This is a genomic window from Bacillus sp. 2205SS5-2, from assembly GCF_037024155.1.
Classification (GTDB): Bacteria; Bacillota; Bacilli; order Bacillales; family Bacillaceae_K; genus Bacillus_CI.
Genome location: NZ_JAYKTS010000013.1, coordinates 1 through 115,343 on the forward strand (window position 1 = coordinate 1; position 115,343 = coordinate 115,343).

General features: G+C 37.7%; 97 protein-coding genes, 7 pseudogenes and 3 riboswitches (1 of these 107 running past the window's edge). Of the genes and pseudogenes, 27 read left to right on the plus strand and 77 right to left on the minus strand.

Features of this window, described 5'->3' with window-relative positions; genetic code table 11:
• Nucleotides 1-593: 593 nt before the first annotated feature.
• Nucleotides 594-2,036: a cell wall-binding repeat-containing protein gene (locus U8D43_RS10350; RefSeq protein ID WP_335871109.1), complete on the minus strand. Its 1,443-nt coding sequence runs from the start codon at nucleotides 2,034-2,036 to the stop codon at nucleotides 594-596.
• Nucleotides 2,037-2,189: 153 nt separating this feature from the next.
• On the opposite strand from U8D43_RS10350, the gene U8D43_RS10355 reads away from it, so the two are divergent.
• A complete protein-coding gene (locus tag U8D43_RS10355) occupies nucleotides 2,190-2,324 on the plus strand; it encodes a hypothetical protein (RefSeq protein ID WP_335871110.1) in 135 nt (44 codons plus the stop codon).
• A gap of 575 nt (nucleotides 2,325-2,899) precedes the next feature.
• On the opposite strand, the gene U8D43_RS10360 is transcribed toward U8D43_RS10355, so the two are convergent.
• Complete coding sequence (locus tag U8D43_RS10360; RefSeq protein ID WP_335871111.1) at nucleotides 2,900-3,112, minus strand: hypothetical protein; 213 nt, start codon at nucleotides 3,110-3,112, stop codon at nucleotides 2,900-2,902.
• A gap of 501 nt (nucleotides 3,113-3,613) precedes the next feature.
• Nucleotides 3,614-3,699, minus strand: a riboswitch (cyclic di-GMP riboswitch).
• Between the two features lie 316 nt (nucleotides 3,700-4,015).
• Nucleotides 4,016-5,524 carry a cell wall-binding repeat-containing protein gene (locus U8D43_RS10365; protein ID WP_335871112.1) on the minus strand — a complete coding sequence of 503 codons (1,509 nt, stop codon included), beginning with the start codon at nucleotides 5,522-5,524 and terminating at the stop codon, nucleotides 4,016-4,018.
• 807 nt (nucleotides 5,525-6,331) lie between these two features.
• Between U8D43_RS10365 and U8D43_RS10370 the strand changes: the two genes are divergently transcribed.
• Nucleotides 6,332-8,143 (plus strand): cell wall-binding repeat-containing protein, encoded by a 1,812-nt coding sequence (locus U8D43_RS10370; protein WP_335871113.1) that lies wholly within the window; start codon nucleotides 6,332-6,334, stop codon nucleotides 8,141-8,143.
• 656 nt (nucleotides 8,144-8,799) lie between these two features.
• On the opposite strand, the gene U8D43_RS10375 is transcribed toward U8D43_RS10370, so the two are convergent.
• The 9 genes from U8D43_RS10375 to U8D43_RS10415 all read right to left on the minus strand — a co-directional run bounded on the left by U8D43_RS10375 (nucleotide 8,800) and on the right by U8D43_RS10415 (nucleotide 19,773).
• Nucleotides 8,800-9,966, minus strand: coding sequence for a nucleotide sugar dehydrogenase (locus U8D43_RS10375; RefSeq protein ID WP_335871114.1), 1,167 nt, complete (start codon nucleotides 9,964-9,966; stop codon nucleotides 8,800-8,802).
• 364 nt (nucleotides 9,967-10,330) lie between these two features.
• Nucleotides 10,331-11,326 carry a UDP-glucose 4-epimerase GalE gene (gene galE / locus U8D43_RS10380; protein WP_335871115.1) on the minus strand — a complete coding sequence of 332 codons (996 nt, stop codon included), beginning with the start codon at nucleotides 11,324-11,326 and terminating at the stop codon, nucleotides 10,331-10,333.
• 321 nt (nucleotides 11,327-11,647) lie between these two features.
• Nucleotides 11,648-12,754 (minus strand): plasmid pRiA4b ORF-3 family protein, encoded by a 1,107-nt coding sequence (locus U8D43_RS10385; protein WP_335871116.1) that lies wholly within the window; start codon nucleotides 12,752-12,754, stop codon nucleotides 11,648-11,650.
• A 175-nt stretch (nucleotides 12,755-12,929) separates the two neighbouring features.
• Nucleotides 12,930-13,877: a hypothetical protein gene (locus tag U8D43_RS10390; RefSeq protein WP_335871117.1), complete on the minus strand. Its 948-nt coding sequence runs from the start codon at nucleotides 13,875-13,877 to the stop codon at nucleotides 12,930-12,932.
• 69 nt (nucleotides 13,878-13,946) lie between these two features.
• Nucleotides 13,947-15,980 (minus strand): DEAD/DEAH box helicase, encoded by a 2,034-nt coding sequence (locus tag U8D43_RS10395; protein WP_335871118.1) that lies wholly within the window; start codon nucleotides 15,978-15,980, stop codon nucleotides 13,947-13,949.
• 199 nt (nucleotides 15,981-16,179) lie between these two features.
• Nucleotides 16,180-17,370 carry an AAA family ATPase gene (locus U8D43_RS10400; protein WP_335871119.1) on the minus strand — a complete coding sequence of 397 codons (1,191 nt, stop codon included), beginning with the start codon at nucleotides 17,368-17,370 and terminating at the stop codon, nucleotides 16,180-16,182.
• The gene (locus tag U8D43_RS10405; protein WP_335871120.1) at nucleotides 17,367-18,245 is read right to left on the minus strand and encodes a tetratricopeptide repeat protein; all 879 of its coding nucleotides are present in this window, start codon (nucleotides 18,243-18,245) and stop codon (nucleotides 17,367-17,369) included. Before U8D43_RS10405 ends, U8D43_RS10400 begins: the two co-directional genes overlap by 4 nt.
• Before the next feature lie 40 nt (nucleotides 18,246-18,285).
• Nucleotides 18,286-18,627, minus strand: coding sequence for a hypothetical protein (locus U8D43_RS10410; RefSeq protein ID WP_335871121.1), 342 nt, complete (start codon nucleotides 18,625-18,627; stop codon nucleotides 18,286-18,288).
• A 387-nt stretch (nucleotides 18,628-19,014) separates the two neighbouring features.
• On the minus strand, nucleotides 19,015-19,773 hold the full coding sequence (locus U8D43_RS10415) for a transposase (protein ID WP_335871122.1): 759 nt from the start codon (nucleotides 19,771-19,773) through the stop codon (nucleotides 19,015-19,017).
• Nucleotides 19,774-20,335: 562 nt separating this feature from the next.
• Between U8D43_RS10415 and U8D43_RS10420 the strand changes: the two genes are divergently transcribed.
• On the plus strand, nucleotides 20,336-20,860 hold the full coding sequence (locus U8D43_RS10420; RefSeq protein ID WP_335871123.1) for a CueP family metal-binding protein: 525 nt from the start codon (nucleotides 20,336-20,338) through the stop codon (nucleotides 20,858-20,860).
• Nucleotides 20,861-21,147: 287 nt separating this feature from the next.
• On the opposite strand, the gene rbsB is transcribed toward U8D43_RS10420, so the two are convergent.
• The 6 genes from rbsB to U8D43_RS10450 are packed head-to-tail and all read right to left on the minus strand — an operon-like array spanning nucleotide 21,148 to nucleotide 26,846.
• Nucleotides 21,148-22,089 (minus strand): ribose ABC transporter substrate-binding protein RbsB, encoded by a 942-nt coding sequence (gene rbsB / locus U8D43_RS10425; RefSeq protein WP_335871124.1) that lies wholly within the window; start codon nucleotides 22,087-22,089, stop codon nucleotides 21,148-21,150.
• Nucleotides 22,090-22,124: 35 nt separating this feature from the next.
• Complete coding sequence (gene rbsC / locus U8D43_RS10430) at nucleotides 22,125-23,069, minus strand: ribose ABC transporter permease (protein ID WP_335871125.1); 945 nt, start codon at nucleotides 23,067-23,069, stop codon at nucleotides 22,125-22,127.
• Nucleotides 23,066-24,568 (minus strand): sugar ABC transporter ATP-binding protein, encoded by a 1,503-nt coding sequence (locus U8D43_RS10435; protein ID WP_335871126.1) that lies wholly within the window; start codon nucleotides 24,566-24,568, stop codon nucleotides 23,066-23,068. Before U8D43_RS10435 ends, rbsC begins: the two co-directional genes overlap by 4 nt.
• A complete protein-coding gene (gene rbsD, locus U8D43_RS10440; protein WP_335871127.1) occupies nucleotides 24,568-24,957 on the minus strand; it encodes a D-ribose pyranase in 390 nt (129 codons plus the stop codon). The genes U8D43_RS10435 and rbsD overlap by 1 nt, the downstream gene beginning before the upstream one ends.
• 29 nt (nucleotides 24,958-24,986) lie before the next feature.
• Nucleotides 24,987-25,859, minus strand: coding sequence for a ribokinase (gene rbsK / locus U8D43_RS10445; protein WP_335871128.1), 873 nt, complete (start codon nucleotides 25,857-25,859; stop codon nucleotides 24,987-24,989).
• Between the two features lie 15 nt (nucleotides 25,860-25,874).
• Nucleotides 25,875-26,846: a LacI family DNA-binding transcriptional regulator gene (locus U8D43_RS10450; protein WP_335871129.1), complete on the minus strand. Its 972-nt coding sequence runs from the start codon at nucleotides 26,844-26,846 to the stop codon at nucleotides 25,875-25,877.
• 1,950 nt (nucleotides 26,847-28,796) lie between these two features.
• Between U8D43_RS10450 and U8D43_RS10455 the strand changes: the two genes are divergently transcribed.
• The 3 genes and pseudogenes from U8D43_RS10455 (at nucleotide 28,797) to U8D43_RS10465 (ending at nucleotide 31,691) form a co-directional block, all read left to right on the plus strand.
• Nucleotides 28,797-29,159 (plus strand): DUF948 domain-containing protein, encoded by a 363-nt coding sequence (locus tag U8D43_RS10455; protein ID WP_335871130.1) that lies wholly within the window; start codon nucleotides 28,797-28,799, stop codon nucleotides 29,157-29,159.
• Nucleotides 29,160-29,505: 346 nt separating this feature from the next.
• Nucleotides 29,506-29,675 (plus strand): annotated as a pseudogene (locus U8D43_RS10460) (IS4 family transposase); the annotation flags it as partial.
• A gap of 621 nt (nucleotides 29,676-30,296) precedes the next feature.
• Nucleotides 30,297-31,691 carry a cell wall-binding repeat-containing protein gene (locus tag U8D43_RS10465; protein WP_335871131.1) on the plus strand — a complete coding sequence of 465 codons (1,395 nt, stop codon included), beginning with the start codon at nucleotides 30,297-30,299 and terminating at the stop codon, nucleotides 31,689-31,691.
• A gap of 300 nt (nucleotides 31,692-31,991) precedes the next feature.
• Here the strand turns inward: U8D43_RS10465 and U8D43_RS10470 are convergent, their stop codons facing one another.
• From U8D43_RS10470 to U8D43_RS10485, 4 genes are all read right to left on the minus strand, one after another.
• Nucleotides 31,992-33,692 (minus strand): cell wall-binding repeat-containing protein, encoded by a 1,701-nt coding sequence (locus tag U8D43_RS10470; RefSeq protein ID WP_335871132.1) that lies wholly within the window; start codon nucleotides 33,690-33,692, stop codon nucleotides 31,992-31,994.
• A 129-nt stretch (nucleotides 33,693-33,821) separates the two neighbouring features.
• A complete protein-coding gene (locus U8D43_RS10475) occupies nucleotides 33,822-36,014 on the minus strand; it encodes an O-antigen ligase family protein (protein WP_335871133.1) in 2,193 nt (730 codons plus the stop codon).
• A 317-nt stretch (nucleotides 36,015-36,331) separates the two neighbouring features.
• Nucleotides 36,332-36,820 carry a GNAT family N-acetyltransferase gene (locus tag U8D43_RS10480; RefSeq protein ID WP_442893593.1) on the minus strand — a complete coding sequence of 163 codons (489 nt, stop codon included), beginning with the start codon at nucleotides 36,818-36,820 and terminating at the stop codon, nucleotides 36,332-36,334.
• Nucleotides 36,821-37,134: 314 nt separating this feature from the next.
• The gene (locus U8D43_RS10485; protein WP_335871134.1) at nucleotides 37,135-37,656 is read right to left on the minus strand and encodes a DinB family protein; all 522 of its coding nucleotides are present in this window, start codon (nucleotides 37,654-37,656) and stop codon (nucleotides 37,135-37,137) included.
• A 603-nt stretch (nucleotides 37,657-38,259) separates the two neighbouring features.
• Here U8D43_RS10485 and U8D43_RS10490 point away from each other — a divergent pair.
• Both U8D43_RS10490 and U8D43_RS10495 read left to right on the plus strand, forming a co-directional pair.
• Nucleotides 38,260-38,697, plus strand: a complete 438-nt coding sequence (locus U8D43_RS10490; RefSeq protein ID WP_335871204.1) for a transposase — start codon at nucleotides 38,260-38,262, stop codon at nucleotides 38,695-38,697.
• A gap of 75 nt (nucleotides 38,698-38,772) precedes the next feature.
• A complete protein-coding gene (locus U8D43_RS10495) occupies nucleotides 38,773-39,150 on the plus strand; it encodes a magnesium chelatase domain-containing protein (protein WP_335871135.1) in 378 nt (125 codons plus the stop codon).
• Between the two features lie 201 nt (nucleotides 39,151-39,351).
• Here U8D43_RS10495 and U8D43_RS10500 read toward each other — a convergent pair.
• From U8D43_RS10500 to U8D43_RS10525, 6 genes and pseudogenes are all read right to left on the minus strand, one after another.
• Nucleotides 39,352-39,588, minus strand: a pseudogene (locus U8D43_RS10500) (DUF4372 domain-containing protein); the annotation flags it as partial.
• A 521-nt stretch (nucleotides 39,589-40,109) separates the two neighbouring features.
• A complete protein-coding gene (locus U8D43_RS10505) occupies nucleotides 40,110-40,262 on the minus strand; it encodes an RHS repeat-associated core domain-containing protein (protein WP_335871136.1) in 153 nt (50 codons plus the stop codon).
• A gap of 59 nt (nucleotides 40,263-40,321) precedes the next feature.
• The gene (locus U8D43_RS10510) at nucleotides 40,322-40,648 is read right to left on the minus strand and encodes a hypothetical protein (RefSeq protein ID WP_335871137.1); all 327 of its coding nucleotides are present in this window, start codon (nucleotides 40,646-40,648) and stop codon (nucleotides 40,322-40,324) included.
• Entirely contained in the window at nucleotides 40,645-40,773 is a 129-nt protein-coding gene (locus tag U8D43_RS10515) for a hypothetical protein (RefSeq protein ID WP_335871138.1), read from the minus strand. The genes U8D43_RS10510 and U8D43_RS10515 overlap by 4 nt, the downstream gene beginning before the upstream one ends.
• Before the next feature lie 311 nt (nucleotides 40,774-41,084).
• Complete coding sequence (locus U8D43_RS10520) at nucleotides 41,085-41,915, minus strand: DUF6574 domain-containing protein (protein WP_335871139.1); 831 nt, start codon at nucleotides 41,913-41,915, stop codon at nucleotides 41,085-41,087.
• A gap of 17 nt (nucleotides 41,916-41,932) precedes the next feature.
• Nucleotides 41,933-43,294, minus strand: a complete 1,362-nt coding sequence (locus U8D43_RS10525; protein ID WP_335871140.1) for a TcaA NTF2-like domain-containing protein — start codon at nucleotides 43,292-43,294, stop codon at nucleotides 41,933-41,935.
• 855 nt (nucleotides 43,295-44,149) lie between these two features.
• Here U8D43_RS10525 and U8D43_RS10530 point away from each other — a divergent pair.
• Nucleotides 44,150-45,400 (plus strand): IS4 family transposase, encoded by a 1,251-nt coding sequence (locus U8D43_RS10530; RefSeq protein WP_335871141.1) that lies wholly within the window; start codon nucleotides 44,150-44,152, stop codon nucleotides 45,398-45,400.
• A 314-nt stretch (nucleotides 45,401-45,714) separates the two neighbouring features.
• Nucleotides 45,715-46,041: pseudogene (locus U8D43_RS10535) on the plus strand (DUF4372 domain-containing protein); the annotation flags it as partial.
• A 693-nt stretch (nucleotides 46,042-46,734) separates the two neighbouring features.
• On the opposite strand, the gene U8D43_RS10540 reads toward U8D43_RS10535, so the two are convergent.
• From U8D43_RS10540 to U8D43_RS10565, 6 genes and pseudogenes are all read right to left on the minus strand, one after another.
• Nucleotides 46,735-47,775, minus strand: a complete 1,041-nt coding sequence (locus U8D43_RS10540) for a VanZ family protein (RefSeq protein ID WP_335871142.1) — start codon at nucleotides 47,773-47,775, stop codon at nucleotides 46,735-46,737.
• An 816-nt stretch (nucleotides 47,776-48,591) separates the two neighbouring features.
• Nucleotides 48,592-49,734 (minus strand): annotated as a pseudogene (locus tag U8D43_RS10545) (IS91 family transposase).
• Nucleotides 49,731-50,069, minus strand: coding sequence for a tyrosine-type recombinase/integrase (locus U8D43_RS20980; RefSeq protein ID WP_442893594.1), 339 nt, complete (start codon nucleotides 50,067-50,069; stop codon nucleotides 49,731-49,733). Before U8D43_RS20980 ends, U8D43_RS10545 begins: the two are co-directional and overlap by 4 nt.
• Entirely contained in the window at nucleotides 49,951-50,604 is a 654-nt protein-coding gene (locus tag U8D43_RS10555; protein ID WP_335871145.1) for a tyrosine-type recombinase/integrase, read from the minus strand. Before U8D43_RS10555 ends, U8D43_RS20980 begins: the two co-directional genes overlap by 119 nt.
• 601 nt (nucleotides 50,605-51,205) lie before the next feature.
• A complete protein-coding gene (locus tag U8D43_RS10560; protein ID WP_335871146.1) occupies nucleotides 51,206-51,646 on the minus strand; it encodes a hypothetical protein in 441 nt (146 codons plus the stop codon).
• A gap of 161 nt (nucleotides 51,647-51,807) precedes the next feature.
• Nucleotides 51,808-52,095, minus strand: a complete 288-nt coding sequence (locus tag U8D43_RS10565) for a hypothetical protein (protein WP_335871147.1) — start codon at nucleotides 52,093-52,095, stop codon at nucleotides 51,808-51,810.
• 368 nt (nucleotides 52,096-52,463) lie between these two features.
• Here U8D43_RS10565 and U8D43_RS10570 point away from each other — a divergent pair, with 368 nt between their 5' ends.
• Entirely contained in the window at nucleotides 52,464-53,831 is a 1,368-nt protein-coding gene (locus U8D43_RS10570) for an IS4 family transposase (protein WP_335871148.1), read from the plus strand.
• 86 nt (nucleotides 53,832-53,917) lie between these two features.
• Here the strand turns inward: U8D43_RS10570 and U8D43_RS10575 are convergent, their stop codons facing one another.
• The 7 genes from U8D43_RS10575 to U8D43_RS10605 all read right to left on the minus strand — a co-directional run bounded on the left by U8D43_RS10575 (nucleotide 53,918) and on the right by U8D43_RS10605 (nucleotide 61,043).
• Complete coding sequence (locus U8D43_RS10575) at nucleotides 53,918-54,574, minus strand: alpha/beta hydrolase (protein ID WP_335871149.1); 657 nt, start codon at nucleotides 54,572-54,574, stop codon at nucleotides 53,918-53,920.
• 288 nt (nucleotides 54,575-54,862) lie between these two features.
• Nucleotides 54,863-55,519: a Type 1 glutamine amidotransferase-like domain-containing protein gene (locus tag U8D43_RS10580; RefSeq protein ID WP_335871150.1), complete on the minus strand. Its 657-nt coding sequence runs from the start codon at nucleotides 55,517-55,519 to the stop codon at nucleotides 54,863-54,865.
• Nucleotides 55,520-55,711: 192 nt separating this feature from the next.
• A complete protein-coding gene (locus U8D43_RS10585) occupies nucleotides 55,712-56,338 on the minus strand; it encodes a type 1 glutamine amidotransferase family protein (protein WP_335871151.1) in 627 nt (208 codons plus the stop codon).
• Nucleotides 56,339-56,412: 74 nt separating this feature from the next.
• A complete protein-coding gene (locus U8D43_RS10590; RefSeq protein WP_335871152.1) occupies nucleotides 56,413-57,375 on the minus strand; it encodes a helix-turn-helix transcriptional regulator in 963 nt (320 codons plus the stop codon).
• A 574-nt stretch (nucleotides 57,376-57,949) separates the two neighbouring features.
• Nucleotides 57,950-58,732 carry a transposase gene (locus U8D43_RS10595; RefSeq protein ID WP_335871153.1) on the minus strand — a complete coding sequence of 261 codons (783 nt, stop codon included), beginning with the start codon at nucleotides 58,730-58,732 and terminating at the stop codon, nucleotides 57,950-57,952.
• A gap of 32 nt (nucleotides 58,733-58,764) precedes the next feature.
• Nucleotides 58,765-60,309: a YifB family Mg chelatase-like AAA ATPase gene (locus tag U8D43_RS10600; RefSeq protein WP_335871154.1), complete on the minus strand. Its 1,545-nt coding sequence runs from the start codon at nucleotides 60,307-60,309 to the stop codon at nucleotides 58,765-58,767.
• Nucleotides 60,310-60,797: 488 nt separating this feature from the next.
• Nucleotides 60,798-61,043: a transposase gene (locus U8D43_RS10605; protein ID WP_335871155.1), complete on the minus strand. Its 246-nt coding sequence runs from the start codon at nucleotides 61,041-61,043 to the stop codon at nucleotides 60,798-60,800.
• A 150-nt stretch (nucleotides 61,044-61,193) separates the two neighbouring features.
• Here U8D43_RS10605 and U8D43_RS10610 point away from each other — a divergent pair.
• Both U8D43_RS10610 and U8D43_RS10615 read left to right on the plus strand, forming a co-directional pair.
• A pseudogene (locus tag U8D43_RS10610) lies at nucleotides 61,194-61,610 on the plus strand (ATP-binding protein); the annotation flags it as partial.
• Between the two features lie 503 nt (nucleotides 61,611-62,113).
• Nucleotides 62,114-62,245, plus strand: a pseudogene (locus tag U8D43_RS10615) (ATP-binding protein); the annotation flags it as partial.
• A 69-nt stretch (nucleotides 62,246-62,314) separates the two neighbouring features.
• Here the strand turns inward: U8D43_RS10615 and U8D43_RS10620 are convergent.
• Nucleotides 62,315-63,673, minus strand: a complete 1,359-nt coding sequence (locus U8D43_RS10620; RefSeq protein ID WP_335871156.1) for a hypothetical protein — start codon at nucleotides 63,671-63,673, stop codon at nucleotides 62,315-62,317.
• A gap of 568 nt (nucleotides 63,674-64,241) precedes the next feature.
• On the opposite strand from U8D43_RS10620, the pseudogene U8D43_RS10625 reads away from it, so the two are divergent.
• Both U8D43_RS10625 and U8D43_RS10630 read left to right on the plus strand, forming a co-directional pair.
• Nucleotides 64,242-64,871: pseudogene (locus U8D43_RS10625) on the plus strand (IS3 family transposase); the annotation flags it as partial.
• A gap of 414 nt (nucleotides 64,872-65,285) precedes the next feature.
• Nucleotides 65,286-65,966 carry a helix-turn-helix domain-containing protein gene (locus U8D43_RS10630; protein ID WP_335871157.1) on the plus strand — a complete coding sequence of 227 codons (681 nt, stop codon included), beginning with the start codon at nucleotides 65,286-65,288 and terminating at the stop codon, nucleotides 65,964-65,966.
• A 64-nt stretch (nucleotides 65,967-66,030) separates the two neighbouring features.
• Here the strand turns inward: U8D43_RS10630 and U8D43_RS10635 are convergent, their stop codons facing one another.
• From U8D43_RS10635 to U8D43_RS10720, 18 genes are all read right to left on the minus strand, one after another.
• Nucleotides 66,031-67,059, minus strand: coding sequence for an SDR family NAD(P)-dependent oxidoreductase (locus tag U8D43_RS10635; protein ID WP_335871158.1), 1,029 nt, complete (start codon nucleotides 67,057-67,059; stop codon nucleotides 66,031-66,033).
• Nucleotides 67,040-68,410 (minus strand): UDP-glucose dehydrogenase family protein, encoded by a 1,371-nt coding sequence (locus U8D43_RS10640; RefSeq protein ID WP_335871159.1) that lies wholly within the window; start codon nucleotides 68,408-68,410, stop codon nucleotides 67,040-67,042. Before U8D43_RS10640 ends, U8D43_RS10635 begins: the two co-directional genes overlap by 20 nt.
• A gap of 126 nt (nucleotides 68,411-68,536) precedes the next feature.
• Nucleotides 68,537-69,796, minus strand: coding sequence for a flippase (locus tag U8D43_RS10645; RefSeq protein WP_335871160.1), 1,260 nt, complete (start codon nucleotides 69,794-69,796; stop codon nucleotides 68,537-68,539).
• A 446-nt stretch (nucleotides 69,797-70,242) separates the two neighbouring features.
• Entirely contained in the window at nucleotides 70,243-71,346 is a 1,104-nt protein-coding gene (locus U8D43_RS10650) for a polysaccharide pyruvyl transferase family protein (protein ID WP_335871161.1), read from the minus strand.
• Nucleotides 71,347-71,451: 105 nt separating this feature from the next.
• Entirely contained in the window at nucleotides 71,452-72,474 is a 1,023-nt protein-coding gene (locus U8D43_RS10655; protein WP_335871162.1) for a glycosyltransferase family 2 protein, read from the minus strand.
• 147 nt (nucleotides 72,475-72,621) lie between these two features.
• The gene (locus U8D43_RS10660) at nucleotides 72,622-73,707 is read right to left on the minus strand and encodes an EpsG family protein (RefSeq protein ID WP_335871163.1); all 1,086 of its coding nucleotides are present in this window, start codon (nucleotides 73,705-73,707) and stop codon (nucleotides 72,622-72,624) included.
• 306 nt (nucleotides 73,708-74,013) lie between these two features.
• Nucleotides 74,014-74,913, minus strand: coding sequence for an ATP-grasp fold amidoligase family protein (locus U8D43_RS10665; protein ID WP_335871164.1), 900 nt, complete (start codon nucleotides 74,911-74,913; stop codon nucleotides 74,014-74,016).
• 1 nt (nucleotide 74,914) lies between these two features.
• A complete protein-coding gene (locus U8D43_RS10670; protein ID WP_226086139.1) occupies nucleotides 74,915-76,018 on the minus strand; it encodes a glycosyltransferase family 4 protein in 1,104 nt (367 codons plus the stop codon).
• A 15-nt stretch (nucleotides 76,019-76,033) separates the two neighbouring features.
• Complete coding sequence (locus tag U8D43_RS10675; protein ID WP_335871165.1) at nucleotides 76,034-76,918, minus strand: NAD-dependent epimerase/dehydratase family protein; 885 nt, start codon at nucleotides 76,916-76,918, stop codon at nucleotides 76,034-76,036.
• A 30-nt stretch (nucleotides 76,919-76,948) separates the two neighbouring features.
• Nucleotides 76,949-77,584, minus strand: a complete 636-nt coding sequence (locus U8D43_RS10680; RefSeq protein ID WP_335871166.1) for a sugar transferase — start codon at nucleotides 77,582-77,584, stop codon at nucleotides 76,949-76,951.
• A 3-nt stretch (nucleotides 77,585-77,587) separates the two neighbouring features.
• Nucleotides 77,588-78,124, minus strand: coding sequence for a PglD-related sugar-binding protein (locus U8D43_RS10685; protein ID WP_335871167.1), 537 nt, complete (start codon nucleotides 78,122-78,124; stop codon nucleotides 77,588-77,590).
• Between the two features lie 608 nt (nucleotides 78,125-78,732).
• Nucleotides 78,733-79,044, minus strand: a complete 312-nt coding sequence (locus tag U8D43_RS10690) for a type II secretion system protein (RefSeq protein WP_335871168.1) — start codon at nucleotides 79,042-79,044, stop codon at nucleotides 78,733-78,735.
• A 197-nt stretch (nucleotides 79,045-79,241) separates the two neighbouring features.
• On the minus strand, nucleotides 79,242-80,123 hold the full coding sequence (galU, locus tag U8D43_RS10695) for a UTP--glucose-1-phosphate uridylyltransferase GalU (protein WP_335871169.1): 882 nt from the start codon (nucleotides 80,121-80,123) through the stop codon (nucleotides 79,242-79,244).
• Nucleotides 80,124-80,136: 13 nt separating this feature from the next.
• A complete protein-coding gene (locus tag U8D43_RS10700) occupies nucleotides 80,137-81,963 on the minus strand; it encodes a polysaccharide biosynthesis protein (RefSeq protein ID WP_335871170.1) in 1,827 nt (608 codons plus the stop codon).
• 84 nt (nucleotides 81,964-82,047) lie between these two features.
• Entirely contained in the window at nucleotides 82,048-82,197 is a 150-nt protein-coding gene (locus U8D43_RS10705; RefSeq protein WP_335871171.1) for a hypothetical protein, read from the minus strand.
• Nucleotides 82,198-82,559: 362 nt separating this feature from the next.
• Complete coding sequence (locus U8D43_RS10710; protein WP_335871172.1) at nucleotides 82,560-83,321, minus strand: tyrosine-protein phosphatase; 762 nt, start codon at nucleotides 83,319-83,321, stop codon at nucleotides 82,560-82,562.
• Nucleotides 83,322-83,403: 82 nt separating this feature from the next.
• Nucleotides 83,404-84,078, minus strand: coding sequence for a CpsD/CapB family tyrosine-protein kinase (locus U8D43_RS10715; RefSeq protein WP_335871205.1), 675 nt, complete (start codon nucleotides 84,076-84,078; stop codon nucleotides 83,404-83,406).
• A gap of 19 nt (nucleotides 84,079-84,097) precedes the next feature.
• Nucleotides 84,098-84,847, minus strand: a complete 750-nt coding sequence (locus U8D43_RS10720) for a YveK family protein (RefSeq protein ID WP_335871173.1) — start codon at nucleotides 84,845-84,847, stop codon at nucleotides 84,098-84,100.
• Nucleotides 84,848-85,067: 220 nt separating this feature from the next.
• On the opposite strand from U8D43_RS10720, the gene U8D43_RS10725 reads away from it, so the two are divergent.
• Entirely contained in the window at nucleotides 85,068-85,856 is a 789-nt protein-coding gene (locus tag U8D43_RS10725) for an SGNH/GDSL hydrolase family protein (protein WP_335871174.1), read from the plus strand.
• 126 nt (nucleotides 85,857-85,982) lie between these two features.
• Nucleotides 85,983-86,921: an LCP family glycopolymer transferase gene (locus U8D43_RS10730; RefSeq protein ID WP_335871175.1), complete on the plus strand. Its 939-nt coding sequence runs from the start codon at nucleotides 85,983-85,985 to the stop codon at nucleotides 86,919-86,921.
• 221 nt (nucleotides 86,922-87,142) lie between these two features.
• Here the strand turns inward: U8D43_RS10730 and U8D43_RS10735 are convergent, their stop codons facing one another.
• On the minus strand, nucleotides 87,143-88,066 hold the full coding sequence (locus tag U8D43_RS10735) for a C40 family peptidase (RefSeq protein ID WP_335871176.1): 924 nt from the start codon (nucleotides 88,064-88,066) through the stop codon (nucleotides 87,143-87,145).
• Between the two features lie 359 nt (nucleotides 88,067-88,425).
• A complete protein-coding gene (locus U8D43_RS10740) occupies nucleotides 88,426-90,171 on the minus strand; it encodes a cell wall-binding repeat-containing protein (RefSeq protein WP_335871177.1) in 1,746 nt (581 codons plus the stop codon).
• A gap of 149 nt (nucleotides 90,172-90,320) precedes the next feature.
• On the opposite strand from U8D43_RS10740, the gene U8D43_RS10745 reads away from it, so the two are divergent.
• Nucleotides 90,321-91,259, plus strand: coding sequence for an LCP family glycopolymer transferase (locus tag U8D43_RS10745; RefSeq protein WP_335871178.1), 939 nt, complete (start codon nucleotides 90,321-90,323; stop codon nucleotides 91,257-91,259).
• A gap of 508 nt (nucleotides 91,260-91,767) precedes the next feature.
• Here the strand turns inward: U8D43_RS10745 and U8D43_RS10750 are convergent.
• The 3 genes from U8D43_RS10750 to U8D43_RS10760 form a co-directional block, all read right to left on the minus strand.
• A complete protein-coding gene (locus U8D43_RS10750; protein WP_335871179.1) occupies nucleotides 91,768-92,520 on the minus strand; it encodes a hypothetical protein in 753 nt (250 codons plus the stop codon).
• A 335-nt stretch (nucleotides 92,521-92,855) separates the two neighbouring features.
• On the minus strand, nucleotides 92,856-93,017 hold the full coding sequence (locus U8D43_RS10755; protein WP_335871180.1) for a hypothetical protein: 162 nt from the start codon (nucleotides 93,015-93,017) through the stop codon (nucleotides 92,856-92,858).
• Between the two features lie 319 nt (nucleotides 93,018-93,336).
• The gene (locus U8D43_RS10760) at nucleotides 93,337-93,834 is read right to left on the minus strand and encodes a hypothetical protein (RefSeq protein WP_335871181.1); all 498 of its coding nucleotides are present in this window, start codon (nucleotides 93,832-93,834) and stop codon (nucleotides 93,337-93,339) included.
• A 203-nt stretch (nucleotides 93,835-94,037) separates the two neighbouring features.
• A riboswitch (cyclic di-GMP riboswitch) is annotated at nucleotides 94,038-94,123 on the plus strand.
• A 282-nt stretch (nucleotides 94,124-94,405) separates the two neighbouring features.
• Here U8D43_RS10760 and U8D43_RS10765 point away from each other — a divergent pair.
• The 4 genes from U8D43_RS10765 (at nucleotide 94,406) to U8D43_RS10780 (ending at nucleotide 101,178) form a co-directional block, all read left to right on the plus strand.
• On the plus strand, nucleotides 94,406-95,068 hold the full coding sequence (locus tag U8D43_RS10765; RefSeq protein WP_335871182.1) for a hypothetical protein: 663 nt from the start codon (nucleotides 94,406-94,408) through the stop codon (nucleotides 95,066-95,068).
• A 12-nt stretch (nucleotides 95,069-95,080) separates the two neighbouring features.
• On the plus strand, nucleotides 95,081-96,409 hold the full coding sequence (locus tag U8D43_RS10770) for an efflux RND transporter periplasmic adaptor subunit (RefSeq protein ID WP_335871183.1): 1,329 nt from the start codon (nucleotides 95,081-95,083) through the stop codon (nucleotides 96,407-96,409).
• Nucleotides 96,410-96,740: 331 nt separating this feature from the next.
• A complete protein-coding gene (locus tag U8D43_RS10775) occupies nucleotides 96,741-98,372 on the plus strand; it encodes an SWIM zinc finger family protein (protein ID WP_335871184.1) in 1,632 nt (543 codons plus the stop codon).
• On the plus strand, nucleotides 98,365-101,178 hold the full coding sequence (locus tag U8D43_RS10780) for a DEAD/DEAH box helicase (protein ID WP_335871185.1): 2,814 nt from the start codon (nucleotides 98,365-98,367) through the stop codon (nucleotides 101,176-101,178). Before U8D43_RS10775 ends, U8D43_RS10780 begins: the two co-directional genes overlap by 8 nt.
• 382 nt (nucleotides 101,179-101,560) lie before the next feature.
• Here the strand turns inward: U8D43_RS10780 and U8D43_RS10785 are convergent, their stop codons facing one another.
• Entirely contained in the window at nucleotides 101,561-101,749 is a 189-nt protein-coding gene (locus U8D43_RS10785) for a hypothetical protein (protein ID WP_335871186.1), read from the minus strand.
• 14 nt (nucleotides 101,750-101,763) lie between these two features.
• A complete protein-coding gene (locus U8D43_RS10790) occupies nucleotides 101,764-102,138 on the minus strand; it encodes a single-stranded DNA-binding protein (protein ID WP_335871187.1) in 375 nt (124 codons plus the stop codon).
• A 393-nt stretch (nucleotides 102,139-102,531) separates the two neighbouring features.
• Between U8D43_RS10790 and U8D43_RS10795 the strand changes: the two genes are divergently transcribed.
• A complete protein-coding gene (locus U8D43_RS10795) occupies nucleotides 102,532-102,969 on the plus strand; it encodes a YwpF family protein (RefSeq protein ID WP_335871188.1) in 438 nt (145 codons plus the stop codon).
• Between the two features lie 101 nt (nucleotides 102,970-103,070).
• The gene (locus U8D43_RS10800) at nucleotides 103,071-103,391 is read left to right on the plus strand and encodes a helix-turn-helix domain-containing protein (RefSeq protein WP_335871189.1); all 321 of its coding nucleotides are present in this window, start codon (nucleotides 103,071-103,073) and stop codon (nucleotides 103,389-103,391) included.
• Between the two features lie 11 nt (nucleotides 103,392-103,402).
• Here U8D43_RS10800 and U8D43_RS10805 read toward each other — a convergent pair whose 3' ends face one another.
• Nucleotides 103,403-103,558, minus strand: coding sequence for an anti-repressor SinI family protein (locus U8D43_RS10805; protein WP_335871190.1), 156 nt, complete (start codon nucleotides 103,556-103,558; stop codon nucleotides 103,403-103,405).
• Nucleotides 103,559-103,587: 29 nt separating this feature from the next.
• Nucleotides 103,588-103,680, minus strand: a riboswitch (cyclic di-GMP riboswitch).
• A gap of 921 nt (nucleotides 103,681-104,601) precedes the next feature.
• On the opposite strand from U8D43_RS10805, the gene U8D43_RS10810 reads away from it, so the two are divergent.
• Together U8D43_RS10810 and srtD are read left to right on the plus strand one after the other, a co-directional pair.
• Nucleotides 104,602-104,931: a helix-turn-helix domain-containing protein gene (locus U8D43_RS10810; RefSeq protein WP_335871191.1), complete on the plus strand. Its 330-nt coding sequence runs from the start codon at nucleotides 104,602-104,604 to the stop codon at nucleotides 104,929-104,931.
• A gap of 1 nt (nucleotide 104,932) precedes the next feature.
• Complete coding sequence (gene srtD, locus U8D43_RS10815) at nucleotides 104,933-105,550, plus strand: class D sortase, LPxTATN-specific (RefSeq protein ID WP_335871192.1); 618 nt, start codon at nucleotides 104,933-104,935, stop codon at nucleotides 105,548-105,550.
• A gap of 6 nt (nucleotides 105,551-105,556) precedes the next feature.
• On the opposite strand, the gene U8D43_RS10820 is transcribed toward srtD, so the two are convergent.
• The 8 genes from U8D43_RS10820 to spoIIQ form a co-directional block, all read right to left on the minus strand.
• Nucleotides 105,557-105,841, minus strand: coding sequence for a hypothetical protein (locus U8D43_RS10820; RefSeq protein WP_335871193.1), 285 nt, complete (start codon nucleotides 105,839-105,841; stop codon nucleotides 105,557-105,559).
• A 240-nt stretch (nucleotides 105,842-106,081) separates the two neighbouring features.
• Nucleotides 106,082-106,516 carry a 3-hydroxyacyl-ACP dehydratase FabZ gene (fabZ, locus tag U8D43_RS10825; RefSeq protein WP_335871194.1) on the minus strand — a complete coding sequence of 145 codons (435 nt, stop codon included), beginning with the start codon at nucleotides 106,514-106,516 and terminating at the stop codon, nucleotides 106,082-106,084.
• A gap of 509 nt (nucleotides 106,517-107,025) precedes the next feature.
• Nucleotides 107,026-107,292 carry a DNA-directed RNA polymerase subunit beta gene (locus U8D43_RS10830; RefSeq protein ID WP_335871195.1) on the minus strand — a complete coding sequence of 89 codons (267 nt, stop codon included), beginning with the start codon at nucleotides 107,290-107,292 and terminating at the stop codon, nucleotides 107,026-107,028.
• Nucleotides 107,293-107,307: 15 nt separating this feature from the next.
• Complete coding sequence (locus U8D43_RS10835) at nucleotides 107,308-108,135, minus strand: flagellar hook-basal body protein (protein ID WP_335871196.1); 828 nt, start codon at nucleotides 108,133-108,135, stop codon at nucleotides 107,308-107,310.
• A gap of 14 nt (nucleotides 108,136-108,149) precedes the next feature.
• Complete coding sequence (locus U8D43_RS10840) at nucleotides 108,150-108,950, minus strand: flagellar hook-basal body protein (RefSeq protein WP_335871197.1); 801 nt, start codon at nucleotides 108,948-108,950, stop codon at nucleotides 108,150-108,152.
• A gap of 445 nt (nucleotides 108,951-109,395) precedes the next feature.
• Nucleotides 109,396-110,397: a rod shape-determining protein gene (locus U8D43_RS10845; RefSeq protein WP_335871198.1), complete on the minus strand. Its 1,002-nt coding sequence runs from the start codon at nucleotides 110,395-110,397 to the stop codon at nucleotides 109,396-109,398.
• A 741-nt stretch (nucleotides 110,398-111,138) separates the two neighbouring features.
• Nucleotides 111,139-111,408 carry a sporulation transcriptional regulator SpoIIID gene (gene spoIIID / locus U8D43_RS10850; protein WP_335871199.1) on the minus strand — a complete coding sequence of 90 codons (270 nt, stop codon included), beginning with the start codon at nucleotides 111,406-111,408 and terminating at the stop codon, nucleotides 111,139-111,141.
• Nucleotides 111,409-112,323: 915 nt separating this feature from the next.
• Nucleotides 112,324-113,166, minus strand: a complete 843-nt coding sequence (gene spoIIQ, locus U8D43_RS10855) for a stage II sporulation protein SpoIIQ (protein WP_335871200.1) — start codon at nucleotides 113,164-113,166, stop codon at nucleotides 112,324-112,326.
• Between the two features lie 735 nt (nucleotides 113,167-113,901).
• On the opposite strand from spoIIQ, the gene U8D43_RS10860 reads away from it, so the two are divergent.
• Nucleotides 113,902-114,294, plus strand: a complete 393-nt coding sequence (locus U8D43_RS10860) for a VanZ family protein (RefSeq protein ID WP_335871201.1) — start codon at nucleotides 113,902-113,904, stop codon at nucleotides 114,292-114,294.
• A gap of 140 nt (nucleotides 114,295-114,434) precedes the next feature.
• On the opposite strand, the gene spoIID is transcribed toward U8D43_RS10860, so the two are convergent.
• Nucleotides 114,435-115,343 carry the 3' portion of a stage II sporulation protein D gene (gene spoIID / locus U8D43_RS10865; RefSeq protein ID WP_335871202.1) on the minus strand. 111 nt of this gene lie beyond the right edge of the window, so 909 of the gene's 1,020 nt are visible here — the last part of the coding sequence; its start codon lies off the right edge, out of view; it ends in the stop codon at nucleotides 114,435-114,437.

Genomic DNA, 115,343 nt, shown 5'->3' on the forward strand with positions numbered 1-115,343 from the left:
TCATTGACCGTAGTCCCGAATGTCTTCGTTTCTTTTTTGGGATTCCGATCTAAACAACCATAAAGGGCACACGCTACAACCGTCTCTTGATGAATATCTAAGCCAGCAACTCGTTCTAAAATAGGATCCATTCAATCTCATCCTATGTATAATGCTAGGTCATACATTCTTGAGCTTGTATTTTTATACTCGTGCTCATGGCAACAATCAGCGATACTCATGAATGTACTAGATCGGTTTCGTATACGGGGTTTTATCCACCAAAAAAGAGGCGACCTCAGACCTGCATAAACATGATGAACAGTTCCATGCAACATTAAACCGCTTACCCTCATTTTCATCAATTGCGGTGTCTGACAGGACATGGGGGTTTCGTATACATTGTTTTTATTCTTCAAATTTTTGTTTCAATTCTTCATTTTGTTGTTTATATTCATCCAAAATAGACAAAAAAAGGCCTTAAGCAAAGTTATCTAACAGTTTGTAGACTGGTTCGAAAATCAGCAATTTTTGCGAAAGCTGCCTTTAGAATTTAATGACTCCACAAAAAAAGCTCGTATTCATGGAATACGAGCTTTTTCCAATTAAATAAACTAGTTTGCAAGCTCTTCAAGTTTCTTGAGTACTTTTTCTGTAATTACATTCTCCCCACCTAGGACAGTTTGTTTCACTGTTTGATTTTGTCTGATATAAGTTTGGACTGATGGCGGAACTTCTTCCTTTTTAACTAGAATAATAGGATCACCATATTTCGCTGCTAGAATAGAACCCGTGAGTGCATCTGCAAAATTTTGTCCAGTAGCGAAAATAACACTTTTACCAGAATAACCAAGTGCATTAGAAATATTCACAGAAGTATCATAACGATCTTTTCCTGAGAACCGAATTGGGTTTGTATAGGCTAGTTTCTCTTCTATTTTTTGAGAAATCGCATTTATGCCACCTACAATAATGGTTTTCTCAACTGATTGAAGCGCAGCTTTTGTCTCAATTGGTATCCTATTTTTCTCACTTAGTAATATTGGTATCCCCTTGAACGCTGCATACGGTGCTATTGATAATGCATCTGGGAAGTTGCCCCCATCCGCAATCACAGCCTGGTCGTAATCTCCTAACTTCTGTGCAATCAAGGCTGCTGTTTCAAAGCGGTTCTTCCCTCCAATTCGCTCTACAGAGAGACCATTCTCAATGAGTTCACTTTCCACACTGACGGATATTGCTGCCTCTCCACCTAAAAGAATAACTTTCTTCGCTCCAAGTATATGTATATTCTCTTTCACCCTTTTATGAAGTCGATCCTTTGGATTTAACAAAATTGGTGCATTTTCCCGATAGGCAAGTGGTGCACCTGCTAATGCATCTGGAAAATTGTTATCTCTTGCTAGAATGATTGTATTTCCTCCAGGTGTATATAGATCGCCAAAGAAGGCAATCTGACTTGCTGTCTCGTAACGGTCTTGCCCTGACATGCGAAATTGATCAAAAGAGTAGTGAATCACTTCATCTGTTATGGCACTCAATCCATAAAAATCCCCTTCACCTACGCGGTTCAAGTCCGATGTTGCAATATAATAAGTGCCCTTTGGCAATAAATAAAAGGCTAGCCACTTCGAACCGCCATCTTGATTTACAAAATCAGGTATTATTTCTTCTTCGCTTACGTTTAACAAGTTAATTTCAAGATCAGTCTCTCTACCCTCTAATCCGAGCAAATAGACATGTTGAGTTTTTGGATTTTCTATTTTGTAATAATCAATATCATCTACTGTATCAAATTTAGCAAACTGTTCACTGTTGATAGGGTTGAACGATTGCTCGAACGTAAGCTCATTGGCCTCATCGATTATATCATTTGGCTCTTCTTCCATTATCTCAAGAGTAGGCGCTCCATTTTGTATTGAAATAAGGACCTCGTTGAAAGGATTCAGATTTTGATTCTTCTTTCCTTCATTAATTCCTGATTCAGCCACAACTGGAAACGTCATTACATTAAGCAATAGTATAGAAAATAACAATAATATGAAATTTTTTTTCATTACATACTTCCCCCTCTTTCTAACACATTCTATTATAATGTGAAAAATTAGCGATTAACAGATAAAAACCCCCAAAAAAATATAAATAATTTACCAAAATAAGCACATAATAATAGATGTAATAGCCAAAAAACAATCATAGGAGGAAGAAAATTGTCTAAAAAAAACAATCAAAACCAACCCGCTGCAGCAAATAATGCCACTGATACTGAATTTGGTGCTGAACTAACCCAAAGCAAAAAAGAAAGAAAACAAGCTGCCCGAGATCAAAAGAAAAATAATAGCTAAATCCCAAAGAGAACCTTGTTTTAAAACAAGGTTCTCTTTGAGCGTTCTCTCACACTAGCATTGTCTTCGCAAAATTAAATAATAAGCATTTTGGGAAAGTCGAATAGATGCCGCCCCTTTCTTAAACGTTGTTTTCCAAAGGCTCTTTTCGTACACATTGGGGCTATTTCATCTGATTTTTGACTAAATCCTCCATTTCATAGTTGATCTCCATCAGAAACAGACAAAATGATGCCCGAAACAAAGCTATTTCACCGTTTAAAGATCGATCCCAAAAGCAACAAACTTTGCAAAAACAGCCCATGAAAAAAGGAGTCCTCTTTAGAGCCTCAAATGGAGTTCTGTGTGAGCTAAAATCGAACGAAAAACATCTGTTTCATCAATGAGTAGAGAACTTCAAATAATAGAATATTATTTGAAAGAACAAGAGAAAGGAGTTAGGGTTAAGAACCCTAACTCCTTTCTCTAAGTCTTGCTAACACAGCTTTTTCTTCATCCAATTCTTTGATTTTATGCTGAACCATTTATTGATGAATACCTAAGATACGTTGACCATAATTCGTTCCAGGGACTGTCTATTTTCCATTGAGGTTTGTCCAGTAGGTAGCACTCCCTCTTTGAACAAGTGTGAATCTGGAATCTACCAGTGGATACCCTTCAGAGAGGTCTTCTGTTGAGGAATATACATATAAATGCTGGAGTTGAGCAAGGACACCTTCTTTTGGAGATTGAAAGGTAGCACCTGGATCATTTCCAACATGTCCTGGGTCGATGATGATTGTCTTCATTATATTACCCTCCAAAATATGACATGTACTATACTTATATTCTAGCGAAGCGAGTGTGCTTGGGTCTTCTCCTTAGAATTGTTCAAGTTATTCAACCTTTAAAGCTGTTTTCACAAATAATTCTGTTTTTGAAGTAGAATATTCTGCTACAAAGATTGGTTACGGGGCATCTTTTCGTGATTTTCGAACGAAATCAAAAGGCAAGATTTTACCAATAATTAGCTTAAAAAGCAGCAATGGATGCAAGAAAACCTATGTTTTGGAATTCCCTCCCGATAGATGAAAACACTATTTTCACAGAAACCCCTCATAACGACTCAATTCACTCCACCAACTACTAAGAGGAAAGTCACCAATCCTCTTCGATATCTACCCATTTTTTCTATTTATTCACTACTTCTGAATGACGACTATCGATATGAAACAAAGCGTCTCAAGTTTTGGACATAAAAAAAAACCTCATTCTAGGTTTAAAAGATCTCTATAAAAATAAGATACGAATTCGGTAACTGGCAAGCGTTGTCTGATAGACAGTAGCCCCTATAGTTTTGCGTCACCACTTTTCAATGGCTTTGCCTTTATCGTACGTTATCTCCATAGATTAGTATATTTTCTCCAACCTTTATCTAAATAATCGCCTGCGGGGGTTCTGGAAGACTTTAATAAAAATTTGTTTATTTTCACACCTAAATATTTTCACGCCAACTAACTTAAGTGGGGTCCAAATTTCTTTCATATAGTAGGATGGCACATCAGATCCTCCTCATAAAAATAGAATTAATAGTTTCATACTCTAATTCTATACTGAAAATTCTAATATTAACAGTTTTTCTCATCGACAACATTTTTTGTCAAAATACTCTATTATCTGCTATCTTCTGCCATCTCTGCTAGAGATACTTATTACCTACTCGTAGGATTAACTGCAGACTCATTTCCAACATAGCTTGCTAATTCCTCTACAACATTTGGTGATACAGCAGCATCACCGCCAAGAATTGTATAAAATAATGAATCCTTTTCCATCAGGTAGTTTCGGACAGGGGCAGGAATTTCATTTTTTTTGACAAGAATAATAGGTTGATAGTATTTTGCTGCCAGAACGGAGCCCGTTAATGCATCGGCAAAATTTTCACCCGTTGCAATCGAAACCATATCGATAGGGATTTTCAATTCACTAGCAATATTGACGGAAGTTTCAAACCGATCCTTTCCAGCGATTCTAGTAGGGTTCTTTTGAAACAATTGCTTTTCCACGTTTTCTGAAATGGCCGCGCTCCCCCCGACTAACACAGTTTGGTGAACACTCTTCAGAGCGGTTGCCGTTTCATTCGGCAAATGATCTTTTTCAGTTAATAAAATCGGGATTCCATTATGAGCGGCATATGGGGCAATCGACAATGCATCAGGGAAATTCCCACCATAAGCAATGATGGCCTCATCGTATGTATCTAATTGGTCCGCTATAAGGGCTGCCGTTTCATACCGAGATTTACCCCCTATTCTCATTACATTTAACCCGCTATTTCTTAATTCTTGTTCAACTTTTAAAGAAATAGCACTCGTACCACCTAAAATAATCACATTTTCAGCTTCTAAATATTGTATTTGTTCCCTCACCGCATTATGCAGTTCGTCTTTCGGATTCAAAAGAATCGGAGCATCCTCTTGATAAGCTAATGGGGCTCCAGCTAGGGCATCTGGAAAGGTGTTATCCCTCGCTAATACGACCGTATGAGCACCATCCGGCCAACCAACATTGGAGATTTCAATAGCTGTTTCGTGGCGATTTTCCCCAGCAATCCTAAATGTATTTTCATAATACTCTGTTTCACCTGCAAAAGCGGTTAGCCCGTATAGGCCATTTCCTCCGTTCTCATTTAAGTCTAGAGCGACCAAGTAATAGGTACCAGGTGGTAATGCGTAATAAGCGAGAAGTTTTTCACTTCCATCTACAAAGCCATCATCAGGATAGATTGGTTCTTCCGTAGGAGAAAATAGTAAGAAACCAAGGTCATTGAACGCCGTTTCGGTCACCCCGTATAGAAAAATATCTTTCATCTCGGTTGTATCTAGTCTAAAGATATCTACATCGTTTGACCAACCAAAACTACCAATAACCACATCATCAAGTTCCATGTAATCAGCTAGGTTAAATGAATCATTTGGTTCTTGTTCATAAACTTCTCCTACAGTCATCGTTTCTACCATCATATTATTTCCATGCAAAGATTCTTTTAACCTACTAAGCTTTTCATCCTCAAGTTTTGTAGAAGTAAAATGTTCTGATGTTTTTTCAATTTCTGCCTTAAACGATTGGCTATCCATCTCACTTGCACTAGCCCTCGTTGACCAATAACCACAATTCACAATTAACAGGAAAGCAACCAAAAATATCGATAACCTCTTCATGAAAAAACTCCCCTTCCTAGTGATGAATCCCATTATATTTCATATCACTCATAGGCTAAAGAGTAGTTTTTCATCAATAATTTACAAATATCCTCTAGTTTTGTCGGATTCCACACTCTCCGTTTCGACGGTATTGACTACTTACCAGTCAAAGCAAGTGAAATTACTGGATATGATGATGGTCTAGAAAGATTTAGCATTACTATCAACTGAAGTAATGTCTCTCTACCACTTTTTCTAGTAGTAAGATCAAATATTGTGTATATATCCTCATAATTACGCTTCTCACAATGATGTTTTAACAAAATTCTCTTTGTATGAAAAGAGGCATATTTAGGTATCGCCAAATTAGTAAGTTTGCCTCAAACATATCGGGTTTATACCACTATTGGGGTTGAAATTACTTTTTTTCATGATAGGTGGTGGCGGCGTGACGTGAGCGCTGCCATCGAGTTTTTCGTATCCATTGTGGCTATTTCTTCGGATTTTGGATTAAATCCCCCACTTCTCATTGATTTCCATCTAAAACAGACAAAATGATGCCCGAAACAAAGTTAAATCACTGTTTATAGACTGGTTCGAAAAGCCACAAACTTTGCGAGAACAGCCTCTCTAAAATAGAGAGTTGTCTGGTGTGAATCTTTTAATCTTGATATTCTCATTTTTTTCAAAACAAACCAGTCCCCCCCAATTTTTTCTATCCTTCAATCAATTAAACCCGATATTTTTTTGTCTATTAAACTAGCTCAAATCCATTTTTCCCTTAATATGGTATAATGTTAGAATCAAATCTTTAGGGGGACCTCGATGAAAATCGCAAAAATTATTTCTAGCATGCTATTACTAAGCAGTACACTGTTCATTTTTGCTAATAACACGAATGCAGATGAATATCCTTGTTCGGTGAATGCAACTAACTTATTAGAAGTTAATCAACTCTTAACAGATAAAGCCAAGGAATATCATATTCCACCTGAGATCGTAAAAGGAATTGTTAGTCAAGAAAACGGCTCATGGGATTATGAAGCAGTAAATGATGATGATGGGGACGGGAAACCCGACGGCTTCGGCTTAATGCAAGTCACAAGTTTGGAAACGGGGGACTTTGACAAGGAATTACTCATTGAGAATGTTTGCTATAACGTCGATGCAGGCTTACACATTTTAAATGACAAATGGAATAACCCTTCATTGCCTGTCATTAATCAAGGTAATCGAAACATCATTGAAAACTGGTATTTTGCCGTTATGGCCTATAATGGGACCTATCCTACCAATAGTCCTCTTGTGAAAGACTCAGGAAAAGTAAATGATGACGCCTATCAAGAAGAAGTATGGCGTAAAATTGAGACTGGTAGCTTCGTAGATGACTATTCACTGCAAAGATTACCCTTTACTACAAAAGACTTTGATTATGACCCTACTAAAAAGGTTCCTATTAAATTTAACGTTGAGAGATACGTAGACAACGACCGTCTATATACACACTCAAGCCTTAATTTTGCAAAAGCGGATATAGCTCAAATTACTAAAGAGGTAAGTTTCTACCGCAACATGGAGGGAAATTTCCTCACTAAACTATCTGCCCAAACTCTCGTGGAGATTTTAGAGGAAATGCATCACGTGAAAACTAGTGGTTTTTCTAGCAATAGACATTGGGTTCGCTATAAAGTGAAAATAATTGACGGCCCTTCCGCAGGGCAGGTTGGTTACGTTTCTTCTGCCTATCTACAACCAATTACATCAAGGCTATCAGGAGAAAGTCGCTATGAGACAGCTATTGAAATCTCAAAGGATGGTTGGTATGAAGGGACCGACAATGTGATTATTGCTAGGGGCGATGATTTTCCAGATGCACTTGCTGGCACGACGCTGTCTAGTAAATATGATGCCCCTATTCTTTTAACAGAGAAAAATAGCTTACCAAAAGCAGTGCAAGAAGAAATTGTTCGTCTTGGTGCATCAAAAGCGATTATTTTGGGCGGAACTTCTGCTGTTTCTACTACTGTTCAAGATGAATTAAGTAAAGAAATGGGACTAAGCGTCAATCGTCTCTCAGGAAAAGATCGATTTGAAACTGCCATTGCTATTGCTAACCACCTTGGTACAAGCAATTCAAAAGCAATTGTAGCAACAGGATTTAACTTCCCTGATGCTCTAGCGATTGCCCCATACGCCGCACAGCATGCAGTGCCAATTTTCCTGACGAATAAAGAGGGATTGGATAAAAAAACGCTCCAGCTTCTTAATCAAAAAGATGAAGTTATCATCGTTGGCAGTGAAGCTGTGGTAAGCAAGAAGATTGCAGATAGCATTCATTCCAAAGTTACAAGACTAGGTGGAGTTGATCGGTTTGAAACTGCCAGAGACATTATTAAAGAACTCAGTATCGGCCATCACGAAGCCTTCGTTGCCACTGGATATAGTTTTCCAGATGCTCTAACAGGAGCTGCTTTAGCTGCCAAAAGACAAAGCCCTATTCTGTTCACAAAAACGAATGCTTTACCTCCTGTAACTGAAGATCTCATCAAAAATCGCCAAATAGTGAATGTGACTATTCTTGGTGGGATAAGCGCTGTTGCTACCGATTCAGAACTTGCTGAAGCTACTCAAAACTAAACGAATCTAACTCAACAGTCCTTTCTACCTTTACGGGAAAGAAAGGACTGTTTTTTTACAGAGCTATTTTGGCAATGAAAGTCACTATCCTCTTCAGGGTACAAATCGGAAAAATAATCGTTTTCGGTTCATCTTTTTTAAAGGCTCATTTCGTATGCAATCTGCCTTTTTCATCTACTTTTTGATTGAATCCTTCATTACTCTGTTGATTTCCATTATAAACAGACGAAATGATGCCTCGAAACAAAGCAAAATCATAAGTTATAGACTGGTACGGAAAGTAACAAACTGTGTGAAAACAGCTTTTTCAAACGAAATCACTGAATCATCAAGGATCCTGACAGACTTCATTAATGTAGGCTGTTTTAGCAAAGATTGTGGATTTTCGTATAAGAAGGAATCCCTTGACTTGTATGACTTCGTGCTCTTTTCATAATGAGAAATTCTTCATTTTTAGATAAAAAAGAAGAAATCAATCGAAAAAACCCTACGGCCTGTTTTTTCTTTGTGTCAAGAGCAACGAAGTATACGAAATGAGCCTTAAAGTAAAAAATTCCCCCTTCTATGCGAATAGAAAAGGGAATTCTTCAGCTCAATAATAGTATTCACTAAATTCGAATGGTTCATTGGATTCAAACGATCTTTAATAATAATTGTTAATCTCTTTGATAAAGATCTCTCGTATAAACTTTTTCTGCAACATCCGCTAACTCAGCATCTAAACGATTAGACACAATAACATCCGACATCTGCTTAAACTCAGCCAAATCCTTAATAACCCTGGAGTTATAGAATGTATCCTCTCCTAACACTGGCTCAAACACGACAACTTCAATGCCTTTCGCTTTGATCCGTTTCATGATGCCTTGGATGGAAGATGCTCTAAAGTTATCCGAATCGGTTTTCATCGTTAGTCGATATATACCGACTATTGCCGGGTTTTGCTCGACGATTTTTGAAGCGATGTGGTCTTTTCGCGTTGAATTCGCATCGACGATTGCTTGGATAATGTTATTCGGAACATCATCGTAGTTCGCTCTCAACTGCTTCGTATCTTTCGGAAGACAATAACCACCATATCCAAACGAAGGATTATTATAATGATCCCCAATTCGAGGATCTAATCCAACTCCTTCGATGATCTGTTTTGTATTTAACCCTTTCACCTCCGCGTAGGTGTCGAGCTCGTTAAAATACGCCACACGAAGTGCTAAATACGTGTTCGAAAATAATTTCACAGCTTCTGCTTCTGTGGAGTCAGTAAATAAAACTGGAACATCTTTTTTTATTGCACCTTCCATTAATAGGGCTGCAAATGTCTCCGCCCGGTGAGATTGCTCTCCAACAATTATTCTCGATGGATGCAGATTATCGTAAAGAGCTTTCCCTTCACGCAAAAATTCTGGTGAAAAGATGATACTATTGGTACCATATTTTTCTCTTATTTCTTTTGTATAGCCAACAGGAACGGTCGATTTAATTACCATCACCGCATTTGGATTGATATCTAAAACCGTCTCAATCACATTTTCAACTGATTTTGTATTGAAATAATTTTTCTCTGCATCATAGTCTGTCGGTGTCGCTATAATGACAAACTCGGCATCTTTATATGCTAGAACTTGATCCGTAGTCGCTGATAGATTAAGCGTTTTCATTGTTAAAAACTGTTCGATTTCATGATCAACAATAGGTGACTCTTGGCGATTAATCATTTCCACTTTTTCTTCTACAATATCCACAGCGATAACTTCGTTGTGCTGCGATAATAATACGGCATTGGATAGTCCTACGTATCCGGTGCCCGCTACAGCTATTCTCATTTACTACACGTCCCTTTTACATTATCTTCAATATATAAAGCTCTTTTCATAAGGCTCTTTTCGAATACATTGTGGCTATTTCATCATATTTTTAATTAAATTGCCCATTTCACTGATGATTTCCATCAATAATAGTCGAAGTGATGCCCTAAACGAAGCTATATCAACGTTTATAGACTGATTCGAAAAGCCACAATCTTTGCGAAAACAGTCATATATGAATACTAGTTAGAATTATAGCGTAAAACTTTCTTCGATGCTATTGAGAGGTGGGATGGAGGTACAGTCCCTCGTCCCACTTTAATACCCATTAAAATTGTTTTCTTCATAAAAGTAGGGACAAGATACGTCCCCTTGTCCCTACTCACTCGCTATAATTCTTCTCAAATCTCCATGAATCTTTGCACATCGCAAAAATATCAAGCTTAGCGGTCCAGCCAAGTTCTCTTTCAGCCTTCGACGCATCGGCGTAACAAGAAGCAATATCGCCTGGTCTACGATCAACCACTTCAAAAGGAACTTCCATCTCATTCGCTTCTTCAAAAGCTCTCACCAATTCCAGTACACTCGTACCATTACCCGTCCCCAAGTTGTAGATATGAACACCTGCTGTAAGATGATCCAAGGCGGCTACATGACCCTCTGCTAAGTCCGTTACATGAATATAATCACGAACTCCGGTCCCATCCACGGTCGGATAGTCGTTTCCAAAAACGCTTAATTTCTTAAGCTTTCCTTTCGCCACTTGTGTAACATAAGGCATTAAATTATTCGGAATCCCGTTTGGTGCTTCTCCAATTAACCCACATTCATGAGCCCCGACTGGATTAAAATAACGTAAGAGTGAAACAGAAAAAGCTGGATTCGCCTTGCTAATATCGGTTAAAATCCTTTCACTCATTGCTTTCGTTTCACCATATGGGTTAGTCGTAGGTAAAAGGTCCATCGTTTCCACAAATGGGACATGGTTATCTCCATAAACCGTTGCTGAAGAACTAAACACAAAGCGATTGACATCATATTTCAAACAAGCTTCTGATAATGCCATCGTACTCACGATATTATTAAAATAATAAGCTAATGGCTTCTCGACTGACTCTCCCACTGCTTTCAGTCCAGCAAAATGGATCACGCCATCAAACTCGTGTGTAGAAAAAAGATCATTCACTTTCTCTTTGTCCGTAACATCTACTTGATAAAAAGTAACCTCTTTTCCAGCAATCTGCTTAATTTTCTCAATTGTTTCTAACTTACTGTTACAAAGATTATCCGCAATCACCACATTATGTCCGGCTTCGAGTAAAGCGACACATGTATGTGAACCGATATAACCCGCTCCACCTGTGACAAGTATATTCATTAAGTATTCCCTCCTATCTATAAATCGTGTGGAATTCATTTTAATCAACCATCCATAAAATTACTACAGTAGTTCTTCCCTTTTGGTTAGGCTCTTTTCCTATGACTCTTTTCATACAGATTGAGGCTATTTCATTTGATTTCTGACTAAATCCTACATTTTACTGTTGATTTCCATCAAAAAACAGACGAAATGATGCCCGGAACAAAGCGATATCACCGCTCATAGGCTGGTCGAAAAGCAATGAACTTTGCAAGAACAACCCAGTCTATTTCCATTTTACCAATTTACAAAATTAAAGCAATTATAGAAGGAAAAGTTTCATCCCCCGTTTCGAAGTCGTCTATTCACGTCCTTCATATCAAACTCCCGATACCCTTGTCCTCTCCCCCAACTCACCATATGTTCATAATCTGGGTGCGTTTCGTCACCAATAATACGTATAAATTCTTCGTATCCTGGTTCTCCGCCGACATCTTCTGGTGGAGCGTTTCCTTCACCAGCTAGGCAGATTGGATAGTTGAGTCGATAATCATCTATTACTTTTTCTACCTCAATTATGTGCTGCCAGCCATCGCCGAAGTCATAATTGTATTCAATCTTTGCCGACAAATAGTCAACGAGCTTGATACCCGTTTCCATTTTCACGGGGACATCATTGGGAAAGTTAAAGGCTTCCCTACTGCCTACTAAATTCAAAAATGGCTTCTCGTTGGTGATGGGTATGACATTGTCACCGCTAGTGCTGGGATAAAGATTAAATTCATGAAGATGACAATTTTCCCAACCAAAAGCCGCTTGTACTACATGATGTAATTTCTCAAAAGTGAAGTTCACTGGCACGGTAATTCTACGCCAAACGGAGAAATTCTCAAGCTCCAATGTGATTTTAAGCTCGACCGCTTCTGACTGAAATATCGCTTGACCTACCCACACTTCCAATTGCTTGTACAGTTCTTCGTTCGGATATATGTAGCTATTTTTTCCGTCTCCTGCTAACAGAGTGTTAATCTTCGTGCTCATTTCAGCCTGAATAATGGACTCATGATCCAGAACGTCCTCAAAACAATAAACATTCTCGCATACTTTGTTCATCCTTGCCACAGAGGTTCTATCTTTTGTTTTCGCAAAAACTAGCCTATTTGCCTGCTGAATGAACTGCTCAATGACTTCATCCTTCATACTTTCCGCTTGAAAGGTTTTTTGAATTGCTTGTCGAATCAACTGATCAATATTCTTCATATCTTTTGCCTTCAATCCATAAAGAACAATGGCATAACGATTCGCATCATTCACCAGTACAACCGTCTTCTTTCGACCTATATTTAATAAATTGGCATGCCAAGCAAACAGAGGGTTCTCCTCAACTTCCGAATCAGGGGTTACTTTCAGTTCATCTAATAGTTTTTTTGTGCATTGAATTAGCACTATTAATCACTCCTTCTACCCAAGTTCTTTTTGAAAAACTTGGGATAACAGTATAGCTAGAGGTGTCAATTTTTCTTCCTCATAGTATCTACATTATGTAGTAATCATAGCATGATACTGACTCGATTTCGATTGGAGACCAGAGGGACCGTCCCTCTGGTCTCCCTCTGGTCTCTCAATCATCAAATTGCTTCGTAATCGGGTTATGATATAAGGTTCTTTCTTTCTTAGTCGATCTGAAATGCGATTCAATTTTATATTTAAGGAGTGGAATAAAATACAGAATTCCATGATCAAGTGAAACCTCGATTTTCTCGTTGTATTTGTCCTTAATTTCTTGAATTTGTTTGTTTTTTTCTAATTCGATTGCTGTTGCTTTTTTTAGTAGATTTTGCTTCTTATCGTGACTAATCCCTTTTCGTGAAGCTTTCCTACCGTTCTCTGAAAGCAATTCCTGATAATAGGACTCAATTCTTTCTAAATCCTTTTTTATCGAGGTCTCCTGGGAACGTTGCTTTCTTTCACTCTCAGTATTTTGCCTGATGTGGTCATAGGCGACCTCATAACCATCAAAAATATTGAACTCTTCCGCAAGAGGATATGTGTAAACCGGCTCATTATGGTAGACAATCCGATGTTGTTCCTGCTTCATGGTCCTACAAACCTTCCCCGTGATTAAATTTACCCAGACCTGCTCCGACCGCAGCTCTTTTTCATCCGAAACAAAAGCGATCTGAAATTGATAAACAGCCCAAATGCCCATTACCTTTGTTTCACTCACTATATGAGGCTTACCAGCATCATCCTGAAGATATTGGTGAATCTTCTTGAGCGGATACGCCAGTGTTAACCGTTCAATTTCGGCAAATCGCATCGTACTGACCGCCTTTTTGTGAGCAATCTCCAATACCTGCTCTAAAACAAAACTACCAAAAGTAACAAATTCCGAGCTAGGATTCTCCTGAGCCACTTCATAGTCAAACGATAGCTCAAACTCAGATTTATTTTGAAAATACCCCTTGTACTCCTCGGGAATAAGAACATGACAGAGAGCATATTCAACCGGCACCACCATCCCCCCAAAACCCTCAATCACATTGGTCACAAATCTTTGTAATTCCATCACCTAATCCTCCTATTGAAAAAAATCAACCCCTTCATTCCTTTGAAAAAAGGAGGCTGATTTTCGAAATTAAAACAAATATTCATCCAGCTTCTTTTGCTTCAATAGCTTCTGTTTATTTTCAAACATTTTATCACCAATCTGATCTAGCTCTCTTTCAATTTCAGCTGGATTATCCGACAAAACCCAAGCATTCATCATCAAATCAGCGAAATCTTCTTTCTCCTCAACATCCCCAAGAATCGCATCAACTTCCCCAACCACAAGCTCAAACATATTAATCTTACGATCTAATAAATTGAGAATATAGTCTTCAATCGTATCTTTGGCCACTAAATTATAGACAAACACATCGCGAGTCTGACCAATTCGATGAATTCGACCAATTCTCTGTTCAATCGCCATAGGATTCCAGGGTAAGTCGAAGTTAATCATCCCGTTACAAAACTGAAGATTACGTCCTTCACCACCGACCTCCGTACTCACCAAAACATCTGCGTCTTCCTTGAAAAAAGTAACCTGATCTTCCTTTTCCTTTCTCCTTAAACCACCATGAAATTCAGCTACTTTAAAGCCATTCTCTTTTAAGACACGGGCAAGAAAGGCTTGTGTTGATTTATACTTGGTGAAAATGAGCATTTTATCATTAAAGTCAGTCAAAATAGAGATAAGTTGTTGGATTTTTGGGTTTTGGACTGACTCGTCATTGACAATTTTCTTTGTTTTGCTGACAAATTCTTTTAAGGTTTGTTGATCCGTTTCAACCAGATTTTTATTAGTAGAGAGAGTTTCGAGTGAATGTAGGACTGAAGTATAGGTGCTTCCCATTTGTTCCTGTAAATTCTTAAGCTGGAATCGATTGAGGGAAGATTTTTCTTCCTTGTACTTAGTACGAATAAACAGACTGATTTCTTGATATAATTCCTTTTCAGCAGGTGGCAATTCAATTGTTTGCGTGAAAGCTTTTCTTTTTGTAAACTGAACATCGACATTACTTCTTTTATTTCGAATCATGACATCAGATAGCAATCCTTTTAGCTTATCAACATTCTTTGCTTCTATGCCGTCATTGCTTTCGACAAAGTTCTTCTTAAAATAACTATAGGTCTTTAATTGACCAGGCTTGAGTAGAGTGATTAAATTATAAAGCTCTTCCAAGTGATTTTGAACCGGTGTGGCTGTCAAAAGGAAGATATACTTTTTATTGATTCCATTCACAAACTTCCATGCTTCCGTGTTACGGTTTTTCAGATGATGAGCTTCGTCAATAATCACCAAATCATAATGCTGATCAAAAATGAGTTCGCGGTGATTCTTTCTTTTGGCCAGAGCTATAGAGGCAATCACTTTGTTATAGTGTGACCAGCCCCCGCCGCTCATTTTTTTGAAGGCTGGATCATCCGCCTTAATGAAATCCTGATTGAATTTTCTTTTCATTTCATTTTCCCATTGTTGAACAAGTGAAGGGGGGGTGAGAATGAGAATTTTTTTGGCAAGCCCGCGCATCAAATACTCTAACATTGCCATACCGGCTTCAACAGTTTTTCCGAGCCCTACCTCATCACCTAATAGAGCCCTTCCTTTGAAGCGATTCATAACAGCTTTCACCGTATTCAATTGATATTGATATACTTCGGCTTCCCGAATATACGGCAAACAAATCAATTGGTCATCCTTGGCATTAAACTGAAAATCCTGAGACATTTGGTACAACTGAAACCATTTTTCCGGAGCTTGTTTAAACTCGGTCATCGCAGATAAAACGGTTTCAATGCGTTCCTTATTAGCAGGTGTGATAGCAAATTCGTCTGTCTTCGGTTTTCGGCTTTCTGCAGCTGAGATGCGAATGATTCCATCAGGTGTCTGTTCTATGAATAAATACTCGGATACATAGGGAGAGAAAAAACCTTTTATTCCTCTTCCTCGTAATGTTTTATCGTCCCAATTCAATGTGAATTTTCTAGTAACCCCGCGATCATTCACCATTTCAAAAGTATCAGGAACTCCTTCAAAGCGCTGAAAAAAATGAAGTAAAGATTCATCCATCTCCATCGCTTGTAAATCTAGTAGCTCTTTATCTAGTTTAAATAAGTGTTTAGTCATCATTGTCACCGCCAAGAGTCTTTTTGTATATTTTACCATATGATATATACAGATATTCCCCAATGTTCTTCACTATAAAAATATGACAACTTTATTAAGGTTCACTATTAACAGGATTCTACCTATTCATTTGAGAAGGAATTTTTAAAGCCTGTATGGGGAGCCAGAGGGACCGTCCCCCTGGCTTATCTCTCTGGCTTCACTTCAAATACTTAGCTACGTCACTATATAGTCCACTTTGATTCGAATATTTTATATAGTTTTTTATTGTGTTCATCCATTCGAGTGTGCTAGGAGTAGTTTCTTCAATTGCTTGTAATAAGTCGTGCATTGAAATATGCCTTTCCTCATTTGTATCCATTATTTCATTTAGAACCGATTCAATGGCCGTCTCTATCACATTATCAATATCTGCTCCAGAATAGTTTTCTGTTTTTGCAGCGAGTAACTCTAATTGAAGTGCTTCTTCAACGGGCTTGCCGTCTAGCTTTAATGCAAAGATTTGTTTTCTAGCTTCTTTGTCTGGTGGTGGAACAAACACTAACTTATCAAAACGACCAGGTCGCTTGAATGCCGCATCCACATCCCATGGCATATTAGTAGCCCCAATAACGAGTAACTTGTCTGTATTTGTATCGACGCTTTCCATCTCTGTTAGCATTGAATCCACTAACGGCCTCATGGTATCGGACGTAGATTTCGAACGACTATAGCCAATCGTATCTACTTCATCAAAAAATAAGACAGACGGTCGATTAGCTCTTGCCGTTTCAAACATTTGATGTAAATTTTGCTCACTCGCTCCAAAATAGGGATCGAGAATATCCGTAATGTGCACAGGGTAGAAATTCGCCCCAATTTCACCAGCAGTAGCTTTGGCGATAAAAGTTTTGCCGCATCCCGGAGGACCAAAAAGTAGAATACCTCCACCAGATTTCTTCTTAAACTTAGAAAAAAGTCCTGGATTCACGAATGGCTTAATGATTTTCATTTCAATCGTCTTCTTTAATGCTTCTAATCCACCTACGTCCTCAAAGGTAACCGGCTTCGGTTTTTTCTCAACAAATGGAAGAACCTTTGCTGGCTTATTTCCTTTTATCACTTCTAGTTTACTAGATTCTCTTTTCAACGAATCTTCTTTTGACGCATCGAGAGCTTTCTCTTCTTCCATTGAGAAAACAGTCTCTTCCGAAGAGGAAAGATAAGAAGCTAACGATTGCTGCACTAACGCTTTCATTTCGTCATTCTCAAGCGATAATGCTAACGAAAAAGCATGAAGCCCTTCCTTCAACCTATTATTCTTTATGTATTCTTTCCCTAACAAGTACCAAGCCTCGTAATTGACCGAATCCTTCTCGACCACCGCCTCTAATATTGTAAGATTGTTCATGCTAATCGCTCCTTCACAAATCGTTGATAAAGTAGTTGTGCAATCCAAGTATAAATACAAAAAAGAATATAACTAACTACAAACACGAGTAGAATCGTGTCTTGATTTAACCAACTCAGAATAAACGACATTACCATAAAACCAATCCAAACAACGGCCGGTCCCCCAACCTTCTGCATCCATCGAATAGGTAAGAATAGTGGGTGAATTTGTTCATCTAAGGTTTCTAACACGCCTAATAAGTGGTCGCTAGTAGGATCAAGTAAAAACGCTTGTCTTGCAAATTCCCTTGCTTGTTTCGGTTGCTGGCGTAAATCGTGATAGATAGCCAAATTGACCAGCTTTTGCACTTCACTACTGGATGTTTCCATTATTTGTTTAATCCTTGCCAACTGATTTTCTTCATCCGACTTTGCGAAGTAGAAGAGTAAAACATATTGATTGACTTGATCACTAGATGGATCAATCCTCATCGCTTCTTCTAGTAATCGTATCGCCTTTTCTTCATAGCCTGTAATAAACATCAAATAGCCATAAGATGCATGAACCTCTGCTGAATGAGGGCTTATTTCTAATGCCTTTAAATAGGCATTTTCCGCTTCTCTATAGTTCTTTTCTTCTCTATAAGTAGTAGCAATTACATAAAAGCACCGCTCTTCATCATATCCGTTTAGCATAGCCCTCTCGCATAACACTCTTACTTCGTGAAAGTTTTCTCTTGAGAGCTCTACTACGGCCATAAAATACAATGCGGCAGCATCATTCGGGTTTTCTCCTAAAAGCAACTGAATATATGGTACAGCCTCTTCATAGCTTTTCATAGCAAAGTACTGTTCAATCACTGGCACTTGATTATTCCTAATCATCTCGTCCATTGTCTTCCCCCCTCCTACCCCTATCAAGAAGTCGTTGTTGTTAGATCAATACCTTGAACCCTGTTATAAAAACCATTTCAATTACTCTCCCAATGACGGACCAGATAATCGCTGTTATCAAAAGAGGCTCGTCCTCCCCTTCTGTCATGACATGTTGCTGATAAGGTTTCGTCAGCACTATTTTCCACCATAAAAAAAGTAGAACACAACCAATTCTATACCCCAGATTTACCGCTCTTTCATCAAAAGGCAAAGTCCCATCTAATGAAGGTCCAGCAAATAGGAACTTTCCAATAAGCACAAGAACACCAACCAGAATAATTGGATACACTCGTTTCATTGATACATTCAACCATTTACTATTACGTGTTCCCAACACCAATACTGGAATCATCCCACCAAAAATAACTTATTCACATCATAAGACTGTGTCTCTTCCCATCCTTTATCTAAAGATTTTTGATAAAGCTCCTGATTCACCGTCATGCTGCCTCCCCCTTCTTGTAACTATCTCCATATATTATCCCCCACCCCAATATCCATTTCCTTCATTTTTTTTAAAACTTAGGGATGACCAAGAGGTGCCAAGGGGACAGTTCTGCCGGTATGATTTTGTGATTAGAATTCAATTTTTTGGGAATGGCACTGCTAATTCTACGTTACCAGTGTTTTGATTTGAGAGAAATAATATAGATTGGTTATCGGGGTATATAATAGAAGGAATCGAGGTTGGAAGTATATACATGACTTAATAAAGAATCAATAATTGTTATGCTTTCGTGATTACTCCTCTGCTGATTCCAGTGAGCCTGGCAAGTTGCCTTACGGATAATTCTTTGTTTTTCAATGCTCTCAAATATCGGTCTCGCAATTCTCTATTAGTTAATTTCTGAAGGTCCGTACTGTGTTTCACATGACAAACATTATTTATTATCTCTTGTGCATTTTGATCCGACAATCTTTTATTTTCAATGATACTCAAGAAATCCCCTTCATCTTGCTTCTGATGAAACGCTGAAAATAACGAGATTGCTTTTTCGCGATTTTGATGAAAAAGCCCTAATATTAAATCTCTATCAACCACTTTGCAGAAATTCACATACTCAGAATAACTGCTCCATTGATATTTTGAAATATCACTCACTAGTCCAGCCTTGACAGGGTTTTGATGTATATACCTTAGTACATTTAGTAAATAACTCCGATCTTCAACCGGCTTACTTTTATATCGACCCTGAAATAAGTGCCCACATCTCTCGTACTTTAAATTGTACCAGTAGACAAAACTTGCACCAATTCTCCTCATTGCAATGCCCAAATCTTCTTTTTCTTTAATCAGAATATGGATATGATTCCCCATCAGACAATACCCATAAATTTTATAACCGCTTTTTTCTTTAAACTGGTTCAGAATCTGTAAAAACATAACGGCGTCTTCCTGCTCTTCAAATATCGTTTGTCGATTGATTCCCCTTATAATCATATGGTAAGTGTTAGTGGAGCTTTTCTTTCGTGCCGTCCTTGGCAAAGTTATCATCCTTTCGTCTGCATTCATATTTTTATTCATTGGCATAAAAACTGATTCACAATTTGAATAGATATCCTTGGTTTGAGTTTTACTGGAGGGTCGTTTAGCAGGGGGAGAGGGCGAACATTTAGGTGGATATTTCGTGTGGTATACGTGGTATATATCCGTTAACCTAATATTAACATTTTTCACTTAATAAAGATGTTTCCGAAAGGCTCTTTTCGTATACATTGTTGCTCTTGACACAAAGAAAAAACAGGCAGTAGGGTTTTTTTGATTGATTTCTTCCTTTTTATCTAGAAATGAAAAATTTTTCATTAGGAAAAGAGCACGAAATCATACAAGTTAAGGGATTCCTTCATATTCGAAAAGCCACAATCTTTGCGAAAACAGCCTTCCGAAAAGACTTTTGCTTTTCTTAGCAGTATAAATAGTGTGTAAAAGGTAGATTTGAGGGCATCATTTCGTCTATTTCTTGAACCAAAAAGAGACCAAAGGGACTGTCCCCTTGGTCACTCATAATGTATAATTCCTATTAGAAGCGAATAAGGAGGAAACCTTTATGAAAAAAACAATACTACTAACGCTCGCAGCAGCCGTTCTTTTAGCAGCTTGTGGGGATGATACTACGCAATCAAATTCTGAGACAGATTTAAAAGCAACAAAAGAACTAGTACAAAGTTATAGCGAAGGCAGCATCCAAGCGGAGAACGCCTCTATCACATCGGAGCATTTAATTGTGCAAGAAACAGACGGCGAAGAAAAAGTGTATGAATTACCAGAAGAAGAATTCTTTGTCTCTATTGCACTATATGTAAAAAACACCCACCCATGTACGATTCATAACTTGACTAGCTGCCAAGGTGAACTGGCCAATGAGGAATTTGACGTTACCATCATTGATAGTGAAGGAAAGATTGTCACAAAGGAAACAATGAAATCTCCGAAAAATGGTTTCCTTGATTTATGGCTACCAAGAGAGAAAGAGTATCAAGTTCGAATTGAGCACAACGGAAAAGTGGCGGAAAGTAAATTGACCACGTTTAAAGAAGATGGGACGTGTGTGACGTCGATGCAGTTGTTATAGTATTGAGCACCCCTTTCGTTCATTATTTACATGGTGATAACCAGATAAATAACCAAAAACCCACCGTTTCTACTGAACGGTGGGTTTACTCTTCGATTCAAAAATCATAGGCATATGGATTTTTGAATGCCTTAAAAAACATTTTTTTGAACCTCTGTTTTCCGGAAGAAGCCTCTGTTCAGATAGACCCTATTAATCTACTATACTAGTCAACCTCTCTATGAAGATTAACTTGCACCTCAATTAATATCTAGCAAAAAGCGTGCGACAAGGGACCTTTCCCCTTATTATTCAGTCACTAATTCCAGTTCCACTGCGATAGATTTTTCTATTTCATCTCCATTTAGAACTTTGGAAGCTGCTTCAACTGCCTGTTGGCCCATTAGCTCTGGTTTTTGAGCTACTGTAGCAGCCAATATTCCTGCTTTGACAGAGGAAACAGCATCTTCAGTTGCGTCAAAACCTACAACGATTACATCGTTCATGCCTGCTGCTTCTAGTGCTTGAAGAGCTCCTAGTGCCATTTCGTCATTATGAGCGAATACTGCTCCGAAGTCATTGCTTCTTTGAATAATATTTTCCATGACCGTTAGCCCTTCCGCTCGGTCGAAGTTTGCTGCTTGCTTGGCAACGACTTCAAGTCCCTCGCCTGAGTCTATTGCATCGTTAAACCCTTTTCCTCTTTCGCGAGCTGCAGAAGAGCCTGGAATCCCTTCTAGTTCTACTACTTTACCTGAATCGCCAAGTTGTTCGATAATGAATTCTCCCGCCATCATTCCACCAGCAGCATTATCAGACGCTATATGAGAAACTACGTCTCCCCCCGCAGCACTACGATCAACAGTAATCACTGGAATACCTGCATCATTTGCCGATTGAATAGCTGATGCAATTGCTTCTGAGTCTGCTGCGTTAACTAAAAGTACATCTACATTTTGTTGAATCATATCCTCTATGTCATTTAATTGTTTGGAAGGATCGTTTTGAGCATCTACAGTTGTAATTTCTATACCAAGCTCTTTTGCTTTTGCTTCAGCTCCATCACGTAATGTTACAAAAAAAGGATTGTTTAAAGTGGAGATGGATAAACCAATTTTTTTCGTACCTTCATCCTTTCCATCTTTGCTATTACTAGAAGACTTCTCACTTCCCCCACTTTGTTCTAATGAACATCCACTGACAATCATCATTACAAGTGCTACGATAAAGAATTTCCATACCTGTTTCATAATCAAACACCCCTTGTTTTTTATTAAATTTATAGTTAGGCAGCTTTCTTTCTATCTATTAACACTGCTAGAAGAATGACGCCACCTTTGACTACCTGCTGATAGAAGGATGATACATTTAATAGATTCAAACCATTATTCAAGAATCCGATGATTAGCGCACCAATTAAGGTCCCAAAAATCCAACCTCTTCCTCCAGATAAACTGGTGCCTCCTAATACAACCGCTGCGATGGCATCTAACTCATAACTGACACCCGCTGTAGGCTGTGCAGAGTTTAAACGAGACGTTAAAATAATCCCAGCTAATGCCGATAGGAATCCGGTTATCGCATACACACCGATTTTCAATCGATCGGCTTTTAATCCAGATAGCAAGGATGCCTCTTCATTTCCACCAATCGCATATACTCCACGGCCAAAGGTTGTTTTTCTTAAAATAAAGAAGAGAATAAAGTAAGCAACTAGCATAGTCACAACCGGGAATGGAATACCGAGAAAGTAGCCTTTCCCCAACATCTGAAAACTAACACTATCAGATAAACCTGTGATTGGACGACCGTCAGTATACACAAGTGTTAACCCTCTAAAAATAGTCATAGTGGCTAAAGTAGCAATAAATGGCGCTACCTTCCCCTTTGTAATAATTAATCCATTTACTAGTCCCATCACCGCTCCTGCAAGTAAGCCGATTAGAACAGCAAGTACCGGGTCCATTCCACTAGCAAGTAAACCTGCAGTAGTAGCTGAAGCAAGTGCTAATATCGACCCAACGGATAAATCAATTCCACCAGTTAGAATGATGAACGTCATTCCAAATGCGATTAAGGCGTTTACTGACACTTGGCGTAACACATTGAATAAATTGTCTACTGTAAAGAAGTTGGGACTCATAATGGATAATATAATGGTTATGACGATGAGGCCTAAAACGGGTCCTAATTTTTGAAGACTACCTAAACTTTTGGTTACTCTGTTCATACTAGCGTCCCCCCTGTTGCAGCTTCCATAATTTTTTCTTGATTCGCATCTGCTTTGTTCATGATTGCTGTTACTTTTCCTTCGTGGATGACCATGATTCGGTCTGACATTCCGAGAATTTCCGGTAATTCCGATGAAACCATAATAATTGAAAAACCTTTTCCCGTTAGCTCATTCATGATGGAATAGATTTCTTTCTTAGCTCCCACGTCTACTCCTCTTGTAGGTTCGTCAAGGATTAAGAGCTTCGGTTCTCTTCCAAGCCATTTCCCAAAGACAACCTTTTGCTGATTACCTCCGCTAAGAGATTTCACTTCTTGTTCTGAACCAGATGTTTTTATACGAAGTTTTTGGATCATCTCTTCGGTCCATTGTTTTTCTTTCTTTTTTTGAACCACACTAAACTTTGATAACGCTTTCAAATTGGTGAGAGCAAGATTTTCTCGAACCGATAGATTCAGTACCAATCCTTCATCCTTGCGATCCTCAGTGATAAATCCGATTCCTGCTGAGATGGCTTGATCAGGTTTGCGGATATGGAGTTCATGCCCATCTAGTAAAATCCGGCCAGCAGACTTCTTTCTCACCCCAAAAATCGTCTCCATAATTTCCGTCCTGCCAGCACCCATTAAACCCGCGACTCCAAGTATTTCCCCTTCTTTAACAGTGAAGGATACATTATTAAATACATGTTCATGACTTAGATTTTCTACTTGAAATCGATCCTTTGAGATGCTAGGTTTTCGTTCAGGGAACCGCTCTCCTAACTCCCGACCTACCATCATTTTGACGATTTCTTCAAAATTTGTTTGATTCGTCACTCTTGTTCCAATCGATTGACCATCCCTCAGAACGGTAATTCGGTCACATATCTTGAAGATCTCCTCCATTCGATGAGAGATGTAGACAATAGCGACTCCTTCCTTTCGAAGTCCTTGAATAACGGTGAAAAGTGAATCTATTTCTCTATCTGTTAAGGCGGCAGTTGGTTCATCCATAATCAGGACCTCCGTATCAGCAGCAATGGCTCTGGCAATTTCTATCATTTGCTGCTGTCCAACCGACAACTTACCCGCAAGCATTGTCGGTTCAATATTGATCCCTAATCGATTTAGATATTCCTTCGTTTTTTCGTTCATTTCCTTTGTTTTTAAGATGCCAAATGGGCTTCGTTTTAGTTCCTTACCAAGAAACATATTTTCTGCTACTGTCAAATAAGGAATGATATTAAGCTCTTGATGAATAACAGCGATTCCCTCTTTTTCTGCTTCTTTAGGAGATTGATATTCTACTAGCTTTCCTTTATAGTGAATCTCTCCTTGATTGCGCTTATGTATACCCGTAAGAATCTTCACCATAGTCGATTTCCCTGCTCCATTTTCCCCCATCAAGGCGTGTATTTCACCGGAAAATAATTCAAAGTTTACCCCTTTTAGTACTTCTACATGGAAAAAAGATTTATGAATGTTTTCCATCTCTACTATTGGAGCCCTAGTCATTAGAAAATCACTCCCGAATGCAGAATGATATTCGCATACGGAGTTGCCTCTCCAGTACGAATAATCGCTTTTGCTTTTTGTGTCTCAGTCTTAAACTCATCATGAGAAACAAACTTAATAGAAGAGAACTTGCTCTGTAATTCCTTTTCTAACGCTCCATTATATTCAATGATTTCTGAAGCCAAAGTAACCGATTCAATTTCCATATCTAGCTCAATTTCAGATAATACATCTAAAAAAGAAGGATTTCCTAGTTTGATAGCCAAATCCACCTTCTTGACTCCATCAGGAATTGGTAATCCACAATCAGCAATAACTATAAAGTCAGTATGTCCCATATCACTAAGCACCTTAGAAATCTCGCTATTTAATATACCGTTCTTTTTCATTTTTTCTCACCTCGGATTCGAATGTTTCTTTAATTTGTCTCTAGGTCCGCTCGATTAGGCATTCCTGATTGAGCTCCAAATTTCGTAACGGAAAGGGCTGCAGCTCTTGCAGCAAAATAACAAGCTTCTTTTAGCGTCATACCTTCCGAAAGTCCGACAGCTAGTGCCCCGTTAAAGGTATCACCTGCTCCTGTTGAATCAACCGCCTCTACCTTTAAGGTTGGAATGAGCACCTCTTGATCTCCTTCATAAATCATGACACCTTGAGATCCTTTTGTGATTACAATCTTTTCTTTTAATAGAGCAAAACATTCTGCATCATGTTCATAAAGGTTGAAGAGCTGGGCTGCTTCATATTCATTTGGTGTTAAGTAGGTTGCCAGCTTAATCCATTTTTTAGGTAGCGAAGCAAACGGGGCAGGATTTAAAATCACCTTCACTCCTCCTTTATATGCAATCTCCAACGCCATTTCAACACTTTCTGGCGGAATTTCTAGTTGAAGAAGGAGCCAATCACTATTAAGAATGACCTCTTCATGTTCAGCTACCACTTCTGGAGTAAGGTACTTGTTTGCCCCTGGTACGACAATAATTTTATTATCACCTTCGTAAACCGTAATGGAAGCTATACCTGTTGTTCCACCTGTAACCGGTTCCACATATTCCGTCGATATCCCTTGCTTCTTAAAATGCTCCATATACTCTTCTCCAAAAAGATCTGATCCTACTCGACCAATCATTTGCACATGAGAACCCAATTTTGCGGCCGCTACTGCTTGGTTGGCTCCCTTTCCTCCGGGAATCGTGGAGAAACGGTCACCCATAATAGTTTCTCCAAGATTAGGATCTCTGCTGGTCACGGTCACTAGGTCCATATTAATACTGCCTAAAACGGTAATCATGTTCTAACTCCCCTCCTATTCGGTTGTTTCACGTTTCATAAGTTCTGTATTGAAAACCATATGGACATCTTCTAATTTCTTTCCATCAATCAATTCTAGAAGCATGGTCGCTGCCTTTTTGCCCATTTCATAAATTGGCTGTGCCATCGTTGTAATCTCTGGGGACACGGTTTCAGTCAATTCAATTCCATCAAAACCAACAATCGATAAATCCTCAGGAACGTGTAATTTTAACCTACTCGCGGCTTTCAAAGCACCTACTGCCATCACATCATTTCCTGCGAAAACGCCATCAATGGTGGGATAGGACTTAAGCAACTCTAGAAGAGCCTTCTCCGAACCTTTTAAATCATAATCTCCGTTGCATATGATAATAGGAAGCTTTTGTTCGTTCATTTCATCTTCATATGCTTTTTTTCTAAGAATAGAGTTTTCAATATCCTCCGGGCCTTGTATATGAGCAACTCGTTTACAGCCATTTTCTAACAAATAGCGAACAGCCTTCCGAGCCTCATGGTAATTATCAATCGTAACAGAAGGAATGCTTTGATGGAAAAAGCGATCAAGTGCAACCATTGGCATTTGCAATCCTTCAATATGCTTGAGCTCCAACGTATTCGACACAATGATGACACCATCAATGTAATTTTCCTGCATTTTTTCTAAATACATCAGTTCTTTTTTTAAATCTTCATCACTATTGCAGAGAAATGTTGTGTATTCTGCTTTATTTGTCACATCTTCTACCGCTCGTACTAATTGGGGAAAATATGGATTCATAATATCAGGAACAATAAATCCAATCATTTTGGATTTTTTTTTAAATAAGCTTCTCGCCACATTATTTGGTCGGTACTTTAAACGCTGAATCACATTTTCAACCTTAAGCTTTGTATCTTCATGAACATACCCTTGATTATTCAGCACTCTCGAAACAGTTGCTACCGAGACCTGAGCTTCTTTTGCTACATCTTTAATTGTGACCATCTTGGAGGTCTCTCCCATCTTTTCTCAAGTAACCTTTAATGTAACCGGTTATAAAAACGTCTAGCAAAACATATGTAACCGGTTACACGGAGTTTAATATAAAAAATTAATTCTGTCAATTATATTTTCAAAGTGGTAGGATCCCTCTTCGTTTTCAACCTGAAAAACAGGGTAAGACACAGACTTAGCCGAAGAACAAAAGACCAAAGGAAGCTTCTTCTGGATAATACAGAGAAAAGGCAGGGGTTAGGGGACATGTACCTCGTCGCATTCGTATACATTGTTGCTATTTCATCTAATTTTAGATCAAATCCTCCATTTCACTGTTGATTTCCATCAAAAACAGGCGAAAAGATGCACCGAAACAAAGCTATATTAACCTTTGTAGACTGGTTCAAAAAGCAACAATCTTTGCAAAAACAGCCATATAAAAAGAGTGAGTCACTAGTGTTTGTAGTGACTCACTCTTTCAACTATAAATTCCTTACTATTTTTCTTTTTCAGGAAAACCTTATACATTCTAGGTTTCATGATATATTCTCATCCCAGTTATGGCACAGGAGGCAGATTTCCCTTCCAAGCAACCATCCACATAAAGCATTGGTTTAATAGATTCAGATAGATCAGCGATGAACAAACAAATGAGATACTCAAATTTCATCAGTTTCGATTTTGAACCTTTTTTGAAATATGCGAAGAGGTACCTGTCCCCATACTCTCTCGATTATCTACAATTCACTGATCCATCGCACACCCGTCTCAGATCTACAAGTCAACTAATCAAACGTTTGATTAATTCCCTTTTGAGACAGACCACCTTCTCCTATACCCTTGATACAACTCACTTTTCCACAGTTTCCATCTCATAGCCCAAGTAGCTAATCAAACGTTTGATTGAATTCTATTGAGACACACCTCTTCCCCTTCGATTTTCTACAATTCACTGCTCCATCGCACACCCATCTCAGATCTACAAGTAGACTAATCAAACATTTGATTAATTCCCTTTTGAGACAGACTTCCTCCCCCTATACCCTTGATACAACTCGCTTTTTCACAGATTCTATCTCGTAGCCCAAGTAGCTAATCAAACGTTTGATTGAATTCTATTGAGACACACCTCTTCCCCTTCGATTTTCTACAATTCACTGCTCCATCGCACACCCGTCTCAGATCTACAAGTCAACTAATCAAACGTTTGATTAATTCCCTTTTGAGACAGACCACCTTCTCCTATACCCTTGATACAACTCACTTTTCCACAGTTTCCATCTCATAGCCAAAGTAGCTAATCAAACGTTTGATTGAATTCTATTGAGACACACCTCTTCCCCTTCGATTTTCTACAATTCACTGCTCCATCGCACACCCGTCTCAGATCTACAAGTCAACTAATCAAACGTTTGATTAATTCCCTTTTGAGACAGACTACCTTCTCCTATACCCTTGATACAACTCGCTTTTCCACAAATTCCATCTCATAACCCAAGTAGCTAATCAAACGTTTGATTGAATTCTATTGAGACACACCTCTTCCCCTTCGATTTTCTACAATTCACTGCTCCATCGCACACCCGTCTCAGATCTACAAGTCAACTAATCAAACGTTTGATTAATTCCCTTTTGAGACAGACTACCTTCTCCTATACCCTTGATACAACTCGCTTTTTCACAGATTATTTCTCATAGCCCAAGTAGCTAATCAAACGTTTGATTAGATTTTGTTGAGATAGTTTTTTTAAAAATCATGAATAATCTAGACGTATCGCTTAATACAATTTAACCTGGGTGTAATCTCGCGAATATACTGTCCCTTATTCACTAAATCCAAGATCTTCAAAATCTCAAAACCAATGAAGCAGCCGAACCCGTCCCCTTAATTCCCCTGAAAAAGGAATGTCTGAGCCTCCATTTTCATAGACTTAGATTAAACGAAGGGAGCTGATCTTAATGATTGAGTGGAGTGCTGCTATTGCAGCCGGTGCGTTCACCATTCTAATCATCTTTTTGATTTTGACCTTAAGACAAGTAATGACAACACTTGCTGAAACGAAAAAGACGTTGTCTGACGCCCGGACAGCCGTGAACGGTATTACAGATGAAGCAGAAGGACTGATTCATACAGCCAACCAAATTTCTGTTGATGTAAAAGAGAAAATGGAGGCTGTTGACCCTTTAATCGAGTCTGCACATGATGTGGGGGATATGATACACAATGTTACAAGTTCAGTAAAGAGGACTGCATTACAAAAAAGTAAACCAAAAACCATCCCTACCCAAGAAAGCAAGTCAGTCCAAATTAAATTGAAGTAAGCAAAAAGAGGCCGGGTCAACTGGCCTCTTTTTGTGAAAGGAACAGAGGGACAGTCCCCTCTGTTCCTAACATAAAGTAACTATTCAACCGAAGACCAAGGGAAGACCAAGGGGACGGTTCCTCCGGTATGCAAACGTTTGATTGAATTCTTTGAGACATACTTCATTCTTTCAATTCAACAAACTCTCTTCCGTTCCCTCTCTACCTTATCCCCAAGTAAAGTATCCATCTTTTGAATAAGAACCCACCAACAATGTCTATTGGAGTTTAAAATACAAGTGGTCCATTTTACAACAAATACATCTAGAAGTAGGAATAATTCGGGGCGTCACTGTGACCTTACTAAAGTGGATCAAACCACATTTGAACATCAAAAAATTCTACGGTCAAAGTGAATGGGCGATTCATAATCAAGTATTCACCGCACTAATTGTGTATTTTTTGCATGTGCTTGCGCAATTTGAAAGCCAGCACGCATCTGGATTCGAAAAATAGAAGGAAAAGCTGTACCCTAACAAAAGAACTGTCGTTGTCACTAAAGTCTAATTGTAAATAAAATCCAAGTGGATGGAACCACCTTTATTGGAGTGTTTCCTTTTTTGGCTCAAATCTTAAAGAATGAATAGATTGAATTTTCTTTAATTATTTATGCAACACTAGTGCATTTGAGAGAATCTCCGAAAAATAAACAAAGTCACAACTTCCGATTGGCCCCTGTAAGAACCTTCCGCAGGGTTCCTTCGTCCGTCCCCTATCATGTATACAATTCACACTTTACCATCTATAGACTGTGTATCCACTTCCCGATCACCTTAACAACTCATTCTGGGCGTCCCTGCGAACAAAGATTCAGACGTTCAAATCGAGTTTGTTTTCACTGATCTATGAAATATATAGGTGCTAAATACAATAGAACCACCACTCGTTAAGTTTGAGTGGTTGCTTTTAAAATGAATTGGCAGGGACAAGCTACCTGTCCCTCTGTCTCCCCATTATGAAAAGGAGCCAGAGGGACTGTCCCCTTGGCTCATGAACTAAATACTAAATAGCGAAGAAGCAAAAACAAACCCATTTTTTTGTAAGGTTGAAGTATAATAGACATAGAATGACATTTTAAGTGAATAGGGGACTAGAAAATGAAGAAATTGACAGGTTTTGCATTAAGTACGGTTTTAGCCTTATCCTTTTTACCAGGGGTAGCAAATGGAGAGGAAAGTGTAGGTTTACAAGGGTATACAACGAAGAATAATCCATTTTCAGGGCCTTTGTTTTTGGAAGAGGAAAAAAATGATACTAGAGCATCGGCAAATCAAATTCAATTAGGAGATTTTGTTAACGGTGAAAAAACATTAGATGACCAGGATGTATATTCTTTTACTGTTGAAAAAGAAGGGTATGTTTCATTACAAGGAATGTCTGTAAATCCTTCAGTTGGACTGGGAGATACTGTTAAATTCAGTTTGCATGATGACAGTGAACAAGAAGAAGGCTCCTTCTTGCTAGAAGCTGAGTTTTATCAAGATGATGAAGGCAATTACTTGAGCTATTTTGAAGAGTACCTTGAACCTGGCAAGTATTATATTTCTGTTGGGAAGGGAGATGAAATGTATGATGAGTATGTATTTACAATCAGTTTATCTGTCCCATATTTACGTTTAAGTGGTATGGATCGTTACGAAACGGCAGTCAATATTTCTGAGCTGGGTTGGGAATCATCCACGCATGCAATTTTAGCTACAGGTGAGAATTTCCCAGATGCCTTAAGCGCTACGCCACTTGCCCAAAAGCATGATGCACCTTTATTGTTAACGAATAAAAATTCGCTTCCTTCCTCTGTAAAGGGTGAGTTGGATCGACTAGGTGTAAAAGATATCATTATTGTTGGTGGAAAAAGTGTGATTACAGAAGCTGTGGAAAATGATTTGGAGAAGTTAGGGATAAATGTCAAGCGTATTTCTGGACAAGATCGTTATGAAACGGCAGTAAAAATTGCTGAGGAAGTTGGTCACGATGGTGAAGTGGTTGTAGCAACAGGTAAAGGCTTTGCTGATGCCTTGTCGATAGCCCCGATTGCTGCCTCGAAAGGAATGCCGATTCTATTAACAGATAAGGAAAAAACCCCTGCTGTTGTATCAGATTATTTGAAAAAATCTCCTGTACAGAAGACGTATGTGATTGGTGGAAAGGCTGTTATTGGGGAGACGGTTAAAAATACCTTTACTGGAAATGTACGAATTAGTGGTATTAATCGCTATGATACAAATAAACAAATCATCAAATATTTTCAATCTGATATCAATATGGAAGACCTATTTATCACGACAGGACAGAATTTCCCTGACGCATTAGCGGGCTCTGCTTTGGCGGTTCAATATAATAATCCTCTTATCTTAACTAGCACTACACCAGCAAAAGAAACAACGGATATTATTAGTGACCATAAGGACGAAATCAAAATATTTATCGCGTTAGGTGGAGAAAAAGCATTACCAATCGAAACTATTATCGAACTGAATGAGTATTGGAAGTGAAATTTTGGCCAGGTGGCCAGGGGCACGGTTCCTCCGGTATGATTTTGAGATAAAAGTTCTGATTGTGGATTGTTTCTGATGCTATTAAGTTATTGTTTTTTGTATTTGAGAGAAGCGATTATTTATCAAATAACGTAGGGGGACAGTGATCTGTACCCCTATTTGAATTTAAACTTGCTAAGGAACCAAGGTACCTACCCCCTTGGCTCTTACAATGAGTTGGCAAGGACAAGCTATCTGTCGACCTATCTCCCCATTATGAAAAGGAGCCAGAGGAACTGTCCCCCCGGCCCCTTTGAATTAATTTTCAATCGTGTCGAATACAGTTGAATTAACCGCGTTTGTACCACCAAAAATAACTAAGTCCGTCATTTTTTGATCATGCATTAGACGTAGAATCTCAGTCGGAACTTTATTTTGTTCCACTAATAATAATGGAGCATTTTGTTTTGCTGCTAATACAGATCCAGTTAAGGCATCTGCAAATCCTCTTCCATTCGCCACAAATGCTTTCGTGGAGTTCATATTTAACGTTTGGATGATTTGTGCAGTTGTGTCGAAGCGGTTTGCACCACCAATTCGTGTAACATTGGGTAATCCTTTAATCGCTTCATCACTGATTGCACTCGTACCGCCAATGACAATGATATTAGAGTAATTCTTTAGTAATTCTTTTGTTTCAGCTCGAATATTATTTTTGTTCGTTAACAAAATCGGCACGCTGTTTTGTGCCGCATACGGTGCCACCGCAAGGGCATCCGGGAAGTTATACCCATATGTTAAGATAGCCGTATCTGCATTACCTTCTAATTTTTTCGCGATGTTAACGGCAGTCTCATATCGACTAGCACCTGCAATTCGCTCTGTTTCTAATCCCATGGCTCTTAAGTCTTCTTGGACTTGAGGGGAAATTGCACTTGTTCCGCCTAATATAATCGCTTTCTTCGCGTTTAAACGAGTGATTTCGTTCTTAGCAGAATCATTTAGTTTGTTACTTTGTGTTAATAAGATTGGTGCATCTAGTTGGTATGCTAATGAGGCTCCAGCAAGGGAATCTGGGAAATCCGATCCTTTTGTAATTACAACATTGTCAGAAGAATCCCATCCAGACTGAGCGATTTGAGCTGCGGTGTCATAACGAGTTCCCCCGTACGTACGAGATACATGACGAGAGTCAATCGGATCGTATTCCACGTAAACACCTCTATTGGTTAACGTATTAATAATCCCTTCCGCTTCTCGGTTTAGTGGGTTGCCCTTTAAGAAAATAGATCCATCTTTAATATCTTTTAACGCTGTAATGTCACTAATATAGTTATTTGCCAACCTCAATTGTGTAAAATCTTGTTGCGCTAATTGACTTAACGGTGATATGTCAGTGATCAAATTATCTTCTAATGTTACCACTTGTAGCAATGGTTTATTTTGCAAACCAGAGATATCGCTAATTCGATTATTACCTGCATTGATTCGTGAAATTTTCGTTATATTTTTTAATGGCGTAATATCTTCTAATTGATTATTATAAAAATCCAGGTATACCTGACCTGTTACTGTTATGGACGATAGCGGAGAAATATCTGAAATCTCGTTACCTCTTAAGCTAAGACTACCAATTAAGGGTGGGCTCCAGTTAGCTAGCGCAGAGATATCTGTAATGTTGTTATCTGGAAATCCAATTCCATACAAGTATTCTAGATCACGAATAGGACTTAAATCGGAAATCTTATTTCCTGGGAGGTAAATATTTGATAAGTTGGTTGCGTGTTCCAATCCCGAAAGACTTTTAATCTTGTTATCTGATTCCGTTTTTCTAAGTGTATATAGATCAGTTAACATCTCCTTCGTAATTACTTCGTCTTCTTCAAGATTCCCTAAGTAATCTCGAACAGTTTTTTCTAAGTTGTCATCCTCAAATAGTCCAGCTGCAAGTGTTGGTACACTCACGGATATGATTAAAATAAGTGCAAGCATAAAACCAATAATTTTTTTGTTTCTCATCCAATTCTCCTTTGTGATTAGGTAGATACCCATAAGTATTTACACCTATTTTTTTGATAAAATTTGCGATTTTCCGAGTATTATTATACCATATTCATTTTCTATTAATAGGTAATTTCAAGAAATCCATTAATTTCTAATTAGTTTCAGTTCTTCCACTAACGAGACGAATTGCGCATTGATTTCATACGCATCCCAAATAGATTTTGCTGCTTCATGATTTCCTAGTGATTGATTAGTTACATACGCCAAAGCAGCTTCTGAATTGTTCTGTACATCTTGCTGGTTCTTTCGTATCTCACCCAATAGATCCAATACTTTCTCATCTTTTTTTATCAAGTATGCAGAAAGAGCCGCAGAGAATTGGGCCGACCTCGTGATGTCAAACTGACGGCTATTAAAATGTGTATTTGGCAACTTTTCCTTAACGTTTTTTACTTCTTGTTCATATAGAATATATGAGGATAAAGCTTCATTAGCCTTAAGTTTAGCTTCTTCCCCTTTCCCCGCCTGATGCAAATACACTGCCAGATCGGTTTTCAATTGCAACTCCTTGTTCCTTAACACCGTACTATATCTATCTGAAGAAATCCCCTGCTTAGCAATAATACTGGCTTCTTCTAGCCTCCCTATCGCTTCTAGTAGTTGAATCGAATAGAAATGAACCTGTGCCGAATACGGTTCTAGGTTATTCATTTCTTCTATTACATTTACTATCGAGGGGTTTATCTCAGTGGATTGTTTTACTCGTAATTTTCCGAGTGTGTTCCACTTCTCAATATCATAGGGATTGTTTTCAATGGCAGTCTGAACATACTCTTCTTGCATAGCTATATTTTTTACGGTGGACACTTGTTGGTATACTTCGTTCGATTTCATAAACCGGTAAGAATACATTAGACCTATAAGCACGACCACAGCTTGAAAAAGCAACGCTATTCGTAAAAAGCTTCGTTTATTAATCACATTAGTCTCTAGAGGAAGTCCCATCGCAAAAAGAAGTAAAACGTAAAACCATATGACACCAAACGAAAAGTTAAAATCAATCACGCTATGCAGAAATACTAACAATAGCGCCACAATGACACCTAATCGCATCTCTTCACTATCTTTTTTTCTCGACTGAAAGAGTTTATAAAAATAAAAACCGAACACACCAATAAAAAGAAGAAAGCCAACTATTCCTGTATTAATCAACCATTCCATATAGCCGTTGTGTATTGAGTTTGTTTGATAGGGCAGGGACTGATATTTAGTATAAATAACACTCCATCCACTTCCCCCATACCCTAGCCAAAAGGCATCTTTACTTGCAACTAAAGCATCTCTTGCGATAATTAATCTTTCCGTAAATGTATCCAAGGAGATAGTAATCGGGAGCATAGAATAGACCAATCCCTGGAATGCGATATCCAGAAGAAAAAGGATAAATAAAAGAGGTAAAAAAAGATAAAGCAAGCATGCGACGCTCTTTTTTGGAGAAATTCGCTCAAACGCTTTTCTTCCTTTAGATAGTTGTTCCTTTTTCAGCACAATCCACACATAAATACCACTAAAGGAAAGGAGTCCAATAAAGAATATGATTGGGCTCGTAACGAAATACAAGCCACTACTAAATATAAGAGAGAGAACAGAATAAAATAAATATAAAGGTCTCTGTTCCACCTTTAATAACAGCAGTCCTACGTACCAAGCAACCGGCAAAAGTAACAACACGCCTTTGGATTCTGTGAAAAGAAGCGAAGTGAATAGCGCTATGATTGGATACCCATGATACAAAGCGTTTGCTTTCGTCTGAACATTTCCCACTAATAGGGAGAGTTGAAATAGAAGGAGCATACCAAGGAGCACTGCACATGTGTTTGGATATTGAAGCGGACCAGCGAGTCTTCCCGCTACCACTCCATCTTGAAGCGGGAAAATGTCAAAATACCCCGCGAGAGATGCAATCGCAAGGATAAAACCCGTTCCTGTCAGAATATAGGCAAGCGATTGTTTTCCCATATTTTCCGAATAAAGAGAAACTAACATAAAGAAGCAACTATAAGCAGTCCATCTTAACAGTTCATGAATGGCTCCTAGTGGCGTAACTGCTTGAAAAGAAGATAACGCCAACACAATTGGTAAAAGGAGGATAAGAAAGTGATACCTGTACAGAGTTAGCTTTTTTTGGAGAGCGAAGTAGATATAAGTAATGATGAATACAATAAATATAATAAGCTGAACAGAATAAAAGTCATGATCAAAAAATAGGCCTTTATTAAAAACAGCTGTTAGCAAAAAAAGAAAAAGAATGAAAAAGAAAAAAATACGAGCAATCATAGACTATCTCCTGACTTATAGGTAAGATGTGAATTCAAGATGCTTAATTTTAACATTCTTTCCAAAAAGAAAAAACACCATCATAAGATAAGGAAACCAAGGAACCCCTTGGCTCGAGTACAAAAAATAATAAAGCCACTACTCATTAAGTTTGAGTGATGGCTCTTTCAATGAGTTGGCAGGGACAAGCCTATCTCTCCATTATGAAAAGGAGCCCGAATAACTGTCCCGCCGGCACCCCTTTGACCATACTATTATTCCGTTAAAACGACTGGAGGAGGACCCATCAAGAATGAAACAATCCATCTACAAGGCGATTACATTTCACATCTTCTTTCTAGTTGTAATACGTCTCTCCATGTTCCGTTTTGCATTTTTCCTATTTTTTTCCGAATACCTAATTCTTCAAAACCATGCTTCTTATGTAGGCGGATACTTGACACGTTTTCAGGGAAGATACCTGCGGTTAAGGTCCAAAACCCATTGTTTTCGGACCTTTTAATAAGTTCTTTCAATAAGATATCCCCTATTCCCTTCCCCGACTCACTTGGATGAACATAAACGCTTACTTCCCCTACACCTCTATAAACATATCGATTCGATGTTTGCGTTAATTTGCACCAGCCAATTACTTCCTTTTCACGGCAAGCAACAAGGATACAGCTGGGAACTCCACTGGAAATCCATTTTTCGTAGGTTGGTACGCTATGTTCAAACGTCGCATTTCCGGTGGCGATCCCTAATGCGTATATATGTTTGACTATATCCCAATCTTCTTTCATAAAATCTCTTATGGAGGTCCGCACATTCCCACCTCATTTCGCTAGGGTGTTTTCTTAGTGAATTGTTTCTTTTCGGATCAGCATATTTATCCTTTTATTAGGCTCTTTTCGCATACTTTGTTGCTGTAGCATACAAAAAAGGATGGAAACACTAATTTCATTCCTCATTCCGTGTTAAAAATGATGCGAAAAGATGCCCGAAGTCAATTTTCATCACGAATTGAGAGCTAATTCGAAAAGCCACAATCTTTGCGAAAACAGCCTTTTATTAATAGACTATGGAACCTTTTTCTATCATGTTTAGACGCTTTTTGTTACAAAATTAAACAAGAACAGCCTTACTTTAAAATACGAAGATACTCTTTCCACGGACCCACATCATCACTGTACCTCATTGCCATAACGCGTACAATTTGTGACGTATGTGTTAAATCATGGACCACCCACGTAGAAAGCAATTCTCTTAATGTCACCACACCCAAAGCCGGATGGATGGCCCTGTGTTCAAAATTTATCTCTTGATCGATTAATTCTTTCAGAACCTGTAGATTCCGCTTTCGAAGAGCTTTAAATTTCATGAATTTCTGCTCCAAGGTACTTTCAAGATGATCCTTCAGGTGACTAAATCGATCAAATGGAGGGAAAACACTGTCAGAATCCTCATTAAGAATCATTTCAATCCTTGGAATCCAGTTCGTTTTTTCAGCTTCTATTAAGTGATCGATGACTTCTATGACTGTCCATGTGCCTTCACCCTCATTTGTTTCCAGCCATTCTTCCGATAATCCGCTTAACAAATACTTTAATGATTGAGGTGTACGTTCCAAAATTTCCATAGCTTCACTAATATTAAAATTCATTTCGTTCCCTCCTTATTTTTTAGACGAGTACACTAAGAACGGTATTCCCTTTTCATCCAAAAAACAAGGAATGAAAACTACTATTGATATTAACTAGATATAAAATTTTTTCGCTAATTTAGTAGTGGGCAGATCGCAAATTTCTCCTCTATTATATCATTTAATTGAACCCTTGCAGCATCCTACCCAAAGCCTCGATTCCTATTGTATAATTCCTGTTAGAACCGAATAGGGAAGCACCGGGACGGTTCTCACGCTTCTTTTCCAGTAAATGACAGGCTTTTCACCTCTTTTCCACCTATATAATTAGTGATCACATCTTAGGGTGAGCTCACTAATTATATAGGTGGTATTTTTGGGTATTGATAGCGGGTATCACTCAAGTACTTTAAAGTATTAAAGTGAAGTTCTTATTTTGGTGCTTTGGCGTGTTGGTTTGATTGAGTATATATTAATTTAAGGGACGTATCTTCCTGGTAGAAGAAATAATAGGAGGAGTTTATGTCAAGGAAGAAAAGAGTTTGGTATCCTGGTGCTATAAATCATATTACAGCCCGGGGAAACCGGCAAATTGCCCTTTTTCACAGGGAGGAAGATTACCTCATGTATTTAGCGATCCTCGAAGATGTCCGCGAAATGTGCCCTTTTGTATTGCATTCCTACTGTTTGATGACTAACCATATACACCTTCAAATTGAAACCACCCAGCATCACATCAAAGACATTATGAAAGAACTCCACTCACGATATGCCATTTACCTTAATCGATGTTTGCATACGGGCGGCCACCTTTTTCAAGGAATATATGGATCGGAGTTGATTGAATCGAGCCACTCTTTTCTCAAAGTCAGCAGATATATCCACCCTAATCCTCTGGAGGAGAAGATGGTGAAGAATCTGGTCCATTATCCCTGGAGTAGCTACCCTTCCTATATAGCCACATTGATAATCCCCTTATCCACCCATCTAAAACGCAACCCTACTTTCAAGAGCCTTTTGCAGAAAGTTATAGAAGTTTCATTGAATATAAAAAGAACATAAAACGATAGAGTGAAATTCTTGTCTGCCAAAATTTCCAGTATTAGTCTTAAATACCTTGAAGGATATCGCGTCAAGGTGGAAGTGCAAGCTATGGAAGGGAAGGAGTACATAGTGATTGTAGGTTTGCCCGATGCTTCCGTCAAAGAATCGAAGGAGAGAGCAGCGGCGGCGCTTCATTCCATGAAGCACTCCCTTACCGACCAAAAGATCATCATTAATCTATCTCCAGCTGAGCAAAAGAAAAACGGACCGTTGTTTGATCTGCCGATGGCTCTCGGGGTGCTCCTAAGTATGAAGGAAATCCATGTGAAGATCTCTGAAGACGATGCTTTTATCGGTGCTCTATCGCTGGATAGAGGCATTCAGCCTGTTGAAGGAATGCTGCCTGCTATATCGGCGTCCAAGAAACTTGGTCTCCGATATAGAACAAGGAAACTGTTTAATTCTACTTGACGGATACACACGGAGCTTCCCCTCATCATGTAATTCCAAAACCTTTCGATAATGAACCATTCAAAAATGTCACCTACATAATTAGTGAGCTCACCCTAAGATGTGATCACTAATTATGTAGGTGGAAAAGAGGTGAATATCCTGTCATTTACTGGTAAGGAAGCATGAGAACCGTCCCGGTGCTTCCCCTGGTGCTTCCCTGATGGACTCTATGTTGACGCCTTGCTGAAAGTCGTCATCAATTAGAGCATCCCTCAAATCGTAAAGGCTATCAGATTGTTTTACTTGTGCAAAAAGCATAAGTTTTAGAAATGAATCCATAGTTAGTTTTTTAGTATAACGGTTATATTGCATGGTTTTCACATCTTTTTCAAATGATTGAAAATTTATCGGAGAAAACCATTGCCCAAATGAAGTTTTTCGTGTAATCTTGTCCATGATTTTGGTCCTTTTTAGTGGATTGGGACGGGTTACCACCTGACTTTATCCATTATAAAGGACTTTTTCTTTGCATAAAATAATCAAATTGAAGATTGTGAGTATTTTAAATATTTACATTAAATTAATGCAACACTAGTGACCTAAAGTACAAAAATTAATGGTTGGATATTATTTGATTCTGCTTGACGTGTCCATACCGCAACCAAGAATTGCTTCCAGTCACATTCGTCTCATATCTCCTTGTAAAATAATCAAATACTTGATTGATTCTTCTTGAGACATACTTCATTCAACCAAGGGCTCTGATCATTTCCCTCGCTGTCTTCTCTTACAGTAAAAAAGTATCCTTCAAATAAAATTGGAACTGGCTAAAGGAAAAGTGAATCAGTCCCGTCTGTCACTCACTAAATATGTTGGAGTTGCTTATTTAATTTTTGGGCGAACAATGGTAATATTTTGTGGACGTAATCATAGCTAATCTGACCATTATGACTCAATAATTCACCGGTTGAACCACCTTAGGAATCCGCATTCAACATACGTCCCCACTCAGGGAGATAATATCTCGCATTCAAATAGTACAGCTGCATTTTATGAACATAACGATACCCACGATAACGATAAGGATTCTTCTCTCCCAGATTGACCCCAGAAGTATCAATTGGATTCACTATCTGGTTTCCCCCGGCATCCTATTGATAAGAAACCACCTGATTTCCATCTCGGTCAATCAAACCAATAATATCCTTATGAATGTTCCGAATATAGAAGTATTCTTCACCGTTCTAATTCTACTGATGGGTGAGCCAGATGAGCTGTACGTGTAATGGATTTCATCGGTGCCATTCGTTTCAAAAATCACTTTATCCTCATCAAGCTGAAAAGTTGATTTGGCTCCACCCACCACTTTTCCTGTTCGGTAGCCATCTTCATTATACTTAAAGCTTAATGAATGGTCTGGTGTTGTCATTTTAGAATGTTGGTCTCCGTTTTCCCACTTGAACGTATGACCGGTAATGGAGATCGGAGTACCGATAGAGTCGTAAGTTATACTCAACCATTATACGCCTCTAGCTTTTCTTTCCAATTTGAATCGTAAGAATACGTGATGGTTTTCGTTGGTGTTCCGAGTGTACCAGTGGAGTAGGCATATTCTTTCTTCGCGAGAATATTGCCTCTCATGTCTCATCCAACAAAAAGAGTGAGTCACTAATGAAAGCTGTGACTCACTCTTTTTGGTTTTAAAAACAACACCTGTTTAGCTGTCAGAGGGGAAGGTACCACCTTTGTCCCGCGGAACTAAATCAGGAGTGTTCCGCTTGATACAAAGATTCTGTTTGTTTTGACTTTCTAGTTGTTGCAAAAAATGGGTACGACAAGGAACCTGTCCCTAAAAGAAGGAGACGATAGTGAAAGCAGTGGCCCACTCTTTTTGTTTTAAACACATCAATTGTCTTGTTGCTAGTAGAGATAATCCTCTATTTGTTCCAAACCTAGAACATTTCCAACATATTTCTAATCTCCTCGATGAACCCCAACACGCTTGTTTGGAAAATAAAGTACGTAATCAAGAGGGAGAGAGTAGACGCTCCAACACTCAAATAGATTGAATTCACCTGCTTACCGCTCTTCATTGCCCGATCATAAACAACCAGGGCTGGCATTACTATGACTGTGAAAATTAATGAAATCCCTATTAAAAGAAGTGTGATTTGAATGGAACCTGTTAACCCCATAATGATGGCTAAAACATTTAATGAAGTAAATGGAATGATGACACTTCCGAAATTCCCAATCATTTCTTTAAAAGTCATTGAATCAGACATTAATTTAATGGCAGCGAACGCACTTAACATCGCCCCGGCTATAAATAATAGCGAAAATATGAATAACTGTGAAACAATGTCAAAGGCAGGCAGTGATTGGGGCGCCATTGCTTCCCCAAAGAAGTTTCCAAATCCACCCATCACGCTTTTAAATATCTTATTCATTAAAAAATATAGGCTTAATGAAAATGCCAAGATGAATACAGCAATTGTAATCAATCCGTTCACAAAATTCCTGTCATGTCCTGTCAAAGCTGCTGAAGGTCGTTTCAGAACGTCCACTACAAAACTCCCATACCTAGAAACACCTTCTTTGGCTTTTTTTAAGTTATTACTCATCTGCTTTGATTGTTGATTATTGTAAGTCGTTGCGGCAACCTCTTCTTGAGCAGACTGTGGCGTTTCGTTTTCATTTTTCAAAGTAAGTGCCGTGCCACACTTTCCGCAAAATTTCCCAGATTCCTGCTGGTGGAAGCATTTAGTACATGTAAGTAACATCTAATTATTCCCCTCCATTAAAGTTGATTTCTTTCTGTATCCTTGATGTCGATTTTCTCAATTTTGTACCCGTAATCCGAATCCATGAGCGTATATATTTTTTCTTTCTGATATACTGTTTTCTCACCCAAGTGATTGGTAAAAACGAAAATTTCCAATGTGGAAATTTCGAAGGTATCTTCTTTCACATTTTTTGACTCTGTAATACTATTTTCAGTGAATTCATATGAGTACTCTTTATCTTGAAGATCTCCTATATAGTCTATAAGTTCTTCTTCTGCTTCGCTTCCCGGTAATAAATAATCAGCAACCAATTCGAAATTCTTGGCGTTTAGTGCCTTTTCATAGGCACTGCGGAAATCTAGAACATGCTGATTCTCTTCAGAATATCTCTCTTCGGTATTTCCACTGTCATTTTGATCAACAACAGCCTGCGAATCTTTTTCTTCGAAGCTAAAAGAGAGACTTCCCCACTTCTGGTCATTTTGTGTAATTTGATCAGATATTAACGTTTCACCATCATCGCCTGTCCACTCTGCATGCAAGGTGACTTCTTTATCCTTAGGGAACGGTCCTAATACAACAAGCTCCTCCAGTGTCTTATCTGTACTTTCCCCATTTACAAAAAGAGTGGCGCCAGGATATTTAGTCGCAATATGATACTCTTCTGTAGGAAAATTCAACTCAATATCAGATATATGATTACTATTATTATTCACTTGAATCTCTTCAGAAATATGTAAAGTACCAAATAAACTAGTTGTCTCACCACTTACTGAATAAGTACCAGGATAGGCTTCTGTAAGTTCGACTGGGTTTTCAACACTCTTGACGTCTACAGAGACATCATTAATTCTGAAAGTAGATTCCAGATTGGTAGATAGCCTGATCTTATTGGGTATTGCATGAATTTCATATGTATTATAAAGACCAAGAATAGAATTCTTTTTCACCTTAAACAAATCATTATTATATGAATCTACTACAATTGAATCTAACTCAGTATCACTTTGCATAATGGCGACCAATTGTGGCCTTACATTTTCCCAATTAGCGTTCTTAATATAGGAAAGATATTGATCATGGTCGATAAGTGCATTCTCATCTAATTCTACATTTTCCATAAATAATGCACTATTATTATCAGCCACAGCTCTGTCCATTGCTTGAACCGTTTTTAATGGATTCAATATCGAGGATACAATCAAGTGTGAAGTAACCAAACCTATCACTAACACTCCGAAAATTGCTAAGGAAACCTTCTTCTTTTTAGACATAGGCCTCCTTGGTTGTATTTTTTCAGCTCCCTTCGTTCCACAAGCTTGACAAAAAGCCTGTTCATTTTCCAGAGGTGCACCACATTCTGCACAGTATTTCAAATAAACAGCCCCCTTTCCTTCAGTAAAAATAACAAACTTAGGAATAATTTGCTATTTAATGATTCTATTATACCAAACCTTTTGTCTGATTTGGTCGGTTTTTGCCATTTAATGTTGAGCTCTTGAAGGATATATACAACCATGATTAAAAAATTTTTTAATCGGGACAGAGGGCTCACATACCAGGCGCACCCAAAAAGCCTCTTCACCAAAGCATAGAGGGCTTCAAATCTAACCGTGAAAAATTGCTGTAAACAAGCTTTTTAGGATAGTGACTAGGCACCAAATATGTCATATCTCTTTTGTTATTGCAGTAGCTATTAAGCGTTTATAGGTTTCGTAATATAGTCCACGATTCGTTGTTAAAAAATACTTTTTATCATAAAGCTCCTTAAAACATATAAAATCTTCACTATCGCGTTCGGCTGCACCTTGCATGAGCATACCCTTTTAGACAATCTATATTTCTATCTGCTAAAACATTCAACCAATCTATTGTATGGAAGTTTCTGACATGTCACTTAGATGATTTCATGTTTTCACCTACTTAAATAATGATAGTAAAATTAACATTTCGCAGGTTTGCTTTGGTGCCTACCCGATTATACAAGGTGCGACTTAACATCCATTCTTTCTTTGGCAACGATAACCAATTTCAATCCACACACCTATATAAGGTGCGACCCATTAGTGTTGAATTAATTGATTTGATATTTGTCAAGACTTTGGGTTTAAAAAGATAAATGTATTTTATTGTTATTTATGGGATTTTAAAGTCTTTATGGACATAAAAAAAACCCCTTATAATTAGGGTTGGTAGTTCTCATCCAAATCCCTAATTATAAGGAGAAATCCATGGATAAGAATACCACAAAATCCACAATAAATGAACTAGTAAATGTTTTAAGCGAAAAGAAATTTTTACAGATTATTAACGTGCCGGATGTTGATCGCTATGTCAAAAAGTTAACTGCCTATAGATTTTTTCAACTCTTTGTTATTGCCCAATTGAATGAATTGAGAAGTTTAAATCGTTTGGCGAAAAAGGCAAAAAACAAGAAAGAACTTCAACTTTTTATTGAGATTGACACCATAGGTGCTTCTCAACTTTCTCGAAAGCAGGGTTCTCTTTCTCCTGATTCGTTTGAAAAGGTTTTTCATCATCTTGTCTTTAAGATCCAAGGAAAGGTTAATAAAAACCATCCTATTTTTCGTGATATTGGTCGCCTTCATGTGATTGATTCCTCTACGATGACCATGAGTTTTAGTGAATACCCTTGGGCAACTTACCAGAAGACAAAGGCAGGGGTTCGACTCCATTTACGCGTGGTCGTAACGAAAGAACTCACCGTTCCGGATAAGGCTGTTTTATTACCTGCGACACACTCCGATCGATCACAAATGGAGGAACTAATCGAAATCGATTCCGACGCCATTCAATTATTTGATCGAGGGTACAATGATTATAAACAGTATGATCGTCTTTGTGATCATGGTATTCGATTCATTACCCGATTAAAGAAAAATGCCAAGGTTGAAGTGCTGAATGAACGTGTGCCTGATCCAGAAAATCATATTTTTCAAGATCAAGAAGTTTATTTAGGTGATGTTCAAAATGACACGAAAATGCAAAATTCCTTGCGTCTTATTCGCACCAAAGATAGCGAAGAAAACGAAATCATCCTCTTAACCAACTGTTTCGAATTATCGGCTAAAGAAGTAGGTAATTTGTATCGTTATCGTTGGAAAATAGAGACCTTTTTTAAGTGGATGAAACAACATCTGAAAATCAAAACGTTCTATGGAAAGAGTCAAAATGCCGTTTATACTCAAATTTGGATCGCTTTAATTACGTATTGCTTACAAGTTTTATTGCAATTGAAATTACACCATGAGGGTCCACTACTTGATATCAAAACAACCCTTCAGGACCTCCTTTTCGATCCTATAGAAGTATTCATTCGTTCTCTCTTTCGAAAACCTACAAGAGATTCAAAAGGTCGAAAAAAGTATGACTGGGAGAAGGAATTTCAGTTCATTGTAAGGCAATTCGAGGAAGGGAAGGTGATTCATTTAGATTCCCTAACCTACGATTCGATGTTCTAAACGTACGAAACAATAACAATTTACAAAATGTGGATGAGGGCTACCGAACATAGCCACTCAGCTTTTTTTTAAAAAATGAAAGAACGTTGATTCTGAAGATTTAGAAAAAAGAAATATATGGGAATTTTGGTCGTTTGACAAACTTCAAAAATTTTTATGCAATGCTAATGGGTGCGACCGCCAAAACATGAAAATAATCCGGATTGGCTTTACATCAAACCGAAATAAATTACAAGAAATTTACAAACAAGTATCAAGATTCAATAAACTTGAAATAAAGGGACGATTTTTAGTGCGGGTCCCCTAGAGAAATTATGTTCACTTCTCATTCGCACTTAAATACCCTACGGATTTCTCCGATAAATCTTTCATTATTTGAAGAAAACGTGAAAACCTTAAAATTAGATTTCTATACGAAAAAATTGACAACCGAGTCATTCCTTAAATTACTGCTTTTTTCGCAGCTGCATGAAGTCGAAAGTCTCCATTCATTAAGTGATTGTCTGTTAGATGATCAGCTTCAAAAAGGTATCGACCTCGATTCGATTAGTATTTCTCAGCTATCACGGCGACTAAACGGGTTAAATCCAGATCTATTTCAAAGACTTTTCCTTGATTTAGTCTCCCAAATTCCCCCTAAGATGTGATCACTAATTATGTATATGGAAAAGAGGTAAATAGCCTGTCATTTACTGGTAAGGAAGCACGAGAACCGTCCCGGTGCTTCCCTGTCTTTGAGTTGGTGCCGTTACTTACTCATTTCGACATTTTGGGGAGGTACTCCTTTTTTTAGTGTTTGGAAGCCTTGGGACAGTAAGGCTCATATTTATGAAATTGATTCAAGTGCAGTACCAGAAAACTTAAATGCAATAAAACTATATGAGAGACTTGGTTTTATGAAAACTGGTGAAATAATGTGGGGGGAAGTCGTATTGAAAATCCAACTATAACATGAGAATTATAGAAAATCTGTAATCAATATACATATAATACATGTTCCGTTAAATCCAGTGCTTGCTGAATAAATGGTAAGCGCTCTATGTAGATTTAGGGCAGTTAGTTATCTGGAATAAGGGATTCCTAATGTACAGAGACTACAGAAACTCCATAACTTACTCTTATTAAGAAAGTAATATCAATGCGGAAACCTAATTAAATGTAGTAAATTATTTTTACTGTCTTGATTTCTAAAGAAATGCATGACATGTATTTACCCAATTTAACGCGTAATTAATAGTTGTGCATTTTTTTATTTGATTTCATTGCACTTGAATGAAGGTTCATTGTTTGACATATTATCAAGGTCTGAAGATATCACCTCTAACATGACGATGCTAGTACAATGATCTTAATCTATTTTTAATACTATTTATAATCTTTTGTCCTGTATTTAGTTCTTCAAGAGTTATGTCCCACATAATTGTATCTATTGGCTGAGTTTGCTCATCGTTAGTAATTTTTATTGTAAGCACATTCGCACCGTCTAATGGAGTTTGAAATGAAACACGCATGGTCTCTCCTCTGTTTGCTGATAATCCAATGTTATATATTACTGTCCCATCTGCAATAAAAAGGATGTCACTCCTTCCTTTGCCTACAGTATTGATAATATCGTCTGGTATAGCGACATAACCTGACAAATTAATATATTGCCCATTTAAGAGATACGAAAACTCATTCCTTCTTGCATTTTTTCTACTATATAGGTTTATTTGTGGCGTAACCTTATTTTGTCCTAAGGAAAAACTAGATAGGCTTTCATCCCAGAGTACATCTCCATTTATTAATGTTAGTTCATTTAGAGCTTCGAATTCACCACTTCCTTTTTCTAAATAATGATTGATGTTTCCTACAATGGTCACAGTCCCAACTGAAATCAGAAAAGCTATTAGGGAAATTCTAAATATTCCATTAACTTTATTTCGATCATGCTGTACTAATTGCTGTGCCCAAAATCCTACAGCAGCGCCTAATGTATTAACAAGAATATCATCTATATCAAAAGAACCTAATCGAAGAAACATTTGTAAAGTTTCTAAAACTGTAATAGAAAAAAGAAATAAAATGATAAACCGAATAAAGTTACACCGAAATAGGAGTGGTATAACTACTCCAAATGGTAAAAAAGCGATAAAGTTGCCTAACTCAAAAAACCATATTTGAAAGTCCCTTCCCATTGGCAGGTGCAAAGGGATTCCTTTAGGTATTAGATTATATGCCAAGTTAGGGCTTCCAAAATAAGAAGATCTATTAAAGCCTATAAATAAGAGATAAAAGATTAATATTGTATATAATATTAACAGTGCTAACGTTATTTTTCTTAACTTTCCAGTATACAAAGTAACAACCCTTTCTCCAAAAAAATGTGTATACATTAGCTTTACGTTTCCCCATTTTAAAAAAATAATAAATACTCACTAACGTGCGGATATCATATTTAATAAAGGCTGTTTTCGCAAAGATTGTTGCTTTTCACATTAGCTTAATATACTTGAAGTAGCTACATTTCGGTGCCCATTTCGTATAAAAAAAGGTTTGTTTGAAAAAAGTGACGATTTTCAAGCAGAAACGACTCTTATAGCAACAATCAATACGAAAAGAGCCTTAATAAATGTTCAATTCATTATTTTTTATCACATGTGTTGATTAACTAAATTTATCCAGTGTTTATTTTATTTATTCGCCTATGGAATGCTAGTAAATCTTTCAAACTAATTCTCCACTCAATCGGCACCTCATCACAAATAAACAGTATCATTATTCGTAAAAAATTCAAAAAATAAAATCACCATGAGGATGGGAATATGGTAAATTAAAGTAGGATAACGAAAGCGGTTTCGTTCTTGGCTTACATATACTTAATATGGAAGCACGGGGACGGTTCTTGGAAGCACGGGGACGGTTCTCAGAGGGGTCAATCGGAAGTTTTGCGTGAAAAAGGCACATCTAGCGGATAAATGCTAGTTGTGTTGATCGGGTATTCCTTACGGCAAAATTTTTGATTGCCAAAGAAGAAGGAAGTCGCGGGCTAGGGTCTATGGGGATTCAATCGGCTGACCTCTTTGGTTTTTCTTGGTTTTGTCTTTTTTTTCGTCTATTTCTGATGATGTAAAGCTTGATTTTGGTTTTTTGGATATAACTTCCCCCTCCCCACTGAAGAGGCTTTTTAAAGAGATGAAGTTCAGGCGACATCAGGGAGGACCCTCCGCCGCCGAATTCATCAATTGTGTTTTTTTACAGGCCGGACATAAAAGAACATCTTTTTTCAAGAGAAGGCTCACGATTTCAATCGTACTCAATCCTTCAAAAATCGGTTGGTAGACAAGGCTTTTGGTTAGTTTTCGGCAAAGAGTGAGTTTGGTTTTTTTATTTCGGTTGGCGAGTAACCCATAATGTCGAATCTTCACAAATCCTTTCGGGAGAACATGCATAAGAAATCGCCGAATAAACTCCTTCGTTTTCATTGTCACCTTCTTTTTTTGGTTGTTTTTTTTATAATCTTTTACGGCGATTGTAATGGTTTCTTTTTCAGTTGATACCATTCGTTGATTGGAAATCGCAATACGATGGGTGCAACGACCTAAGTACTCAACCACGGCTAAAGGACCCGAAAACGTTCGTTTGGTATAGCTATACCAATTGAGTGCGTAACACTCATCGATGAGTTCTTGAAAATGGTTCGGGTTCTGATATCGTTGGGATTCATTATAAAATTTCAGCTCATTTTGTTGATGATATTGCTTCAAATAATAGAGAAATTTTCCGCGAAACTTTTTTGAAAGTACTTTGACTGGGATAAAGAATTTTTTACTGGTTGTTCGCCATTTGTTTTGTTTAGAAAGCCCTCCAGCTAAGACGACGGTATGAATATGGGGATGAAAGTGTAAATTTTGTCCCCATGTATGCAAAACGGAGAAAAATCCAATTTGCGCCCCCAAGTATTTCTCATCTTGAGCTAGTTCCGTTAAGGTTTCAGCTACGGATTTATACATCAAATCATAGAGTCATTTTTGATTGTGATAGATGATCATATGCAGTTGTTCGGGCATGGTAAAAACCACATGGAAGTAAGGAGCGTTTAGAATATCTTTCTTTCGCTTATCGACCCAAACCGCCTTATTCACTCCTTGGCAGGAAGGGCAGTGACGATTGCGGCAGGAATTATATCGGACTTCTGTATGACCACATTCCCCACAACCATAGGCATTTCCACCAAGTGCGGCTGTTCTGCATCTCATCAGGGCTTTCGCAGCTTTCGCTTGTTCCATCGAGGGAGAATATTTTTCTTTATAGGATGGATAAGAGGATTGAAAGATATCTTGTACGGTCGTCATTCTTCCAAATCTCCGTCCGGATCAAGTGGACTCTTCACGCCCATTAAGCTTTTGGACGTCATATGAAGATACGTTAAGGTGGTTTGGAGTCGTTTATGCCCCAACATTTGTTGAATGAAAACTGGATCAACCCCATTTTCCAAGGAATGGGTAGAAAAACAGTGCCTTAGGGTATGAGCTGAAATTCGGGAATCTAAAGCTAACCGGTTTCGAGTTTTAATTAAGGTATTTTTGATTGTTTTCACACTTATGTGGTCTTGTTGATTTTGACCAGGGAATAGCCAGTCGTTTGGTGTATAGGGGAATAGAAGCGAAGGAGCTCTTAAAATATTCACGTAGAACGTGCAGAGCTGCCTGCGATAAAATGGTGTATCGACTGGTATCGTGTTTGGCTTTTTCGACACGAATGCGCATCGTTTGACTACATATATCACGTATCTTTAATTGAGCCACCTCGCTTACTCGTAAACCACTGCCATAAAGAAGCATAATCATCGCTTTATGCTTCACATTTTCGACATTTTCGATGAGGAAAAGGATCTCTTCTTTTGGTGGAATGACGGGAAAACTCGTCTCTCTTTTCATTCGAGGAATCTTTTGCGTATTCCATTCTTGTTCAAGCACAAACGTGTAGAAGAGTTTAATAGCCGAAATATAGTTGTTAATCGTACCTGGAGAGAGTTGCTTGTCTCTTTTTAAGTGAAGAATATAGTGTTGAATGTCTTCAATGGTCATTTCTTCTACAGAACGATCGATCCCGTTTAAATAAGTGATAAAACTCTGTATTCTTCTCGAGTAAGATTCTCGAGAAGAAGCAGGTGTTCCTTTCAAATCAAAGTACAACTCTATTTTTTGTTTATAGGTTTTCATTTCATTTCCCTCCATCTATTTATTCGTTTTCATGTGGCCACTGAATAAATAGAGGAAGGGTGGGGCTCGGCTTAATGGGTTAAAATGAGGATGTTTTTTACTAGAGTTACATGATATACTATTCATACGAAAAAGGATGCCTTTCTTTTTTGGATTGTTTGGTTTGGCGATTAAACAATACCATAAAAAGTGCATCCCTTTTTCGTTTTTTTATGTTCTTTTTGTGTTTTTTCTGTTTTTTGAATGTTTTTAAGCCATCGCGATTAGCGATTTCGTTCTTCTCATGCTTCCTTACCAGTTAATGACAGGCTGTTTGCCGCTTTGCCACCTCCATAGTTAGTGAGCGCATCTTAGGGTATGCTCACTAACTATTTGACGCTTACCCTATAACTAAGCCCCCAGAATAATGAAAGATAAATTGAAAAAAAGGAAGCACGAGATCCGTCCCGATGCTTCCCAACTAATTTTAAAAATTATCCCTTTGAGTTAATTTGGTCACTTAGTTTTATAACAGAAAAGAAAAAGGGCAGCCGTAGGAAGCTCTTAATAAAAAACAAGCACCGTTACTTGAATAAGAAAGAGTATGTTTTTACTTTTAATCTCAATGTTCAAATGATTGAATAAGGCTTTCCAACTCAAAAATCTCGCCTTTTATAAAACTTCCTAATTTCCTTGTGAAATCATCTATTTGACTAATGACCGTAACAAGAAAAAAAGTCGCACGCACACTATAAGGGCTTGTATTCTTATTATCAGCAGTTACTTCAACTCCTACATATCCTCGATTACCATATAAAAAGAATCGCATAGATAGAAAATGACTTACATTATCTGCTTCTTCCCCAGTAACCCATATAAATTCCTCTTGTTTAAAGCTCGCAAAGTCGATTACTCCCTTTCTTAATTCCTCTAGTTCTTCATTATCTGTATATATATCAATGTTCACGCTGCAATGACCTGTACAGAAATCTAAATTCAGTTCAAAGAAACTATCATCATCATCAATCCAAATTTTTTGTATTTTCACACTTGGTTCAGGCATCTATTATTCCCCTTGGTGGTTGTTATTTGTATATATTCTATAACACGGGACTATAATTTTAACTTTAATTCCCCCAAAAAAAGGAGCGATTCCCCTTGTTTAGCAATCGCACCCGTTACTTTAAGTACAAGACTTCACAATCTTTTGCTTTGAGAATTAATTTAGAAATATAATTTCTTTTTGATGCTTAATCGTGGCTTCGTAATTAATTTGGCTTTCGCAATTCCTCTCTTAAATCTTACATTGTTTAACCAATCAATAATTGCATTTGCATCGTAATTTGGACAATATTTTTCGCCATTTTCGTAAGTCCAATATTTTGTATTCTTCTCCTCATCAAAAATCCACGTTTCAAAGTCGTTTCTAATTCGATTAATCTTCCTACCAACTTTTGTTGAACAAGAAATGTATTGAATAAAATTGTTACCAAAGTCAATTTCAATAATCACTCAGAGTTCCAACTCCTTTAAAAACGTCTCGATTATTACAGAAACGCACCCTTTAGTTTAAAGAAATCATTCGATGAACTTTAGATTTTACACAACTATTTGATTAAGTATTAACCCTAAAATTACAAACCCAACAATAAAAGCACCTATGTGAATTAAAATCTTATATCTCAACTTAATTTTTAATAAGAAACTCAACTTTCAGAGTTGAATACGAACTCTAAAGCCTAATGGCTGCGTGGATGGTATCAAATTCAATATAAATTTGTTTTTCTTTGATTTTTATGTGCAGACAAAAAGAAAGACACCTATTTCTTTGGTAAAATAAAGGCGACTAAACCAATTTACAGAAGAAAGGTGTCACCATTATGTTATCGAAAAAATCGTCTTTTGTCCATCTGTCAAAAGCTATGAAAAACAGCTTTTCCGAATTAAATGTGGGTAAGCATTTACGTAACGCTGGCATTACAAAAAAACTTGGATTTTCATGCCTCACTATTTTTCAACTATTGTTTCTATTAGTTTTTGAGCACCGGAACTGGTACCATGCTTGTTTTAGTAAAAAGGCCATTGATCTTCCAAGTAAAGATGTGATTTATGATTTTTTAAAAGTGCCGACATTTAACTGGCGTAAGTTCTTATCGTCTCTTTCGTTTGAAACTACTCAACGTTTTCAAAAGTTAACTTCATCAAACAGAGTGTCTGTTTTTATTTTAGATGACTCTGTTTATTCACGGAATCGCAGTAAGAAGGTCGAGTTACTCGCACGCATTCATGACCATGTGACACATAAATTTGTCAAAGGATTCTCAATGCTAACGCTAGGTTGGTCAGACGGATTTTCGTTTGTACCTGTAGACTTTGCTCTCCTCAGCTCAGCGAAAAAAGAAAATCGTTATTGTGAAATGGATTCTACTATCGATGAAAGAACCTCAGGTTTTAAACGCCGTGCGGAAGCTATACAATCTAAGCCTGATGTGGCAGCTAATCTTATTCAAAACGCATTACATAAAGGCATAGTTGCTGATTATGTTTTAATGGATACCTGGTTTACACATGCCCCTTTAATTGAATCGATTACAGAAAAAGGATTGTTTGTGATCGGGATGGTCAAACGATTGAAACAGCGCTACCTATACAATGACAAACGTTTGAAGCTAGATGAATTGTTTAAATTTGTACGACCTACCCTTCAAAAAAAGGATCTTTTAGGGTCTATTCAAGTACGTCTTCAAACGGATAAGCAGACTCCTATTAAAATTGTTTTTGTCAGAAATCGCAATAAGAAGAGCGAATGGTTAGCCATTTTGAGTACAGATACGACTCTATCCGACGAAGAAATTGTAAGAATTTACGGAATGCGTTGGGACATCGAAACTTTCTTCAAGTGCACGAAGTCATTGTTGAAGCTTGCGAAAGAATTTCAAGGTAGATCCTACGATTCCATGATTAGTCACACAACATTAGTGTTCACACGCTATATTCTTCTTGAATGGAGCAGAAGAAATGAACAAGATCCCAAAACGATTGGTTGTCTCTTTTACTTGATGTGTGAAGATGTTAAAGACCTAGATATGTTTACCGCATTACAACAGTTACTAGAACTATTTGAAACACTGGCGAAGGGCACAGTTTCTTTAAGCACGGAAACATTAAAAAGTCAATTACTGCATTGGTTTGAGTCCTTGCCAAGTTATATCAAGGGGTCATTGAGTTTTTCTATGTCCGAAAGTTGAGTAATTAATAGTTTTGCAAAAAGGTGAAAATTTCAGGAACTCTTTCTTTAAAAAACTTGTAACTGTGTTCACCACCATTGATGATTTTACCTTTTACAATGGTGTTTTTCTCTCAAGATCTCAAATACAGCTTTGTTGCTATCTGAAAATACTCGATTAATCCTTTCACCTTTTCCTTCTTTATCGCCCCAATCTAAGTAAACACTCTCAATTGGTGACAAGTCCGAATTCTTAATCAATTCTTCTATATCTTCTTGATTACGCCAAAAAGCTGGCGATATGGCTATAACTTTTTTGAATATTTGAGGATATCGGCACGCAGCATAAATAGATATGAGTCCCCCTAACGAAATACCACCAATTGATGTACAATCTTCTATTGTGCGGTACTTGTTATCAATTAAGGGTTTCAATTCGTCTATTATGAAATCAACATATTTTGGTCCTTTTCCACCTAAGTTACATTGATAACCTAATATTTTCTCGCTGTACTTCCCATTAATCCAAGGGCAATATTCATTTACTCGTTCTTCGCTATTCTGGTCAATGCCTACAACAATAACCTCTAAATCATTTTCATCTAAATAATCTTCAAGTGATAAAGATATTCCACCGATTGCACCTGTATCCCGAAAGACATTTTGTCCATCGTGCATATATAATACTGGATATCTAACCTCACCTTTAGGGTAGCTCTTAGGAAGATAAACTCTGATATTTCTATCTTCATTAAAAGAATTCATATATACAGAAAAAAATTCTTAACAAGATACAACCCCCAACCTCTATTATTTTATTAAAAAGTCTTACTCTACAATCCTGCCACAATCGCTCAATTCCATTTATTTCAAAACAAAGCCTCTTACTCAACCTTTTCTTGAAAGAAAAGACGTAATTCCTTAGTGTGGAATTACGCCCGATTAATGAAGGTCGTTCTTCAACGTTTACGCTGCTATGATATTACTGAATTGCTCCGAGATTGAGGAAGAAAGTATAAATCTATAATCTACTCACGTCATCTTCAAACACTATTAGAGCGTCTCATCTAATTTCCGCATCTTTGATTGAGAAATCAAATAAACAGTGCCTAAAACGTCGATACTGTTCCCCTTTACCCGTACAGCACAATCTTTGTTTGATGCATAAATATCTATTTCTTCCGACAGGGGAGAAAGTTCGTTTTGAACCATCGCCATATTATTTTCAAGATCAAAATGAGAGAGGACAGAAAAAGGATCAAGACCGATCCCTTCGTAAACAGAGCTCAATTCAACGTTATTTCCAAGGTTTTTCGAGCATAACCATTTAGCGGACATGTTAATTGCACCAGCGCTTGCTCCCATCACAACGGCGCTGCTTTTTAAAATGGAACCTACTAACTCATATTCTTTCAAAAAAACATTTTGCTTAACAATATCTCCACCCAACAAGAAAATCACCGAAGCATTTTGAATTTTCGCTTGAGCCTCTTCCTTATGTACTCGATAATTAATCAAATGATAGTCATCAAACAAAATGCCAGCCTGATTGAGCCAAGAGCGTTCAGTAGCACCATTATCTTCAAAAGTAGATGGATTCGTGCTAATCATAACAAGCGATTTCCTATCAGTTATATCCTCTTCTAACCGCCTGCCCAGTGTTTCTGGGAAGAAATTGTTAAACCAACCTAAATAATATCGTGTCTTCATAAGTCCCCCGTAACAAAGTAGGAATGTATTTCTTCCTTGCGTAACTCATTTTGCTCGCTTCCATTCTAATACCAATTACTTCAAAGAGATGACTGTAAAACAAGCTTTTAAATGAAATAAGGATACATACATCTTGAATCATTAGAGACGTGATTGATTCAAGATGTACGTCCCAATGTGTCACTTCATTTATTAATTGGAATTCATCAACTGGAAGAAATATTCAGGTTCATGCGTTTTATTTAGGTTATACCATGAATGTAATGTATCTGGTGTAAATACATCTATTTTTTTCAGTACCTCCATGGCAAATTCCAGCGGAGCTATTCCTGATGCGGTAACTAAATTCTCATCAGATATGGCAGATCCGAAATCATAAAATCTTTCTCCTTTATAGTTAGGACTTACCATTTTGGTATATTCTAAGTCATTACTTGTGTGCCTTCTAGTATCTAAGTATCCCCTATTCGCGAGGGCCTCAATGGCGCCACAAATTGCAGCAACAATCGTGCCAAGCTTTAAAGCCTGGTCGATTTTTTCCAAGATAGGCTGATGAATGTCTTCACTCCAAGTAGTCCCTCCTGGTAAAATTAAAAGATCTTTACGTTCAAGTATAAATTCATTAAGGGAGATATCTGGTTTTATGCTCAGCCCTCCCATCGTCGTAATCATTTCTTTATTAGCTCCTACTGTCATTACTTTTAAAGGTGCTAAATCTTTTTTGAAATACCTTCCTGAGTTTAGTTCAGCAATTAAATATCCATATTCCCAGTCTGACATTGTATTAAATACATATAAAAAAACCTTTTTTGTTTGCATCCAATAACACTCCAATCACATTTGATATAGCCAGTATAATAAAACTTCCCTGACAGTTAGCGTCAGGGAAGTGATTATACTTCATGAAATTTTATTAATTCCGACAGAACTTCAACAAGTCGTTTCTTTAGACTGATTGGCTCAATCACTTTAATAGATTGATTGTACGGTAAAAGTAAATAAGGTACATATGTATGGATCACATCTTTTTCAAGAAGAAAAACGGCTCGATTTGAAGTCCGTTCTTGTAAATAATGTCCTAAAAACCAATGTAGACAAATATCATCCAATACACTTTTATCCCCACTAATAACAAAAGAAATTCCCACTTCCTTATCTTCTATAACTGGAAGAAGATTTCTTATAAAAAAGTCACGTGCTGAAAAATTTTCGGGCCGGTTAAACTTATTTTCGGTTAGCATTAGACTTTCAATGCGATCTACTCTAAAACTACGGATATCATTTCTAAAATGACAAAATCCAATCACATACCACTTATTATTCCAATAAATCATTCTATACGGATCTACCAATCTATCATCAAACTGTTTTTCGCCACTTTTTTGGTAAACAATTTTTATTGAGTACCCGTCAGCTACGGTCTGCTCCAACTCCTTCAAAAAAGGTTCCATAGAAAGTGAACATGAACGACTGATCACTTCAAGACTCGTTAAATGTTGGTTTACCTTTGTTTTCTGCTCTTTATTTGAGTAGTTACTTAGTTTTGAAATGGCCCTATTTAGTGCCTCACCACCATAATATCCGGCTTCTTCTGCAAATACAGCTGCGTGAAATAGTGAAGTTTGCTCCTCAGAATCAAAAAAAAGAGGAGCTTCAATAAAATTGTTCATTAAAGTGTATCCACCATTATGTCCTGGTTCTGAAATAATAGGTACTCCACTTGTTGAAATCGTATCAATATAACGATACACAGTCCTTATATTCATCTCTAACTTTTCTGAAATCTGTTTTGCAGTAATTTTTTCACCTGAACGAAGCATCCATAGAATCGCTAACATATTGTCAATTTTAGGCATATAAATCTACCTCTAAATGAATTTCATTTTCTATTATACATTTCCTATTTTTGGTATAACTCATCAACTGTTCCTTTCCGATAGCTTTCTATATAATAAGGCCCTACCTCTGCTTTATCCCTTCATCATATTTTTCGAATTGGAAGTTTGTATCATTCGTGATGTCGGTATCTCTTCGTGACTCTAAGGGAAGAGGTCCCTATCCATGATGGCATGTTGTACCTTAACATTTTCTTTAGTTCCAATTATTTCGAATCCACCATTTTTACTCAACCTTATTACAAATAAAACTTGAATTATCTCGAAACTGAGTCTTCAACTATCCTGCCCTTTAACTTAATACCAATTATTTCAAAATTATGTGTTTTAAACAATTACTTTATTCAACAATCTGGCCCCGTTTTTTGAATAGCATGACTGAAGTTTTTTAAATAACTTTATTATTTTTTAAACGACATTATTATCACTTAACATGAGTGGTGACTTTTTCAATGAGTTGGCAAGAACAAGCTCATCTCTCATTCTTAAAAAAGAGCCAAAAGAAGCGTCCCCTTGGTAGCCCTCCCCGGCGCTTCTATCTCGCCTTAAACACCAAATTGGGAGAAATCCCTAAAATCCGCGCAGCCTGTCTCTGAGAAAGTCCATCAATCCGCTTCACTTTTCTCAGTACATTCGTTCGTTGTTCCTTTTGCAAACTTTTCACATGAGGTATTTCCAAACTCCCAAGACATTTCCTGATTTCCATCCTTGCTTCATCGTCGGATAATCTCCTGCTATTATCGTCACTGTCTTCTAAGCACCGATCATTATTCTTTCTTTCATTAAATTCTTTAAATCTCATTCTCGCAATCTTACTTTCAGGAGAAAACATGTTTAGTAGATAATTAGGATCAAGCAGGTTGGCCGGATACACCACCTTCCCATAATAACCGCGGCAGCTGCTCCACTTCCATTCATCAGGGGAATGAACGACTCCTGCTTTTACCGGGTTTTGGTGAATATATCTTGCGGCCGTGAGGAAATAGTTGCGATCTTCAACATTTTCACTTTTGAAGCGATCCTGAAAAAGATGTCCGGTTGTTCTGTACTTCCAGTTGTAATACTTGGCGTAGCTGACACCTACCCTTTTCATTACGACTGAAATGCTTTCGCTTCCTTCTTTCAACAGAAGATGAACATGATTCCCCATCAAGCACCAGGCATACATAAGTATTTCCGTTTTGATTTTATATTTATTCCAGGTATCAAGGAATTTCATGCGGTCTTCCTCATCGTGAAAGATTTCTTGTCTATTGGCGCCCCTAACGATCACATGGTAGACGCCGCTGTTGCTTTTCTTCCTGGCATATCGCGGCATCAGTCTCACCTCCAATCCTGAAAAAAATTTAGTCATCTATATGTCATCTCGCTCTTCTCCCCTGTTAACGATAGCAAAGAAGAGCGAACCATTTTCCGCAATGAAAGAGCTTCGGTTAGGGCCGCTTCGGATATTTCGTCTTCCTCTTGTATGTCAGAAATGGTCCTCGCCAATCGAATGATTTTGATTTGCACACGATTACTGAGTCCATACTGTATCGATATTTTCTGCAATTCCGTTTGCTGACTAGGGGATAATGGGCTGGATTTGATCAGCTCTTCGAAAGGAACACTCCCGTTACACACTTCTCTTCCATAGCGGCGATACTGTTTTTCCCTTGCAGCACTCACCCGTTTCTTTATTTCTGAAGAGGTCTCGATCCCACTGAAATCATGGTTCTTCAGATTTACCGCTTTTAAGGAAAGGAGGATATCGATTCGATCTAAAATCGGTCCTGATACACGACTTTTATACGACTTAATTTGTTTCCCGGAGCAGGTGCAGAAGTGATTGTTGGAACCTAAATATCCGCAAGGGCAAGGGTTCATAGCAGCGAGAAAGATGAATTTTGCGGGATAGGTCACAGTAGAGTGAGCCCGGCTGATCGTGACGATCTCGTTCTCAAGTGGCTGTCTTAACATATCGAGTGTTTTCTTGGAAAATTCTCCGAGTTCATCAAGAAATAGGACTCCGCGATGGGCTAATGAAACTTCTCCAGGTTTAGGGGTGGTTCCGCCACCAATGATGGATACGGCTGAAGCAGAATGATGAGGGTGACGATAAGGTGGAATAGTGATCGAAGTATAGGGGGCACCGGCTAATTGGTGAAGGCTTATCTTTTCTAGCTGTCCCTCTTTCGATAATGGAGGAAGTATGGATCGAAACGTTTCAGCTAAGAGACTTTTCCCGCACCCAGGTGGGCCATCCATTAGCACAAAATGCTCACCACTTGCGGAAATTTCCAGTGCCCTTTTAGCGAATGCATGTCCAAGAATTTGATCGAAATCCCGAACCATTTCTCCAATTTCCTCTTCCTTTTCTATTGGCGGGTGAAAAGGAAGCAATTGTTGACCAGAGAGAACATCCATAACGTCTTGCAAAGTCTCAATATACACCAGTTCCAAGTCAGCGATCTCTATTTTCGGGATGGTGGGATCGAAGGGAAGATAAAGTGTTCGCAGTTTTAATTTCTTCGCTGCAAGAATGGCGGCTATCATCCCTTCAACAGGAAGAACCGTTCCATCTAAAGACAAAGCGCCGATAAAACCAGCATCCGCTGGAATATGGTCCTTCAGGAAATTCCCACTCTTTAGCACTCCGAGGGCAATCGCCAGATCAAACAAAGGACCGTTTTTCTTTTGCTCGGCAGGTGATAGATTAATAATCACCTTCATATCCACCAATGGGAAACCAAGACTACGCAACGCAGCCGACACCCGTTCCTTGGATTCCTTCACCGATGCATCAGGCAGTCCTACCACTACAACAGATTCAATCCCTTCAATGACCTGCACTTCTACTTGGACACGATATCCTGCCAATCCTTTCAATCCAATACTCGTAACCTTTGCGGACATGATTCACTTCCTCCAATCTACATGACAAATTCATTTTTTGTTAGATGTTCAATAAAGGGATACTTTTATTAAGGGGGGTTCGTAGTGATTATAGCTTTTCGCATTAGACCTTATTTTGTGATGATTAAAACTTCGGGGATCTTTTCGCTTCTTTATCAACCTAAAATACTGAAAGAACGTGGTGTTTCTATTCATTTTTATATGCTCGAGGAAACATTTTACGAGAAAAGAGCCATTATATATCAATACAGGAATAATAATGTTTTATTCTTCGAGGATGATCAAAAGGATACTACTAGCATACGGGGTATGAACAAATGTCTTGTGGAGCATACATGTGGGAGTGAGAATATACACAGGATTAGATTAAATGGGGAAATTAGATTTGATATATGCGGATAAACCAAATGGAAAAGATAGATTTGAGGGTGTCTTTCATTCTTATAACTAATCTATCATAATAATTAAAACATTACAAAAATTAAAACTTAATTGAAGAAAGGAAGCACGAGAAACGTCACTGTGTTTCCCTTCCATTGTTCTGACCCCTGACCATCTCCAGGCGTGGCATTCCCATTAGCCCGGGCTTCTTTCCTCCATTTATATAACGTAGCTTCTGTAATGCCTACTTCCTCACTAATTCGACTGATCGCCTCGTTATTTGGTGGCATCATTCTTTTTATAATTGCTTCTTTGATTTCTTTGGGATAGCGTTTTCCTAGTTTCTCTGCCATGTCGATCAACCTCCGTATTTACTATAGTATAACACTAAAGTGGTGTGCGACATTTATCCTAACAGAGGGGGTGCACCTCCATCTTATGTATCAATTAAAATATAGCACAATTTAACAGGCAGAACACAGACTTTCCATAATGGAAAGCCCCACTTAGCTACAGGGATTGGAATTGAGATGATCAATAATGGGCATAAGGTCAAGTTTATTTCAGCAGCTGAATTAGTAGAAGAACTTCTTTTAGAAAACGAGGAACATCAGCTAGCATCTCTCGAGAAGAGATGGTTGAAATTTGATTTAATTATCCTAGATGAGCTTGGGTATGTGCCATTTATGAAGATAGGAGCTGAACTATTATTTCAATTCTTCGCAGGACGATATGAACGAGCGAGCGTAATGATTACCACAAACCTAGAATTTACTGAATGGACGTCTATATTTGGCGATGAAAAGATGACCGCAGCTCTCCTTGATCGGCTTACACATAGGACACATATACTGTTACTCAACGGAGAATCTTATCGATTTCGACAATCTATGAAACAACGAGATGACAGTATGCAGTAGGGTGATGGTGGGAGGAGTTTAGGGAATTTTGCCATGAATGGAAAATTTCCTATCCCGCCGAACTTCTCGTCAAAATGGTAATACCCCAGGTTGAAGTGGCTCGCTTTTAAAGTGAGCGCTCTGGGTCAAATTAATTTTGACAAATACAACAAGGAAACTGTTCAATCTTAATTGTGGAATACTGTTTAATTCTACTTGACGGTTACACACGGTTCTTCCCCTCATCATGTAATTCCAAAACCTTTCGATAATGAACCATTCAAAAATGCCACCTAGGTGGAAAAGAGGTGAATTATCTGTCATTTACTGGAAAGGAAGCGCGAGAACCGTCCCGGTGCTTCCTATTCAGAATAATCCAACTAGTAAAGACTGTCAACTTTTAACAACCAAAAAAGCAACCACCACTATGCATAGTGGTAGTTGCTACAAATCAATCCGTGAAACATTGCTGTGTAACAAGATTATTCGGGTAGTGAGAGGCACCCCATGTTAGCAATCGGGAGTTTAGCCGATGGGTGGAAGTATTTCATGATGAGCAAATGACCGCCGCCTTGTTAGATCGAGTCACTCACAAGGCCCACATCATTCCCATGAATGGGGAAAGTTATCGTCTCAAAGAGACCTATTCGAAGTAGCAAGAGGGTGGTCAACTTTTACATGAGCGACATGGTCAACTTTGTGTCGGTGTTAACATTAACAGTTGGTTATTGATCAAATGAATTATCATCAGATTTCATGTTTATACGATCAATTTTCTTTATTAGCTTTCTCACAAGTGGCAAAATAACAACAGAGATAAACATAAAAATAATTACTATATATTGGAGAAACAGATTTTTTAAATTGAATAAATAAAATATTGTTACTACGTTGGCAGTCAAAATAATAATTATTTTTTCGATTTGAGCAATTTTTTCTTGTGTTGATAAAAACTTAAATCTACTCAAAGCTCTATTTAATTCCAGGAAAAAATAATAAACAAAAAAACACAATATTGCCATCGTATTGGCCAAGCGTTCGTTCCCTTGAAACAAACTCACATAAAAGGTATATATCCCCTTAAAAATATGCATCACAAATGTTTCAGTTTTTTCAATTTGATTAACGAATAGAAACATATAGACACCATAGAATACAACCAATAGCAATAAAAATATAATAGTAAATTTATAGAATTGTTTTTTTTCACTATCGTTCATATTTAAATACTTCTCTTTAATTATCCGTAGCTCTTTTCTTTTCATATAAAATATCTTTTTCAAATAATCATATGAGAAACTCTCTTTATTATTCATCCAATTTTGTTTCTCTTTGATAAAATCTATATTTTCCATTACATACACCTTGTATAGGTCACGGGCATTCTCAAGAATAAATGAAAAATTAAAAATTAGTCCAAGCACAACCGGGACTACAAATATCATTTCCACTTCATTTCCAATTGTGATTGTAAATACAATTTGTGATATTGAAAATCCAAATAATAGAAGAAATAATAAAAACCAAAGCATAAACTTTCGGACAATTCGTTGCTTGTGGTCTATTGTACCTTCACTAAAAAGCATTACCGAAAAAAAGATACAAATCACTAACATTCCAACTAGTAACCAATTTTCGTGGGGTAATATCTCCAAGATAATATTTGAAAATAAATAATAATACAAAATTGTGACAAATAAAGTCCAGCCAATTGCAAGCTTTATTTGCTTTAATACATTAATTTTTATAACTACTAAATAAACATTTATAATAAAATCTGGAATATTCATTTTAATATTCCCTATGTTTAAAAATACAGTAGGAAACATGCATCCCCAAATAAAAATATTCAATTTAAAGAAAAGTAACAAACTAAAAGCAATGCTTCCTTGATTAAACATAACGATATATATATATAAATATATTAATCCAGCCACCGGAATAGAAATTATCAAAATATAGAGCACATGAAATACAATGTTTTTAAAATAAGTAACAAGAGTAGTTTTTTTCTTTTGTGTATCTTCAAGCAATGTAGCAAAAAAATATGTTATAACTAAAAATGGTTGTAAGATATAATACAATTCTTGTTCATCCTATCTACGTCTATTTCCCTTGTTTTTAATTAGCAAATTTCCCTATACACCTTATCAATTTTCCTTCACTCTAAAACAAATTCCATCAATTTCCTATTGCTAGTTCCGAAACATCACTGCAAGCAAGAAATTAACAACCTCTAGCCAAAGGTGATTTTAGGCAAAGGATATCTAAATAAAACTACCTTCTTATTCTTAATCCTGTGACACTTTTATGTGAAACAAGAAAATTCGGGTAGTGACACTAGGCACCCAATGTTATCAAAAAAACCGATATCCATACCTACCTACTCCTCTTACTCTATTATTTATAGAATGTCTTTTTCAAATATGTATCTGTTCTATCCAGTACTTTACGTGATTCTTTTATCATTATATCAAACTATTTACAGCCGGATGTGTAGAGTTTGACGCTCACAATTTTAACGCAAAAAAAGCAACCACCTTTTGCCGATAGCATTGCAGTGGTTGCTACAAATCAATTCGTGAAACATTGATGTGAAACAAGATTTTTCGGGTAGTGACAGGCACCCCATGTTAAAAAGCTGGTTACAAGGTATCTAGACGCCGTATTGGTAGACTAATGGAAGAGCTTGGAATTCAATCAAAGTATGCACAGCCATCTTACAAGCCAATGAGTTCCCTCCCCAATGAAGACTCCGTTGGAAACGTGTTAGATCGGGAATTTGAAGTAGATGAAGAGATGACTGTACTGGTCAGTGACTTAACGTACGTCAAAGTAGGCCAGCATTGGAACTACGTCTGTTTTTTAATTGACTTATATAATAGAGCAATAGTTGGTTATAGTGTTGGAAAACGTAAAGACGCAGCTTTAGTTCAACGTGCTTTCGCAACGGTTAAGCAGCCATTAGAGAATGTGAAGCTCCTTCATACAGATCGCGGATCTGAGTTTAAAAACGTGAACATTGATGAATTATTAAGTAAATATCAGATTGAACGCTCTTTGAGCCATAAAGGAAATCCATATGATAATGCGGTGGCAGAAGCAACATTTAAGATCTTAAAAACTGAATTAATAAACGGAGCTCACTTTAGCACCCTTAACCAGCTTGATCTTGAACTTTTTGATTATATCAATTGGTACAATAATATCCGTTCGCACAGTACACTTGGCTATCTAAGTCCAGTAGAATATAGAAACTTAGCCCTTAAAAAGATTGTTTGATTTAGTGTTGACATACCAGAATGGATCGGGACCCACAAATCGGACAAAGAAAAGAACGAGGTGTAGGTTGCAAAATGGCGACCCACCCTTCAGACCGTTGAGACATTCGTACAAGATTGAAATCTGGAAGATTAATAAAATCCATGATAAAATATTGAGACAAGCAGAACCTCTCCCTTCATGATTTTGTGTGGTAACTTAATCTTAAGGGAAATTCTGCTTTTTTTCATTTGAAAAGGCTTAAACCACCTCTTTTGGTGAAGATCCATAAAAAAGTTATCTTGTTAACAATATCCATTATACTTCGACAGAATAATCACGTCAATCCCAAATACGCAACTTATTTATTAATGTTGCGTATTTGGTTGCGGCGACTTATAATATTATTGTAGTAATAATATGGAGGGCAATTTTATGAAGAAAAATGAAATGGACAAGACCGATCAAGAATTACTACGAAGACGCTTAAAGGAAAGACGTCTCTTTTTAAATATGACATATCAAGATTTGGCCGAGAAAACTGGCATCAGCAAATCTTCTATACAGCGGTATGAAACGGGAGGAATTAAAAATATTCCATATGATAAGATTTTTGCCTTATCAGAAGCATTAGAGGTAAGACCTGAATATTTTACTGATTTGACTAAAGATTATACTGGAGAATCTGCTTTTGAAGTGAAAGTGATTAAAAAAGAGGATAGATCGCAACATCTAGATCATATTAAAGAATTCGAGGAAAGAGCGATCAGATATATAACCCCAAACTTAATTTCACAGGGATATAATATAGAAAGGCACAGTCATGGCTCTGTAGGAGATATTGTTGCAACTAAGGGGAAGGAAATATGGCATATTGATTTCCTTTATACGAGAGATGTAAGTAAGTATCCAACTGGAATGGGGATGGGAAGGCAACAGCTTTTACTAAGGTTTGGTAGGCTGGCTGTATATAATAAACCGATTACAAAATACTCGATAGTTATGGATAGACGTGTATTAGCAGAGCAATTCATTCAATTTAAACCTATACATTTAGACATTGAGGCTAGTATTATTATTTTACGAGGAACCGATTATGAAGAATTGCATTTCTAGAAAAAGTTAACAACACAAATAAGCCCGCCAAGCTATCAAAATCAGGCTCGGCGGGTAATTGTATTCAGTTCTTCAAATTATAATAATCCACATACCAATCGACAAATTTCTGCAGTCCCTCTTCAATTGAAGTCTCCGGTTTAAAGCCTACAGTTTTCTGCAATTCATCTGTTGAGGCATAGGTAGCTGGTACATCACCTGGCTTAATTGGTTCAAAGATCTTCTCAAATTGCACCTCTTTGCCTAGCGCATTACTTAAGGCCTTTTCTAAAGTTTCAATAAACACCATCAGTTTCTCAGGGCTGTTATTTCCAATATTAAAGACTTTATGTTGAACTTCGCCTTCAGGTGGATTACTTAATAATCGTTCAATCCCCTCAACGATGTCGTCGATATAAGTAAAGTCACGGTAAAGGTCATTTTCAAAATCACCATTATTAAATATCTTAATTGGCTCACCTGCAAAATACTTATTTGCAAATCCAAAATAGGCCATATCTGGTCTACCCATAGGGCCGTAAACTGTAAAGAACCGAAGTCCTGTTGCTGGTATCTGGTAAAGGTGACTATATGTGTGAGCCATTAATTCATTGGATTTCTTAGTAGATGCATATAGTGATACGGGGTTATCAACAAAATCTGTTTCTTCAAAAGGAACCTTTTTATTGGCTCCATAAACAGAACTAGATGATGCATATACAAGATGATCCACTGGATTATATCTGCAGGCCTCAAGGATATTATAAAATCCAATGATGTTACTTTGAATATAGACATCCGGATTCTCTATTGAATACCTTACTCCTGCTTGAGCAGCTAGGTTTACTACAACGTTAGGCTTGTACTCTTCGAAGGTCTTCATTACCATATCTTTATCTGATATGTCGCCTTTAATAAAGGTAAACTTCTCATAAGGCTCCAAATTTCCTAAACGAGTATGTTTAAGGTTCACATCATAGTAGTCATTTACGTTATCAATACCAATCACCTGGCACCCCTGCTCTAGTAGGTTTCTACATAAGTAGTACCCGATAAAACCAGCTACTCCAGTGATTAGGTAAGTTTTACTAGGATCAAGAGTTTTGTAATTCAAGATTCTTCGACTCCTTAACAGCTTCTCTAATTGCAGGTTTTCTTCCAATTGAATGGTACTCTATCCCTGCTTCTTGCATCTCTTCAACACGATATATATTTCTACCATCATATACTAACGGAGTTCTCATTAACTTTTTATAAGTTTCCGGCGTTAATGCTTTTACTTCTCCCCATTCAGTAAAGATAAAGCAGACATTGGCACCTTCTAATGCATGCTCGATATTAGAAACATACGTAATGCTACCTTTGCCACTCTCACCTTCTGGATGAAATTTGGCAAAAATTTCTGCTCCAACGGGATCATACGCATAAATCTCTGCACCTTGTTCTAATAATAATGGTACATTTTCAAGAGATGCTGCCTCTCTTAAATCGTCCGTTCCAGGCTTAAAAGTTAATCCTAACACTGCAACCTTAAGACCGTTAAATGTAATGAGTCTTTTACTAGCTTTCTTATAAAGCATTGTTTTTTGTTCTTTGTTTACATCAATAGCGGCTTTAACTGTTTTGAGTTCATAACCGTTCTGTTTAGCAATATACTCAAGCGCTTTTGTATCCTTAGGGAAGCATGATCCACCAAAGCCAATCCCTGCATTTAAGAACTTACTTCCAATTCGCTCATCAAAACTCATACCCTTAGCTACATCCTGTATATCTGCTCCAACCAATTCACAAAGATTAGCTATGTCGTTCATATAAGAGATTTTTAATGCTAAGAAATCATTGGATGCATACTTAATCATTTCTGCAGATCTTCTATTAACTGAAACAATTGGTAAATGAAATGGCTCATATATTTTCATAAGAAGGTTTTCAGCCCATTTACTTTCTGTTCCGATAATGACTCTCTCTGCATGTAGAGTATCATAAACCGCTGAACCTTGAGCCAAAAACTCTGGATTAGATGCTACTTCTACTTTCACAACATTAACTAAAAAATCCTGTATAAACTGCTCTACTTTATCGTTCGTTCCAACTGGAACTGTTGATTTCACTACCACTAAACAGTCCTTTTCCACTGATTCAGCAATTTCTCTTGCAACTGTTGCAATATATGATAAATTTGCTGATCCATCTGGCTGTTCTGGTGTACCTACACCAATAAAGATTGCATCTGCATCCTTATATGCAGATTGATAATCAGTTGTATATTTAATTCTTCTAGCATCATAATTTCTCTGCATTAACTCTTCTAGACCTGTCTCATATATTGGAGAAACTCCAGATTTCATTAAATCCACTTTCTTTTCATCAATGTCGACACAAATTACTTGATGGCCTACTTCAGCAAAACAAACCCCAGCAACTAGCCCAACATAACCTGTTCCTGCTACGGCTATTTTGTACATAGATACACTTCCTTTACCTTGTATTTATACTAATATCATTAAAAGTCTGTTATAAATAGCAAAATGTGCCTGCCATAAACTTGCTCGGTTTAGCGTATTAACGCTGAAAGTATGACACCTGTATCTTTAAACCTCTTTCATCTCTTTCTTAATTTTATAAGACAGTAAATACATTAGTAAACATACTATCATCTCTGTAATAACTGTGCTCACAGCAGCCCCTACTACTCCAATTACATTTAGTAAAATAATATTCAGAGCGATATTTACAAGTGCTCCTCCACCTTGTATATATACTTTATAAGATACCATTTTTTCACTAGCAAATATTACACCTAATGAATTCGAAACAAGCCTAAATGGGATAGATAGTATAAGTACATTTAGCAACATTATAGAGTTAGTAAATTCCATACCATATAATAAATTTATCAAAAATTCACTAATATAATACAGTGCTACCATTATAACTATACCTAGTAACAAGACATATAGCGTTAGCCGATTTCTTAAAAAATTTATCTTTTTAAAATCTTTATTTGCTATCCATATGTTTACTTTTGGCAATAGATATATTTGGAATAAAACGCTCGGAAAGACAAAAATCAATGAAATTATTGTAAATGCCGCATTATATATGCCTGTAGAAATTGCACCTAAGAAAATGGTAATCATAATAATATCTACCTGATAATACAGCATATATAAAGTACCTTGTATTCCATATGGCCATGCAAACTTTAAGACTGTTTTTATTTTCGGTAATTCTGGATCAGAACCTTTATAAGATACATCATTTACATCTACATTAAATTTTTTAATAGCAGTTAAACTATACAATAGTACAAAGAATGCCAGCATTCCGTATGACACTACAAATAAATCAAAACTAGAATCTAAAATAAGTAGCGTTAATGTAGAAATCATAAGGATAGAATTCTTTATCATTATATAATATGAAAGTTTTTTGTATTTGTTAGAAAGTTGGAAACTAGCAATTACTATTGACCCTAACCCTTGAAAGAATAAAAGTGGGAGAAGGGCAATTGATATACTTAGTGAATGTGCTCCTAAAGAAAAGTAGGGTATCAGAAAATAGAATGGTAAAGATATCCCCGTCAATAAAAGAATACTTAGCAATGTAGGTCTTATCCATCTACTTGCATTACGCTTCTCTACTGCAAACCTTCTCAACCAAAAATTACCCAAACCAAACCCAATAATTGACGAGGTAATATTAATTAGAATGATATAAAAGGAGATTGTTCCGTAATTTTCTTGAGTTAGTAATCTAGCAAGTAATACTTGTGCTATAAAGGCAAAAAATGATGATAAACCCTTTGATGAAAATAAATAAAATACTGTTTTAATATGCTTTAGTAACATTCTGTTTTCACTACCTTCTTAGTGTAAAAGGAAAATTAATTAGACTACATTTTTTTATACAAATCTAAATATATATCCTACGTGTTTATGGTTTGTTTCAGATACAATGCTTTCTTTTCTATAGACGAATACATGTCTACTATTTATTAGTAAGCTCAACTCTTATGACAGATTTAGAAAGCCTTTTTTAAAACCATTGAAATAATTATTTGCAGCCAACTTAGCAAACCTGATCCGATAATTCCTAGAATATTAAATAGGCGTCGCTTGTATGCGACGCACCATAAAAGTAAGATAATGTAATTTTTCCGCCAAAATCAGAATGTTTTGATACTATAGTAATCAACCTTATTATTAAAGCTGTTTTTTCATATAATAACTAATTCACCGTTTTTAGTTAATGCCAAAGTAATAATTTATTATAAGGCACTAACTAACATATTAGTTTAAATACTTTTTTCTAATTTCTTTAGTTCTTTAATCATAATATTCTTGAATTTATCGGGTCTAACTATATTTGGAACTTTATTTTCATTAAGAATAGCCTCAAAATTTTCAATGTTATAATCTATATCATTTACATTATATCTATAATCATGATTTATAGTATTTAGGAATTCAGTACACTTAGCATGGTATTCAACTAGCATAAATGGTTTTTCTAATGCATATGCTAGGATTCCAGAGTGTAATCTAACACCAAATACCAAATCACAATTATTCATTTCTTCTATCATGTGTTTAGTGTTATTTGTGTAATTAACAATTCTTGTTTTAACTTTTTCACAAAAATAATCATTAAATTGCTTTGTTATTTCTAAATCTCCATATTTGGGGTTACCATTAAAAACTATAAAAACTAGTTCTTCTATGTTTCTGTGTTTATCTAAAACATTATCCAAGAAAGATTTTATAGACTCCTCTCTTTTATGTTCGTCTTTTATATCTCCGCCTTTGATGCTTTCATACCGACATAAACTTATAGCTAATTTAATTTTATCGGTATCGGAACGTTTCCTATGTTTTGTCAAATCAGGATAAACTTCCTTAATTAAGATTGCGTTATCAAAACAGAAGCTTAATCTTTCGTCAATTTGCATTTCTTCCCCAATTTTTTCCGAACTATAATCTCGCACGGAAACAAATTTAAATTTATTAAGTAAATCCCTTGTTTGATTAAATTCATTACTATTTTTAAACGGGCCTAGTGAAGTGCCAATTGTACCAGTCTTATTTGATAAATAAGGGATTTTTCTTAGATAATACTTTAAATCTTTAAAACTCGTTCCTCCGCCAGTAAATAATGACCCACCAAAATAAATGATCCTTCTAGAAAAAATACAAACTATTAATTCTATAATTCTTCTTAGTAATCCGTTTTTTATTTCTACCTTTATAGTCTTATTTGAAACATCAGGTAAACTATGTCCAATAAAAATTGGTTTTCTATTTTTCCATATATTATTACATATCCATTCAGCAGTTACTGTAAAAATATCATCACCAAGGTTTTTGAATCCATAATACCCTTTAAAGTATATTTTTTTCATGCCCTACTCCTTTAACTTATAACTATTTTTATACTGAACTCTTGCACTTAAAAGGATGACCTTTTATCATAATTAAACTAGTCAAATTTATGACTTTTAGAAGTGTTAATGTGAAGGTTTAAACCTGTTAAGTTTTGTAACAATAGGCTTTATATAAAACAATACATTAATCTTTCCTTTCTTTAATAAAAATAAAGGGATTTTTCTTAATAAAGAAAGCTCTCTATATGATGTTTTATATATTTCGTAAAAATAGGAATCGGTTTGTATTTCCTTTAAAGTATCTAAAAACTCTTTTTCTTTCCCTGTAATATCTGTTGGAGAATACATAATAATTCCACTTATATTTTTTAAAACTCTTCTGTTTAATAATTTCATATAATTTTCAGTATCCAATTCCCATTTAGACAAATATTCACGCCTTATTTTGTCTATCGTTTTAAAACCTTGATAAACATTTGGCTGAAATTTTTTAGTCATACTTGTACTTGAAATTCTATAATTGTATAAAACTTCATCAATGTACTTAATTCTTTTAGCATTTGTTAAAGGTTCTAGTGTATATAAAACATCGTCACCCATTAAAATAGAAGGATAGTGGCGGACTATATCATTATTAAAGCATTCTTTTTTTATTGCTTTTATCCACAAATGATTAAGGCTAGCATCTTGAGTAAATTTTTCATATAATATTTTCTTTTTTCTTCCTTCGAAGATAGTCCCATCTTCAAATACCTTTTCACTTGCGGAAACAACCCCGCTTGAATTAAAGTAATCTGCTCTAAAAATAAAAATATCTGCTTCATATTGATATGTGTGTTCTTTTATTTTCTCTAATGCGAATTCTTTCAATTTATCATCTGCATCTAAAAACAGGATATATTCTCCTAGTGCATTATCCACTCCATTGATCCTGGCGTGAAAAGAACCTTCATTTTTTTGATGAATTACCCTAATTCTAGGATCCATAGAAGCGTACCTATCAGCAATATTGCCACAAGCATCTGTTGAACCATCATTTACAATGATTAACTGAAAATCTCTTTCAGTTTGATTTAAAACTGATTCAATACAATCCCCAATATATCTCTCCGAATTATACATCGGAACCACTATGCTAAACAGCATTGTATCACTCCTCTAAACTCTTTGACACATAAGAAAAAGTACATCTATGCATTAAAAACAGTTAAATACCCCATTAAAATAGAGGTAATAGGTTAATAATAATAAATAATTATTTTTAATTCTCATAAAGCAAAATTCTCGTAACACTTAATATAATAATTTTAAAGGCTCGTATAATGAGTAAGTGCCAAAAACTAAAAATAGTATAATACTTATAGCAATACAAATCATTATCCATATGAACTTAAAGCGGGTGTCCATTTTAATAGAAGGATAAAATAGTATTATAGGTATTAAAAACCAGGCATATCCAGCCAATCTATCTGAAAAACCAATAAAACCAAATAGTACATAGATAGTCGCAAATGATATATAAGCTTTTAATATCCACTCAAAAAGAGTATCATTTTTCAGGTAACGTTTGTAAACCAATAATCCCCAAATAATCCATACTGCTGTGAACATAAGAAAATCCATGCGATTAACCGCACCGTAAAGGGAAATAAAAGATTCAGATGAATATTTTACAACTGCGTCCTCCAATCCCCCACCAAATAGAACTGCTACATTTGTCATTATCTTCTGGTTAATACCTGTAATCATCAGTAAAGCACTAATTCCAAAAACAATGCATAAAAATTTCAATGAAATATTTAACTTCTTAATGATAAATAGAAGAACACCAATAATAGCTGATACATGGAACAAAAGTGAAATGCCTAAAAATACAAGAGCTTTTTTGTAATGATTTTTCGCCAAGTAAACTATTACAAGAAGTAACAAAGTTATTGCAAAACCCTGACGCAGTGCATTTGATAAAAAATTATAAAAGTAAAATAAACTTAAATAGCCAAACAAGATCAAAGGTACAAACTCAGGTGAAATAATTTTCTTTAGAGCAACAATAATAATTACTAGTATTATAAGAACTGTAATAGTCATAAAAAAATATTTGGATGTGCTGATTTGAGATAATACCCATTGATAAGTTACAAATCCCGGTTCCCATCTCACGTATGCAAAAGCTTCAGGCAATGATAATAGCTTATTTGTTTCATATATACCTAGATATCTAACCATATCGATTCTTAAAGGCATAACTAAAGCAACTATTACTAGGAGACAAACAATCAGAAATGTCGTAAAACAGGAAAAAAATTTATTGGCTTTTGAATTTTTCAGCTTCAATTGACTAATAATGACTAAAAAAGCAATTAAAAAATAGTAAAACAATTTAATCAATCCTTATTTTGTTTTTGGCTAACAAACCAAATATTATTCTCAAAGTATTAACTTTCCTGTTTCTGAAAATCTATAAGTAATTTCCAGTAATATTTAGAAATATCCATTATAAGGACTTTTGTCCTGCCATTATAAAATCAAATTCATTAGAACTAAAATTTATTTAAAGGCACATGTTACTTTTCAGACAAAGCATATATATCTTATTTGCGAATATTTTCTTTGACTAATAGTAATGGTCCTTCCCAAATATTTAGCTACACTAAATGTTAGTATATTAGATATCACTTCATATACTTACTTAATTTTCTTGGGTAACTGAAATTCCTTACCTAAAATATAGTCAAAATCATCAGGCACATATCCTTTATACCCACTACCGTTATAAAAGGTGAGTTCTCCAAAGTAAATTTCACCGTCTATATTATATAGGTCAACTCTAACATGTGGAAAATCAGATGAAAGGGCTTTTGCAATTTCTAACATCCTATCAAAATTTTTAGGTTTTTTTATATCTTTTTCTAATGCTGGAATGTCTACTCTTTTATAAGGGAGTTTTCTAAAGGAAGTATCGAATATACCTAACTTTAACCCACCACTTAGGAACCTTTCCACAATTACATATAAAGAAAAAGGTTTTCCATTAAAGCAAAAAAACTTATAATCGACCAAATCATTATTTTGGTCCTTCTCTAATAGCTTTTCGCAAATAATTTTTGGTTTAATTTCATGATACGCCCATTCTCTCCCAACCTTACCTTCCCACGCATTCAACCATTGATTCAATTTTTCCTTTGTAGCTTCAATGTCTAATTTTGATTTATCTTCACAAATTATATTAGTATGACTTCCATTTGTAGTCTTTAAAACAAATTGATCGGGTAATTTATCAAATGCTATATCCTCTGCTCTATCATAAACGCCGTATAATGGAACTAATATATCGCTATATCCTTTTGATTCTACGTAATCTCTTACATCATATTTATCAGAACATTTCACCATTAACTGCTTTCGATAATATAGTTTATACCATTGAATTTTTTCAGTAAATCTTACCGGCTTTTTGATGTTTAATGATCTGCCAGTGCTTATTCCATATTGAAGTTTAATCATTAATTTATCCGGAAGAAAATCAAGAATTTTTAAAAGCTTCAGCCTGAATTTTCGGCTCGGAATTAATTTTTTATAATCCATTCTATGTCACCTCTAACTTATTTACTTCCTTTAAATACTCATCTATGACAATCGTTCTATCAAATTCTCTTTCGACTTTCATCCTTCCAGCTAGACCCATTTGTTTCTTTTCTTCATAGTCCTTTTCTAAAAAACTTTTAATCTTTTCAGTTAAACTTTCAGAAACTCCTACCTCAAATAAATAACCAGACAAACCATCATCAACAACATCCATAGAACCATTAATTTTAGAAGCGATGCAGACTCTGCCCATTGCTGCAGATTCTAAAAGAACATTTGGAACTCCTTCTCCTCCATGAGACGGAAGTATTGTACAGTGGCATTTTTGTATCCAAGATTTTATATCTTTTTGAAAACCGATGTATTTTACAATCCCTTTGGAGTGGAAATTATCAATAATTCCCTTATACCTCTCTTCCTCAATAAAACCTGCAATATAGAAGTTAGTATTTGGGTTAATTTTTTTAATTTTTCTGGCTGCTTCAAGATATTCATCAATACCCTTTAGTTCCATAACTCTTCCTATAAAAATAAAATTGATATTATTATCTAATGGAAAATCACATAATGAATACTGTTCTAAATTCACTCCAGAACCAGGAAGCAACGAAAAGTTATTTCTCACCATATTATTTTTAATAAAGAAATCTTTATCTCCTCTATTTTGAAAAAAAACTTTATATGACCTTTTAAGTGAGATTTTGTATAACATCTTTGCGATCTCACTAATGACATTTTTCTTCAAGAAAGTTGCTCCAGTTCCTGTAATATTACTTATTTGTCTAATTTTCAAAAGATTAGAGGCTATACCTCCATAAATATTTGGTTTAATAGTATATGAAAAAACTATATCTGGTTTTACTTTTTTCATAATCTTGATATAATTTTTAACAAGCTCAAAATCCCTTATTGGATTAACTCCCCGTCGATCTACAGGGGTCTCAATAATTTTGCAACCAATATCACTAAAGAATTGGTTATCTTCAGATTTTGGCATTGATATAAAGACTTCATGATTTTCCTTAATTAGTTTTGTAATAAGCTCTCTTCTAAAATTGTATAGAGTTATAAAATGATTTGATAAAATCAATATTCTCTTTCCCATCTATTACTCCACCTACTATCTATTTAAATATTCCCTAACTTCCCTAGCAATTCCTAGCTCAAATGGTTCAGGGTTATATCCAAAATCTTTTTTAGCTTCCTCATGCGAGAAACATCTATCTTCACTCATACGTTGGACTTTTTCAACATAATCTACTCTTCCCAGCGACCCCATCTTTAAAAATCTAGCTAAAAACACTCCAATGACTAGTGGAAAACTTATAAACGTGTTTTTCTTTCCAAGGTTTTCACTAATCAGCTTAAATGCTCTAAGCATTGTTATTGGTTTTTCACCTGATAGATTATATTCTGATTTTGTTCTCTCTACAGGTAGCATTAACACATCGTAGTATGCTTTACCAAGATCACGTGCATTTACAGGTTGAATTAAACCTTGACCATGATCGATAACTGGAAAGATTCTAAATCTATCTATCATTTTAATAAATTTACTCATATTAAGGTCACATAAATCACCATATATCATTGTCGGACGTAAAATCGTTACTTTAATTTCAGATTCAGCAAGTATAGTTTGTAGTTCAGCTTCAATAACCTTATATTCCTCTGATGCAATTTTAAATTTCGAATAAATTCCAGTTGTATGCACACAAATTGCTCTCGAAACTTTATTGTTAATAGCTGCCTTAATAATTCGTAGTGTATGTCTGATATTTACAATATGGACTATTGTATCTACACCTTTCATACATTTATCAAGAAATGCTTCATCTCTTATATCACCAATTACCTTTTCTATATTCAAACCACTATTATCTAATTGTGAAGTGTCTGAATTTTCTCTAACAATGCATCGAATAGTACCTCTATAGTTATTTTTAATAAGTTCATGTAGAAAATATCTTCCTGTATGTCCTGTAATCCCAGTTACTAATAACATTTTTACACCTCTATTATTTTATATAAAATTTCATGAAGAACCTTTTTCCTTACTACTAGCAACCTCTTTTTTTCTAATGATTCCAGTCCCACCTTCAACAACACCATCACTCTTAATTACACTAATTATGGTTCCAAAGAAACATTTAACATCCATCCAAAGACTAATCCTCTCAACATACTCCCCATCCAACTTAGCTTTAACATCAATAGGCAGTTCATCTCTACCATTTATCTGAGCCCAACCAGTCAACCCGGGTGGAACATCATTGGCGCCATAATTTTCTCTTTCAGCAATCAAGTCATACTGATTCCACAGTGCTGGTCTAGGTCCGATAATACTCATCTGTCCAACAAAGATATTCCATATTTGCGGTAGCTCATCAAGTGACGTCTTTCTCAGAAACCTACCCATTTTAGTAATATATTGTTCTGGATTTTCTAACATATGAGTTGGAGTATCCTTAGGGGTATCGATTCTCATAGTACGGAACTTCAAGATATTAAAATAAGTTTTATTGATTCCAACACGCTTTTGTTTAAAAAGTACTGGGCCTCTTGAATCTATTTTTATAGCAATAATAAGAATTGCAAATATCGGGGATAAAACAATAAGTCCGATTAAGGAAAGAATAATATCTATCAACCTTTTTACTTTCAAATACATTACTTACACCTCAATTTCATAACTAGTTACTTTTTTGTGCTTTTCATCAGCATAAATCATTCCAGCATCTATCTTTTTTAGTCTTTCTATCTTACTGTTCGCTTCAATTATTGCACCTGTATTAATGTGAGAATACTCTCCAACAATGCTATCATGATCTACCATTGCACCTATACTAACGATACAGCCCATCTCTATTATTACTTTGGTATTCAGAACTGCTTTAGCACATACTATGGAGCCAATTGCAATACTAGCGGAAGGACTTACATAAGCTGTTGGATCCACCAAAATTGGAATCTGAAATCCCGACTCCATCAACTCTTTTAACCACTTCATCCTTATTTCATTGCTCCCAATTGCAACAAAAGCATATCTGTAGCTGTTAACAAACTTTTTATAATCTTTACACTTTCCTATCGCAAAATCAGATCTGTCATCTAAGAAATCAATTTTTGGGAATTTTCCCATTGAAATGGCAGTTTCTTTAGCTACTCCTCCATGACCACCAGCACCCAGTATAAGTAAGTTTCCACTCAAAAAAAATCAGCTCCATCTTTACTTCTTTAGTAACTTAGTATTTAATTAGAATAAAACAATGTTCAAACCAACTACTAAACCACTAAAATGTTATCTAATACCGATAGCCACCTCGTAATATCTATTCAATCTACCAATCAAATACGAAATAGATAATCACTTTATATTCACTCTAAACCAAGTTTCTTCCTATTATATATACTTCAATCAATCTATAAATCTCACTAAAAACGTCCCAAACCCTTATCCCGCAAGGCATTCATCATGTTATCTAAGCACGATAGTCAGTTCCTTAACTCCATTCAATATTTTTCCATATTTTAGGTTGCCGAAAAGCCCGTCAAATCAACGTTTTCAAAATCACAACTTCCATATTTTAGGTGAAGATTGACCATTTTATCTTTTTCGATTGATCAAAAAAGAGTATGCGTTATAGATAAAATCAATATATTGTATTAAATTTGTGATTTTCCATCATTTTCAATACTACATATAGCGTCTATCTAACTACGATAGTCACTCCCCCCCCACCATTCAACCACTTCAAAAAAAACAACAAGCTCCCTCACAAAAAAGGAACCTCACCATCATCACTATCCCCATGAACACTACACTTCCACACGCCCATCATCATAACCAACCATCCCACCAACAGGACATATCTCATCGTACTGCAGAAGATGCTCAGAAAACAGAAAGTCACTATGCACAACCTCATCAACCACAAAATGCCGACGATAATCACTCTCTACCTGAAGAAGATTCGAAACACAAACATCTTCCTCCGTTCTTTCTTTCATACCAATAAAAGACAAAACACCGATCGAACCAATAATTCCCAACACTACAATCACTGCTAACATATCAAGGAGAGTGAATCCATCATCGTCACTTACTCTACCACAAAAATCAGAAAGCATAATAGCGTCCCCCTTCACACCGTACATAACTACACTGATGTAAAAGACTCTGATGACAGATAATAAACAAACTATAAAATAAAATCAAGGCTGTTATCTTAAAACAGCCTCATCAACTAACCCAATCTTTCATAGACAAATAATTGTCTAGTAACCCAACTCACCCATCTTAACACAAACAAATAACCATAAAAGGTCTACTGCCCAACTCTCTCCCTCTCAATAACTTCCAGCAAATAAGCCAAAAGCTCACCCTTCAACTCCCCACGCTGCAACGCAAACTCAACCTGAGTCTTAATAAACCCAAACTTCTCCCCAACATCATACCGAACACCCTCAAAATCAAACGCAAACACCCGCTGTATCTCATTCAAAGCCTGAATCGCATCAGTCAACTGAATCTCCCCACCAGCCCCAGTCTCCTGCTTCTCCAAAAACATAAAAATCTCCGGGTTCAAAATATAACGCCCCATAATCGCCAAATTAGAAGGTGCCGTCCCCTGCTTAGGCTTCTCCACAAACTGATTCACCTGATAACGACGACCTGTATTCATCAATGGATCAATAATCCCATAACGATGCGTCTCTTCCTCTGGCACCGTCTGAACCCCAATTATCGAAGAAAGTGTCTTATCATACTCATCCATCAACTGACGTAAACAAGGTGTCTCAGCCTGCACAATATCATCACCCAATAACACCGCAAACGGCTCATTTCCAATAAACTTACGAGCACTCCAAACCGCATGACCTAACCCTTTAGGTTCCTTCTGACGAATATAATGAATATCAACCTTCGAAGACTTTTGCACTTCTTCTAATAACTCCAATTTCCCTTTTTCTAACAAGTTCTGCTCTAATTCAAACGAATTATCAAAATGATCCTCAATCGCTCGTTTCCCTTTACCTGTAACGATAATAATATCTTCAATCCCCGATTCAACCGCTTCTTCCACAATATATTGAATCGTCGGCTTATCCACAATCGGAAGCATTTCCTTTGGCATGGCTTTTGTCGCTGGCAGGAATCTTGTCCCTAATCCCGCTGCTGGTATAATCGCTTTTCTCACCTTTGTCATCCTGTCTTCCCCCTTAGTTCGCGGTTTTCACTAATAACTCTTCTTCCTTACTATTCGCTAAATTCAAAACATATTGCGAAATATATTCTTCTCCACTTGTTTCGTGGTTTTCAATTAAATGGCTAACACGATCATAGTCCACTTTAACTGACTTTCCAATAAATATCTTCGGGAAAATCGCTTCGCCGTGAATCTCACCCTCACCTAGTAACTCTTCATACATCTTCTCGCCAGGGCGAATGCCTGAGAAGGATAAACCGATTTCGTCAATGGTATAACCGGATAATTGAATCAAGTTCTTCGCCAGATCAACAATCTTCACCGGCTCACCCATATCGAGGACAAATATCTCGCCACCACGAGCCAATGAACCTGCTTGTAGCACCAATCGAGAAGCTTCTGGAATCGTCATGAAATATCTTGTCATATCAGGATGGGTGACCGTGACCGGACCCCCTGCTTCAATTTGTCTTTTAAACAACGGAATCACACTGCCGCGACTTCCTAATACATTTCCAAATCGAACGGCGACAAATTTAGTCGAGCTATGGGCATCCAAGTTCTGCACAACCATTTCAGCAATTCTTTTTGTTGAGCCCATCACATTCGTTGGATTCACTGCCTTATCCGTCGAAACCATCACAAAGGTACTGACACCGCTCATATCGGCTGCTTCAGCGACATTCTTCGTGCCAATGACATTGTTTTTCACCGCTTCTTTAGGATTAAACTCCATTAACGGGACATGCTTATGAGCAGCCGCATGATAAACGACATCCGGACGATGCTCACTCATCACGTCAAACATACGGTCACGATCCTGGACATCCGCTATAACCGGGATAATGTCTATATCTTGCCCATATTTTTTCCGTAATTCCAAATCAATGAGATAGATACTATTTTCTCCATGACCTAATAGTAGAAGTTTTTTTGGAGCAAAATGGGTCAATTGACGGCAAATTTCCGAACCAATCGATCCTCCCGCTCCTGTGACTAAAATCGTTTTTCCGGATACCATATCGGAAATCGACTCGATATCTAGTTGAACAGGTTCTCTTCCTAATAAATCCTCTACTTCAACCTCTCGAATCTGACTGACGGATACCTTCCCAGTCAACACGTCTTCAATTAGTGGCATGATTTTCGTTTTCGCTTTTGATTTCCTGCATTCTTTATAAATCCGCTGTAATTCATGCTTGCTTAAGGAAGGAATCGCAATGATAATTTGCTCGACTTGATGCTTTTCAACAAGCTCCTCGATATTAGCAATGGCACCTTCAACAGTTACACCTTGAATTTGCAGCTTCTGCTTTTTAGGGTTATCATCGACCATTACTACTGGTTGTAATTCTGAGTCGTCACTGTGGGTTAGCTGGCGAATGGCCATCGATCCGGCTGCTCCAGCGCCAACGATTAATGTCCGCTTTTTTTCTACTTTTGGCTTCATATACACATCTCTGTATACCCGCCAAGAAAAACGAGAGCCCCCAATTAGAATCACATGCAACATCCACGTAATCGCTAATACGCGAAAGTAGATATCCTGTTGCACAGCAAATTGAATAACCGCTGCCGCAACAATCGAGAAACTAACCGATTTAACGATGACGGTTAATTCTCCGACACTCGCATAGGCCCACGCTTTATGATAAAGGCGATACTTTATTGCAAAGGCATGATGACAAATCAAGAGAGAAATCGCACTCACGGTCAATAGTCCCCAATTACCATCTAGGTCATAAGGGTGAAGGATGATATAACTAGCAAAAATCGCAAACAGTACAATCACCGAGTCTAGTAATAGTAGTAACGAGAGCCTTCTTCTTTCATATGACATTTGATATTCCTTCCTTTCTTCAAGTTACTTCAAAATAAATATCCAATGAAAAAACAAGGAGCCAGTTGTCTTTTCGTTAGATATTTATGCATTGATCTTTAACGTTTCTTTTCGCTTGGCGATGCTTTCATGAATCATGTTTTCAATTAGAAGCAGTTGTTTTAATTCCGCATCTTGTTGAATGTATTGAACGGTTTTCTTAATGGTTTTTGGTAATGTTTGAAACGGAGTCATAAAAATAAGTTCACCTTTGTATAAAATTCAAAAGAATATATAGGGCATTCAACCCCTCCTCACACCATATCACCGACAACAACCGTGTCTAAGGTATTGAGTCTCAATACCCACGATATGACCGAGTGCCTCCGTTGATAAAGGTTAGGAGGCATCACCTACAAGCTATCGAGTAGTAGTTGTTTTCGCAAAAATTGTGGCTTTCCGAATAGGGATTTAACCCTTGACTTATATGACTTCGTACTCTCTTCCTAATGAGAAATTTTGATTTCTACATTAAAGGGAAGAAACAACTCGATAAAGACTTCCTGCCTGTTTTTTCTTTGAGCTAGGAGCAAGCAAAGTTTAGGAAAAGAGCCTTGTTAAAAAATCCCCAATATCTTTTTTCGCTGAACTTGCTGGGGCGTGTCTTTCATCACCACTTGATTCTCCGTCACTAAGTACGAGTTTTCGTCAAAATAATAAACCCAATCATTTCCTAGCCTTTTATCAATCACGTCGAAGGCTTCTTCGATGTTAAAGCCACGACTTGTGATATTGTGAGCATCCGATGCGATAAAATGGGTCAGATTGGCTTCGATAAGTTGAAACGATAGCTTTTGTGTCTTCTTGCCGAAGGTACCTGCGACACTTGAAGCGGTCACTTGGCTTAAGGCTCCGTTTTGGATCAATTCATAAAGTTTATTTGGGTCTTCTGAGATCTCTGTGTTCCGTTCGGGATGAACGATGACAGGTGTTAAGCCTTCTAGTTGAATCTCATATAATAGATGTCTAGCGTATCTTGGAATCTGGTTCGATGGAAATTCGATAAATAAGTAGTTTGAGTGATTGAGGGTCAGAATATCACCACTTCGATAGTCTTCTAAAATTTCCCCATAAATTCGTGGTTCTTGTCCTGGAAGTACCTGTAACTGAATCTGTTCTTTTTGTAAGGTATTGTTTAGCTGTTGCGTCGCCATTAAGATATCGTCTTTTTTATTATGGTATTTGCTATTCAGATGCGGAGTCGCAATGATTGCTTTCACACCTTCTTTTACGGCTTGTCGAGCCATCTCGATGCTGTTTTGTAGTTCTTTGGCACCATCATCGATACCAGGTAGAATATGACTATGAATATCAATCATTGCTTTTCCTCCTTTTCACACGCGGACATTATCTTAACATAGTTAAGATTAGATGGCTATGGGTGATTTTGTCGGATTTCGTCTAATTATTTCCGTAGTAGTAGTAATAATTGGAATCCTTCATGCTCCTATTATTGAGAACCACACCCATTACTTTCGCCTTCGCGTTTACGAGTAGTTCTTTTGCTTTTATGAGCGCATCCTGATTCGTACCACCAGATGAGACAACCAAAATCGTACCATCTACCTGATTAGCAATCACCTGTGCATCTGTCACCGCTAATAGTGGCGGGGTATCAAATAATAAAAGATCATAGTCTTCATAGGCTACTTTCAAAAAATTCTCCATTGACTTCGAGCTTAGTAACTCCGCAGGGTTCGGTGGTGTCGGCCCACATGGGAGTAAGTCTAAGTTTTTAATATCTGTTTCCTTCGCTGCTTCTCGTAACGATACTTGCTTCGTCAATACATTTGTAAGTCCAACAGTGTTGGTTAAGTTAAACGTATAATGTGCCGTTGGTTTGCGCATGTCCGCATCAATCATTAGTACTTTCTTCCCTTGCTGAGCAAACACGACAGCTAAGTTAGCGATTGTGGTCGATTTTCCTTCCCCAGGACCAGAAGATGTCACCATGATCGAACGTACTTCCTGATCAACAACCGAGTACTGGATATTCGTTCTTATTGTTTTATATTGCTCTGAGATTGGTGATTTGGGATTTAAGTGGGTAATGATGTTACGTTTATTTTTATTCATCTCTACTTTTTTTCGTTTATTAAGAGCCAAGAGTCTCACCTCGTAATTGTCTATTCCGGTCAACACGTCTTGCAGCTGACTCTATTTCCGCGTTATCCATTTTCGTAACCACACCTAAAACTGGAAGTTCAAGTAATTTTTCGACATCTTGCTCGGTTTTAACGGTGTTATCTAAGAATTCTAGTAAAAATGCTAGTCCTACCGCTGTCATTAAACCGACAACTAGCGCAATCGCCATATTTAATACCGGTTGTGGTTTAATCGGAGATTGCTTGTCACCCATCTCTGCTTTTGCTAGAACCGTGATATTATCAACATTCATAATTTCGACGATTTCACGTTGAAACACTTCCGCTGTTTTATTCGCAATATCCACAGCCGTCTGCGGATCCTCACTTTGAACCGTAATCCCAACAACTTGCGAATCCTTTTGACTCTGAACGGTTAATTGTTCATTTAACCCTCCTACTGTTGTTTCAAGATTCAATTCATCAATCACTTTTTCCAATATGACCGGACTTTTCATAATCACGCTATACGTATTGATCAATTGTAAATTCGTTTGTATATCACTTGTATTAAAGGCTGCTTGCTCACCTGAGTTTGATTTATTCACTAATAGTTGCGTAGATGATTGATAAATCGGGGTTAATAAAAAGAAGCTCGCTAAACCACTAACCATCACAGCTAGTAATGTAATACTAGTGATTAAGCCAATGCGTTTCTTTAAGGTGTCAAATAACTCTTTCAAACTAATTGTTTCTTCCATAATTTCCTCCTATAAAAAATTATTACTCTACTATATGAATCTGGCAAACGCTTGTAGTATTATAGCATAAAAGCTTGTAAATTTTATCAAATGTTGTCATAATTTTAGTTATCTTGTAATTGCCCTGCTACTTAATTAAAAACCATTTGGAATAGAAATGGAAGGGCAATCGCTAAAATGGCATTATTTACTTTTTACTGTAATACGGGGAGGAATGACAATGAAAGGCTTTCTTATGGGCTTGATGACGATTACATGCCTGGCTATTCTTGTTTCCGGAAATATCTACTGGAAACAACAAACGACTATTACTGATGCAAAATCAGAAGATAGGCAAGTTGAGAATAAGGAAAAAAGCGATAAAGTACGCATTATTACGAATGATAATTTCGATGTTTATTTAAATTTAACAGGAGGATGGCCTGCACAAGCTAAAGCTACCTACGAAGAAGCTTTACTTGAGGGTACACCCTTTTCCATTGCTATTATCGGTTCTGATGCTATGAATTCCGTTGAGAATGGTTGGGATCAACTCGTAACCAAAAAGATAGAAGAGAACTTTGACGACACGATTACGACCTACTCTCTTCCTTATAATAATACAACCACCTCATTCGTTGAGGATTCAGTGTATGAAGAGGCGATTGAACAAAAACCTGACTTAATTATTTTTGAGCCGTTTACCCTAAATGACAACGGGCTCGTTCTGATTGAGGACTCATTACTTATTATCGAGAACATTCAAACAGCTTTTTCAAAAGAGAACCCTGATACCGTCTTTATACTGATGCCACCTCAACCGCTCTATATGCCTAATGGTTATCAAAATCAGGTGAACGCGTTAGCAGAATACGTAGAAGAAAACGAAATTCCTTATATTAATCACTGGGAAAACTGGCCAGCAACGGATGATATTCTCATCAAGGATTACTTGGACGAAGAAAGTAACCCCAATGATAAAGGTCACAAAGCTTGGGCATCGGCTATTACAGACCTACTCATTCAATAACTCTTGATAGAATCTAGACTTAGTGTCTGGATTCTCTTTTTGTTGTTTTCCGACATTTTCATATTGTATTTTCCTTTTTTTTTGATATGCTAATGCTTGTACCTAAGTAAAGAAAGGAATAATTTGATGCGATCAGATAAACATATAAAAAAGAAAAGAAAATGGCTTAAATACCTACTCATTATTGTTAGCATTATTATTATTGGCCTTGCTGCCTATCTATATTCGATTTACCACTCATTTAATTCAGCGATTTCCTCGATGCATACCGAAACGAGTCGAGATAAGTCGCCAAAGCGAGTCGAGGAACTGACTTTTTCGAAGAAAGAACCCTTCTCGGTGCTTCTGTTAGGCGTTGATGAACGTGAAGGTGATAAAGGTCGATCGGACACGATGATCGTCTTGGCAGTCAATCCTGAGCTGAAATCGGTGAAGATGCTGAGCATCCCGCGTGATACGTATACAGATATCATTGGTCACGGGACAACCGACAAAATCAATCATTCCTATGCTTTTGGAGGAGTCGACATGGCGATGGATACTGTGGAAAACTTTTTAGATATTCCGATTGATTATTTTGTGCAGATTAACATGGAAGGCTTCGCAGAAATTGTCGATGCGGTTGGTGGGGTGACTGTTGAAAATGATTTTGCCTTTAATGATGCTGGATTCTCATACCCAGAAGGTACCCTACAATTAAGTGGGGAAAAAGCACTAGTATTTTCTCGGATGAGATACAAAGATCCACGAGGTGATTTTGGACGACAACTTCGTCAACGCCAAATCATTCAAGGAGTGATGAAAGAGGGCGCCAGTCTTTCGAGCTTATGGAATTTCCAAGACATTTTTTCCACACTTGGCAATAATATCAAAACAAATCTGACCTTCTCAGAAATGGTCGATATTCAGAAAAACTATAAAAGTGCCACCAAATCAATCAACCAGGTTTCGATTGATACAGGCTACGGTGAAACGATGAATGGGATTTGGTACTATATCATCCCAGATGAGGAAGTTGTCAAAATACAGAATGAAATGAAAACGCATTTGGAGTTAAATTCTTAAATAAAGACTTTTTTGTATGGCTCTCTTAGTATACATTGTGGCTATTTCATCTTATTTTTGATTAAATCACCCATTTCAACGTTGATTCCCATCAAAAATTGACGAAATAATACCCGAAACAAAGCTATATCACCAATTATTAACTGGTTCGAAAAGCAACAAATTTTGCGAAAACAGCCTAAATAAAAAAAGCAGAAACCCGCTTGGATTTCTGCTTTTTTTTATTTTATACGCTTATAGCCAGCGAATTTTGGTCCCCAGTAGGTATTCGAAAGTGATGTTACACTGACTCCCTTGGAGGAAGAAGCGTGAATAAACTCGTTATTTCCTAAATAGATGCCCATATGAGAAATACCTGATTTATACGTGTTTTCAAAAAAGACTAAATCACCTGGCTGAGGATTGGACACACTAACAGACAGACTATAATAACCATCTGTGTTCGTTCGAGCTAGGTCTTTTCCAGCTTGATTGAACGCATAATAAATAAATCCTGAACAATCAAAGCCACTTGGCGTTGTTCCAGCCCAAAGATAAGGAGTGCCAAGTACCTTCTTCGCTTCAGAAATCAAGGTAGCAACCGCGAAGGCATTCGTTGGTTCAGGTGTAACTGCTGCAGTAGATACCTTCAAGGTTTGACCAACATAAATTAAATCAGAACTAAGAGAATTCAAATCTTTTAACTGCGATACACTCATGCTATTTCGCTTAGCGATATGAGAAAGCGTGTCACCTGCTTGCACAGTATACATCGTTGTTTGCTTCGGCTCAGGTGTAGCTGCTGTTCCCGCTACCTTTAATGTTTGTCCCACATAAATGAGATCAGAAGTTAATCCATTCAAGTTTTTTAGCTCAGGTACCGACAGCCCATATATTTTAGCGATTTTATAAAGATAATCACCAGACCGAACCGTGTATGTGCTTGCTGTACTCCCATCTGGTACTGCTAATGTTTGATTAATATAGATGAGGTCACCTGTTAGATGGTTGGCTTGTTTTAATGAGGTTACGGTTGTGCCGTAGTTTTTGGCAATGAGTGAAAGTGAATCACCTGATTTTACTGTATAGCTCGCTGCGCCTGCTGTAGAAGCGAATCCAGTAGTTAAAAAAGCTGCTGTTGTTAAAGTAAGTAACGTCTTTTTCATCGGCTTTTCCTCCAAAGGGTGTTTTTTATGGCTTTTTTGTTTAGTCGATGAGGATTGTCGCCCTCTCTCTTTACTTCGTCTAAATGGTAACATGGATTAAGAGGTTACTTGCTAGGAATCTATGGATTTACTGGTCGTTGCTACCAATGTAAGCGGTGTTTTTCCCAATTTATTTCTAGTTTTGATGACTTCAGTCTACTATCCTGTCAAGCTATTTGCTTATTTTCGACAAATTGCTACATTCCCAATCATGGGAGATGTTTCTAGTTTATCTACAGAAAACCGAGCCTAAAAATGACTCTAGGCTCGGTTACCCTCTACTTCTATATCCTTAATCTCACTTGTTCAGTCATTCGAACTTACTTAGGTGTATAAAAGTTTTGCGTATAATACACGCCATACGAACCGCCAAAATGAACGCCAACTCCTAATCGTTCATACGCAGCGCTCAGGATGTTTTGACGATGTCCCGCTGAGTTCACCCAGCCATCATGAACAGCAATCGCATTGTAGTAGCCCGCCGCAATATTTTCACCGGCCGCACGATACGTAATCCCCGCTGCAGCCATCCGCTGAAACGGCGACAAACCATCGGGGTTGGTGTGATCAAAAAACGAACGCTCGGCCATGTCTTGACTATGAGTTCTTGCAACAACTTCAATCTTCTCATCCTCTTGCAGAGTCGCCACATTATGGCGAACACGATACGCATTGGTGATGTCTAAAATTTGCCGCTCAAAGCCCTCTCTTAACGTCGTACCACTTGCCTGACGATATCCACTTTTCAAGTCTTCCTTCATGAGTTGCAGTCCACTTAATGTATTGCCGTCATACTGATCGTAATAGAACTGAAGATTCATCCCTTTGTAGAGATAGTCTTTGTTCTGAGATGAGGAGGATTCTGCTCCTATTTCTGCCAGTATTTCCGCTACTCTTGATTGGCTAAGACCTAGTTGAAGACCGTGCTCAGACGTCCAGCTATCCGAGTTAACAAATAGCGCCACAACCTCTCCTCCGCTAACGCCCACTTGTAAATACTTCGCATAATTTTGATTATAAATATACCAGTCAAAATCATAACGAGCTGATTCGATTCGTTGTGGATTTCCTAATTCAGAAAGTAATTCAGTTTCAGTGCTACCAACAGAAACTCCTTGGAAGGCGAATTCTGCGGAATCACCACTAAGATTTTGTTGAACGGTCGCTGAAACGGCATTCACGCCACCTAGAATCGTATGAGCGTCATAGTTTTCCACCAATCCTTCAACAGGATCGGGGATTTCTTCTTTTTTCACTAACAAAATCGGCGCATTTTTCGTCGCTGCTAGTACGGATCCCGCTAGAGCATCGGCAAAGCTTTCTCCGGTTGCCACATAAGCTTGAGTTGATCCCATTGGGAAGGCTTCGGTGATCTTCTTCGCTGTTTCAAAGCGATTTTCCCCACCGTAACGAGTTGGAGAAGGCAATTTCTCTTCCACTTTCGCTGAAATCACGCCATAGCTTCCAACGACAATGGTTTTGCTTTTTTGATCCGTTACTTTTTTTGTCGATGAAGGTAACGTCGCTGTATCGGTTAACACAATCGGAATTCCCTGTTTGGCCGCATACGGGGCAACAGCTAGTGCGTCCGGGAAGTTTCTCCCATTAGCCACGACCGCTTTGGATGACGGCAGGTAGCTGGCAATTTGCGCCGCTGTTTCAAACCGGTCAGCCCCGCCAATTCGGTTGATTTCACCAACGATTTCTGCTAATTCATTCTCAACCGATTCCGCAATGGCTGCTTTACCGCCTAAGAGATACACCTCTTGTACATTTAAGCGTTGCAATTCTTCCAATGTTTCACTCGGTAATTTATTTTTCGTCGTCAGTAATATTGGTGCTTCAAGCATATACGCCAACGGCCCTCCTGCTAATGCGTCAGGAAAAGTTTCTCCGCTCGCCAAGACAACCGTATTAGAATCGTCCCAGCCTGCTCGCGAAATTTCTACAGCTGTATCATAGCGGTTTTCACCACTGATTCGATTGATACTCGCATCAACACTATTCACTTCATAGGAGCTCATCACTAGGATAACTAGCAAGATACTCGCAAATTTTTTTATCAAAATACCCTCTCCCTTTCGTAAACTTCTATTCTAGTATAATGGAAGACGGTCATTATTTCTGTTCATTTTGACAAATTCTACTAATATTCTTCATTTTTGAGTATAATAGACTATATTCTAGTAAAAATCTTCATAAGGTGGGAAGAGAATTGAGAGCTGATAAGCATAAAAAAAAGAAACGTTGGATTAAAATATTCGGTTTCCTATCGATTCTTCTATTCGTAGCCGCTGGTTCGTATGTCTACTCCATTTACCATTCACTAAATAATACGATGGTGGCGATGAATGAAAATGAGGCACGAGCAAAGTCGGATAAACGTGAGGAAAATTTAAGTCTTAACAAGAAACAGCCTTTTTCCGTTCTATTGCTTGGAGTTGATGAACGACAAGGGGACAGAGGACGTTCCGATACGATGATCGTCGTGACCGTAAATCCACAGGAGAATTCCACCAAAATGGTCAGTATCCCACGAGACACCCGTACTGAAATCATCGGAAAAGACTTTGAAGACAAAATTAACCACGCTTACGCCTACGGGGGCATCGACATGTCTTTGGATACCGTGGAAGCCTTCCTCGATATTCCAATTGACTATTACGCAAAAATCAATATGGAAGGATTAGAAGATATCGTCAATGCAGTCGGTGGCGTAACCGTCCAAAACGAGTTGAACTTTACTTACAAAGGTAAGACATTCACCGAAGGTACACTAACGCTGAACGGCGAAGAAGCCCTTCTATTTTCACGAATGAGAAAAAATGATCCCAATAACGATTTCGGAAGACAAGCCAGACAACGACAGATTATCCAAGCCATCATCAAAGAAGGAGCGAGCGTCTCGTCTCTTTGGAATTTCGGCGATATCTTCAAATCAATCGGAAACAACGTGAAAACCAATCTGTCCCTCGCTGAAATGGTCGATATTCAACAGAACTACAAGAGCGCCACCCAGAACATCAACCAGAGACAACTCGAAGGCTCAGGGGCGATGATCAGCAATGGCGAAAAAGAAATCTATTATTATATTGTGGCGAAAGAAGAGCAACAAATAGTGCAGCAGGAATTGAAAAAGCATCTAAACCTTTAATAATGGCTCTTTTCGTATGGATTGTTGCTTTAAGAAGAAATTCTGAATAAAATTCGTTCATTTTTCTGAACAAGACTACCAATTGAAACGAAAAAATGACCCGTAGTGTAGCTATTTAAAAGAAGCGGAACCTATACGAAAAGCCACAAGCTTTGCTAAAACAGCCGTAATAATCCAGTCTCGCAACAAGGGCAACAGGCCGTGAATATGTACGACTTTTTAAGTTTTGTGTATCACTTTTTCCTTGTATGAACATTTCTAGTGGAGATACATGTTTTCCGCTCGATTTGGGGTAGTTTTGTTGCTCAATCTCGATTGATTGTTGCAGTAGGCGAGGTTATTTTAATAGTTGTTTACATGTAAAAAACAGGACACTCCATTGCAGCACCGTACGAAATGATCGGTAATTATCAGACGTTCTGCACCATCATTTCTTACTTCCCTATGCACCGTCTATAAACTGATAGTCAATACGCCTTCGTTCATATGATCGAAGGCGTATTGACTATCAGTCTTCCAACTTCAATAAATCCCATGAAGTAATGATCCCTAACGGTGCTTCACTCTTCTTCCCATTTTCCGTGACGATAATCGCCTCAAGCTTCTGCTTTTTTTTCTGCTTATCTTCAAAAATCGTTTCAATATCGATCACATTAACCTTATCTGAAACAAATTTGACGACGCTTTGAGGTTCATACTTTTTCAAAACGGTCACCTTCTCGTCTCTAAAGTGAACCGATTGGTCCGTTAACTGCTCCGCTACATAATTGACGATCGCTCGCTCGGTCATCAAAAAGGAAAATTTCCCGTCCTGATAAACCGGAAATTGTGAAAAGGAGTGTTGAAGCATATCTGTTAGCACATCGGTTACCAACTCGTCTGTATCATAGAGCTTTACCGGAGACGAAGCAAGTTGAGTGGCGTTCGGTGGCGACTGCAAGAATGCAGCAATTTCCTCAATTCGTGTGACGACCTCTTCGTGCGGGTCTGCGATATAATAATCTCGTTTCGTTTTCTCATGCACGAGGGCATTTCGTAAACGCGCATAGCTTTTAAGATCCTCAAAATAATGGCGAATCGACGCATATCGATGCTTTGTATCATAGAGAAGGTCAACAAATCCATGTGCATCCTTATTCGTCGACAACTTCTCGAGTTCATCATGAATTTGATTATAGGCGACTTCGAACCGCTCAACCTTCTCCGTAACGTTGTTCATCGGGTCTTTAACTTGTGGTTGTTTTTGATAAAAATGGTTCACAGAGCATCCCTTCTTTCTTATTGGATCTTTTCGTACACATTGTTGTTATCGCACTTCCGAGCCAATGGAACATTCCTTTTAGGGGGCGAAAACAGCTTTTCTATTAGAATACACGGAGACGTACTTTCCTATACTAAGCCAAGATTTTTTGGAGATTCTTGCCGGCAGGATTTCCCAATATTTTAGTGCGATGTAATAGTGCGAATTAATTCGTGACATCACTCGATTTTTCTACTTCGCGCTAGAGAAATACTTATGAAAGAAGAAGAAAATCCAAAAAAGAACCCTATCAGCAGTTGAAAAAGTTCTTTTTTCTATATCTATATTCAAAAAAGCTATATCGCTTTTTCTTCTTGATATTGGGTTGTGCTTACAAGTTCACGTTTAAGCCAGTCCATCATTTTTGCTGTATCCATATTGCCATTATTTCCTTCATCCATCGCTTTTGTTAAAAGATATTTTAGTTTATTTTGATCGTCTATCATTGAAGAACGCAAAACTAACCCTCCTAATTATTATTCTACTACTCTATATCCATTTTGGCTCAGTAAAAAACCTCTTCGATTTTTATATTATACAATTAAATTACAATTATCTACAATTGTTTTTTTATAAAGGCTCTTCTCGCATACTTTGTTGTTTTAGCATACAAAAAAGATGGAGACACTCTTTTCTTACCTCATTTCGGGTTAAAAATGATGTGAAAAGATGCCCGAAGTCATTCTTCATCACGAAATGATAGCTAATTCGAAAAGCGACAATCTTTACGAAAACAGCCTTATTAATTTACAAATAACTACTAATATTCATGACAATTTATTGATCTTCTGGCAATTTTCTACTTAATGACTTAAGTTGTGAGTTTTTTTCCCTTCTTCTTCTGCTAGATTGAGGGTTAATCAGGTAGGTAGCTTGTTGCTTATTTTGTCTGACAAGGAAGGAAGCGACTAGTCTGTAGGCAAGCTCTTGATTGATACGTTTCGTTAAAGAAGGATGCGGCTCGACTGTGACTTTCATCTCAGAAATATGAATGATCATCAACGGTTCCGCGAGATTACTAGACCAGACGCTGACTTTTGTACTTCCTTCGGTAACTGGGAGTATTAGCATAGTGGTGGGATGTGATGGTAGATTCTTTGAAGGCAGCGAACAGAGAAGTGTGCTTTGTAAAGCTAAAGCCAAGCTGGAGTGAGAATGAATCGTGATGGAACCATCTGAATTTAACCTACCGTCAACCATAATCCTGTAGCTGGACTGTTTACTGATTTTTATCGGTTTCTGGTTTGATTCAATGCAAATAAAAAACTTGGTCATTCAATCCTCCTTATCCTTAGTAATTATGTACCTACTTCACAACTATAATAGTACCATTTTACCACTCAAAACGTAACCCTTTATTTTACAATTACTTCATACCAAATATTCTATCTATTTCCAGGAATAGTATTCGACGTTTTTCAACAAATTACTATTTACCTATTTTATTTTCATAATTTCGTAGTTAAAATAGGTAGGTGGAACGAAAATGGCAGAATTGCTTAAAGGTAATGGCGCAAAGCTTAAGGAGCTAAGGTCTTTTAGACTATGCTAGCCAGCTATCGAAATCCAAGGAGGATGAGAGACTTGAAATTTTATACACCTGAAGAAATTAAAGTAAGAAAATCAAGGAATACTCGAGTGATGTACATTAGTATCTTTGTTATTACCACTTTATTTATTATCGGTGTTACTTACTTACCATACATTTTATAATGATTGAAGCCCGTTGAGCATCGGAAATTTCCGATGCTTTTATTATTTTGAGTTATTTCTACATTTTATGGAAAAGTCACCTGCGAATGCTGTAGAATAAAGAGAGGATTCTGCTCATTGGAGGATAACATACATGAAATTTAAATTTAACTTTTGGAAAAATCTGCGCCAGCCGTCTACTTCTTTTTATCAATTAGGGATGGTGGAGGCGATCAAATGGCCTTGGGCGAAGATGTTCCTACTTATTCTTTTTAGCGGACTCATTTTCACTGTGAATGCAAGCTTTGGAATAGGAACAAATATTTTAGCTCCGCATATTGTCACCAACACCTTAGGTGAACTAACCGCCCAACATGTATATTTTTTACTCGGTAGTTTACTAGCAGGAATCTTCTTCTCACTCTTCTATCTATTCTTGCCGACGATCTTTTTTTGGAGCATTTCGGAAGAGAGCTTTCACAAACTATTTATTGTCGGAATGATTTCGTTTCTCCCACTTTTAATTGAACGTGTGATGTATTTAGTTCTGGTGTTCACCTTAAATGTGGAATGGTATTATTCTCCCTTTTCACTCGGTGTAATCGCGGAAGAAATAACAAATCTAAAAGCAATTATCTATTTCGCCGGGGCAATTTCGTTATTTAAAGGATGGGCCATCTACTTGCAATTCCGTGGATTATCCCTGCTCACGGAACGAAGACCTGCCCTACTCCTATTTTATATTTGTTTCATTCACCTGTTATTTTGGGGTGCATCCACACTATTAGAATACATCGACTTTACGAGTATATTGTAAAAGGCTGTGACCATGATGAAAAAAAAGAACCTACTCTTATTATTTAGCATTTTATTGATCACCCTGAATGTCTTTTTCATTCAACGGAATCTCTCATCCATTCCGAAAATAAGTTACATTGCCGATTGGGATTATGTGGGTACTTCCACTTTGCGCGATGTGCTAAAGTCGGAGGGGGTTGTCGTCCCATTGGATGAATTCTATGTAACTATTGACGAAAATCGCTCGTTCTCTGAGATTTTCGTCGAAGAAGGCGACACAATCGAGGTCGGCACACCACTTTTCGCTTACGATTCGGATGAACTAGACGAAGAGGTGGCAGAAGTAGAGCGTCAAAAAGACGTAGTAGATGTTGAAATTAAAAGTGTTAAAACATATATTTCTAATTTAAAATCTACCTCGCGCTCACTACCAAGCTTCAACTCCACGGGGGAAGAAGATCATAGCGAAGAAAAAGCAAGTAAGCTTCAAATCGAGTACAGCCTCGATGCTGACATCGCCGCTGCGGAAGTGAAGCTCGACTTACTTGAGGCACAGTCATTGAAGTATAAAGATGAACTGATTGATTTGAAAAATGAACAATCCGGTGGAACGGTTGAAAGCAAAGTAGCTGGCATTGTAGGAGAGATCTCCTACTCATTGGACAACCCTTTTATCACCATAAAATCCGATAGCACGATGATTACCGGTACACTTTCAGAAGCCGAAACCGCTACCGTGAAGCCAGCCATGAAAACAGTTGTCACCTCTCTCGTCCTTAAGGAATCTTTCGACGGGGCGGTCAGTGAAATTGAAACCTATCCAGCTCAAGAACCGGACTCCATGACCGAAAGTCGCTACCCTTACTCCATTCTGCTGACACCGGAAGAAGAGGAAGTGAATGAATTCTCTGATAGTGACGGGGAATCTGAAGATCTTGATGCTGACGAGGATACGGAGACTGATGAAGACGTAGAAATCCCTGTTGAAGAAGCGGAAACCCTTTGGCCTGGCTATCATGTCAGCGTCGACATCATCACCGCTGAAGCAACCGACGTCAACGTCCTTCCGAAGAAAAGTGTCGAAATGAACGGACTAGACTATTTCGTCTGGGGCATCCGTCCAAATGGCTCCACGATGAAAATACACGTCACAAAAGGTCTCGAAGTCAACAACCTAATGGAAGTAAAAGACGGTATCGAAAAAGGCGACCTCTTCCTCCCAAACAAAAAAGCTATAGCCGGGGATCAATCGCCCATCATCACCCCCCTTCATCCCTCACAAGTAAAGGTGAAGGAACTGAAAGAGATGAATCGATATTTAATCATGAAGAATATTCTTTTTGGATTAGTTGAAAGATAAACTGTTTAAGAGCCTCGAGCGTTAGGGCTCTTTTTTTATGGGTTGGCGGAGGCGGGGGATGCTCTACTTTGACTGACTAATGCACATCTTCGTGATGTATGCACGACTTTGTGCCCGATATGCACATCTTTTCTCGGTTATGCACGACTTCCACAGTTTATCCCTCCTACCACCTAGCACACCCTCTCTTCCTAAAACATATGGTAAGTTGCACACATCTTTGTTCCTTAACTCTTTCTGTTTGGATTTCTGACAACTACAATCCGGCATTTTCGGTTATAATGAAAGAATATGGATTTTTAGAAGGATAACTCGAAAAGGAGGCGTTCGTTTGTCTTCTAAACTTGAAGAATTAACTGAGAAAATAATGGCTTCTGGTGAAGATATTAAAAAAGAGCTTACCCCGAAGGAATCAGCTCATTTGAAAATGGTTCAAAAAGGTTTATTATTACACCGGCAAAAGCTCGTGTACAATGTGAAGACGCTCGATAGTACGATTTCTGCGCAGGTTCAAGATGTGACACCTGTGTCGGTTAAATTAGATTTAGATTTTCCGTTATTGAGTCGGTGCTCTTGTCCAGAAACAGGCTGGTGTCGACACCGTATGGCGGTTTTTTTCACGATTTTTCAGCGCGTGAATTCGGTTTCTGAGTGGGTTAAATCCTGGAAAGGCGAGGATTCGGTCGTTCCGGAAGTGAAGAAAGCCGCCGAGTTGACGAATCTCCACCCTGCGTTGAAAACGGCGAGTTCGCTGTTGCAGCGAGACGTCTTACGGGGGCAAACGCCACAAAACTGGTATGACTATTTCCAATCACTACTAGCCGAAGTCGATAAAGAAAGCTGGCTGCAAAATTCATTTATGCTGGATATGAACGTCCAAAGCTTGCACCGAAAATTTATGAAAGACGCGCCGATGGAACGAGAGTGGAAGCCGTTGTATCAGTTATTTGTGTCGGTGTTTCTCTATGAAACATTATATGAATGGCTTGCTAAGAAAGAGGGGGCCATTTTTTCAAAACGGGGTACGTCTGTTTTTTCATTTATTTTAGATGAATTGTATGACAGCGTTTATCAAATGTCCGTTACGGCTATGCCATTTGCGTTTGATCCGTTTATGAAATTTTTAAAAGAACGTTCCTTGAAGTGGACGTCTTTGCAAGATGCTTCGATTGAAGGAATGGATTTGTACCGGACACTGTGGTTCTTTTTGTTCACCAAAAAGCAGTGGCGCGAGGAAGAGAAAAAGCGATTATCGGCCTTTACGCAGCGGTCTGAAATGGAAACGGTCGCCCTGCTCCATCAGCTCCTCTTGTTGGATGAAACCGATACGTTCCTGACGTTAGCCAAGGAACACTCAGCGAATGTATTTCGCTATAGTGAGCACTGGTTGTATTATTTTTTTCAGCACCAAGCTCCTGAAAAGGCCGTGAGCGTGATTTCAAGCTGTTTGCCTCATGTTAGCGCCTATTTAGAGCAAATTCCAAATGATTACGAGCGCTCCGATTTTAGCCGCTGGTATATCGGGTTGATTGATGCTTCATATATGGCGAGGCAGGAACCGCGTTTGTATAAACAGCTGCTTCTGACGCTACTTCCGTATAGTTATTATCCGCTCAGTCGCTTTCTTTTTGATGCTGAGGATTATCGCGAGTGGGTCGAGCTGCAGCAGTGGCTTGGCTATGAAATTGGCGAAATGGAGTATCTTGGCCTGAAGGAAATTGTGAAGCAGCAGCCTGAGCTTGGACTACCACTCTATCATGAAGCGGTGGAAAGCCTGCTTGCAAACCGAAACCGCGATAGCTACAAGCAAGCGGTACGAGTGATGAAAAAAATTCGCACTCTGTATAAAAAACAGAAAAAAATAGAGCAATGGGAACGCTATTTAGACTATATTTTAGACGAAACAAAACGCCTTCGTGCTTTTCACGAAGAATGTAGAAAGGGTAAATTGATTCATGCTTAAAACGAATAGCTATCATTTAAATATCAGCCCCTCACAGGACGGAACGTTTTTTCTAACGGTGAAAGATCCTACAGGAATGATTATTTCGCCAAAAGATTGGCGCAAGCAATTCTTCGTTTGGCATGAAGAAAGCTTCTTTGGAACGATGTTTAAGCCCTCCAAAGTTGGCGGCGAAGAAGGGCTGGTCATTCCGAGCTATCATCTGCTGACTCTGTTTGGCAATGAAGGCTTCAGTCGCCTCATTCAATGGGACTGGGGCGAGCTTGCCAATCTGCTCCTGATGGTCTCGACACCAATGCTCGACTCGATTTCTCAAGGAAGCTTTCTTCCCACTTTTTCGAATCAAAAAATTCAGTGGCGCGTCCCAGAAGACGTCTGGGATGAATTTGGCGAAGATTTTTGGCAGCAGTCTGCCACCGAAAACATGTCTGCGCGTGAACTGGTGACCCAGTGGTTTCAAGAAAGCGTTGCACAATATATTCAATATTCTCCGCAGTTCAAGCGCTTGGCTCATTCGCTTTCCTTATTGGAAAATAGTGAATTGACGTCAACTGATATCGCGGCCTATTTTGATGAAAAGCGCTGGAGTGAATGGATTGGCTTAAGCGAGCCCGAACACCCCTTTTCAATCGGACTGCGTTTGTCGGAGCCTGACGATGAAACTCAACCTTGGCAATTAACAGCAATTTTAAAGGATCCATCATCAGAAACCCTTTACGAGTCGAACAGCAAGGAACCATTGCCACGTGGATGGAAAAAACATTTGCCGGCCGTAAAAGAAGAGCAACAACGCTGGATCGCAGTTTTTCCTGAACTCAACGCTCATGGTAAACTGAAAACAGACTTATCAGAACATGAAGCCTGGGAATTTTTAACGGTTACGAGTGAAAAACTCCTCGCTCTTGGCGTTGACATTTTCCTCCCTTCCTGGTGGCTAGCCATGAAAGAAGCCAATATGACCGTCAAGGCGAAAGTGAAAAACAGTGAAAGCTCGTATCGTCCGTCCTTTGTAGGCATGAATGCCGTGCTCGATTTTGACTGGCGAGTCTCGATGAACGGGACGGACCTATCGGAAAAAGACTTCAACTCACTCGTCAGCGAGCAGCGCCGCCTAGTGCAGATTAACGGACAATGGATGAGCCTTGATCCTGCGATGATTCGCCGCATCCAAGAGTTAATGGAAAAAGCGAAAAAAGATGGCTTACGCATTCAAGATTTACTGGAGCAAGAACTGGGAACCCGCGAGAAAACAGCCGATGAGGAAGAAGAATACGATCCTCGCCTATTTGCCAACATCCAAATTGAATTAAATCGTTCGTTGAAAAAAATGGTAAGTCAGCTGCAAAACTTAGCGGAAATTCCGATGATAGAAACGCCTGATACCTTACTCGGCACACTGCGTCCGTACCAACAACAAGGCACAAGCTGGCTCTTATTTTTACGAAGCTTCGGCTTTGGTGCTGTGCTCGCAGATGATATGGGACTCGGAAAAACAATTCAGCTCATCTCGTATTTGCTAGCCGTCAAGGAACAAGAGGCGCTAGAAGCACCCGCGCTCATTATCGCTCCGACATCCGTGTTAGGAAACTGGCAAAAAGAGTTGGAAAAATTCTCCCCTTCGCTAAACGTGTTGCTTCATTATGGAAGCAACCGCGCCAAAGGAGAAGCGTTCACTGCGAGTTTAGATGGTGTTGATGTTGTTGTCACCTCCTATGGATTGAGTCATTTAGATGAGGAAGAAATCGCCGAGGTGAAATGGAGCACCATCGCTCTCGATGAAGCGCAAAACATTAAAAACTCATCAACCAAACAATCGCGGGCGATCCGCAAGCTCCAAAGCGGTCATCATATTGCCTTAACCGGTACACCAATGGAAAATCGTCTTTCTGAGCTGTGGTCGATTTTTGATTTTGCCAATAAAGGCTTCCTTGGTACCTTTGCTCAATTTCAAAAACACTATATTTTACCGATTGAAAAAGAAGATTCTCGTGAGAAAATTAGTGAGCTTCAAGGAAAAATCAAACCGTTTCTGCTGCGCCGGACGAAGAAAGACCCCGACGTCGAGCTGAATTTACCGGATAAACTGGAACAAAAGGAATACTGTCCGCTCACACCCGAGCAGGCCTCTCTTTATGAGCAGCTTATTCAGGACACTTTCGATCAAATAAATAAGCTCAAAGGCATTGAGCGTAAAGGCCTCATTCTGCAAATGATTAATCGACTGAAGCAGCTTTGCAACCATCCAGCCCTATACTTAAAGGAACCACAACCAAAACATACGCTGTCTCGCTCTTATAAGTTAGCAAAGCTCGTCGATGTGCTGGAAAACGTGCTGGAATCTGGTGAAGCCTGTCTGATTTTCACGCAATACATTTCCATGGGTGAAATGATACAAACGCTACTGAAAGAACAATTCGACATCGATGTGCCGTTCCTCAACGGCTCGATGCCAAAACAAAAACGAGATCAACTCGTCGAAGATTTCCAAAGCGGAAAGTATCCCGTCTTCCTGCTCTCCCTAAAAGCGGGCGGAACCGGTCTCAACTTAACCGCTGCCAATCACGTCATTCACTATGATCGCTGGTGGAATCCGGCAGTCGAAAACCAAGCAACCGACCGAGCCTACCGAATCGGCCAAAACCGCTTCGTTCACGTGCACAAGCTCATCACATCCGGTACTCTCGAAGAAAAAATCGACATGATGCTCGAGAAAAAACAAGCACTCAACGACGACATCATCCAAAGCGATTCCTGGATTACCGAGCTATCTGATCATGATTTAAAAGACTTACTTACATTGAAATAAGCATTAGTTTGGAAGGCTTCCCGTTTACGGGGAGCCTTTAATAATGGCTCTTTTCGTATCCTTTGTTGCTATTGGCACAAAGAAAAAACAGGCAGTAAGGTTTTTTCGACTGATTTCTTACCTTTTATCTAGAAATGGAGAATTTTTCATGAGGAAAAGAGCACGAAGTCATACAAATCATGGAATATATTCCTATTCGAAAAGCCACAATCTTTGCGAAAACAGCCTCAATAATCAATCGAATTCTTAGCATCTAATAAAATGTTTTCTCAATAAATATCCACAAAAAAAGAGCCGGTTGGGGAGCCGGCTCAACGGGGAGTTTGACGAGGGTTAAAACGAGGTAGATGTTTTTCTCTCTATTACGAGGGCATAGAGGAAGTTAAGAGGACAGTTGATTTTCTTTTACGACTGGAGTCAATGGTAGAGTTGAGTATGCTGTGAGTGTATTTTTCTCGAGGATGGACACTTTTTCTTGGAGTTGGACTATTTCCGAGCGTGCTTGACCTAGTTTGAGAATTAGCTCACCAACAAGTAGTTCTATTTTTTTCAATTCGTTTTGATTGCTCACTGATGCGGTCCTCCTTATGGTAAAATAGCTTCTGCTGGTGTAAAATGGGTATTTTCTGCCGTTTGTTGCGTTTTTTGGCCTAAAAATTTAACACTTTCGCCGAATACTTCGGTCATGTAAATTCGTTTGCCTTCGGTGTTTTCGTAGTATCTCGTTTGAATTTTTCCGATAATACCGACCACCGATCCTTTCACACAATAGACGGCGGTGTTTTCTGCCGTTTTGTTCCAGAGCGTACATAGAACAAAATCCGTTTCAAATTCACCTGCAGCGTTCCGGTAGTGGCGATTCACAGCTAATGTCACATTTAATACCGATTTACCGTCACGGGTTTGCTTTAGGACTGGATCTTTTGTCAGTCGACCGACCAGTGTTACTTGATTAATCATTCTCTCCCTCCCTTCTAACCACATTGTATCGAGAAGGTGGGTGCACGTAAAATGGATGATTCCTTCCTTCCTTTTTAAAATTACATCATTAACTACCGAATTCAGCTAGGGGAATTCAATAGTTTTCATTCATTTTCTAGTAAAATTTCAGCAAACCAACAAATTTAAAATTTTTTCAGATGTGTGTTCCAGATTTTACTATGATATAATTTTTATTAGAAGGCTCTATTCTTCTTAATTGTTGCTTTAAGAAGAAATTCTGTATGAAAATCGTTCATTTTTTAAAATCCACCCTTCAGATCATACGAAAAGAGGACCCGTAGTATAGTGATGTCAAGGAAACTGAGCAAATGCGAAAGCAGCCGATTAGAATGATGTCCAAGGAGGAATTCGATGAAAACGTTTAAAATTATTACCTTTCAAATTATAGATCAAGAGGAAATTGTGACGATTGATATCGAAGATGGGCTAATTATTAATAAAGAAGATCTGAAAGGCACGTGGCTCGTTGAAGCCTTTGCCTCTCGTCAATATTACGATTACTTTCGAGAAATTCAACAAACCACCGATGATACAGAAATTCGTGTCGTCATTACTCACCCTCAGAACGACTATGCTTCCTTCTTTATACATATTCGCGGAATTAAGCAGCTTGATGGGAAGATTAGTGTGTTGATGGAAGGTCATCTTAAAAAAATACCAAAAGACTACTCCGAATTACTTCTAAATGAACTGATTGAGCAAGGTCTTGAAGGTGCTCCCTTAATTGAAACCTTTCGAAAAAAAATCAAACTAAAACCAAAACTAACGTCTAATTCAAGTGGACAATAGTAATAATCCTATAAATGTTTTCACGAGAACTTGTTCTCTATAGCTAACATATGTTACTTTATTAATAAATGTAGTTTACTACTTATCACGAGGTGTCGATTATGATTGGAGAACGTGTAAAACAATTGCGACTGGAGAGAAAAATGTCGATGACTGAGCTAGCCGATCGAGCTGGCGTCGCAAAATCTTATTTAAGTGCGCTTGAGCGTAATTTACAGCAGAATCCTTCTGTTCAATTTTTAGAAAAAATTTCGTCTGCACTTCATGTCTCCATTGAGTCAATATTATTTGATTCAAAACAAACCAATGCACTCGATCCAGATTGGGTAGATATTGCTCAAGAAGCTATTTCTTCTGGTATCACAAAAGAGCAATTCAAAGAATTTATCGAATTTAATAAATGGCGAAATGAACAAAAATAAAGTCTTGCAGATTATGCAAGACTTTTTGTAATATTTCGACTCATTTCATTTGATGTGGGTATTTTCTTTGTTTTCAAAAATTCTCTTATCTCATTTTTTGAAATTCCACTTTCTAGAGCTTCTTTCACTAGTTGGATCCACTCCAGATCCAGTTCAATTTTCCCCATTATTCTTCCCCCTAAAATACTGATGTATTTCAGGCAACCCAGCCATCATAGCTTATTTTGTTATAAGCAGTAGATCTGTGGCTTTGCGTCCTCATCTTTAAATGAGTTTGCCTTTAAACTGATGTAGTTATTTGCTATATTCCTCATTATACAGACGTGTCCTCCCATTTTTTGTAACAATTTGTCTATCGAATCTTTATTTTCAGAATTTTTTATCACCAATATTTGCTATATAGTGACATTTTCCCTCCTTCCATAGGTGAAATTCTTCATAATTCCATAGTCTGTAGCTAATTTTGTCGAGTATTACAAACTTTTTTTCATCTGCTTTCGGTACGCTTCTAATTTTTTTGTAGCTGGGATGTAACTTGATTGCTTTTCTAAGGAGCTATTCGCGTTAAAGAAAGGACTATTCGTGAGGTTTTGACCGCAAGTAGGGCAGTGCCAGTCACCAAACTCTGTCGCACTGAAGGAAGGACGATAACAACGTGAACACATTTTTTTATACATTACATGCACCCCATCATTTTAATATTTTCTTATACTGCCAATTTTTCCTTGTTGATTCTGGGCTAGGTGTACCTTTATTTCTAACTGGCTCACTAAATTCTCCATTTCACTCTTGATTACCATCAAAAACAGACGAAATGATAGCCGAAACAAAGTACTATCATCGATGATAAACTGATACGAAAAGCAACAAAGTTTATGAATTGAGCCTTACAAAAGAATTGTTAACAAGAGCTAGATAAGAAAATATTAGGCTAAGGCTGTTCGAGGGAGGATGAGCTTATCCTATATATTTGTTTCTTGTACTGGATAGATAATTCGAGCTATGCATTTAGTAACAGGAAAAATGTCACTCGTTTGTTCTTTTTAATGAATTATAATTCTATTATAAAGTACAAACAGAGAGAATAAAAGGCATTTTTTCTATATAACGAACATTTTTTTCTTTTCTTTCAAAAACAAACTAAAATCCCCTTTTAATCGCCTCTTTTGTTCTATATAATGAACGTATAATGATATAAAGGAGTTATTTTATGATTGGAGAAAAAATCAGAGAAATAAGAGAAGAGCGAGGAATCTCCATCAATGAGCTATCATTAAATGCAAACGTTTCTAAATCCTATATTAGTTCGATTGAGAGAGGACTTCAAAAAAACCCTTCGCTAAAGATCCTTAAACAAATAGCTGATGCGCTAAGGATACCAATCGATGAATTCATAAAAACAGAAGAAGTTCATGAGGGAAATTATTTAGACAAAGTGTGGTTATCTTTGCTTTCTGATGCTGTTAGGAGTGGATTAACAAAGAGAGAATTTATGCAGTTTACTAGATTAATGCGCTATAAAAGAGAGGAGAAAGCTTAACATGTTGCGATGGAGTGGTCTTGTTCTCTGTTTTCTTGGAGCATGTTTCTTTCTTTATGCCCTGTTTTCTATTTTATCGCAACATCAACAAACGAATGCCGCACTTGAAGAAGCTAAACATTCCTTATCGAAGGCTGAGTTCTCGTCTAAAACGAAACAGCTTGCGGATGAAGAGAACCCCATTCCTAGATACCAGTTTACTCAAGGGGCTATCGTGGGCCTTCTAAAACTTCCTGTTTTAAACAAAGAACTTCCAATCGTTGAGGGAACCGATGAAATCGATTTAGAAAAAGGTGTTGGACATTTATCCTCAACTAAATTGCCCGGACAACAAGATAATATTTTTTTAGCGGGACATCGTGATACGGTTTTTAAAGGTTTAGGCAAATTATCGATAGGAGATACATTATTGGTAGAAATGACGAGCGGAACATTCGAGTATGTGATTATAGAGACGTTCATTGTTAAGGAAGATGACCTCAGTGTCACGTTGCCAACTAGTCCAAATGAAATGCTCACTTTATCTACCTGCTACCCTTTTGCAGCTCTGTCTTCCACGAAAGAGCGCTATATTATTCGAGCAGAAAAAAAAACTAAGGCGAGGAATTCCCCGCCTTAGTTGCTGCTATTCGTCTTTACGATCTTCGTCTTCCATATCTTTCGGGTCTTCCAGAATTTCTTCTTCTGGCGTATTTTTGTCTTGAGCTGGATCTAAGTCCATTCCGTCTTCAACATTCGTATCTTCGTTCAATTCTTGATCCCCAAAATCATCAACTTCTTCATTGAGATCAAGATCTTCTTCGATTAACGTATCATCTTCAGGTGGCGGTTCTTGATCAGTTCCACACCCTATCATTAGCATTGCAGCTAGTGCAGAAGCACCTAAGATGGACCATAACTTTTTATTCATATTGTATTATCTCCTTTCGATCTGCTTATTATCTCGACCAGTGTAGTGGTCTTTTGTTAGCTTTCCCAAAACGCTTCAAGAATTGCATAAAAAAAATGTAAAAAGCATAGCTTTTTACATTTGGACGTATTGGTATGGGGTGTTGGTCGACTAAGCAGTTCATACAACAGCGTATATGCAGACTTCAGGAAATCTTTTCGTATTGTCTGAAACGTGGGATATCCTTATATTAAGAACAGATTATGCTTGTTTTTCTCCAAGCGCAAACATGATTTCTGTTTCACAAACAAGCTCTCCATCTACCGTTGCAATACCTTTTCCTTTGCCGATACTACCTCGAACACGAACCATTTCGACTTCTAGACGTAGTTGATCGCCTGGTTTAACTTGACGTTTAAATCGGCAGTTATCAATACCTGTGAAAAACGCGAGTCTTCCTTTGTTTTCCTCTTTTTTCAGCATCGCTACTGCGCCAACTTGAGCCAATGCTTCAACAATCAGCACACCTGGCATCACAGGATACTCAGGAAAATGTCCATTGAAAAACTCTTCATTCGCGGTTACATTTTTTAAACCGATCGCTTTTACGCCTTCTTCGATTTCTGTAATTCGATCCACTAGTAAAAAAGGATAACGATGAGGAATAATTTCTTTTATTTGTTGAATATCTAACATGGGGAACCTCCTATATTTTGGTGCGTTTTTTGCAAATGGATGCCTATTAATCAGCTATGTATCGTTCTTCATGCGTGTCAGAAGTAATCAAGAAAAATGACATCTTACTTTTAGTTTACCGTAATTTTCGTAGAAAACAAAAAAAGATGCAATAAGCGACATTATTCAGGACTCTTGTCGTTTACATTGTTGCTATAGGATTTAGTTGATGGTGGAAGTATCTAATTCGAAAGTTTTTTTTTCAAAAGGCTCATTTCGTAAACTTTGTTGCTCCTAGCACAAAGAAAAAACAGGCAGTAAGGTTTTTTCGACTGATTTCTTACTTTTTATCTATAAGTGGAGAAATTTTCATTAGAAAAAGAGAACGAACTTATACAAATCAAGGGGTATGTCCTTATTCGAAAAGCCATAATCTTTGCGAAAACAACTTTCTAAAAAATTGGCAAATGAAAAAAAGCTTTCTTAGGTAGGAATATTAAAATTCTACCTTCAGGTTCCTTGTGCTTTTCTTAAATATCCTCTTGCTTATCACTAGTTACGATTTCTCCGATATGTGTCCAAGTGGATTTATGGAAAACGTCGGTTGGTTTTCCATCACCCAAATAACCATACCCGACCATTAGCCCACCCGCAAGACTAGCGGTGACTAAAAGTGTAACAATAATTACCCGTAGCCAAATTGGAATTAAGCGAATACGGACGGATTTTTTGGGCTTCTTATTCTCTTTCAGCTCTTCTCGTGTTGTCGCTTTTTGTTTGATATTTTTCTCTGTCATCGTTCTTGTCTCCTTTTAACGAATACCATTCACGAGTCCCATCATTTGGTCAGCAATGGATATTGATTTTGTTTGAAATTGGAATGAACGCTGAACGGTAATCAAATCAGTCATTTCCTTCGATAAATCGACATTAGACTTCTCAAGGAATCCCTGTTGTAACCCGATGCTCTCTCGTTGTGCACCGATTAAATCAGTTAGAACTTTGTCTTGATTCACTTCAAGTGTAGTTGGCAAACCATATAAATTATTTCCTTTTTGCTCTAAATATTGTGGCTGTTGTACCGCGACTACCCCAAGTTCAATTATTTCTTCACCTCTTGGGGTTTCTACCGTCAGTCTTCCTCCGTCCTCTAAAACGAATGAGGTACTGTCACTAGGAAGAGAAATAATCTCATCATTTTGATTTAACACTGGATTTCCGTTTGCGTCAACTAAAAGCATTTCTCCACCTGAGGGTGATAAGTAGAGTGCTCCGTTTCGAGTATAAGCTATTTCCTCTTCCCCATTTACTTGCGATAGTATTTTCAAAAATTGATTTTTCTGAGAAAATGAAAAGTCTAATTCTCGTCCGGTGTTTTGCAACGCTCCTTGAGTGAGAACTAGTTGCACTGCTCCTAATTTTGCCCCTGTGCCTTGCCGAACACCAACAGGGGTGTGTCTACCCGCTTCTTGGGAGAGGTTCGCCTGCGTTGCAAACTGCTGTGAGAGTAACTCTGTAAAAGACGCATCTCTTCGTTTGAAGCCATTTGTATCCACATTGGCTACATTATTCGAGATGATATCCATCTGTTTTTGGAGCTGATTTAACGTATTCGTTGCCGTAATCATCGTTCGATTCACTACTTATCCCCCCTTTAGTTTACGCGTCCTACTTCATTCACTGCCTTTTCCATGCTTCGATCATAGGCTTGCAATACTTTTTGATTTGCTTCAAAGGCTCGGTAAGCGCTCAGCATATCGGTCATCGTTCGACCCTCGTCTACGTTAGAGCCTTCTAGAAACCCTTGTTGCACTGAGGCATTTTCAGTGGCTTGGGGGAGATTATTTTCTTCGATACTATAAATGCCGCCACCTTCTTTTTTCAAAATAAGTGGGTTTTCAGCGTAGGAAATTCCAAGCTTCGCAACTTCTGTATTGTTTTGCGTAATAGTTCCATTCGCCAAAACAGTAAATTCCTCTGATTGGAGCGTAATTTTCTCACCCTTTTCATCTAAAACAAAGAGTCCTCCGCCAGTCACTAGATTTCCATCATGATCGAGAGAAAAATTCCCGTTCCGCGTGTAGTTGATCCCGCCATCTGGAAGTTGAACTGTAAAGAGTGACATACCTGGGCCTTGGTCAACAAGCGCAAGATCCGTTGATTTATTCGTCTGCCTTATATCTCCTTGCAAATACAAAGGAATAGCCTCTTGCATATAAACGCCCGTATTTAGTCCTGTTTTCAATGAATTAGCTCCTGGAATACGCAAGCCATTTTCAGTCGGAAGCTGGTCAGCACTCATCCGTTGAAGTAGCATTTCAGGAAAAGCCCTCATAGCCGATTGATCTGATTTGTATCCTGGAGTATTGGCATTGGCTAAATTATTAGAAAGCATTTCTGTTTTGCGTTGATGAGCAAGCATCCCAGACGCTACTGTATAAAAACCACGAAACATGATGATCACCACTACTTTCATTGATATCCGATTTCTTCTCTTTCTTTATTATAAAAGAAAAGCATGAATAAAAGTATTAGATATTCGACTTTTTCCCACAAAATTAATAGTAATATTTGTAAAATGGAGAATATGTGCTAAGGAAATTGTTTGGAGCTAGATCGAAAAAACACTTTTTCGATTTATGCACAACTTTCCGCTTTGTGCACGACTTCACCAGCCAAGTCCACGATATTATAGAAAAAGAGGGAAAATATTTTATCGTAATGCAATTATGTTTGCAAAAACAGCTTAAAAAAAGACGAGAATTCTCGTCTTTTTTCTTGTTCAGCCGTGGGAAGTAATTCACATGGCTAGAGGTTATTTTTACTTGCGTCGCTTCTTAATAGTATGTCCTATTTTTTGCATTTTGTGAGTATTGGGGTAATTCGTCGCTGTGAAAATCTTATAATAGTTGTTTACTTGGCATACGTCCCATGTTTTCAAGCATTATGCCTGTTCCAATGGCTACACAGTTCATTGGATTTTCAGCGACTAACACAGGTACTTTTAGTTCTTCCGCTAATAAGTGATCAATTCCGTGCAAAAGAGCACCTCCGCCGGTAAGGATAATGCCGCGATCGATAATATCAGCAGACAATTCAGGTGGTGTATGTTCGAGTACGTTTTTCGCTGCTTGCACGATGACAGAAACGGACTCTCTAAGTGCGCTCTCAATCTCAGCTGAATGTACTGTAATTGTACGTGGCAACCCTGATACTAGATCGCGCCCACGGATGGACATTTCTTCGTTACGAGTTTCTGGGGATACTGTACCGACTTGAATTTTGATATCCTCTGCGGTTCTCACACCAATTAACAGCTTATATTGTTTCTTAATATAATTTAAGATATCAGAATCAAATTTATCTCCCGCCATTTTGACTGACTGAGAGGTTACGATTTGGTTCATTGAGAGAACTGCCACGTCGGTCGTTCCTCCACCTATATCAATGACCATATGACCGCTCGGTTGGATAATATCCATTCCGGCCCCAATTGCCGCTACCTTTGGTTCTTCTTGAAGATAGACTTTCTTTCCACCGCTCTTTTGGGCTGCTTGGATGATCGCTTTTTCTTCTACTTTCGTAATCCCAGTCGGGCAGCAAATAAGGATGCGCGGTTTAGAGATCATACCTTTAACGTTTACTTTATTGATAAAATAACGCAGCATTGCTTCCGTAATATCAAAATCGGCAATCACACCATCTTTCATCGGTCGCATCGCTTTAATATTACCTGGTGTTCTTCCCACCATCCGGCGAGCCTCTTCGCCCACTGCTAATACTTTTTTCGTGTTTACATCAATGGCCACAACAGACGGCTCATTTAATACAATTCCTTGCCCTTTTACGTGAATTAGAACATTTGCTGTTCCTAAGTCAATTCCGATATCTTTCGCAAACATCGTTAATTCTACTCCTTCCGCTCGTTAAACTACGGTTTATCTATTCGTTATGAATGGTCAGGTTTCACTGATCAAGACTCTTTTCGTATACATTATTGCTATTTTAGATTAAATTTTTCTTTTGTTGTTACTAATCATCAAATTGGACGAAAAGATGCTCGGAACAAAGCTATCTAACAGTTTATAGACTGGCTCGAAATGCAACACTCTTTGCGAAAACAGCACTGATCAAACAAACTTGTTTAGTGTATATCATCTTCACATTTTATCATATTCCTGTCGAAAAATATGGTAGTTTGTCAAAAAATATATCATGTTTTTTCCATTAAGACTTAGTAAGAAAGATATTGACCATAGAAGATTTTCGGATTGAAAACGCGGAAGGCGCCTGCTGATCGACAACTTGCATCCGACGAGGATTGGCAGACGAAGGGTTCTCTAAATCCTTTTAGTTACAGTTCAATTGATCCCTACAAAGAAGACGAGTCTTTGAAATAGGCTGTTTTCGCAAAGATTGTGGCTTTTCGAATAGGAATATATCCCCTGATTTGTATGACTTTGTGCTCTTTTCCTCATGAAAACTTCTCCATTTCTAGATAAAAAGTAAGAAATCAGTCGAAAAGACCTTACTGCCTGTTTTTTCTTTGTGCCAATAGCAACAAAATATGTGAAAACAGCCTTGAAAAATGAATCTTTAGAGAACATCAAAAAAGGAAGGTTTCTCTCCCCTTCCCCCATTCCCTATTTTGCTGAACTTTCAATTTCTTCTTTTTTGTATTTTTGCTTTGTTGCTTCTCCACCTCGTAAATGTCTAATAGATTTATGATAGTCAAGTATTTCCTTCACTTCATTTGCTAAATCTGGGTTGATTTCTGGTAGACGTTCTGTTAAGTCTTTATGAACGGTACTTTTGGAAACGCCAAATTCTTTGGCAATGACGCGTACCGTTTTTTTCGTCTCCACGATATAATTTCCAATCTTGACTGTCCTCTCTTTGATGTAATCGTGCACACTACTCGCCTCCCTAAATTGGATGAGGAGTGTGAAATGAGACTCGTCTCTCTATACGGATACTGTAAAGTACCGCAGAAGAAGCCTATTACCTCAGGTACAAGAAAATGGAAAGCAAGTGAAGTTCTCACCTACAGAACGCTTCTTTTTGATTTGCGGTAGAAAGCTCGAAATATGAGCTCTTTGATTACTGCATATAAACTGGAATATCGCCAATGAACCCTTGGAGCAAAACGATTCCTCACCTCAACCACTCTCTTTTTTTGTCAGGTTTGTAACAGTCTATTAGCTTGGTTAAGGATATATGCACAAAAACTCAATAAGGACAAGGGATAGCGTATTTTTTTCAGAAAAATCCAACTATTATATAGAGTGATAAGGAAAATAATGGTACAGTTACATATGAAGAACTCTTTTTCTTTAAGGCAAGGATTAAACTGAAACCCATAATCAAAAAGAATACAAGTGCCATGCTCATCTCATCATTTCCTTTCTATCATTATTTTTTTCTAGACGTCCTTAAGGTAATTCTTATCATTATTATCTAGAATTTATACAAGGTCAACTCGTTGGATACTGTCTCTTTTTCATGGAATTTGTAAGGAAACCTATTTTGAAATAATAACTTTTCTCTTTTTCTCTTATTTTATTGGGAAAATTCACTGTGATCATTTTACGCGTATGATTTCATTGTTGTCGGATTTCCTCGGAAACTTTTCTTCTGAACTTATTCTCTTCTATGTAAAAATTGTTCCAATTACAATTTTAGCGGATTTCCGTTTACTGTCTTACTTTTGAACTAAAGAAAAAGTTAACACGATTCTTTCTGCAATTGCTGCTAACAGACAGCGTAATACTGCTCCGATTAAAGCAAAAAGCAGCTTACATCAATCGTAAGCTGCTTTTGTCAAAAGATTAGTTGTCATCTTCATCAGAATCAGCACCATCAGCATCATCTGCTGAGTCGCCATCATCTGAATCTTGTTGATCATTAAATTCTTCATGTTCTGGATAGTTGTAATGTTGACCTTCGTTATTTTCACCCTCGTCGCCTGGTTGTTCTTTAATGGCCGAAAGTGGTTTATCAAAGAATTCTATTGGATTCAGCGCTACGCTATCTTTACGGATTTCAAAGTGAACATGAACGCCAGCTTCTTCATTAAATTTACTTTGTCCAGCTTTGCCGAGTGTGTCCCCTTGGTTTACGCTATCTCCTACAGATACGACCGGAGCCTTAACGGATTGGTATCGTGTTGCTACACCGTCACTATGCTCCATAATAATGTAATGCCCTAGTAAAGGATCTTCTTCAACTGCAGTGACTGTTCCGCTCATTGCAGCTAATACGTCAAATTCTTCACCTTTCATCGAAATGTCGATTCCTGTGTTTTCATAAAACGTATTTTCAAAGAATACTAAAGCGGCTTCTTGCTCTTCTGCTGATGCCTCTGGATCATAGAACTGCTTTTCAATGACGACCTTATTGGGGTCTTTGACCGGCATTTGGAACATTTCTTGTAGAGCGTTGACTGGAACTGCAGGGTCATCATACTTCTTCTGTCCAACCGCACCATTTTCTACATAACCAAAGTCTTGTGGCTCTCCTGTAAGCTCATCCCCAGCCGACTGATACCATAGAATAGCTGTAATTATGATAGCAGCACTCGCAAGATAAATTGCCGGATACGCCCAGCGCTTTTTAAAGAACGCTTGAAATCTAGATTGTTGAGAAGATCGATTCTTTTCTTCCTCTCTCATTTTCATCACCTCAGCAATCAGTCTGAACAGATTTTGAAAAATATATACCTTTTTATGAAATTTTTTTACTTCTTAGCATTTAACATGCGGACCATTCTTATACATTTTTCTTTTTAAAGGTCTTTATGTAGAGCTGTTTTTACAAAGTTTGTCGCTTTTTTAGGGTATCTCTTCTTCAATTTTTAGTGGGAATCAACAGCAAAATAGAGGATTGCCTCTAAAGTTAGAGGCAATAGCATTAATGTATACGAAAAGATTTCACGATCCTATTCTTAAACAAGAATAAATCCGACTTCGAAAGCAATATTCTTTGAGAAAATTGGCCTTTTAAGGGTAGGAACGCATGAATTTCAAATGGTGATGACGTCTTGACTTGGTCCCTCTGCTCTTGACACAAAAAAAGGCTGTAAGGATGACTCGAGGTATGTCTTACTTTTTATTTCGAATGATATCATTCATTCGTTAGGAATCAATCAGGAGTAATAAAACACGATAACATCTTTTCTTATGGCTGCTTTCGCAAAGAATGTTGCTTTTCGTATCAGTTTATTATCTAAGATATAGCTTTGTTTCGGGCATCATTTCGTCTGTTTTTGATAGAATTCAACAGTGAATTGGAGGATACAGTCAAAAATCAGTTGAAATAGCCACAATGTATACGAAAACAACCTTTCTTATCAGGAGAAAAATCGATGTGATATAATGAAACAAACATTTTTAATGGAGGTACATACGGTGAAAGGGTTTGTCAAATGGCTTGTTACAGTCTTGCCCCTCATATATATGGTGGCTATCTGGGTGATGTCTAGTCTTCCTGATACAGCCGTCATGGCCCTACCAGACCGGGGATTGGATCGCTTCATAAAAGAATCGCTTCACTTAGTGGAGTTCGCCCTATTATATGTTCTCTTTGTAGGAGCGTTGTGGGTACAGGGGAAGTTTACGGCTCGTACCAATATTATTTTTGCCCTTTTGGCTGGATTTTATGGCTTGACTGATGAAATTCATCAATCCTTCATTCCAGCTCGATCTGCAACGGTGATAGACTTTGTGAAGGATATAACGGGGGTTGCCGTTTGTTTCTGGATTATCACCAGATCCTCATTTTATAAAAGGTCTGTCAAATAAAGATTATTTCTGCCTATGAAGGAGTCGGAACGAGCAAATGATCCATCAGGTAACCTGGTGGATCAATCGAAGTTATTTTTCTATGTTTTAAAATTTTCCTTCCATAACAAAAGGGCTGGCCTCTAAGCCAACCCTTTTGTTTAGTTTTGTGAGACATAGGCGGTCAATAGATTATCGGCTGAAACGATCTGCACATCGTGGTAATAGTGAAGAACGATGTCTTCATACGACTTGCCTTCCTTCGCCATCCCATTTGCTCCGTATTGGCTCATGCCAACTCCGTGCCCATACCCTTTGGTGTTAATCACGATGTGGTCGCTTTTTCTTACCCAAGTAAAATCAGATGAGTTTAATCCTAATTTGTCGCGGACTTCTCTTCCGGTAAACTCATTGTCCCCTATTTTGACGATACCGACTCGATCCCCAGGAGTTCGCGACGTAATTACCCCGACCGAACCGTCTCCAGGAAGCTTAATGCCAAGCTTTTGTTGAAAATCAGCGAGGGTGATAATTTTCTGTGATTCGAATTTCGGAGATTGTGTATCCCAAGGACTTTCTACACTGCGTAAATAAGGGATTTCTTCTGCCCAGTAGGCTTCTGAATTTTCCGTCTGACCATTACTGGTTGAAAAAAACGTAGCCGTTATTGGCACTTCATTATAAGTAATAATTTGTCCTTTCGTGTCTGCAACGGCTTGGGTTATTTTATCGATTTTCCACTGAAAGTCTTTTCCCCATTGCAGCTTAAGTTCAGCTTGATTCTTATACACTTGATGGTTAACCGTATCCGTTACATCAGCGCCTTCTGGTAGTCCTGTTTTATCCGAATTGGTGAGTTGCTGGACTATATACGTTCTTGCCGCAAGAGCCTGTGCCTTAAGTGCTTCGCTTTCGAAGTCCGCAGGCATTTCACCTGAAACAACTCCGATGACATATTGTTCAATTGGCAGTGATTCCACGACGTCTTTTTGCGTACGATAGACAGAAATCTCCATGGAGTCATTCAATGAGCTTAGGGAGTTTATCTTTGAAGAGATTTTTTCATCAAG

Coding starts and splice junctions, on each gene's coding strand:
- U8D43_RS10730 (WP_335871175.1), top strand. CDS start 85,983: ATGCGATCAGATAAACATATAAAAAAGAAAAGAAAATGGCTTAAATAC.
- U8D43_RS10375 (WP_335871114.1), bottom strand. CDS start 9,966: ATGAGAATAGCTGTAGCGGGCACCGGATACGTAGGACTATCCAATGCC.
- U8D43_RS10790 (WP_335871187.1), bottom strand. CDS start 102,138: ATGATTAATCAAGTAACACTGGTCGGTCGACTGACAAAAGATCCAGTC.
- U8D43_RS10720 (WP_335871173.1), bottom strand. CDS start 84,847: ATGGAAGAAACAATTAGTTTGAAAGAGTTATTTGACACCTTAAAGAAA.
- U8D43_RS10760 (WP_335871181.1), bottom strand. CDS start 93,834: ATGACCAAGTTTTTTATTTGCATTGAATCAAACCAGAAACCGATAAAA.
- rbsK (WP_335871128.1), bottom strand. CDS start 25,859: ATGATTACCGTTTTAGGCAGTATTAATATGGACCTAGTGACCGTGACC.
- galU (WP_335871169.1), bottom strand. CDS start 80,123: ATGACAAAGGTGAGAAAAGCGATTATACCAGCAGCGGGATTAGGGACA.
- U8D43_RS10705 (WP_335871171.1), bottom strand. CDS start 82,197: ATGACTCCGTTTCAAACATTACCAAAAACCATTAAGAAAACCGTTCAA.
- rbsD (WP_335871127.1), bottom strand. CDS start 24,957: ATGAAAAAGAACGGTATATTAAATAGCGAGATTTCTAAGGTGCTTAGT.
- U8D43_RS10405 (WP_335871120.1), bottom strand. CDS start 18,245: ATGGACGAGATGATTAGGAATAATCAAGTGCCAGTGATTGAACAGTAC.
- fabZ (WP_335871194.1), bottom strand. CDS start 106,516: ATGTTAGATATTCAACAAATAAAAGAAATTATTCCTCATCGTTATCCT.
- U8D43_RS10450 (WP_335871129.1), bottom strand. CDS start 26,846: ATGGTCACAATTAAAGATGTAGCAAAAGAAGCTCAGGTCTCGGTAGCA.
- U8D43_RS10670 (WP_226086139.1), bottom strand. CDS start 76,018: ATGGGAAAGAGAATATTGATTTTATCAAATCATTTTATAACTCTATAC.
- srtD (WP_335871192.1), top strand. CDS start 104,933: ATGTTGCGATGGAGTGGTCTTGTTCTCTGTTTTCTTGGAGCATGTTTC.
- U8D43_RS10575 (WP_335871149.1), bottom strand. CDS start 54,574: ATGAATTCTTTTAATGAAGATAGAAATATCAGAGTTTATCTTCCTAAG.
- U8D43_RS10805 (WP_335871190.1), bottom strand. CDS start 103,558: ATGGGGAAAATTGAACTGGATCTGGAGTGGATCCAACTAGTGAAAGAA.
- U8D43_RS10845 (WP_335871198.1), bottom strand. CDS start 110,397: ATGTTTGCGAAAGATATCGGAATTGACTTAGGAACAGCAAATGTTCTA.
- U8D43_RS10395 (WP_335871118.1), bottom strand. CDS start 15,980: ATGACTAAACACTTATTTAAACTAGATAAAGAGCTACTAGATTTACAA.
- U8D43_RS10840 (WP_335871197.1), bottom strand. CDS start 108,950: ATGTTTCGTGGTTTTTATACAGTAGCGTCTGGGATGCTTGCTCATCAA.
- U8D43_RS10640 (WP_335871159.1), bottom strand. CDS start 68,410: ATGTACAAAATAGCCGTAGCAGGAACAGGTTATGTTGGGCTAGTTGCT.
- U8D43_RS10530 (WP_335871141.1), top strand. CDS start 44,150: ATGGATAAGAATACCACAAAATCCACAATAAATGAACTAGTAAATGTT.
- U8D43_RS10585 (WP_335871151.1), bottom strand. CDS start 56,338: ATGCAAACAAAAAAGGTTTTTTTATATGTATTTAATACAATGTCAGAC.
- U8D43_RS10655 (WP_335871162.1), bottom strand. CDS start 72,474: ATGCTGTTTAGCATAGTGGTTCCGATGTATAATTCGGAGAGATATATT.
- U8D43_RS10645 (WP_335871160.1), bottom strand. CDS start 69,796: ATGTTACTAAAGCATATTAAAACAGTATTTTATTTATTTTCATCAAAG.
- U8D43_RS10555 (WP_335871145.1), bottom strand. CDS start 50,604: ATGAAAACCTATAAACAAAAAATAGAGTTGTACTTTGATTTGAAAGGA.
- U8D43_RS10515 (WP_335871138.1), bottom strand. CDS start 40,773: ATGAGAGGCAATATTCTCGCGAAGAAAGAATATGCCTACTCCACTGGT.
- U8D43_RS10595 (WP_335871153.1), bottom strand. CDS start 58,732: ATGCCGCGATATGCCAGGAAGAAAAGCAACAGCGGCGTCTACCATGTG.
- U8D43_RS10770 (WP_335871183.1), top strand. CDS start 95,081: ATGATGAAAAAAAAGAACCTACTCTTATTATTTAGCATTTTATTGATC.
- U8D43_RS10360 (WP_335871111.1), bottom strand. CDS start 3,112: ATGAAGACAATCATCATCGACCCAGGACATGTTGGAAATGATCCAGGT.
- U8D43_RS10690 (WP_335871168.1), bottom strand. CDS start 79,044: ATGCTTTCTGATTTTTGTGGTAGAGTAAGTGACGATGATGGATTCACT.
- U8D43_RS10675 (WP_335871165.1), bottom strand. CDS start 76,918: ATGTTATTAGTAACTGGGATTACAGGACATACAGGAAGATATTTTCTA.
- galE (WP_335871115.1), bottom strand. CDS start 11,326: ATGAATATACTTGTCACAGGTGGAGCGGGTTATATCGGTTCACATACA.
- U8D43_RS10810 (WP_335871191.1), top strand. CDS start 104,602: ATGATTGGAGAAAAAATCAGAGAAATAAGAGAAGAGCGAGGAATCTCC.
- U8D43_RS10490 (WP_335871204.1), top strand. CDS start 38,260: ATGTATTTAGCGATCCTCGAAGATGTCCGCGAAATGTGCCCTTTTGTA.
- U8D43_RS10605 (WP_335871155.1), bottom strand. CDS start 61,043: ATGGCAGAGAAACTAGGAAAACGCTATCCCAAAGAAATCAAAGAAGCA.
- U8D43_RS10350 (WP_335871109.1), bottom strand. CDS start 2,036: ATGAAAAAAAATTTCATATTATTGTTATTTTCTATACTATTGCTTAAT.
- U8D43_RS10520 (WP_335871139.1), bottom strand. CDS start 41,915: ATGTTACTTACATGTACTAAATGCTTCCACCAGCAGGAATCTGGGAAA.
- U8D43_RS10470 (WP_335871132.1), bottom strand. CDS start 33,692: ATGAGAAACAAAAAAATTATTGGTTTTATGCTTGCACTTATTTTAATC.
- U8D43_RS10820 (WP_335871193.1), bottom strand. CDS start 105,841: ATGAATAAAAAGTTATGGTCCATCTTAGGTGCTTCTGCACTAGCTGCA.
- U8D43_RS10475 (WP_335871133.1), bottom strand. CDS start 36,014: ATGATTGCTCGTATTTTTTTCTTTTTCATTCTTTTTCTTTTTTTGCTA.
- U8D43_RS10485 (WP_335871134.1), bottom strand. CDS start 37,656: ATGAATTTTAATATTAGTGAAGCTATGGAAATTTTGGAACGTACACCT.
- U8D43_RS10600 (WP_335871154.1), bottom strand. CDS start 60,309: ATGTCCGCAAAGGTTACGAGTATTGGATTGAAAGGATTGGCAGGATAT.
- U8D43_RS10780 (WP_335871185.1), top strand. CDS start 98,365: ATGCTTAAAACGAATAGCTATCATTTAAATATCAGCCCCTCACAGGAC.
- U8D43_RS10700 (WP_335871170.1), bottom strand. CDS start 81,963: ATGTCATATGAAAGAAGAAGGCTCTCGTTACTACTATTACTAGACTCG.
- U8D43_RS10590 (WP_335871152.1), bottom strand. CDS start 57,375: ATGCCTAAAATTGACAATATGTTAGCGATTCTATGGATGCTTCGTTCA.
- spoIIQ (WP_335871200.1), bottom strand. CDS start 113,166: ATGAGAGAGGAAGAAAAGAATCGATCTTCTCAACAATCTAGATTTCAA.
- U8D43_RS10650 (WP_335871161.1), bottom strand. CDS start 71,346: ATGAAAAAAATATACTTTAAAGGGTATTATGGATTCAAAAACCTTGGT.
- U8D43_RS10560 (WP_335871146.1), bottom strand. CDS start 51,646: ATGCCTGAACCAAGTGTGAAAATACAAAAAATTTGGATTGATGATGAT.
- rbsB (WP_335871124.1), bottom strand. CDS start 22,089: ATGAAACAGGTATGGAAATTCTTTATCGTAGCACTTGTAATGATGATT.
- U8D43_RS10735 (WP_335871176.1), bottom strand. CDS start 88,066: ATGAAAAAGACGTTACTTACTTTAACAACAGCAGCTTTTTTAACTACT.
- U8D43_RS10680 (WP_335871166.1), bottom strand. CDS start 77,584: ATGTATTTGAAAGTAAAAAGGTTGATAGATATTATTCTTTCCTTAATC.
- U8D43_RS10665 (WP_335871164.1), bottom strand. CDS start 74,913: ATGGATTATAAAAAATTAATTCCGAGCCGAAAATTCAGGCTGAAGCTT.
- rbsC (WP_335871125.1), bottom strand. CDS start 23,069: ATGAACAGAGTAACCAAAAGTTTAGGTAGTCTTCAAAAATTAGGACCC.
- U8D43_RS10390 (WP_335871117.1), bottom strand. CDS start 13,877: ATGGAATTACAAAGATTTGTGACCAATGTGATTGAGGGTTTTGGGGGG.
- U8D43_RS10765 (WP_335871182.1), top strand. CDS start 94,406: ATGAAATTTAAATTTAACTTTTGGAAAAATCTGCGCCAGCCGTCTACT.
- U8D43_RS10400 (WP_335871119.1), bottom strand. CDS start 17,370: ATGAACAATCTTACAATATTAGAGGCGGTGGTCGAGAAGGATTCGGTC.
- U8D43_RS10370 (WP_335871113.1), top strand. CDS start 6,332: ATGAAAATCGCAAAAATTATTTCTAGCATGCTATTACTAAGCAGTACA.
- U8D43_RS10420 (WP_335871123.1), top strand. CDS start 20,336: ATGAAAAAAACAATACTACTAACGCTCGCAGCAGCCGTTCTTTTAGCA.
- U8D43_RS10795 (WP_335871188.1), top strand. CDS start 102,532: ATGAAAACGTTTAAAATTATTACCTTTCAAATTATAGATCAAGAGGAA.
- U8D43_RS10465 (WP_335871131.1), top strand. CDS start 30,297: ATGAAGAAATTGACAGGTTTTGCATTAAGTACGGTTTTAGCCTTATCC.
- U8D43_RS10580 (WP_335871150.1), bottom strand. CDS start 55,519: ATGAAGACACGATATTATTTAGGTTGGTTTAACAATTTCTTCCCAGAA.
- U8D43_RS10710 (WP_335871172.1), bottom strand. CDS start 83,321: ATGATTGATATTCATAGTCATATTCTACCTGGTATCGATGATGGTGCC.
- U8D43_RS10455 (WP_335871130.1), top strand. CDS start 28,797: ATGATTGAGTGGAGTGCTGCTATTGCAGCCGGTGCGTTCACCATTCTA.
- U8D43_RS10630 (WP_335871157.1), top strand. CDS start 65,286: ATGAAGAAAAATGAAATGGACAAGACCGATCAAGAATTACTACGAAGA.
- U8D43_RS10365 (WP_335871112.1), bottom strand. CDS start 5,524: ATGAAGAGGTTATCGATATTTTTGGTTGCTTTCCTGTTAATTGTGAAT.
- U8D43_RS10540 (WP_335871142.1), bottom strand. CDS start 47,775: ATGTATACACATTTTTTTGGAGAAAGGGTTGTTACTTTGTATACTGGA.
- U8D43_RS10570 (WP_335871148.1), top strand. CDS start 52,464: ATGTTATCGAAAAAATCGTCTTTTGTCCATCTGTCAAAAGCTATGAAA.
- U8D43_RS10715 (WP_335871205.1), bottom strand. CDS start 84,078: ATGAATAAAAATAAACGTAACATCATTACCCACTTAAATCCCAAATCA.
- U8D43_RS10800 (WP_335871189.1), top strand. CDS start 103,071: ATGATTGGAGAACGTGTAAAACAATTGCGACTGGAGAGAAAAATGTCG.
- U8D43_RS10725 (WP_335871174.1), top strand. CDS start 85,068: ATGAAAGGCTTTCTTATGGGCTTGATGACGATTACATGCCTGGCTATT.
- U8D43_RS10830 (WP_335871195.1), bottom strand. CDS start 107,292: ATGACAGAGAAAAATATCAAACAAAAAGCGACAACACGAGAAGAGCTG.
- U8D43_RS10435 (WP_335871126.1), bottom strand. CDS start 24,568: ATGACTAGGGCTCCAATAGTAGAGATGGAAAACATTCATAAATCTTTT.